The sequence below is a fragment of the Nonomuraea sp. NPDC001831 genome, assembly GCF_042892035.1.
Lineage (GTDB): Bacteria > Actinomycetota > Actinomycetes > Streptosporangiales > Streptosporangiaceae > Nonomuraea.
In genome coordinates this window covers 1-109,459 of sequence record NZ_JBIATU010000016.1, presented here as the reverse complement: position 1 = coordinate 109,459, position 109,459 = coordinate 1, and the positions used below count along the sequence as shown (strand labels likewise).

Here is a 109,459-nt window from a genome sequence, read left to right as displayed (position 1 = left end):
CCGTCCCAGGAGGACATCAGGCGCCACAATCTCGGCGCGCTGCTTCGCCATGTCCATCTGGGCGGGCCGATCTCGCGCGCCGAGCTGACCTCGAAGATGGGGCTCAACCGCAGCACCATCATGGCGCTGACGTCCGACCTCACCGCCGCCGGGCTGGTGCGGGAGGAGCTGCCGCGCGAGACCGGCCGGGCCGGCCGGCCCTCGCTGGTGGTGCGCCCGGAGTCGGCGCGCGTCTACGTGTTCGCGTTCGACGTGGGCCCCGACCGGCTCGTGGCGGCGCGGGTGGGGCTGGGCGGCGTCATCCTCGACCGCAGGGAGACCACCCGCGACCGGGGCAGGTTCGCCCTCGACGAGCTGGCCGGGGTGCTGTCGGGGTTCGCCAGGCAGATGCGGCGCAAGACGCGCGACGACACCGTGTGCGTCGGCGCCGCCGCCGCCGTGTCCGGCGGGGTGCGCAAGGGCGACGGCGTGGTGACGTTCGGGCCCAACCTGATGGCCCACGACGTGCCGTTCGGCGAGGAGCTGGGCCGCAGGCTGGGCCTCGGGCTGCCGGTCAGCGTGGGCAACGACGCCAACCTGGCGGCCCTGGCCGAGCACAGCCGCGGCCTCGGCGTGGGCGTGCGCGACCTCATCTGCCTGCACGGCGACGTGGGCATCGGCGGCGGCATCATCACCGGCGGTCACCTGCTCGGCGGCTTCGACGGTTACGGCGGCGAGGTCGGCCACATGGTCGTCAACCCCGGTGGCCGCGAGTGCTCCTGCGGCTCGCACGGCTGCCTGGAGGCCGAGGTGGGGGAGCGGGCGCTGCTGGAGCTGGCCGGCCGCTTCGGGCCCGGCCAGCACGGCCGCGACGCGGTCCGCGCCGTGGTCGACGCGGCCGACCGGGGCGACATCGTCGCGCAGGAGGCGCTGAGCCGGGTCGGCGACTGGCTCGGGCTCGGCGTGGCGAATTTGGTCAACATCTTCAACCCGGAGATGGTGATCTTCGGGGGCATGCTGCGGGAGGTCTACCTCGGCTCGGCGGCGCAGGTCCGCACCCGGCTGGCGCTGCACGCCATGGCCCCCCAGCGCGAGCACGTACGGCTGCGCACCTCGGCGCTCGGCGACCACGTGACCCTGGTCGGGGCGGCCGAGCTGGCCTTCGCCCACGTGCTGGCCGACCCGCTGGAAGTGCTGGCCAGGGTCAGCTCCTAGCGCACCCGGGCCTGGGGGGCCGTCCAGGTGTCGCAGGCGGCGGCGGAGCCGTCGCGGTAGCCGCGGTTCTGCCAGTAGGCCAGGTTGCGCGGGCGGCCGTGGATCTTGCTGTAGTCCGCCCGGCGGACGGCGTCCAGCCATTCGCGCCAGGTGACGTCGGGTTCGATCGAGGTGAGCGCGGCGTTGTAGAAGACGCCGGCGAAGCACTCGGCCTGCATCTCCAGCCGGTGGCTGAGCAGGGTGCGGGCCCCCGTGGAGGCGGGCTGGTACAGGGCGTTCTGCGCGTCCAGCACGCCGGTGAGCTCCTGGACGTGGTGTCCCCACTCGTGCGCGACGGAGTGCGCGATGTTCATCCGGAACGGGTCGTCCAGGTCGTGCTTCATGATGCGGATGACGATCGTGCGCTGCACCGGGCAGTACTGCGCGCCGTTGGCGGTGATCCGGCCGCAGACCGAGTCGCCGCCGGTGGTGACGGTCACCGTGGGCGGGGTGTAGGTCAGGCCCGCGGCCGCGAACCGGCCGGCCCAGAACCGGTCGGCGCACCTGGCCATGGCCCGGTGGAACGACTTGAGCGAGGCGGCGCTGCCCGTCCTGATGGCGGGGACGGCGCAGGACAGACGCTCCCGCGAGACGGCCGGCGCGGCCGACAATCCCCCTCGTGCCGGGCGGCCCGCCGCGGCCGACGGAGCCGGCGACAGAAGAACCGCGATCATGCACATGGCGAGCGCCATGAGGGGAATGCGCACGATCGCGGATCTTAGAGGAGTTTGTACGACTTAGGCTTAGCTGACCTTGCTCTTGGGGGCGGCCCAGGTGTTGCAGGAGCCCGCCGACCTGCCGGTGAAGCCGCGCTTGAGCCACCACGCGACGTTGGCGTCCGAGCCGTGGCTCAGGTCGGCCGAGGAGCGCGTCTTGATGCCGAGCGGGCCCAGGTCGGCCAGGTCGTGGGAGCCCTTGAGCAGGGAGTCGAACTCCTTCTGGCTACGCCCGAGCGAGTCCCAGACGCTGCCCATGAAGACGCCGGCGTAGCACTCGGCCTGCAGCTCGGCGCGGCGCACCGGCTCCAGGTTCCGCGGGTTGGCCAGGACGTACGCGCCGTGCTTGTCGTGCCGGAGCATGCCGGTGAGCTTCTGGACGTGGTGGCCGTACTCGTGCGCCACGACCAGCATCAGCACCGGGTCCGACGGCTTCTCCACGACGTTCGGGCTGAGCAGGAGGGTCATCGTCTTGTTGACCGGGCAGTACAGCGCCTGCGCGCCCTGCGGGAAGCCGCCGCAGCCCGTGGCAGCGCCCAGCTTGGTGACCACCCGGAACTTCGGCTTGCCGAAAGCGAAGCCCGCCTGCTTGACCTTCGGGCCCCAGGCCTTGTCGAGGCATTCGAGCACCGCCTCGAAGTAGACCCGCGCCTCGTCCTCGGTCCCGGACTGGACCGGCGGCTCCTCGCACGTCCTGAGCGTGAGCCGGCCGGTCTTGTGGATCGGGTTCTTCGCCAGGGCCGGCTTGCTCGCCGGTGCGGCCACGGCGGCGTGGGCCGTACCGGCGACGAAGACGCTCGCCAGGGCTCCGGCGATGATCGCCAATCGGGGGGTACGCATGGGAAGGCACACTACAAAACAGGGAGATCCAGGTAAAGCAGAAATGCCAGACGTCACTGGACGTTTCGTGCAGCCGCCGCCCACGTGTTGCAGGAGCCCGGCGCGCCCCGGTTGAAGCCCCTGGTCATCCAGGCCGCCTGGGTCGGGCCCTTGCCGTGGTCGTTCTGCGGCCAGCCCTTGGCGCCGTTCTTGTAGAACCACTGGACCGTGTAGTCCCAGTCGGACTGGTTCACCAGGCCGGTGTCCTTCATCGTGCTCATGAAGACGGCGGAGAAGCACTCGGCCTGCAGCTCGGACTTCCGCGAGAGCTGGAGGCGCGCCGCCTTGCCCGCGGTGGCCCTGGCCGTCCAGTAGTAGTTCCAGATGCCGGAGGCCTGCTGGACGTGGTGGCCGTACTCGTGGGCGATCAGGCGGCTGATGCCCAGCGGGAACGGGTTGCGGAGCTGATTGCGAGTGATCAGCAGGTACATCGTGCGGTCGGTGGAGCAGTAGACGCCGTCGGCGCCGGTGTTCCAGGCGCCGCAGGGCGTCCTGACCTTCTTGGTGATGATCCGCAGCCGCGGCTTGCTGAACGGCAGGCGGGCCTTGCGGAACTGCGTGGCCCACGCCTTGTTCAGGCAGTTCGTCACCCGCGTGAGGAAGCGGCGGTAGGCGATCATGCTGCCCGCGGGCAGCGCGCCCGGCGCGCAGTTCACGTCGGCGAGCCTGCCAGTCCGGTAGAGGGCGTTGGCCGTGGCCTGCGCCTGGCCGCCGGGCGCGGCGGCCCCCGCGCGGGCCGCGGCGGGCGGTGAGGCCAGCTTCTGGGCTTGGCTGACCGGCGCACGCTCGGCCGAGGTCGGAGCGACCTCGGAAAGCACGAGCACGAGGGAGGCGGCGGCCATGGCGAGTGCGAGGGCCGCGGCGACCAGGGCCGCGATCCTGCCTTTAGGGAGGGAGTTCATATGTCCGGAAAGACTAGGTCAAGATCGGACATAAGTGGGTGGATTTGACTCGATGGAGTCAGCGAGACGTCGGCGAACTAGACTCTTCTGCGTCGTCGAAAAGGAACAGACGGCGAACGAGGCAGAGGGGAGTCGCATCCGTGAGCGGGTTGCTGGGCTCGATAGAGGGACCGCACGACGTCAAACGGCTCGCTGTTGAGGAGCTGCCGCGGCTCGCGGGGGAGATCCGTGACCTGCTCGTCGACGCCTGCGCCAGGTTCGGCGGCCACCTCGGGCCGAACCTGGGCGTGGTCGAGCTCACCATCGCCGTCCACCGCGTCTTCGACTCCCCGCGCGACCCGGTGATCTGGGACACCGGCCACCAGGCGTACGTGCACAAGCTGCTCACCGGCCGCGCGGCCGGCTTCGAGGCGCTCAAGCAGGAGGGCGGCCTGTCCGGCTACCCGAGCCAGACCGAGTCCGAGCACGACTTCGTCGAGAACTCCCACGCCTCCACCGCGCTGTCCTACGCCGACGGCCTGGCCAAGGCGTTCAAGCTGCGCGGCGAGCGCGAGCGCACGGTCGTGGCGGTGATCGGCGACGGCGCGCTCACCGGCGGCATGGCCTGGGAGGCGCTCAACAACATCGCCGCGATCAAGGACCTGCCCGTCGTGATCGTGGTCAACGACAACGGCCGCTCCTACTCCCCGACCATCGGCGGCCTGGCCTCCCACCTGTCCTCGCTGCGCGTCAACCGCCGCTACGAGGACATGCTCGAATACGTCAAGGACAAGCTCGGGAACGTTCCTGTCCTCTACGACGCCCTCCACGGCTTCAAGAAGGGCGTCAAGGACGTCCTGGCCCCGCAGGTCATGTTCGAGGACCTCGGCCTGAAGTACGTCGGCCCCATCGACGGCCACGACGAGCAGGCCATGGAGGCGGCGCTGCGCAAGGCCCGCGCCTTCCGCGGCCCGGTCATCGTCCACGCCCTCACCCAGAAGGGCCGCGGCTACACCCCCGCCGAGAACCACGACGAGGACCAGTTCCACTCGCCCGGCGCCTTCGACCGCGCCACCGGCGCCGAGAAGCCCAAGCCGCGCATCTGGACCAACGTCTTCAGCGAGGAGCTGGTCAGGCTCGGCAAGGAGCGCGAGGACCTGGTCGCCATCACCGCGGCCATGCTCCACCCCACCGGCCTCAACGCCTTCGCCGACGCCTTCCCCGACCGCATCTACGACGTCGGCATCGCCGAGCAGCACGCGCTGACCAGCGCCGCCGGCCTCGCGCTCGGCGGCCTGCACCCGGTCGTGGCCGTCTACGCCACCTTCCTCAACCGGGCCTTCGACCAGCTCCTGATGGACGTCGCCCTGCACCGGCTGCCGGTCACCGTCGTCCTCGACCGGGCCGGCGTCACCGGCGACGACGGCGCCAGCCACAACGGCATGTGGGACCTGTCGATCCTCCAGGTCGTGCCCGGCCTGCGGATCGCGGTGCCGCGCGACGGCGACCGCGTCACCGAGCTGCTGCGCGAGGCCGTGGAGGTCTCCGACGGGCCGACCGTGCTGCGCTTCCCCAAGGGCCCGGTGGCCGAGCCCCTGGAGTCCGTGGGCCGCCTGGGCGAGATGGACCTGCTGCGGGCCGCCGAGGGCGAGCCGGACGTGCTGCTGGTGGGCGTCGGCCCGATGGCGCACGTGTGCATGGAGGCGGCCGTCCTGCTCGACGCGCAGGGCATCTCGGCCACCGTGGTCGACCCGCGCTGGGTCAAGCCGCTCGACGAGGCGCTGACGCTGGCCGCCGGCGCCCACAAGCTGGTCGCCGTGGTCGAGGACAACGGCCGCGTGGGCGGCGTGGGCGACGCCGTGGCCCGCCTGCTCCGCGACGCCGACGTCGACGTCCCGGTGCGCACCTTCGGCATCCCGCAGGAGTTCCTCGACCACGCCAAGCGGGCCGCGATCCTCGGCCGCATCGGCCTGACCGGCCAGGACCTCGCGCGCCAGATCACCGAGGCCGTCGCCAAGCGGACCTCCCGCGTGGAGCAGCCGGTCCGCCGTTGAGCACCCGGCGGACCACGGCGGTGATCGCCAGCATGACGACCACCGCCGCGGCCGCCGCCGGCAGCAGCAGGCCCGCCTCCCGCCGCGCCACCTGCCCGGCCACCGCCCCCAGCACGACGTACGTGCTCACCCACGCCGTGCTGCCCAGCAGGGCCCACGGCATGAACCGGCGGTAGGGCATGCCCACCGCGCCCGCCAGGGCCGGCGTCAGCGCGTGCACCACCGGCAGGAAGTAGGCCAGGGCCAGCGCCCAGCCGCTGCGCCGCAGGATCCGCTCCGCGCGGGCCCAGCGCTCCTCGCCGACCCGCCGGCCGAGCTTGCTGTTGCGCAGGCGGGGGCCGTACCGGCGGCCCAGGCGGTGGCCGCCCGTCGCGCCCAGGAGGCAGGCCAGCACGCCGGTGCCGATCAGCGCCAGCGTCTCGGGCACGCTGCCCGACGTGGCGCCCGCGACGAGCAGCAGGCCGTCGCCCGGCGTGATCAGGCCGATCCCGACCGAGGCGTCCAGCGTCAGGAAGACCAGGACGAGCGCCAGCACCACCGCCACGTCCTGACCGGCCAGCGTGTCCAGCAGGTCGTCCAGCATGATGCGGGTCCGCTACCCCCGACGAGGCGCTTCACCGGCGAGCCCGGCGCGAGCGCATGATCACGGAGGGTCTGGGAAGGATCGCTGATCGTGGACATCTTTCGCACGAAGAGCGTCGAACAGTCGATCCGCGACACCGAAACTCCCGAGCACCAGCTGCGCAAGCGCCTGAGCGCCATGGACCTGATGGTCTTCGGCATCGGCGTGATCGTCGGCACCGGGATCTTCGTGCTCACCGGTCAGGTGGCCAAGGAGGTGGCCGGGCCGGCGGTCGCGGTCTCGTTCGTCGTGGCGGGCGTCGTGTGCGGCCTGGCCGCGCTGTGCTACGCCGAGTTCGCCTCGACGATCCCCGTGGCCGGGTCCGCCTACACCTTCTCCTTCGCCACCCTCGGCGAGTTCCCCGCCTGGGTGATCGGCTGGGACCTGATCCTGGAGCTGGCGCTGGCCGCGGCCGTGGTGTCGGTCGGCTGGTCGGGCTACTTCGCCTCGATGCTCGACTCCGTCGGCATCCACCTGCCGGCCTCCATCGCGGGCGACGATCCGGTGGTCAACGTGCCCGCGGTGGCCATCGTGCTGATCCTCACCGCCGTCCTGGTGGCCGGCATCAAGATCTCCTCGCGGGTCAACCTGATCCTGGTGATCACCAAGATCACGGTGGTGCTGCTGGTCATCGTGGCCGGGCTGTTCTTCGTCAAGGCCGCCAACTACACGCCCTTCATCCCCGAGCCGGTGGCCTCGCCGCGGGTCGAGGGGCTGAAGGCGCCGCTGATCCAGGTGCTGTTCGGGATCACGCCCGTCGCGTTCGGCGTGATCGGCATCTTCTCGGCCGCGGCGATCGTGTTCTTCGCCTTCATCGGCTTCGACATCGTGGCCACCGCCGCCGAGGAGACCGTGCGCCCGCAGCGCGACGTGCCGCGCGGCATCATCGGCTCGCTGGCCGTCTGCACGATCCTCTACGTCGCCGTCTCGCTGGTCGTGGTCGGCATGCAGCCGTACAAGCAGCTGAGCACGAGCGCGCCGCTGTCGGACGCGTTCACCGCCGTCGGCCACCCGTGGCTGGCCGGCATCATCAGCGTGGGCGCCATCGCCGGTCTGACGACGGTGGTGCTGGTGCTGCTGCTCGGGCAGACCCGGGTGTTGTTCGCCATGTGCCGCGACGGCCTGCTGCCGCGCCGGCTGGCCGTCGTCCACCCCACCTTCGGCACGCCCGCCAGGCTCACCGTCCTCATCGGCCTGGTGACCATGGCGCTGGCCGGGTTCGTGTCGTTCGGGGAGCTGGCCGAGCTGGTGAACATCGGCACGCTGTTCGCGTTCATGGTGGTCTCGGTCGGCGTGATCGTGCTCCGGCGCACCCGGCCCGACCTGGAGCGGGCCTTCCGGGTGCCGATGGTGCCGCTGCTGCCGATCCTGTCGGTGCTGGCCTGCCTCTACCTGATGCTCAACCTGCCGCTGGAGACCTGGCTCAGGTTCGTCGTCTGGATGGTCATCGGCGTGGTCGTCTACTTCGCCTACGGCTACCGTCACAGCAGGCGGGGGGCCGTGCCCGGCCGGTGACGCGCGAGGGGGGCGGGCCGGCGGCCCGCCCCCCTCACCCGCTCAGATGGCCAGGAGCGTGCCGAGGCCCGCCTTCATCGTGCAGGCGTTGGTGTAGACCTTGCCCCACTTGACGGTCTTGTCGTACCACTTGCCGAGGATCATCACGGCGCGCGGCTCCACCTCCTTGCCGCAGGCCGCGGCCGCCTTCGGCGAGACGTTGATCTTGGCCGGGTCGCCCTTCACCTTTCGCAGGAGGTCGCAGGCGGCGTGGGCGGAGGGGTGGGTGCCGCCGTCGGGGCTGCAGTTGAGCCAGGCGCCCTTGGTGGGGCCGTTCTTCACTGCCATGGTGACCTTGAGGACGACCTTGGGGGTGCGCGGCGCCGCCAGGGAGGGCGACGACGCGCCCAGCACGAGGGCTCCGCACAGAGCGATCGTGCCGACTGCTCGCATCATGGTTACTCTCCGTTCGTAGGACGGCACAGTACGCTACGGCGAAGGCGGCCATGACGTACGGAGACCCGCCGGGCGGGCCTCCGTAAAATCACGCGGGCAGCGAGGCCACACCGGGCGGAAGGAACCGCGGCTGGGCGATCCCCGACCTGTCCAGATAAGGCGTGATGCCACCCAGATGGAACGGCCAGCCGGCGCCCAGGATCATGCACAGGTCGATGTCCTGCGGCCCGGCGACGACGCCCTCGTCCAGCATGATCCGGATCTCCCGGGACAGCGCCCCGAGCACCCGCTCGCGGACCTGCTCGGCCGTGGACGGCGACGTGCCGCCGGCGAACAGGGCCACCGCCTCCGGGTCGAGCGAGAAGTCCGGACGGTAGACGCCCGGCTTGCCCGAGGCGACCAGCTTGGCCATGTTCTCCGAGACGCCGAACCGCTCGGGGAAGGCCGCGTGCAGCGTCTCGGCGACGTGCAGGCCGACGGCCGGGCCGACGAGCTGCAGCAGCGCGAACGGCGTCATCGGCAGCCCCAGACCGTCGAGCGCGTGCTCGGCGACCTCCAGCGGCGTGCCCTCGTCCACGGCGGCCACGACCTCGCCCATGAAGCAGGTCAGCAGCCGGTTGACCACGAACGCCGGCGCGTCCTTGACCAGCACGGACGACTTCCGCAGCGACTTGCCCACCGCGAACGCCGTGGCCAGCGTGGCGTCGTCGGTCGAGGCGCCCCTGATGATCTCCAGCAGCGGCATCACGGCGACCGGGTTGAAGAAGTGGAACCCGACCAGCCGCTCGGGGTGCGCCAGCCCGGCGCCCATCTCGGTGAGCGAGAGCGAGGAGGTGTTGGTGGCGAGCACGCAGTCGGCCGAGACCACGGCCTCGACCTCGGCGAACACCTGCTTCTTGACCGCCATGTCCTCGAAGACGGCCTCGATGACGAAGTCGGCGTCGGCGAAGGCGTCCTTGGTCAGGGAGCCGGTGACCAAGGACTTGAGCCGGTTGGCCTGGTCGGCCGAGACGCGGCCCTTGCCCAGCAGCTTGTCGACCTCGGCGTGCACGTACCCCACGCCCTTGTCCAGGCGGGACTGGTCGAGGTCGGTCAGCACGACCGGGACCTCCAGGCGGCGGGCGAACAGCAGCGCCATCTGCGAGGCCATCAGCCCGGCGCCCACGACGCCGACCTTGGTGACCTTGCGGGCCAGCGACCGGTCCGGCGCGCCGGCCGGACGCTTGGCCCGGCGCTGGACCAGGTCGAAGGAGTAGAGCCCGGCCCGCAGCTCGTCGCCCATCAGCAGGTCGGCCAGCGCCTGCGTCTCGGCGGCGAAGCCCTCGTCGCGCGAGGCGGTCGCGGCCAGCGCGATCAGGTCGAGCGCCCGGTAGGGGGCGGGGGAGGCGCCGCGCAGCTTCATGTCCACCAGGAAGCGCGCGTCGGCGACGGCCTTGTCCCAGCCGTCGTGCTCCTGCCGCTCGACGGTCACCTCGCCCTTGACCACGCGGGCGGCCCAGCGCAGCGACTCCTCCAGGAAGTCGGCCGGCTCGAACATCGCGTCCGCGACGCCCAGCTTGTAGGCGTCCGCGCCCTTGATCATGCGGTTCTGCGACAGCGGGTTCTCGATGATCAGCTTGATCGCGTTCGCCGGGCCGATCAGGCGGGGGAGCAGCTGCGTGCCGCCCCAGCCGGGCACCAGGCCGAGGAAGCACTCGGGCAGCGCCACCGCGGGCACGCCGGAGGAGATCGTCCGGTACGCGCAGTGCAGCGCGATCTCCAGACCGCCGCCCATGGCCGCGCCGTTCACGAACGCGAACGTCGGGACCGGCAGCTCGCCCAGCCGGCGGAAGACGTGGTGGCCCAGCGCGCCGATGGCCTCGGCCTCCTCGCGGGAGGCCACGGCCGCCGCGCCCTTGAGGTCGGCGCCGACGGCGAAGATGAACGGCTTGCCCGTGACGCCCACGGCGGCCAGGTCGGTCCGCGCGGCGATCTCCGACAGGGCCTCCTCCAGCGCGAACAGGCCGTGCGGGCCGAAGGTGTTGGGCTTGGTGTGGTCGAAGCCGTTGTCCAGGGTGATCAGGGCCATCGTGCCGGCGCCGCCGGGCAGTGGCACGTCGCGCACGAGGGCCTTGGTGACGACCTCGTCGGTGTTGCGCCCGCTCAGCAGCGCGCGCCAGGTCTCGATGTCGCTCATGCCAGGTTCTCCCAGATCACAGTGCCGCCCATGCCCATGCCGACGCACATGGTGGTGATGCCGTACCGCACGTCGGGCCGCTCGCCGAACTGGCGGGCGAGCTGCGTCATCAGCCGGACGCCCGAGGAGGCCAGCGGGTGGCCGAAGGCGATCGCGCCGCCGTAGGGGTTGACGCGCTGGTCGTCGTCGGCGATGCCGAAGTGCTCCAGGAAGGCCAGCACCTGGACGGCGAACGCCTCGTTGATCTCGAACAGGCCGATGTCGCCGATGGACAGCCCGGCCAGCCGCAGCGCCCGCTCGGTGGACGGGATCGGGCCCACGCCCATCACCTCGGGGTCCACGCCCGCGAAGGCGTAGGAGACCAGGCGCATCTTCGGCGTCAGGCCCAGCTCGCCGGCGACCTCGCGGGCGGCCACGATGCAGCCGGTGGCGCCGTCGTTGATGCCGGAGGAGTTGCCCGCCGTGACGTTGCCGTGCGGGCGGAAGGGCGTCTTGAGCGCGCCCAGCGCCTCCATCGTGGTGCCGGGGCGCGGCGCCTCGTCCTCGGCGGCCAGGCCCCAGCCCTTCTCGGCCGTCCTGACCGCGGTGGGCACGAGGTCGGGCTGGATCTTGCCGTCGGCGTACGCCTTGGCCGCCTTCTCCTGCGAGAGCACCGCGTAGGCGTCGGCGCGCTCCTTGGAGATCGACGGGTAGCGGTCGTGCAGGTTCTCGGCGGTCATGCCCATGACCAGCGCGCTCGGGTCGACCAGCTTCTCCGACAGGAACCGCGGGTTGGGGTCCACGCCCTCGCCCATGGGGTGGCGGCCCATGTGCTCGACGCCGCCGGCGATGGCCACGTCGTAGGCGCCGAAGGCGATGCCGCCCGCGACCGTGGTGACCGCGGTCATCGCGCCCGCGCACATGCGGTCGATCGCGTAGCCGGGCACGCTCTTGGGCAGACCGGCCAGCACCGCGGCCGAGCGGCCGATGGTCAGGCCCTGGTCGCCGATCTGGGTCGTCGCGGCGATGGCCACCTCGTCCACGCGCTCGGGAGGCAGACCGGGGTTGCGCCGGATGAGCTCGCGGATGACGCGGACGACCATGTCGTCGGCGCGGGTCTCCGCGTACAGTCCCTTCGGCCCTGACCTGCCGAAGGGCGTGCGTACGCCGTCCACGAACACGACGTCACGAGAGGAAGGCACGGATTCGCTCCTCGTTCTTGGATGGGGTTCCGCGCCTATGCTACTCGTCGGTAACCACCCCGCAGACGAGGGCGGCGGTCAGCAGCCCGTAAACGATCGGCATGGGTGGTTCCCAGAGATGGGCGCGGGCTCCGAGCAGGGCGGCGACCGCCACGGCCGCGCCCGTCCAGAGCGCCGCGCCCCCTCGTGGACGCGCGCTCCGGCCGGGATCCCACGGATCGCCAGGTGATCCTCCCGGACGGCCGGCGCGCGCCACTATCCCCAGGGCGTCCCGTGCCCACCAGATGAGGAACGACACCCCCGCGGCCAGGCCGATCACCATGGCGGCCTCGACGGCCCAGCTCAGGGCGTCGGCGAAGGCGTACAGAGCGGCCGCCCTGAACTGCCCGGGAGAGGTGCCGCCGAGCAGCAGCAGCACGGCCCAGCCGGACGCGACGCCGAGCCGGCTCAGCGGACGCCGCCGGGCCGAGGGCGGCACGGCGAACAGCTCGCGCTCGCGCCGGCGCACCAGGCGCGCCCGCGCGCCCCACACCACTTGGGTGCCCGCCAGGATGGGCACCGCGGTCACGAACACCGCCAGCGAGAGCACGGCGAGCGGTAACGTCTGCTCTCTGGTCGGCGCGCGGTCGGCCAGCACCTGGGACGTGGCCAGCAGCGCGATCGAGCCGGTGAGCGCGACGAAGACGGCCCGGCGGGCGGTCCGGGCGGCGGCGCGCAGCCCGGCCAGCGCCTCGGCGCCTGGAGGGGGCGCCATCTCGGTCAGAAACATGGACGTCATGATGGCGTCACGGACCGTAGTGACGCCGCGGATTCGCGCGCATTGCATGGAGCCCTCGCCGGACGCGTCCGCCGGAGGCTGCTATCGGGCGAAATTTGCGACACGCCGTATATACGGCGGATTGTCAGTATGCTGCGCGTCACACCAGAGGGGGCCGCGCTCTGCGAGGGGCGCGCGGGGTTGCGTCCTGTGCGGGCGCGCGTAGAGGGGGGCGCGTGAGCGAGGGCCGGAGAGCGCCGGAACGGCCGCAGCATCGCCCCGACCGCCACCCCGATCAGCGCCCTGACCGTCGCCTGGACCGGCCCTCGGGGCCCGCGCGGCGGATCACGCCGCTGGCGTGGGTGAGCATGGCGCTGACGTTCGTGCTGGTCGTCGTCACGCTGGGCGGGTACGCGTACTACCGCAGCATCGACGGCGATATCGACCGCCTACCCCCGGTGGACGCCGGGCCGTCGAGGCCGCCCGAGACCGGCGCGCTCAACGTGCTGCTCGTCGGCTCCGACTCGCGCGAGGGCGACAACAAGAAGTACGGCGCGAAGTCGCAGGGCCTCGGCGAGCGCACTGACACGATCATGGTGCTGCACATCTCCCCGGACCGGGACAAGGCCACCATGATCAGCTTCCCCCGGGACACCATGGTCATGATCCCGCCGTGCCGGAGCCATTCCGGCGCGATGCTGGCCGGCGGGCTGCGCCAGATCAACTCCGCCTTCAACGACGGCGGCATCAACTGCACGGTCCGCACGCTGGAGTCGCTCACCAACATCAAGATCAACCACATCGTGAAGGTGGACTTCACCGGCTTCAAGGGCATCGTCGACGCCCTCGGCGGCATCGAGATCTGCCTGCCCAAGGCGGTCAACGACCCCAAGGCCAAGCTCGTGCTCAGCGCGGGCAAGCACGTCGTCAAGGGCGAGCAGGCCCTCGGCTACGTGCGCACCCGCTACGCCCTCGGCGACGGCAGCGATCTCGGCCGCATCCAGCGCCAGCAGGTCTTCCTCACCAAGGTGCTGGACAAGATCACCGATGGCGGGCTGCTCACCGACCCCGTCAAGCTCAACGCGTTCCTGCGGGCCGGGGCCAAGGCCGTCAGCCCGGACACTGAGCTCACGCTGGACCGGATGGTGGAGATCGCCAGAAGCGTCCAGGGGCTGACGGCCAAGGAGCTCAAGGGCATCACCGTGCCGGTGGAGGCGTACCCGGCCGACAAGAACCGGGTGCAGCTCAAGCAGCCGGACGCGCGCAACTTCTTCGAGGCCGTGCGCTCCGACGTCAACGTGACCCCGCCCTCGGCCGCCGCCACCACGCCGAAGGTCGCGAACGAGCGGGTACGCGTCCAGGTGCTCAACGGCACGACCGAGCTGGGCAAGGCCGGTCAGGTGGCCGACGAGCTGGCCGACCAGGGGTTCGCCGTCGTCCAGGTCGGCAACGCCGCGCCGGTGGCCACCACCTCGATCCGGTACGCCAAGAAGGACGCCGACAACGGCGCCGCCTACGGGGACGCCGTGGCCGCCCGGCTGTCGAAGGACAAGCGCACGCCGGTGGCGGGCAAGGTCGCGCCGGTGAACCCGAAGCCGTACCCCACCAAGGTCACCCCGCTGCCCGACGGGCCGATCGTGCAGCTCGTCATCGGGGCCGACTGGCCGGGCGTGCGGGTGGCGTCGGCGATCCCGGGCTCGCTCAAGGACAAGGTGGTCGACTCCACCACGAACCCCTGCCTGTGAGCCGGCCGGCGGGTTAGAGGTCCTCGGCCAGCACCAGGTCGACCAGGCCGGGGAAGCGGGCGTCGAGGTCGTCGCGGCGCAGCCGGATGAACAGCTTGCGGCCCTCCGGGCGCTGGCAGATGACGCCGGCCTCGCGCAGCACCCGCCAGTGGGCGGTCAGCGTCGACTTCGGCACGTCGGCCACGACCTCGCCGCAGAACAGCTCGTCCCCCGAGGCCAGCGCGCGCACGATCTTGGCGCGTACGGGATGGCCGAGCGCGGCGAGCACCTCCACCAACTGGATCTGGTCACGCGACGGGTGCAGCATGCCGCCATTGTACGGATAACACGAACGATGATTTGACGGACATTGTTCGTATGTACGAAGATTACGTACTCATCCGGGTTCGAGGAGGGTGCTGTGTTCGATGTCGCCGTGGTGGGTGGCGGGCCCGTGGGCATGTTGCTCGCCGCCGAGCTGGGCCTGCAGGGGGTGCGGCCGCTGGTGCTCGAACGGCTCGCCGTGCCGACCGGCCAGTCCAAGGCCGGGACGCTGCACGCGGGCACGGCCCGGAGTCTCGACCGGCGCGGGCTGCTGGAGGCGGTGGGGCGGTCCACGTACGGGAGCGTGAGCTTCCACTTCTCCGGCATGTTCGGGCTCGACCTCGGCGCGGTCTCGGACGGCGGCCCGAGCATCGTCGGCAGCCCGCAGGCGTGGGCCGAGCAGGTGTTCGCCCGCCGCGCGGCGGCCCTGGGCGCGGAGATCCGGCGCGGCCAGGAGGTCACCGGCCTGGAGCAGCGGGACGACCACGTCGCGCTGACCGTCAACGGCCGCGAGCTGACCGCCCGGTACGTCGTCGGCGCCGACGGCGCGCGCAGCGTCGTGCGCAAGGCCGCCGGCATCCCGTTCACCGGCGCCGGGGCCCGCGTCGCCGCGCTCATGGGCGACGTGCGGCTGCTCGACCCGTACACGGTGCCGCCGGGCTACACGCGTACGCCGCGGGGCTGGATCATCGTCTGGCTCGACCCCGCCGGGCACAGCCGCGTCACCACCTACGACTTCCGCGCCCCGCATGCCGACCGGGAGGCCCCCGTCGCGATCGAGGAGCTCCAGGAGGCGGCCGAGCACATCCTCGGCGCCCCGGTCCCGATGGCCGGCGCGCGCAACCTCTCCCGGTACGGCGACGCCGCCCTGCAGGCCGAGACCTACCGCGCGGGCCGCGTCCTGCTGGCCGGGGACGCCGCGCACGTGCACTTCCCGTGGGGCGGCCAGGGGCTCAACACCGGCCTGGGGGACGCCTTCAACCTGGGCTGGAAGCTGGCCGCCGAGGTGCGCGGCGAGGCCCCCGCCGGGCTGCTGGACAGCTACCACGCCGAGCGGCATCCGGTCGGCGCGCGGGTGTTGTGGAATGTGCGGGCCCAGAGCGCGCTGGCCGACCCCGACCCGGCCGTCGACCCGCTGCGCGAGCTGTTCGCCGAGCTGATGCGGTTCGACCAGGTCAACGAGTACCTGAGCGGGATGATCGCCGGGGTGGACACCGCCTACGACGTGGGCGTGCCGGGGGCCGGGCGGATGGCGCCCGACCTGCCGGTCAAGACGGCCGGCGGCGTGGTGCACACCGCGGAGCTGCTGCGCGGCGGCCGGGCGCTGCTGCTGGACCTCGGCGGCCGCGACGACCTGGTGGCCGCGGCCGCCCCGTGGGCGGACCGGCTGGAGATCGTGCGGGGCGCCGCGGAGCACGACGCCGAGGCGCTGCTCGTGCGGCCCGACGGCTATACGGCCTGGACGTCGGCGGCGCGGGGGTACCCGCTGGAGGCCGCGCTCGCCCGCTGGCTGGGACGGATGTGACGGAGAGTAACTTTAGCGAAACATGTGAAATATCCGGACAAGTCTGTTAAGAAAGGTCGCGGTCCGTATTCAGAGCTAGAGAGGTTCCATCGTGGCGCGCGACGAGAACGACAGGCCGTACGAGGATGGGCAGGGTAAATCGTTAAACCCGGAGCTGACCGGAGACGTGCTGTCCCCCCGGTGGAGCACCGAGGACACCGACGAGCAGCCCGCGATCCAGGTCTCCGGCAACGAGACCTACATCCTCCCGGCCGGCCAGGGCGCGCAGCCCGTCGAGTCCCCGGCGACCCCGGCGACCCCGATGGCCCCGGCCGACGCGCCGCACGACGTGCTCGACGGCCCGAGCGGCCCGCACGACGTCCTGGACGGGCCGAGCGGGTCTCACGAGGCACTGAGCGGGCCGCACGAGACGCTGGCCGGGCCGTACGAGAGCCTGAGCGGGCCGCACGCGGTCGTCGGGGCGGACGGAACCGACGTTCCCGGCGGTGACCGGGCGGCCGACGACGACCTGCCCTACCTGCCGCTGGACCAGGGCTACAAGCCCGGACGCGACGACGACGCGGGTGAGACCAGGCGCGGCTTCCTCGGCTCCGGCTGGACCGACGACGCCGACGACCGCCGGGGCGGCGCCGGGCGCGATCGCGAGGTGCGCCGGCGTACCAGGGTGCTGGTGCTGGCGGCCGCCGCGGTGGTGCTGGTCGGCGCCGGGGCGGGCTGGCTGCTCACCGGCACCTCCTCCGACGACCCGTGCGGGGCCGGCACCTGCGCGGGCGCGAGCCAGGTCACCGCCCCGGCGCGGACCGCGCTCCCGGAGGAGACCGAGTCCGCCCCCGCGCCCGAGGAAACGGACACCGCCGAGCCGACCGTGTCCGAGACCGTAACCCCCACCCCCGTGGCCCGCCGCCCCCGTCCCACCCGCGAGCCGTCGGTGCGGCCCACCGCCACCGCCCGCGAGAGCCGCCCGACGGCCACGCCCGAGGAGAAGGCCACCCACGGCTCGCAGGACGAGATGAACGAGACCTCCGACGGCACCCCGGATGACTCGGCCGAGGCGCCCGCCACCAGGCGGCCGGAGCGGCAGGAGACCGCGCCCCCCACCCAGGCGCCGCCCGCGCAGCAGGAGCAGCCCGCCCCCTCGCCGAGCGAGAAGAAGGGCCTGTTCGACATCCTGTTCCCCTGGGCGTGAGGGTCCCGCCGCCGTCCCGGTGAGCTCCCCTGGATGTGAGGATCCCGCCGCCGTCCTGGTGAGCTCCCCTGGGCGTGAGGGTCCCGCCGCCGTCCTGGTGAGCTCTCCTGGGCGTGAGGATCCCGGGCCCCGTCCTGGTGAGCGCGGCGCCGGGAGTTGTGTCGCCGCCGGGGGCGGGCGTGCGAGGATGCGGAGCCAGGTCGTCGTCTGGCAGACTTGGAAACCGCTTTCCGGGAGGTCTCGTGGTCACGCTTGAGGACGTCGCCAAACAGGCGGGCGTCTCCCTCGCCACCGCCTCGCGGGTGCTCAACGGCAGCACCCGCCAGGTGGGCGCGACCCTGCGGGCCCGCGTCGAACGGGCCGCCGACGAGCTCGGCTACCGCGCCAACATCGCCGCCCAGACGCTGGCCCGGGGGGCGAGCAACGTCATCGGCATCGTCGTCCACGACCTGACCGACCCCTACTTCGCCGCGCTGGCCGACGGCGCGATGCGGGCCGCCGCCACCGAGGGCATGCTGGTCATGGTGGGCACCACCCACCGCGACCCCGAGCAGGAGATCGCCTACGTCGCCACCATGAACGCCCAGCGCGTGCGCGCCGTGCTGCTGGTCGGCTCGCGGGTCGCCGACCCCGTCGTGACCGGGCGGCTGCGCGAGGAGCTGGCCCGCTACCGGGAGGGCGGCGGGCGGGCCGCCTGCGTCGGCCAGGACCTGCTCGGCGTGGACACCGTCGCGCCCGCCAACCGGGCCGGCGCCGCGGCCCTGGCCCGCGCGCTGGCCGGGCTCGGGCACACCCGCTTCGCCGTGTTGGCCGGGCCGCCCCACCTGGTGACCGCCGCCGACCGGTGCGAGGGGTTCGCGCAGGCGCTGCGGGAGCTGGGCCTGCCCGAGCCCGTCGTGATCCACGGGCCGTTCGACCGCGACGGAGGCTACCGGGCCGCGACCGAGATCGGCGCGGCGACCTGCGTGTTCGCGGTCAACGACGTGATGGCCGTGGGCGCGCTGGCCGCCTGCCGGGAGCGCGGGATCCGGGTGCCCGAGGACGTCTCGGTGGCCGGGTTCGACGACATCGTCACGCTGCGTGATCACGTGCCCGCGCTGACGACCGTGCGGCTGCCGCTGACGGACATGGGGGCGCGGGCCCTGGAGCTCGCGCTCGGCCGGGAGGACGCCGCCGCCGCCCCCGTGGTCGAGCACGTCGCGGGCGAGGTCGTGCTGCGGGAGAGCGTCAGGAGAATGACGTGAGCGGGACGGCCGCGGAAGCCGGGCAAGGCGTGGGCGTGAGCGGGACGGGCGCGCGAGCTTGGGAGGGCGTGGGCGTGACGGGCGCGGGAGTCGGGGTGGCGGCGTGAAGCTGGCGGTCAGCACGTTGGGGATGCCGGGGGAGGGGCTGGAGCGGGCGGCCGGGATCGCCGTCGCGCACGGCTGCCAGGGGCTTGAGCTGCGGCTGCATCCCGACACCGGCGTCCACGCCGGGCTCACCGCGCAGGAGCGGCGCGGGGTGCGGGAACGGGTGGAGCGGGCGGGGCTGGAGATCGCCGCCCTGGCCGGATATGTCGGCATCTGTGAGCCGGGACCGGACGTGCCCGTCACCGACGCGCTCCTCGCCGACCTGCGGCTGGCCGCCGACCTGGGCGCGCCGGGCGTGCGGGTGTTCCCGCGCGGCGACGATCCGGCGGTCGGCGCCCGCAGGCTGAGGTCCGTGGCCGGTACGGCCGCCGCCCTCGGCGTACGCGTGCTGGTCGAGACGCACGACCGGATGCCCACCGGCGCCGCCGTGGCCGGGCTGCTGGCCGAGGCGGGCCGCCCCGAGGTCACCGGCGCGCTGTGGGACCTGCTGCACCCGTGGCGGCACGGCGAGTCCCCGGCCGCCACGCTCGCGGCGCTCGGGCCCTCGCTCGCCTACGTCCAGGTCAAGGACGCCGTCTCGGCCGAGGACACCACCCCGGTCCCGATGGGGACGGGCTCGGTCCCGCTGGAGGAGGCCGGCGACCTGCTGCGCGCGGCCGGGTACGCCGGATGGGTCTCGCTGGAGTGGGAGCGCACCTGGTACCCGGACGTGGCGCCGGTCGAGGAGATCCTGCCGGGCGCGGTCGACTGGGTACGGCGGTTCACCGCTTAGATAGGGGAATGCCCCTTAACAAGAACAAAGTCCTCGTGGTCGGCATGGACGGCCTGCGCTTCGACCGGCTCGTCGCCCTGGCCCCGCCGGTCCTGTCGTCGTTGATGGCCACCGGCGCGTACGGCACCAGCCGGCTCCCGTACGGCGAGGCGGCGGTCCCCGGGACGGCCCCCAGGACGGAGTCGCCCGGCGAGGTCGTGCCCAAGGCTCCGGAGCCGCCGGCGGCGGGCCGCGTGATCAGGTCGCGCACGGACTCGGGCCCCGGCTGGTCGTCGATCGCCACGGGCGCCTGGCCCGACAAACACGGCGTCGTGGACAACAGCTTCACCAGCCCCCAGTTCGCGAAATTTCCGGACTTTTTGAGTCGTGCGAAGAATGCCCGCCCCGACCTCGTGACCGCCGCCTTCCTCTCCTGGGCCGCCCTCGGCGAGCACAACGCGTTCGGCCCCGCCATCGACCACCGCATGGTCCTGGACGGCTACGCCCTCACCTGGACCGCCGCCGACCGGCAGATCGCCGACGCCGCCGAGCGCCACCTCGCCGAGACCGGCCCCGACCTCGCCTTCGTCTATCTCGGCGACACCGACGAGGTGGCCCACGCCCTCGGCCCCCACTGCCCCGAGTACGCCGCCGCCCTGCACGCCCAGGACGCCTACCTCGGCCGCCTGCTGGACGCCGTCCGCGCCCGTCCGGGGGAGAGCTGGACCGTGCTGGTCACCACCGACCACGGCCACGTGGACGAGGGCGGCCACGGCGGCACCTCGGCCGAGGAGCGCACGGTGTTCGTGATCGCCAACCGGCTGGGCGCGGACCTCGGCGGACGCCCGCTGGCCGAGCCCCGCCTGGTGGACGTCGGCCCGACCGCGCTGGCCCTGCTCGGCGTGCCGCTCGACCCGGCCTGGGAACTGGACGGGACACCGCTGTTCAACAGTTGGTGAATTTATGGCAGACTCCGGAGAAGGGGTGCCTTCCATGAGGACCACACGCGACCTCTCCGAGATCGACGCCACGATGCTCGCCGACGTGGGCGGAAAGGCCGCCAACCTCGGCGAGCTGATCCGCGCCGGCCTGCCCGTCCCGCCCGGCTGGGCGCTCACCACCGACGCCTACCGGCAGGTCGCCGCCGGGCTCGACCTCACCCCGGGCGACGGGCTCGCCGCGCGGGCCAGGCGCCACCTGCTCGGGGCCGAGATGCCCGCCCCGGTGCGCGAGGCGATCGTGACGTCCTACGCGCGGCTCGGCGCGGACGTCCCGGTGGCCGTGCGCTCCTCGGCCACGGCGGAGGACCTGCCGTTCGCCAGCTTCGCCGGCCAGCAGGACACCGTGCTCAACGTGGTGGGCGCCGAGGCAGTGCTCGACGCCGTGCGCCGCTGCTGGGCCTCGTTGTGGAGCGACCGGGCCGTGGCCTACCGGGAGTCCAACGGCGTCGGCCACGCCGGCGTCCGGCTCGCGGTGGTCGTCCAGGTGATGGTGGACGCGCGGGTGGCCGGGGTGATGTTCACCGCGAACCCGGTGACCGGCAGGCGGCGCGAGACCGTCCTCGACGCCGCGCCCGGCCTCGGTGAGGCGGTCGTCTCCGGAGCCGTCGACCCCGACCGGTTCGTCGTCTCGGCCGGCCAGGTGCTGGAACGGCGGGCGGGCGGGGCGGACCTGGCCGTCCGGCCCCGGCCCGGCGGCGGCGTCGAACGCGTCGAGACCGCCGCCGCGGGCCTGTGCCTCACTGACGCGCAGGTGCTCGCCCTGGCCGAGCTCGGCGCGCGCGTCGAGGACCACTACGGCACGCCGCAGGACGTCGAGTGGGCCATCGGCCAGGACGGCGCGCTCTGGCTCACCCAGGCCAGGCCGATCACCACCCTCTATCCGCTGCCCCGGCCGGCCGGTCCCGGCCTGCGCGTCCACCTGTCGCTCAACGTCGCCCAGGGCGTGATGGGGCCGTTCACGCCGATGGGGGTGTCGGTGTTCAACCTGGTCGCCTCGGGCGCGGCGACGCTGTTCGGGCACGCGCCGGCCGACCGGCTCGACGGCCCGGCGTTCCTGGCCGAGGCCGGGCAGCGGTTGTGGATCGACCTGACCACGCCGCTGCGCAGCCGTACCGGCCGGGCGGTCCTGACCCGCATGATGCCGCTGGGGGAGGCGCGGGCCGCGGCCGTCGTGCGGGAGCTGGCGGGCGACCCGCGGCTGTCGGTGGCGCAGACCTCGCCGCGCCCGTTCCTGCGCGGGCTGCGCCGCTTCGCGCGCCGCGTCCACGCGCCGGCGCGGGTCCGCGACGCGCTGCTGAGCCCGGCCAGGGCGCTCGCCCACGCCGCCCGCGTCGGCGAGGAGCTGGACCGCAGGCTCGACCCGCCGCCCGGCGCCACCCCCGCCCAGCGCCTCGACCACGCCGAACGGCTGCTCGGCGGGACGTTCCCGGCCATCGTCTCGATCATGCCGATCGTGATCACCGGCTACGCGCTGCTCGGCCTGGCCGCCCGGCTCTCCGGCACGCGAGTGGGCGACCTGCAGGACGTCCTGCGCGGCGTCCCGAACAACCCGACCACCGAGATGGACCTCGAACTGTGGGACCTGGCCACCCGCGTCGAGCCCGAGGCGTTCCGCGAGGCGCCCGCGGCCGAGCTGGCCCGCCGCTACCGGGCCGGCGAGCTGCCGCCGCGGGCCCAGAAGGAGATCGCCGCCTTCCTCGGCCGGTACGGCCACCGCGGCGTGGCCGAGATCGACGCCGGCGTGCCCCGCTGGTCCGACGACCCCACGCACATCCTCGGCGTACTGGCCAACTACCTGCGCATGGACGCCGGCTCCGCCCTCGCCCCCGACGCGCTGTTCGCCAGGGGCGCGCCGGCGGCGCGGGCGGAGGTGGACCGGGTCGCCGCGCTGGCCGCGCGCAGGGGCCGGTGGCGGGCGCCCGTGGTGCGCTTCGCGCTCGGCCGCACCCGGGCGTACGCGGGGCTGCGTGAACTGCCCAAGTACCACGCCGTCAGGGCCATCGCCGCCGTCCGGCGGAGCCTGCGCGCGGTCGGGGAGCACCTGGCGGCCGCCGGCGTCCTGGACGACGCCGCCGACGTGTACTTCCTGCGCCTGGAGGAGGCCAGGGCCGCCCTGTCCGGCGGCGACCTGCGCGACCTGGTACGCGAGCGGCGGGCGGCGTACGAGCGGGAGTCGCGCCGCAGGCACGTGCCCCGGATCGTGCTCTCCGACGGCACTGAGCCCGAGGCCCTGGCCGGACCCGTCCCCGACGGCGCGCTGACCGGCACGGCGGCCTCGGCCGGCACGGTCACCGGCGTCGCCAGGGTGGTGCTCGACCCGAACGGCGCCCACCTCGAACCTGGCGAGATCCTGGTCTGCCCCTCGACCGACCCCGGCTGGACCCCGCTGTTCCTCACGGCCGGCGGCCTGGTGATGGAGATGGGCGGCGCCATGTCGCACGGCGCCGTGGTGGCCCGCGAGTACGGCATCCCCGCCGTCGTCGGCGTCCGCGACGCGACCGGCCGCATCGCCACGGGCCAGGAGATCACCGTCGACGGAGCGGCGGGCACGGTGACCCTTTAGGCCACTATGGTGACCAGGTGCCCGATCCGTACTGGAATCACAACGTGCACTACCAGCGGCTGGTGCTGAGCCTGATCCCGCGTGGCTCGGCCCGCGCGCTCGACGTCGGCTGCGGCGACGGCCTCCTGGCGGGCAAGCTCGCCGCCCGCCTCCCCGACGTGACCGGCGCCGACCGGTCCGCGCAGGCCGTCGCCCTGGCCAGGTCCCGCCACGGCGACCGGCCCGGACTCACCTTCGCCGAGGCCGACTACCTCGACCCGGCCGCGCTGCCCGAGTCCGGGTACGACTTCATCAGTGTCTGGGACGCGCCCCGTTAAGCCCGTGCCGCCCCGGGTAACCGGAGGAGGCATCACGTTTCCGGATGAGGCGGTTCCATGCTGGTCACAGAGCTGGTGCGCAGGGTCGGCGGGACCCTCGCGCAGTCTCAAGGACGCTTCCCCCTCTACGCCGACCCCGCGACGGGCGAATGGACCTGGTCCGAGGACGGAGACTGGTGCGGCGGCTTCTGGGGCGGCCTGCTGTCCCTGGCGGCGGTCGTCACCGGCGAACCCCGCTACGCCCGCGCCGCCGGCCAGGTCGCCGAGCGGCTGACCGCCCGCACCGACGCCCCCACGCTGCTGCGCGGCATGTTGTTCTGGTACGGCGCCGCGCTCCCGGCCGTGCTCGCCGGCGACGAGGAACCGGGCGCCACGACCGCCGTGGCCGCCGCCCGGTCGCTGAGCATCGGCTTCGACCCGCTGGCCGGCCTGCTGCCGCCCCAGGAGGAGGACGTCGTCAAATACGGCTGGCCGCGCCCCGGCGCCTGCGTGGACGGCCTGCCCGGCACCGTCCCGCTGCTGGCCTTCGCCTGCGAGCGCACCGGCGCCCGCGAGCTGCTGGTGATGGCCGAGTCCCACGCCCGCACCGGCTACGCCATGTGCGTACGGGAGGACGGCTCGGTCGCCCAGACCTCGGCCGGCGCCGTCAACGGCTCCTCTCCTACCAGCACCTGGGCCCGCGCGCAGGCGTGGGCCATGCTGGGCCTGGCCCAGGCCGCCCACCTGTCGGCCGAGTTCATCGGCCCGGCCACCGAGGTCGCCGACTGGTACCTGGCGCACGTCCCGTCCGACCTGGTCTGCTACTGGGACTTCGACGACCCCGGCATCCCCGCCGCGCCCCGCGACACCTCGGCCACCGCGATCGCCGCCGCCGCCCTGGCCAAGCTCGCGCCGCTGGCCAAGGACGGCTACCGCGAGCAGGCCGCCGCCACGCTGGAGGCGCTGGCCCGCGGCCACCTCAACGAGCACGGCGGCCTGGTGGACGGCTGCTACGACCGGCGCAAGGGCCTGGCCACCGCCCACGAGCTGGTCTGGGGCGACTACTTCCTGCTCGAAGCCGCCCTCACCCTCGACGGCACGATCGACCCCGGCCGCGTCTAGCGGTAGTCGGCCCACCCCGCGCTCGCCGGCGACGCCGCGGCCCGAGTGGAAGCCCTCGTCCGGACCCTGCTCGCCGGGCGCACCCGCAGGTGGCAGGGCGGCTGCTCGCCCAGCGCCAAGCCTGGGAGACGGGCGTGGACGTCTTCGGCCCACTCATGCGCCTCCAGCTGGAAATTGGACAGCGAATGGCCTGGGAACTGGTCAGGTGAAAAGCCGACACTCGGCGGGCACGTCCTGCGACCGTCCCACCGAGGAAGGCTGATCGATAGTGACAGAACGCGTACGCGTGGCGGTGCTGGCCGGCGGGCCGTCCGCCGAGCACGAGGTGTCGCTGCAGTCGGCACACGCCGTGCTCGACGCCCTGCCGAAGGAGCTGTACGAGCCCGTGCCCGTCATCATCGACCGCCAGGGCAGGTGGCCGGTGGAGCTGCGACGCGATCAGGTGGACGTGGTCTTCCCGGTGCTGCACGGACCGTTCGGCGAGGATGGCGTCGTCCAGGGGCACCTGGAGACGCTGGGCATCCCGTACGTGGGTTGCGGCGTCCTGGCCTCCGCCGTGGCGATGGACAAGGTCGCGATGCGGCGCGCGTTCCTGGCGGAGGGCATTCCTGTCACTCCGGGTGTGTGGTTCACCGAGCACGAATGGCGCGCCACCATCGACTCCTGGGGGCTGGTGAAGTCGCTCGACTGGCCGATGTACGTGAAACCGTCCGGTCTGGGCTCCTCCATCGGCATCTCGCGTGTCACCTCGATGGAGGAGCTGCGCGCGGGTGTGGAGCTGGCGCTGACCCACGACCGGTTGGTCATCGTCGAGCAGGAGGTAGCCGCGCGCGAGCTCATCTGCGGCGTGCTCGGCGGTCATGACTTCCCGGAGGCGTCGCTGCCCGGCGAGCTCCTCGTGCCAGGCGACTGGCTCGACTACGAGGCCAAGTACCTCAGCAATGCCGAGATCGCCACGATCCCCGCCGTCCTGCCTGAACGCGTGGCCGAGGAGGTGCGCGAGACGTCGCTGCGCGCCTTCCGGGCGATCGGCGGTTACGGCCTGGCCAGGGTCGACTTCCTCTACGAGGAGGAGTCGGGACGCCTGTACGTGCTGGAGATCAACACCATGCCCGGCTTCACGGCCCGTTCCGTCTACGCCAGGGCCTGGGCCGAGAGCGGCGTCCCGTACCCGGATCTGCTGCGTCGCCTCATCGACCTCGCGTTCGCCAGAAGCAGGCAAGTGATCGCCAGAAGCAGGCACGTGACCGTCAGGAGCGGCAAATGATCGCCACGACGCTGGAGAGGATCGCGCAGGTCGTCGGCGCGAGCCTGCACGACGTGCCCGATCCGCGAGCGCTGGTGACGGCGCCCGCGGCAGTCGATTCGCGCGAGGTGGTGCCCGGCGGCCTGTTCGCCGCGACGGTCGGCGCCCGCGTCGACGGCCACGACTACGCGGGCCGTGCCGTCGCGGGCGGCGCCGTCGCCGTGCTGGCCTCGCGGCCCGTCGGCGTGCCCGCCCTCGTGGTCGACGACGTGCAGCTCGCGCTCGGCGTGCTGGCCAAGCACCTGCTCGGACGCATCAGCCCGACCGTGATCGGCCTGACCGGCTCCGTGGGCAAGACCACCACCAAGGACCTGCTGGCGCAGGTGCTCGAACGGCACGCCGAGACGGTCGCCACGGACAGGTCGTTCAACAACGAGCTCGGCCTGCCGCTCACCGTGCTGCGCGCCGATGCCGCCACCCGGTACCTGGTGCTGGAGATGGGGGCGAGCAGGAAGGGCGACCTGAGGTACCTGACCGGACTCGCGCCACCGCAGCTCGGGCTGGTGCTCAACGTCGGCAGCGCGCACGTGGAGCGCATGGGATCCGGGCCGGCCGACATAGCCGAGGCCAAGGGCGAGCTGGTCGAGGCGCTTCCGGCGGACGGGTTCGCGCTGCTCAACGCCGACGACCCGTACGTCGTCGGGATGGCCGGCCGTACCAGGGCCGAGGTCCTGCTGTACGGCGCGGCGGCGGGGGCACGGGTGCGGGCGGAAGGCGTGCGGATGGACGACCACGCGCGGCCCGCGTTCGAGCTGGTGACGCCGGACGGCAGCGCCCCGGTCACGCTCGACCTCATGGGCGAGCATCAGGTGGGCAACGCGCTGGCCGCCGCAGCCGTGGCCACCGCGCTCGGTCTGGGCGCCGCCGAGATCGCCGAGGGACTGAACGCCGCCCGGCGGCGCTCCGCGGGCCGGATGGAGATCGTCGAACGACGTGACGGCATCACCATCGTCAACGACGCCTACAACGCCAGCCCCGAGTCCATGAAGGCCGGGCTGCGGGCGGTGCGGGCGTTGGCGGGCGCCCGCCGTGCCGTCGCCGTGCTCGGCGCGATGGGGCAGCAGGCGGACACCTCGCGCGCCCGGCACGCCGAGATCGGCCGGCTCGTCGCCGACCTCCGCTTCGACGTGCTGATCGCGGTAGGGGAGGGGGATCCGCTCGCGATGGCGTGGGCGGCGGAGTCCGCGAACCGGGGCGTGACCGTCCACACGGTCGAGGACGTGTCCGGCGCCACCGAGCTGGCCGGCTCGCTGCTCGAACCGGGCGACGTGGTGTTCGTCAAGGCCTCAAGCGAGATCGGGCTCGGCGCCTGCGCCCGCGCGCTGGCCGACGCCTGAACAGCTTCTGTCCTGCCGAATGACCAGCCACCCTGTCAAGCCTTCCGGCGACGAGCCGGCGAAACGGAGTTCCATGCGCACCATCGGTCTCATCGGCGGGTTGAGCTGGGAATCGACGGTGATCTACTACCAGATCATCAACCAGCGTACCCGCGAGCACCTCGGCGGCAGCCATTCCGCCAACAGCCTCATCTGGTCGGTCGACTACACGACGGTCGAGGACCTCATCTTCGCCGACCGCTGGGACGAGGTGAGCACGTTGCTGACCGGTGCGGGCAGGCGACTGGAGGAATCCGGCGCCGACGTCCTGCTCGTCTGCAGCAACACCTTCAGCCGGGTGAGCGACGACGTGGAGCGGGCCGTGGGCGTGCCGGTGCTGCACATCGCCGACACCGTGGGCGCCGAGATCCGCGCCAGGGGCATGCGCAAGGTCGGCCTGCTCGGCACCAGGTTCACCATGGAGGAGCCCTTCTACCTGGATCGGCTGGCCGCCCACGGCGTCGAGGTGGTCGTCCCGCGTCGCGAACAGCGGAAGCTGGTCCACGACGTGATCTTCGACGAGCTGGTGCGCGGGGTGATCAGGGAAGCGTCCAGGGACGCCTACGCGCGGATCATCCAGGACCTCGCGGACGACGGCGCGGAGGGCGTCGTCCTCGGCTGCACGGAGATCGAGCTGCTGATCAGTGAGAAGCACAGCCCGATCCCTGTGCTGCCGAGCGCCCGGCTGCACGCCGAGGCGGCGGTCGGTTTCGCCCTCGCCGAGTGATTCACCTACGGCTGGTTCCGTACAGCTCGCGGTGCCACAGGTCGGCGCAGACCCGTTCGATGCCGGCCGCCAGGTGGCGGCGGTAGGTGGTGAAGGGGATGCCGAGCCGTTCCGCGGCCAGCTCCTGCGTGGGCGTACCGCAGAGGAACGTGACGGACAGCGCCCGGTGGAACTTGACCGAGCGCGGGTCCTCGCTCAGGTCGCCGATCGCCTGGCGCAGCAGGTCACCCAGTGCCGTGGCGGGATTCTGCTCCTCGGCGACCAGCCTGGTGCGCGTCAGGGGGGAGGCGGCCAGCTCGTCCGGCCGCGGCAACCTGCGCAACGCTCGGCGGACCGCGTCGGCGAACTCGTCCCTGGACAGCACCGCCAGTCTCGCCGTAGCGGCGCCAGGGCCGCTCGCGGGCCTCTTGACCATCTGCTCCAGCCACGCCCGCGCGGGCACCGCCCGCCAGTCATGAACGTACAGGCCGCCGGAGATGTCACGCATCCCGTGATACCGCTCCGTCCGTGCTTCGATGTACGACCAGGCCAGCCGCTCGGCCCGCAGACAGTTGCCGAGCGCTCGCCACTGGATCAGTTCCAGCAACTGCGAGTTGCCGCGGTACGGCGGCAGCACCCACTGCCTGCTGACCGCCAGGTGCTCACCGGCGCGCAGCGGGGTGGTGGCGCGCGCGTGCGCCCACGCCGCGGCCACGACGGGATCGGCCGCCAGCTCCTCCTCGTCGAGCTCCGTCAACCGCAGCCACGCGGAGAGAGCCACCGGCTCGCCCGTCCCGGCGCTTCGATAGAGGCGGAACGCTTCCGGCTGACGCTCCACCCAGAATGCCGCCTCCTGTACCAGGATGCCCGCCTCCGCCTGTGGCAAGGCCTCTTCCTGGAACTCGCCGTCGCCGGCAGGCGGCCCGTGGTGGAGATGGAGCAGTGCCGCCACCGCGCCGGGCACGTCCGCGTCGCTCGCCGTACGCACCCTGTCCGCCACGCGCGCATGCACGCGCTCGTGCATCACCGTGTACGCCTCGGGGTCCCGCCAGCGCAGGTCCGCCTCCAGCAGCCGCCGGACCACGCCGTGCGGGAACAGCCCGAGACCGCTCGATTCGACGAACGGCAGCCGCCGCAGCCAGCGGAACAGCGTCCCCGCGTCCTCGGGGAAGGCCGCCCGCAGCAGGTCCTCCGTCGTCGTGTACGCGTGCGCGCAGATCTCCAGGGCACGCCGGTGCGCGGCCGAGGGCAGCTCGCCCACCAGCTGATCCAGCAACTCTGCCACCAGATCCTGATCAGGCCTCCATCGCCCGCCGTCCTTCGCCGCCACGGCCGCCCCCAGGAGCAGCGCCAGCGGGTGACCGCCGGCGAAGGCGAGCAGCGGCTCGCGCGCCTCGGCCGGCACGCCGGCGGCGTCCAGCAGGGTGTGCGCGTCCGCGGCCCGCAGATCGCGCAGCGGCAGCACCTCCAGCGACCCCGCCCATGCCGGGTCCGCCTGCCAGCGCACATCCGGCGGGTTCCGTCCCGCGATCACCGCCAGCGCCCCCGCGGGCACCCGCGGCAGGAACCGTTCGCGCAGCCACCCCTCCAGGCTCTGCACGCGGTCGAAACCGTCGAACAGCAGCACCGCATCGTCCTGGCAGGCCGCCGGGTCCATCAGGCACTCGTCCAGCACGGCCACGGGCCGCCCCGCCGTCTCGGCCTCGTCGGCGAAGCGCCGCAGCAGGGCCGACTTCCCGATGCCGCCCGGACCGTGCACGTACAGGACGCTGCGGGCGCCGCTGTACAGCGCCGTGGTGAACAGCGCGAGCTCCTCCTCCCGTCCCACGAACGCCGTCTCGCGCGCCGCGCGCAGCCGCCGCCCCAGAGAACCGGACATGGATCGCTACCCCTTCTCGAAGAGGTGGTGCACGCCGGGGTGGGGGAGCCGTCGCGGCGGTACGCCCCGCCTGTCCGGGCGGTGCTCGACATGCCACCACTCGTTGTCGTACAGGCGGTCGTGACTGGACTCGGCCGGTGGCAGCACGAGCCTGCGGGCCAGGAACGGGGAGCCGGAGCGGCGCACCTCGTCGTCGAACATCCGCTGCTGGACGACGGGGGGCCGGGGAGGGATGGTGCGTGGTTCGTCCATGACGAACCACCCTTGGCGGCGAATATGAGCGCCTCGTCCGCCGAATGTCACCGTTTGTCGACGGCCCCCTGGGACCGGAGCCCCCGCTTACGCAATCAGGAGGCTGGCCAGCGCCGGACCGAAGGCGCCGCCGAGTTGGTAGCACAGGGTGAACAGGGCGAGCGCGGTGGCTCGATGCTCGCCCGGCACGGCCTTGCCTGCGCGGTCGGAGTACCAGGCCATCGCCGCCGTGGCGGCGAACACCGCGAACGCGTTGGCCGCTACGAGGGCCGTCGGCCAGGGCGCGGTCAGCGGCAGGGCCACGGCCACGGCGCCGGCGGTGAGGAGGATCGTCCGGGTGAGGGCGGGGTCGTACCGGGAGGTCCGGCGGGTGAACAGCAGCGAGGCGATGGAGCCGGCGGCCAGCATGACGAGCGTCGCCAGCCCGATCCGTTCGGCCGGCCAGTGGCGTTCCAGCATTCTGGGAACGGTGTAGAGCAGGGCGAAGTAGGAGGTGGACAGCGCGCACGCGGTCGCCGAGGCGATGATGAACATGCGGGAGCTCACCACCGCCCGGGGGATGAACCCGGCGTTGTTCCTGCGGATGTGCAGGGTCAGGAGCGCGGTCGCGATGGCGGCTGCGGCCAGTGTGGCCGGGCCCAGGCGCGGGGTCAGGATGAACGCGCTGATCAGCGTCATCACCAGCAGAATGCCGACGATGTCGGTGGGGCCGGCGTCATGATCGTGGCGGTGTGCGGGGGCGTGGCGCAGGACGGCGGGGACGGCCAGCAGCGCGAGCAGGGACAGCAGCAGCGGCGTCCGCCAGGAGATCGCTGACAGGGTGGAGCCGACCAGCGGGCCGAACGCGCCGACGAGGCCGACTCCGGCGGTGATCACGCCGGTCCGGGAGGTCGTCCCGGCCAGGGTGATGGCGAGGGTCACCAGGCCGCCTCCGCCGGCGGCCTGGGCGGCGCGCCCGGCCAGCAGCATCGGCAGCGCCGGCGCGAGTGCCACCAGGAGCGTGCCGAGCAGCACCAGGGCGGCGTTGGCGAGTGTGGCGACGCGGCTGCCGCGGGTACGCAGCAGCGCGGCGGTGAGTGGGGCGCCGAGCACGCCACCCCAGCCGAAGGCGGTGGCGGCCCAGGTGGCGTCGGCGGCCGAGATGCCGAGCGCGTGGGCCAGGGCGGGGATGACGGTGGTGGTGCTGTTGGCGCTGAGTGAGGTCGGGGTCGCCAGCAAGGCGAGGGAGAGGACGGAGATCCGTCCCTTGTGTGCAGTTGCATGGATCACTCGCTCAAAGTACACCGATTAGTGTAACAAATGCACTCAGCAGTGTAGTTTGATGTTCGTCCACCGGAGGAGAGACATGAACGAGCTGACCATCCTGGCCCTGTCCGGCAGCCTGCGCGCGCAGTCCCACAACACCGCACTGCTGCACGCGGCCCGCACGCTGAGCCTCGGGGGGCCGGCCATCGCCATCGAGGACGACCTGGGCCGGTTGCCGCTCTACAACCAGGACCTGGACAGCGGTACGCCACCCGTGACGGTCGCCGAATTCCGGGCCCGCATCGCCGCCGCCGACGCCCTGCTGATCGCCACCCCGGAACACAACGCCTCGGTCCCGGCCGCACTGAAGAACGCCATCGACTGGGCGAGCACCCCACCCGAAGGGTTGTTGCGTGGCAAGCCGGTGGCCATCGCAGGCGCCTCACCGGGACCGTTCGGTTCGGTACGCGCGCAACTCGCCCTTCGCCAGATCCTGGCCGCGGTGGGGGCCGAAGTCGTGGTCAAACCGGAGGTCACGGTGTTCCACTGTGACACCCGCTTCACCAGCGAACGCGAGCTGAGCGACCCCTACACCGCCGACCTGCTGCGAGAACTCCTCAACGCCCTGTCACGCAAGGTCCGCCCGTACACTGCGGCCGAGTAGCCCCAGCCCGAAAGGACACCGATGACCCTGAGCCGGCCCGAGCCGTACGGCAGAGCGGACAAGCGGCAGGCGATCACCCAAGCCGCTCGCCGTGTGTTCGGCCGCGACGGCTACACCCGCGCCAGCATGGATGCGATCGCCGCCGCGGCCGGGGTGTCCAAGCGGACGGTCTACAACCACTTCACCGACAAGGAACAGCTGTTCCTGACCGTCGCGCTGGAAGGCGCCGAGGAGGTCACCGCCGCGATCGCACAGATCATGGACCGGCACCTGCACAAAATCGTGGACCTGGAGCAGGACCTGATCGACTTCTCCCTCGACCGGGTCGCCGCAGTGACCTCTTTCCCCGATCACTTCGCCCTGGTACGGGCCATCGAGGCCGAGGCTGCCCACATTCCCCCACCGATCCTGAAGTCCTGGATCGCAGCCGGACCACAGACCGGGCATCTGCGCCTGGCGCCATATCTGCGCCGGATCGCCGACCGCGGCCTGCTGGACATCCATGACGCCGACAGCGCCGCCGCCCACCTCACTCTGCTGACCGTCACCGATGTCAACCAGCAGACGTTCTACGGCGCCGTCCCGCTGCCCCAGGAAGAGATCACTCAGCTCGTCACCATCGGCGTGCGGGCCTTCCTGCGCAGTTACGCCCCCACCGTCCCTTAGCGTGATGCGCCAGGAGTTCGCGCTGAAGTGCTCTGCTGGGTTTCGATGATCGGCCGGGACAAACGCCCTTGTCAGGGGGACCACAGGAATACGCGAGGTGAGACAGCCGCTGGTCAGCGTCGCGCGAGGGCTGGTCTTCCGCTTGCCGGGCGGCAAAGCGCCAGTGGCTTCGCGGCGCCGGACCGCCGTGAGGCCCGGCGCCGCCGCGGGCGGCCAGGTCAGTCGCGCGCGGAGCCGCCCGTGGCCGGTGTGCTCAGCCGCGTGCTCGTCAGGCCGGTGAGCTCCTCGAGGGAGACGCTGTGCCGCGACCCGTCCTGGAGGATCGCCGTGACGCCCTTGACGCCGCCACGAAGCGAGCCGTTCTCGCGCTCCCTCGTTCTCGGTGCGTCCGGCCACCAGGCCGCGAAGTAGCCGCCGGTGACGGTCGCGGTCACGTCGCCTCTCGCCTCCGTGGAGAGCTCCAGGCCCACCACGTCGGCACCGACCCTGCCGGTCACGGTGCGCACGCTCTCCTCACTCGTGCTCAGGGCCGCGCCGAGGGCGGCCCGCGCCGACCCCGCAGGAACCGGTGGAAGCGGTTGTGCGCCGGGCCCCGGCGCGCTGCCATGCGCGCCGACGAGGTCGCCGTCGCGGAGCAGGCAGGTGATCTCGGACAGGTGGCTGCCGCCGTCGTTGACGTAGACGAGCGTCCATGGCCCCCGGCCCTCGGTCACCACGGGCCGGAAGCCGAGGTCGCGGCCGGTTGTGCGCTTGGCGGTGTCCTGGGCATGGTCGAGGCACTTCTCCTGGGCGTCGACGGCCCGGTCACCGCTCACCGTGTGCGGCGTCGCGGTCCACGCCGCCATCGCTGAGCCGCCGCCGAACACGCCGGGCAGCAGCAGCGCTGCCGCGATGCCGGCGGCCACCCCTCCGCCGGCAACGGTGAGACGCCTGGCGGTGAGTACGCGAGGGCTGCTGATCGCCGGTGCGGGCGCCCCCATGGGGTCGGTGGCGATCACTCGGGCCAGCAGGGCCCGAGCCTTGAGGTCGGTGCTCGTGTCCAGGTCAGCGGGGGTGACGGCCGGGTCGAGGCCGCGCAGGGCGTGGTCGAGGGTGTCGTTCATCGCATGCTCCGGGAGTCCACGGTGGCGGTCGCCACGGGCTGGGTCGTAGTGGCGGGGGCGGCGTCGGCGTGGTGGCGCAGGGCACGCCGGGCACGGGCGAGCCTGAGCCGGAACGCGACGGGGGTGATGTCGAGCACCCGCGCGGCCTGTGGGGCTGTGAGGCCGTCCCAGACGGCCAGGGCGAGCGTCTCCTGGTGGCGCGGGCTGAGCCGCCGCCACGCCTGGACGAGGTCGAGCCGGCGGGCCACCAGCTCGGGGTCCAGCCCGGCCGCCGCGGCGCCGGTCAGCTGGCTGTCGGCGATGCGGACGGTGAGCGCCTGCCGCCGTTGGTCGGCCCGCAGCCCGTTGCGGAGGGTGCGGTGCGCCACGCCGAACAGCCAGGCCCGCGCCTCGTCCGCCGCACGCGGCACGTCGTCCAGGCGCCGCCAGGCGACGAGGAACACGTCGGCGACCACATCCTCGGCGTGGGAGGGGTGGACGCGACGCTCGACGAACCGCAGCAACGCGGAGTACGTCTGCTCGTAGAGGTGGGCGAAGCGCCGGCTGCGCGGCGGCCCTGTGTCGGTGACGTTCATGCCTGGGTCATGTCCGGCGGGCCCGTAAGTGTGTCGCGAAACCCTAGACCACCAGCTCGGCGTAGCGGGCCTTCATCGTGGCCAGCACCTCGTCCGGGTCGGCCGCCCAGACGTCGGCGTTGAAGATCTCGACCTCGATGTCGCCGGCGTACCCGGCGGCCAGCACGGCCCGGGTGATCGGCGCGAAGTCGATCACCCCGTCGCCCATCATGCCCCGCCCGAGCAGCACGTCGGCGGGCAGCGGGTGCAGGTAGTCGCACACCTGGTACGAGGCGATGCGCCGCCCGGCCCGCGCGACGTCCTCGGCCAGCCTGGGGTCCCACCACACGTGGAAGGTGTCCACCACCACCCCGACCTGCTCCTCCGGATAGGGCAGGCTGAGGTCGAGCGCCTGGCCCAGCGTGGACAGCACCGCCCGGTCGGGGCAGTAGATCGGATGCAGCGGCTCCAGCGCCAGCCTGACGCCGCGCTCGCCGGCGTAGGGCGCCAGCACCGACAGCGCCTCGGCGACCCGCTCCCGCGCCCCGGCGACGTCCTTGGAGAAACCGGGCGGCAGCGGCTCGCCCGGCCGCACCCCCGGCAGGCCGCCGACCACCATCACCAGGCACGCGGCCGCCAGCTCGGCCGCCTCGTCCACGGCCCGCCGGTTGTCGTCGAGCGCCCGCTCGAACGCGCGCCGCCCCTCCTCGCCGGGCAGCCCGCCCGCCGTGAGGAAGCCGCCCCGGCACAGCGAGGACACCCGCAGCCCGGCCTCGCGCACCAGCTTGGCGCTGCGCGCGAGCCCCTCCTCGGCGACCTTCTCGCGCCACAGCCCGATCGCCTCCAGGCCGTGCCGCGCGCAGCCGTCCACGGCCTCGGCGACCGACCAGCGCCTGGTCGTCCACTGGTTCAGCGACAGGCTCACAGGCCGTTCACCGCCAGCAGCGCCGTCATCCTGCGCACGGCCAGCTCCTGGTCGGCCAGCAGCCCGGCCCGGTCGGCCAGCCTGAACACCTCCGCCAGGTGGCGCAGCGAGCGCGCCGACTGGGCGCCGTTCACCATGGCGAACGCGTCCTGGTGGCCGTTGAGCCAGGCCAGGAAGACGATGCCGGTCTTGTAGTGGTACGTCGGCGCCTCGAAGATCTTCCGCGACAGGGCGACCGTGGGGGCCAGGATCTCGTCGTAGCGGGTCAGGTGGCGGGCCGCCTCCTCGCCACTGGTTGCTTCGGCGGCGTCCAGCTCGCGCAGGGCGGCGGCGGCCGCCGGGGCGATCGCGTCGAAGATGCCGAGCAGCGCATGCGAGCCCGACCTGATGAGGGAGGGGTAGTTGAAGTCGTCCCCGGTGTAGAGCCGGACGCCCTCGGGCAGCGCGGCGCGCAGCCGCACCTCGTGCTCCTCGTCCAGCAGCGACACCTTGACGCCGTCCACCACGGCGGCGTGGGCGTGGACCAGCTCCAGGAACGACTCCGTCGCGGCGTCCACGCCGGGCGCGCCCCAGTAGCCGGCGAGCTGCGGGTCGAACATCTCGCCCAGCCAGTGCAGGATCACCGGGCGGTCGGCCAGCCCGAGGACCTTGCCGTACACCTGGTGGTAGTCGGCGGGCCCGGCCGCCACCCTGGCGAGCTGGCGGGAGGCCATCACGATCACGCCCGCCCCGGCCGCCTGGACGGCCTCCACCTGCTCGGCGTACGCGGCGGTGATCGTGTGCAGGTCGGCGGCGGCGGGCGCGTGGTCGGTGCCCGCGCCGCAGGCCACCAGCGCCGCCGGGTCGCCGAAGGCGCGCGCCTCCTCGGCGCTGAGCCGGATCAGCTCCTTGGTGGCCGCCCAGTCCAGGCCCATGTTGCGCTGGGCGGTGTCCATGGCGTCGGCCACCCGCAGGCCGTGCGACCACAGGTGGCGGCGGAACCGCAGCGTGGCCGCCCAGTCGACGGCGGCGGGGGAGCCCGGCGTGTTGTCGCCGAGCGGGTCGGCGACGACGTGCGCGGCCGCGTAGACGACCCGGCTCGCGGCCGGGGCGGCCGAGACCGGCCAGGTCACCGGCTCGCGCAGCTCGTACGCGCCGCCCGGCAGGTCGATCCTCACAGCTGCGGCACCTCGATCCTGCGGCCCTCGGCGTTCGAGCGCAGGCCCAGCTCGGCGAGCTGCACGCCGCGCGCCCCCGAGGCGAAGTCGTAGGGGAACGGCGCGTCCTCCAGCACGTGCCGGACGAAGGCCGTCCACTGGACCTTGAACCCGTTGTCGAACTCGGCGTTGTCCGGCACCTCCTGCCAGTCCTCGCGGAAGCGGGCCGTGGCGGGCAGGTCGGGGTTCCAGACCGGCTTGGGAGTGGCGGCCCGGTGCTGGAAGCGGCAGTTGCGCAGGCCCGCGACGGCGCTGCCGTGCGTGCCGTCCACCTGGAACTCGACCAGCTCGTCGCGGTTCACGCGGACCGTCCAGGAGGAGTTGATCTGAGCGATCACGTCCCCTTCGAGCTCGAAGATCCCGTACGCGGCGTCGTCCGCGGTGGCCTCGTACGCGCGGCCCTGCTCGTCCACCCGGGACGGGACGTGGGTCACGGCCTTGGCGTAGACCGACCGGACCCGGCCGAACAGGTTCTCCAGCACGTAGTGCCAGTGCGGGAACATGTCGAGCACGATCCCGCCGCCGTCCTGCGCCCGGTAGTTCCAGGACGGCCGCTGCGCCTCCTGCCAGTCGCCCTCGAACACCCAGTAGCCGAACTCGCCGCGCACCGACAGGATCCGGCCGAAGAAGCCGCCGTCGATCAGCCGCTTCAGCTTGAGCAGGCCCGGCAGGAACAGCTTGTCCTGCACGACGCCGTTCTTCACGCCCCTGGCCGTGGCGGCCTCGGCCAGCGCGACGGCCTCCTGCACCGACTCGGCCGTGGGCTTCTCGGCGTAGACGTGCTTGCCCGCCTCGATGGCCTTGAGCACGGCCTTGACGCGGGCGCTGGTGACCTGGGCGTCGAAGTAGATCAGGTTGTCGTCGTCGGCGAGGGCGGCGTCGAGGTCGGTGGTGTGGTCCTGGATCCCGTGCCGGTCGGCGATGTCGGCGAGCTTGTCGGCGTTGCGGCCGACCAGGACCGGGCGCAGCCTGACCCGGTCGCCGTCCGAGAGCGTGACGCCGCCCTGCTCGTTGATGGCCAGGACGGAACGGACGAGGTGCTGGCGATAGCCCATTCGTCCGGTGACGCCGTTCATCACGACGCCGATCGTGCGCACGCTCATGGGGATCCCTTCAGGCAACGGATGGGGAAAGCGCTTTCCCGAAACGTACGGCCGTCCCCCTGCGAGCGTCAAGTGGGACGGTGACGACGCCGGCGGGCGGAGGCGGACCCTCCGCCCGTGCGCCGGCGGGGGAGCTAGCCGTCGAGCCGGGCCAGCGCCTTGGCGATGGGGTGGGCCGCGAGCGAGAGCTGCCACTCACGCGCCCCGAGCGCGCGCAGCCGCGCGGTCACGCTCTCGTCGGTGATCTCGGCGGGGGGTTCCCAGGTGAGCCTGCGCACCGCGTCGGGCTGGAGCAGGTTCTCCGTGGGCATGCGGTGCTCCTCGGCCAGCGCGGCCACCACGGCCCGCGCCGCCGCCAGACGCTTGGCCGCCGCCGGGTCGCGGTCGGCCCAGCGGTTGGGCGGGGGCGGCCCGTCGCCGGGCGTGCTCGGCTGGGGCAGCTCGCCGTCGGGCAACGTCCGGGCCCGGTTGACGGCGGCCAGCCAGTCGTTCATGTACCGGCGGGCGCTGCGGCCGGTGAAGGCCGAGATCTCGGTCAGGGCCTTCTTGGTGCGGGGCCCCTCGAGGGCGGCGGTGACGATCGCGGCGTCGGGCAGCACCCGGCCGGGGGCCAGGTCGTTCTCCCTGGCGATCGTGTCGCGCATGGTCCACAACTCGCGCACGATGGCCAGCGCGCGCACGTTGCGCACCTTGTGGATGCCCGACGTACGCCGCCACGGGTCGGAGCGCGGCACCGGCGGCGGGGTGTTGAGCACGGCCGCGAACTCCTCGCGCGCCCACTCCAGCTTCCCCGACGCGGCCAGCTCCTGGTGGAGCATGTCGCGCAGCTCGACCAGGACCTCGACGTCGAGGGCGGCGTAGCGCAGCCAGTCCTCGGGCAGCGGCCTGGTGGACCAGTCGGCGGCCGAGTGGCCCTTCTCCAGCCGCAGCCCGAGCACGGTCTCGACCATCGTGCCGAGCCCGACGCGTTCGTAACCGAGCAGCCGGCCGGCCAGCTCGGTGTCGAAGATCTCGCGCGGCTTGAAGCCGACCTCCATCAGGCACGGCAGGTCCTGGGACGCGGCGTGCAGCACGACCTCGGTGCCGGTGAGCGCGGCGTCGAGCGCCGACAGGTCGGGGCAGCCGACCGGGTCGATCAACGCGGTGCCGGCTCCGGCCCGGCGGAGCTGGACCAGGTAGGCCCGGTTGCCGTAGCGGTAGCCGGAGGCGCGCTCGGCGTCGACGGCCACGGGCCCGGTGCCCGCGGCGAAGGCGTCGACGACCCGCGCCAGCCCTTGCGCGTCGGCGATCACCGGGGGGATGCCCTCGCGGGGTTCGAGCAGGGGCTCGACTGTGCGTTCTTCTGTCATGAGCTCACCGACCTCATGACGCTGGTGCTGTCTTGACTGGTGCCCTCACTTCGTACGGTCACTCTCCGGATCATCACGTCGGCGTGGCAGCGCGGCCACGTCGGGCGGGAGCGGCGGGATCCCCGCCGCCAGGCACATGAGGTCGCACCAGGCGGCGACGTGGCCGGACAGATCCTCATCGGCAGGCGACCAGGAAGCACGCAGCTCGAGCTCGGTCGTGACGGGATCTTCCGCCTTGTTGCCGAAACCCTCGGACACGGCTCTAGTCACGGTACCGCCCGCGGCGGAGTAGTCGGCTTCGTGCGCCTCCAGGGCCTCGGTCAGCCAGCTCCACACGACCGGGCCGAGCAGCGGGTCGGAGGTGATCTCCGGTTCCATGTCGGCCCGGACGTAGGCCACCAGCCGGAACGGGCCCTCCCAGCCGCGCTGGCCGTCGGGGTCGTACAGCAGGATCAGCCGGCCGACCGCGAGCTCGTCGTCGTCGCGGTAGACCGAGGCGCCGATGGCGGCCGAGTAGGGGGCCAGCCGCTGCGGCGCGGGGAGGTCCTCCAGCTCGATCTCCGGCCTGACCTCGGACAGCCGCAGGCTCTGCGCCGCGCGGGTGAACGCGGCGGGCGGCGGTGGCTGGTCACCGAGGGTCATAGCCGAAGCGTAGGTCGAGGACGGACGGAAGGGGACCACGGGGGTGCTCATCCTTGGTGATCAAGCCGCTGCCGTAACCAGCTGGCGAACCGGTCGGGTGGTCTCGGCCGAGCCGAGCAGGATCGCGTGGCCGCATTCGGCGCAGGCCCATTCCGGGCACTCGCCAGGACCGTGTCCGTCGAAGCAGGGCGGCTGCTCGAACAGCCGCTCGCCGGCGCAGGCAGCACAGCGCTCGCTGCGAACCTCCGGGGAACTCCACAACGCGGTCATCGCACCAGTCATCGAACCGGGGCCTTTCTTCGGGTCGTGGCTCCGACGTTGGCACGAGCCGCTGACAATTCCCCGCAACGCGCTCGGCGTGTCCCGAAAGTGGTCGCTGAATCGATGCCGCGCGGTGGGTTGGTGAACATTTGGTCCAGTCGAGACCGGCTCTCTGGGCGGGCATGGGGTGTGTTCGACCCGTGTGCGACGCCGCTGCCGGGCAGACCGGTAAACCTTCATCTGGCTATCTGATCATGATTTTGGGTATCCAATGCATGTTTTTCCGACACCTCGCGCCGATGTCCCGGCCGATCAGGTCACCTCGCGTCCGATGTCCCGGCCGACCGGGCGCCATGGCACCCTTGGAGGGTGAATCTCGCCGACTCAGCCTTCCTGCGCGCCTGCCGCAGGCAGCCCGTCCCGCACACCCCGGTCTGGTACATGAGGCAGGCCGGGCGCTCGCTGCCCGAATACCTGAAGGTCCGCGAGGGTGTGCCGATGCTCACCGCCTGCGCGACGCCCGACCTGATCGTCGAGATCACCATGCAGCCCGTGCGCCGCTACGGCGTCGACGCGGCCATCTTCTTCAGCGACATCGTCGTCCCGCTCAAGGCCATCGGCGTCGACCTCGACATCAAGCCGGGCGTCGGCCCGGTCGTCGCCGACCCGATCCGCGACGCGCGGGCCGTGCAGGCGCTGCGCCCGCTGGAGCCGGACGACGTGCCCTACGTGACGGAGGCGATCTCGGCCCTGGTCGGCGAGCTGGGCGGCACCCCGCTGATCGGCTTCGCCGGCGCGCCCTTCACGCTCGGCTCCTACCTCATCGAGGGCGGCCCGTCGAAGAACCACGACCGCACCAAGGCCATGATGTACGGCGAGCCCGCCCTGTGGCACTCCCTCATGGAACGCCTGTCCGACATCGTGCTGGAGCACCTGCGCATCCAGATCGCGGCCGGCGCCTCGGCGATCCAGCTCTTCGACTCGTGGGTGGGCGCGGTGGCCCCGGAGGACTACCGCGAGTTCGTCCTGCCCCACACCCGGCGCATCTTCGAGGGCGTCGCGGGCGTGCCCCGCATCCACTTCGGCGTGGGCACCGGCGAGCTGCTCGGCGTGCTCGGCGAGGCCGGGGCCGACGTCGTGGGCGTCGACTGGCGGGTGCCGCTCGACGAGGCGGCCCGGCGCGTCGGGCCGGGCAAGGCGCTGCAGGGCAACCTCGACCCGGCGATCCTGCTCGCGCCGTGGGAGGTCGTGGAGCGCAGGGCCCGCGAGGTGCTGCGGCGCGGCGCGGCGGCCGAGGGGCACGTGTTCAACCTCGGCCACGGCGTGCTCCCCTCGACCGACCCCGACCAGCTCAAGCGCCTGACCGACCTGGTGCACGAAGCGGGCGTCTGACCGTCACGCCGCCGACGGCCCGGGCTCGGCGGGCTCGGCGGGGTCGGGGGCGGCCGGCTCGGCCGGGTCGGGCCCGGCGGGGGGCGCGGGACGGCGCGCGCGGTTGCGCCGCACCAGGAACACCGCCGCGGCCACCAGCGGCGTCAGGACGACCAGCCACGGCAGCAGCGCGCCGAACACGGTCAGCGCCGTCTTGGTGAACGACACCAGCGCCTCCCACCCGGTCTTCAGCCCGCCGAGGAAGCCCGCCGGCTCCTCGGCCGGGTCCTCGACCACGGCCACCGGCCCGACCAGCCGGAGCGTCAGCGTGGCCATCGCGACCTGGGTGGACAGCTCCTTCTGCTGGGCCTGCAACGCCTCCAGGTCCGCCTCGCGGGAGTTGATCTCCCGCTCCACCTGCAGCACCTGACCGATGGTCTCGGCCTTCTTCAGCAGCGTGCGCAGCGACTCCAGCGACTTCTGCGCCGACTTCAGCCGGCTCTCGACGTCGGCGACCTGGAGGGTGACGTCCTGGGTGCCCTGGGTCATCGAGAGCTGCTTGCCCAGCTCCTTGCCGAGCCTGGCGGTCACGTCGGCGTACCGGGCAGGCGGGATCTTGAACTCCAGCAGGGCCGTGTCCTCGGTGTCGCCGGCCGACTCGGCCTCCTCCTTCGACAGGTAGCCGCCCGCCGCCGTGACGAGCTGCTTGGCCTGCTGCGCGGCCGCGGTGACCTGCTTGGCGCGCACGGTCATGCTGCCGGTGTAGATCACCTGCCGGTCCGGCTGCCGCTGGGCCGGCTTGACGCCGGCGACCGCGCTGTCGCCGTCCTGCGGCGCGGCCTGCTTCCTCGGCGCGGCCAGGTCCCGTGCCTCGGGGGCGGCCATGGCCTGCGAGGCCACCGCGGGCGAGCCGCCCGACGCCATCTCGACGTTGCCGCCGCCGCAGCCCGCGAGCAGCAGCGTGGCGCAGGCCGAGACCGCGATGCCCAACCGGATTCTCCTCATGCCCTCTATGACGGAAACGGGATCACCCCGGTTTGGCGACATACATCACGGTAGGGTCACGTGCCCCGATCAGCTGGGCGGTCGGCCGAGGCGGTAGCGTCAGGAGACGTGGAAGGGAAACGGGCGCACGTCGTCGTCATCGGCGGCGGGATCTCCGGCCTGGCGGCCGCGTGGTTCCTCCGTCAGGGTACGAGCGAGCAGGTCAAGGTCACCGTGTTGGAGGGCAGCCCCCGCCTCGGCGGCAAGCTGCACGCCTCCGAGGTCGCGGGGGTGAGCCTCGACGCCGGGGCCGAGGCCATGCTGGCCCGGCGGCCGGAGGGCGTCGAGCTGGCCAAGGCCGTCGGGCTGGAGGACGAGCTGGTCCTGCCCGGCACCGTGCGGTCGGCCGTCTACTCCAGGGGCGCGCTGCGGCAGATGCCGAAGGGGCACGTCATGGGCGTGCCAGCCGACCTGGCGGAGCTGGCCAAGTCCGGCATCATCTCGCCCGGCGGCCTGCTGCGGGTGCCGCTCGACCAGGTCCTGCCCGCCACGCTGGTGCGCACCGACGTGTCCGTGGCCTCCTACATCCGGGCCAGGATGGGCGGCGAGATCGTCGAGCGCCTGGTCGAGCCGCTGCTCGGCGGGGTCTACGCCGGCCGTTCCGACATGTTGTCGCTGGAGGCGACGATGCCGCAGATCGCGGCCGTCGCCAGGGGTGAGCGCTCGTTGCTGAACGCCGCCCGGCACATCGTCGAGGAGGCGCCCAAGAACGGCGGGCCGGTCTTCACGACGCTGCGCCAGGGCCTGGGCGGCCTGCCCGAGGCGGTGGTCAAGGCGTCCGGGGCCGACGTCCGCACCGGCGTGACCGTGCGCGAGCTCCACCGCACCGAGCACGGCTGGCGACTGGTCGCCGGGCCGGTGCCGCGCCCCGAGGTGATCGAGGCCGACGCCGTGATCCTGGCCACGCCCGCGCCCGCGACCGCCCGCCTGCTCAAGGCCGAGGTGCCCAAGGCCGCCGCCGAGCTGGCCAGGATCGAATACGCCAGCATGGCCGTCGTCACGCTCGCCTACCCGATCGGCGCGCTCCAGCAGCCGCCGACGGGCAGCGGCTACCTGGTGCCGCCGGTGGAGGGCCGGCCGGTCAAGGCGGTGACGTTCAGCTCGGTCAAGTGGCCCCACCTGGCCCAGGACCTGCTGCTCGTACGCTGCTCGGTCGGCAGGATCGGCGAGGAGCACCTGCTCCAGCGCGACGACGCCGAGCTGGTGTCGCTGGCCACGGCCGAGCTGGCCGACGTGATCGGCGTGCGCGGCCTGCCGGTCGACAGCCGGGTCACCCGCTGGGGCGGCGGGCTGCCGCAGTACAACGTGGGCCACCTCGACCGGGTGGCCAGGGTGCGCGCCGCGGTCTCGGGCGCCGCCGGGCTCGCCGTGTGCGGCGCGGCCTACGACGGCATCGGGGTCCCCGCCTGCATCGCGACCGCCCGCACGGCCGCGGCCCGGATTCTGGACCACCTGTCGCGAGAAGGAGAATGAGGGACATGACAGAGGGCGCGCCGCGGCTGAAGGCCCGCGATCTCAACCAGGTGATCCGTTACACCATGTGGTCGGTCTTCCAGGTGACCGAGCAGGTCCCGGGCAACCGGGAGAACATGGCCGACGAGGTCGAGGAGCTGCTCGCACAGGCGGCCGGGAAGGACGTCGTGACCAGGGGGGTCTACGACGTCGCCGGCTTCCGTGCCGACGCCGACTATATGTTCTGGTGGCACGCGCCCACGCCCGAGGACCTCCAGGACGTCTACTCCCGGTTCCGCCGCACCGGCCTCGGCCGGCACAGCAGGCCGGTCTGGTCGGCCATGGCGCTCCACCGGCCGGCCGAGTTCAACAAGTCCCACATCCCGGCCTTCCTGGCCGAGGAGGAGCCGCGGGCGTACGTCAGCGTCTATCCGTTCGTGCGCTCCTACGAGTGGTACCTGCTGGAGGACTCCGAGCGGCGGGCGATGCTGGCCGAGCACGGCCGGATGGCCCGCGACTACCCCGACGTGCGGGCCAACACCGTGGCCTGCTTCTCGCTCAACGACTACGAGTGGATGCTGGCGTTCGAGGCCGACGAGCTCCACCGCATCGTCGACCTGATGCGCACGCTGCGCGGCGCGCAGGCCCGCCGCCACACCCGCGTGGAGATCCCGTTCTACACGGGCGCCCGCAAGCCGGTGCAGGAGCTGGTCGCGGCCCTGCCCTAGCGATCGTGGCGGCCAGGGGCGGCCAAGGGCGGCCATGGGGCGGTCAGGGACATCGAGGCCAACTTGACGATCTCCCTGAAGTGATCTATCCCCTTTGTCACAATCGAGGGTGAATTCCCTTTCGGTGGCGTGACGTCGGTGGCACGGGCCACGCAGGGGCTAGGAGGGCCGGGTGGAACAGTCCGCGGAAGGTCAGGGCCCCGGGCGCCGGCGCGCGCCGGGCCGTCATGCGGCGTTACCGGACACGCCACCGGCCGCCCGGCAGACCGGCGGCCGGGCGGAGTCCCGTACCGGCGGCCCGGCGGAGGTGCGTACGGGACGCGGGCGGCGTGGGCGGCGGCGGCGCGGGCGTACGGGAACAAGGGGCCTGGCGGCGGGCGCGGTGGCGCTGGCCGGGGGAGTGGCGCTGCTGCTCGGCCTGAACGGCGCGCTCGGCGGAACGGTCACCGCCTCCGGAGCCGCAGCCGGCGCGGAGGGCGCCACGGCCCGGCAGGACCCGGCGGCCGAGGGCGGCGTCCCGGCGAACCCGGGACGGGCGCCGGCCAGCGGCAAGGGCGCCGCGGAGGCGCGCGAGCTGCCGAAGGGCCAGGCCCGGCCGAGCACGCCGGCCGCCGACCCTGCCGGCTCAGGGAAGCCCGCCAGGACCGGCGCCGCCGACCCCGCCGCGAAGCCGGACGCCGTCCAGGGCGGGCCGGACACCGTCACGGGGAAGACCGAGACCGGCGACGCCCAGGTCAGCCTGCCCGAGGCCGACGAGCCGGGCGATGCGAAGGGCGACGCCAAGGGCGGCGACTCGGGCGGTTACAAGGCCGACGGGCCGTCGCGGCACACCGACCGGGAGGCCGCCGAGTACTTCCGCGCCCGGTGGGGGCGGGGCGACAAGGCGATGAAACACCTCAAGGACATCCGCACCGTAGGCGGATATTTGCGGATTTACACGAACTTACCGGACAGCGCCGACAACTCCGCCACGGCCATCACGCTGTGCAAACGCGGCCTGGAGTACCTCAGGGCGAACGGCGTGAAGCGCCCGATCGTGTTCGTGCAGGCGGAGTTCGGCGAGAACGGGAACCCCGTCCTCGCCAACATCCTGGGCCCGTCCGATCACAACTGCCGGGTCACGTACCCCCGGCCGAACTGACGCGGGCCGGGAGGCGCGGGCCGGCTAGCGCACCCGGACCCTTGTCTTCGAGCACACCTCGCACCGCTGAGTCACGACCCGCCCGATCGTCTCAATCGTCACCCAGCGGTGGCGAAGATGGACACGGCCCACAAGCAGGCCCCTACCCCTTGTGGACGATCGGTACGCTCTGTCGCTGATCGATCACCCCTTGGGTTCGAGCCTCAGGGAGACCGAGTTGATGCAGTAACGATCGTCGGTCGGCGTCGGATAACCCTCGCCGTGGAAGACGTGACCGAGGTGGGAGTCGCAGCGGGCGCAGCGCACCTCCGTGCGCACCATGCCGTGACTGTTGTCCTCGATCAACCTCACCGCCTCCGACCCCGACGGCTCGAAGAAGCTCGGCCATCCGCAGTGCGACTCGAACTTCGTGTCGGACCGGAACAGCTCGGCGCCGCAGGCGCGGCACGAGTACACGCCCTCGGTCTTGGTGTCGACGTACTCCCCCGTGAACGGGCGCTCGGTCCCGGCCTCCCTGAGCACGTGGAACTCCTCAGGAGAAAGCCTGGCCCGCCATTCGGCCTCGCTCTTGACCACCTTGTCCATGCGTCCAGACTACGAGATCCGGCAAAAAGAGATCTCCGGAGGGTGAAGCATCCTTTCTCGGCCGAATTCGCGTCTTTGTCGGTAAGGGGGTGTCATCGCCTCCTGCCAAGGGGTGAGATCGTCCGCGGCTCGCCGTAGCGGCACAGCCCACGCCCGTGCTGGCGCCGCTGGCGACCCGAGATGGCCGGCCGGGTGGCGCGCCAGCGCCCGGAACGGCGATGGATGATCTTAGGTCCGTCCCGTCGAGCCCCGGTCCCGCCACCGACGCGGCTCCGGGACGGGCCCACCTCTCACGTCGGCTCTTTGGTCGGCTCGGCTGTTGGCTCGGCTGTCGGCTCTGTCGTCGGCTGTTCTGTCGGGGCGGGGGAGTAGGTTCGGTGGCATGGCATCGCCGTTCATAGAGCTCAAGGTGGGGGAGCGGACCGTCAAGGTCACCAATCCCGACAAGGTCTACTTCCCGGAGATCGGGGCGACAAAGCGGGAGCTGGTCGAGTACTACGTGAGCGTCGGCGAGGGGGCCCTGCGCGCGCTCAGAGACCGGCCGACCAACATCAAGCGCCATCCCGACGGCGTCCAGACCGAGGCCATCTACCAGAAGCGCATGCCGCCCAGGCATCCCGAGTGGCTGCAGTCGGTCACGGTCACCTTCCCCAGCGGCCGCACCGCCGACTCGCTCCGGGTGACCGAGGTGGCGGCGATCGCCTACTGCGCCAACCTGGGCACGATCGACTTCCATCCCTGGCAGGTGCGGGCCGCCGACGTCGAGCACCCCGACGAGCTGCGCATCGACCTCGACCCGCAGCCCGGCCTGGAGTTCGACGCTGCCCGCCGGGCCGCCGAGCGCACCCGCGAGGTGCTCGACGAGCTGGGCATGGCGGGGTTCGTCAAGACGTCGGGCAACCGCGGCGTGCACATCGCGGTCCGCATCGAGCCCCGCTGGGACTTCGTCCAGGTGCGGCACGCCGGCATCGCGCTGGCCAGGGCCGTCGAGGCCCGCGACCCCGCCCTGGTGACCACCGCGTGGTGGAAGGAGGAGCGCGGCGACCGCGTCTTCATCGACTTCAACCAGAACGCCAGAGACCGCACCGTCGCCAGCGCCTACTCCGTCCGGGCCCGCCCGCACGCCCCCGTCTCGACCCCGCTCACCTGGGACGAGCTGGCCGACGCCGACCCGCGCGACTTCGACATCCGCACCGTCCCGGCCCGCTTCGCCAAGCTGGGCGACGTGCACGCGGCCATCGACGACCGGGCGTACTCGATCGAGCCCCTGCTGGAGATGTACGCCGCCGACGACCGCGGCGACCTGCCCTACCCGCCCAACTACCCGAAGATGCCGGGCGAGCCCAAGCGCGTCCAGCCCAGCAAGGCCAGGAACGCGCCGGAGGAGAAGTGATCACCCACTTGTCGGGCGCAGCGGGAGTCTCGGTCACCGACGGCTGACCTCCGGGGCGACGGCAACCCGAACGGCGGCCCCCCGGGCCGACGGCAACCCGAAAGGCCGGCCCCCGGGGCGACGGCAATCCGAAAGGCCGGCCCGACGGCAACCCGAAAGGCCGGCTCCCGGCCCGACGGCAACGCGAAAGGCCGGCCCGCGTCGGGGGCCGGCCTTTTCGCGGGAGCCGGTCAGCAGGTGTCGGCTCCGTCGAAGGTGCGCACGCCGCGCGGCACGCGCGAGTAGATGGTCTCGCCGGGGTCCACGGTCTGGCACGCGCCGTCCGTCCCGCGCGCCCAGATGATCTTCAGTCGGAGCCGGTAGCCGCAGTCGTTGCGGGCGTAACCGGTCTTGGTGATGGTCCCGGTGTTCTGCCAGACGGTCACGCACGACGGCGCGTTCCCGGCCGGCGCCGCCCAGGCCGGCAACGAGCTGAAGGTGCAGCACGTGACGGCGAGGGTGACGAGGGCTGCGCGGGTGGCTGGGCGCATGTGAGGTGTCCTTCCGTTCCGGCCTCGGCCAGGCGGCTGCCTGGGCAGGGGGCGAGGTGGAGACATAGGTGAACATCTCAGATCGATAACGGCGGTGGCGATCGTGACCTGGTACAGGATGAGAGCCGCAGGTCTGGGCGTGTCGCGCGTAACGCTGGGACGACGCTTCCGAGAATGTGGTCGAGTCCCCACAAACCCCTGCGCCCCTTCCACGTGACGAAACGCCCCGGACGGCAGGACGGCGAAACCCTCCGGAGGGCGGGACGGCGAAACCTCCGGACGGCATGAAGCCGGAGGTCACGCGTTTCGGGCCGAACTTGTCAGGCGTTTCCCGCATCGAAACGGTCATGAACTCAAGCGCCACGCACAAGAGCAGCCCGATGGCCCGCCGACTCCGCGTCTGGGCGTCGACCGTCGCCCTGTCGACCTCACTGGCGCCGATCCTCGCCACGGGCGCCGCCTTCGCCGCGACCGGCCCGGCGGCGACCGACCCGTTCCGGGGCCTCGACTGGGCGCCCGTCGTGGAGCGGGCGCTGCACTGCCCCAAGCCGGGCCCGAAGGACAAGTGGTACGTCGTCCGCGCCCGCGTGGCCGCCGTCGGCGACCTCACGCGGGACGGGCGTCCCGACACCGTTGTCACCTCGTCGTGCCCGAGCCCCACGGCGGGCAACCCGGTGACGGCCTTCGTCTACGACGGCGCGTCCCGGCGTTCGGCCCCGCGTCTGATCGGCACGCTCGGCAAGAACCGGTACTTCAAGACCCAGACCGTCGCCGTCCAGCACGGCGAGGTGCGCCTGAGCGGCAAGGTGGTCAGCGACAAGGCTCCCCGGTGCTGCCCCGACCTGCTCGTCCGCCAGACCTACAAGTGGACCGGCAAGGCGTTCCAGCGGACGTCGGAGAAGCTGGCCAAGCTCTCCTGAGGCGGCCGGCGGCTGTGGGCCGCACGGCCGGACCCGGCGCCTGGGACGGGGCCCGACGGCCCGGCCGTGCGGCGGCACAGGAGGTGCGGCCGAGAACGAAGGTAACTCCCGTAACCCCCGCCGGGGGAGAAATCGGATAGGTAACTTCCGCTCCCGGTAGGAGATTCCTCCTCCAGGTAGAAGAATCCTCACCCCAGCGGAAACGCCGCAGCACCCCTCCGGGAACAGCCCGGACGGGTGCAGGTCCGTCCGGGAGCGGCCCCGGACGGGTGCGGAGCGGAAAGCTCAGCGAGAGCTCAGCAGAAGCTCGCCAGAAGCTCGCCGGGAGCTCGGCGGGAGCTCGGCGGCAGGCTCAGCGGCGTACGAGGTGGTGCGGCGCCAGTTCGCGGGTTTCGCCGCGTTCCAGGTAGACCACCCGGTCGGCCAGGCCCACCTGCTCGATGTGGTGCCGGAAGTCGTCCAGCGGTGAGCTGAAGACGCCGTAGTCGTCGTAGTGCACCGGCACCACGGTGTGCGGGTTGATCAGGTCGACCCAGGTCGCGCCCTGCTCGCCGTCCATGGTGACCAGCAGGGTGCCGAGCAGGCGGGTGCCGCCCAGGTGCACGAGCGCGAGGTCGACCTCCGGGAAACGACGCGGGATCGCCTCCAGGCGGCGGTCGAGCAGGGTGTCGCCGCTGATGTGCAGGCGCAGCTCCACCAGGCCCTCGGGGCCGCGGAACTCCAGCATCGTCCCGATCACCGGCGGCAGCAGCGCCTCGGCGGGGCCGGGCGCGTGCCTGGCGGGCAGGGCGGTGACGGTCACGCTGCCCTGCGGGCCGCTCAGCTCGTGCTGCTCCCACACCTCCAGGCCCGTGCTGCGGCCGAAGCCGCGGCGGCGCAGCGTGCGCGCCGCCTGCCGGGTGGTGATGATCTGGGTGCCCTTGTCCAGGCCCTTCTCCGTCACCCGGTCCCAGTGGTCCCCGTGCAGGTGCGAGAGCACCACCGCGTCGATGGGCGGCAGGTCCGACACGTCGATGGCCGGGTCCTTCAGCCGTCGCGAGCTCAGGCCGTAGCCCAGGTACGCCCGCTGGCCGCGGTGCAGGAAGTTGGGATCCGTCAGCAGCGTGAAGCCGTTGTAGCGGATCAGCGTGGTCGCGTTGCCGATGAACTGCAGGCTGCCCTTCATCCGGCTCACCCCGGATACGGCGGGTGCTGGCCCGGAGGCACGCCGCCGCCCTTGCCGCCGCCCTTGTGCCCCTTGTCGCTGCCGTGCGGGCGGCCGGCCCGCTTGCCGCCGCTCTTGGACTCCGGCACGGCGTCGGTGGATTTCGCGTTCGCGCCGGACTTACCCGACCGGCGAAGTTCGGGCTGTTGCGGATTACTCATGGCTTTTGTCCCCCTTTGCGGCTTATCACCTACCTCGCTGCTCCGCCGCCAAACCCTCCGCCAAACCCTCCGCCAAACCCTCCGCCAAACCCTCCGCCCGTGGCGCCTACCTGGTCAGGCCCGCGTCGTGTGCGATGAGGCCCGCCTGGGTGCGGTTGCGGCAGCCCAGCTTGTCCAGCAGGCGCGACACGTACCCCTTGACGGTGGGTTCGGCCAGGTGGAGGAGGGCGGCGATGTGCGCGTTCGACAGCCCCTCGCCGAGGCAGGCCAGCACCTCGCGCTCGCGTTCCGTCAGCGACTCCAGCAGCTCGCGGGCGCGGGCGCGGGCCGGGTCCGCCGCGGTCGAGGCCGCCACCAGCCTGCGGGCGGCGATCGGCGACAGCACGGTGTGCCCCTCGGCGGCCACCCGGACGAGCCCGATCAGATCCTCCGGCGGCGTGGACTTGACCAGGAAGCCGGCCGCGCCCGCGCGCAGGGCGCGCAGTACGTACTCGTCGGCGTCGAACGTCGTCAGCACCACGACGACCGGCGGCCGGGGCAGCTCGGCCAGGCGTTCGATCGCGGTGAGCCCGTCCACGCGGGGCATGCGCAGGTCCATGAGCACCACGTCCGGACGGCTGCGCACGACCGCCTCGACGCCGGCGGCGCCGTCGTGGGCCTCGTCCACGACCTCGATGTCGGGCGCCGAGCCGAGGATGGTGCGCAGGAAGCGGCAGACCATCGGCTCGTCGTCCACGACCACGACCCTGATCATGTCGCCACGTACGCCGGGAGAACGGCCTCGACGGTGAACCCGCCGTCGGGGGCCGGCCCGGCGCGCAGCGTGCCGTGCACGACCTCGACCCGCCGCCGCAGGTCGGCGATGCCGAGGCCGGAGCCGGTGCCGGCCAGGGGGCCGCCGGGCAGGCCGGTCGGCGGTGTGTTGCGCACCGTGAGCCGTACCCGCGCCTGGCCGTACTCGATCCGCACCTGCACCCGCGCGCCCGGCGCGTGCTTGCGCACGTTGGTCAGCGCCTCGCGCACGATCCGGTACGCCGTGCGCCCCACCACCGGCGAGGCCAGCGCCCGGTCACCCTCCTCGACCAGCTCGGCCGGGGTGCCCACGGAGGCGGACTCGGCGACCAGCGCGGCGAAGTCGGCCGCGGTCGGCGGCACGTCCGGCTCCGGCGCGGTGCGCAGGACGCCGATCAGGTCCCGCAGCTCGTCGAGCACCTGGCAGCCCGCGGCCCGCAGCTCCTCGGCGGTCTGCCGGGTGTGCTCGTCGGCCGCGGTGACCCGCAGCGCGCCGGCCTGCAGCACCATGAGGCTCACCCGGTGGGTGACGACGCCGTGCATCTCGCCGGCCAGCCGGGCGCGCTCCTCGGCGCGGGCCTGCTCGGCCAGCAGGTGCTGCTCGCGTTCGGCCCGCTCGGCGCGTTCGACCAGCATCCTGAGCACCCGCCGCCGTCCGTCGAGGTAGAGCGCGAGCAGCGGGCCGACGGCCGTGCGCAGCACCCCGTCGATGAGCACCCCTGCCGACGGGTCCCACACCCGCGCGATCACCATCGTGTACGCGGCCAGCGCGGCGACGGCGATCCGCCGGTCCCTGCGGTCGTAGAGCGGTCCGTAGGCCGCCGCGATGGTCGCGAACGGCGCCCACACGTTCCCCTGCCCGGCCGGGACCAGCAGCCCGACCGGCGAGATCAGCAACGTCACCACCAGCGTGTACGTCCCCAGCACGCCCAGGACCGTCAGCGGCGCCCGGCGGCGGGCCACCAGCGACAGGCAGGCGGCCGCCTGGACCGCCAGCAGCGCCCAGGCGAGCGGACCCGGACGCTCGGGCCACCACGACAGGCCGAGCAGCGTCGAACCGGTGTCCAGCAGCGCGAAGCCGCTCGCGATGCCCACGTCCAGCACGAGGGAACGGCGACACGCCCCTTCACCCATGCCGCAAACGCTACGACATCCCCGTATGCCGTAAATATCGGGTAAGTGGGAAACCATACGAAAGTCGCATGCGCTCCCGCCGATCGTCGCCCCCACCACCGACGGCCCGCTCTGCCGTACGGCCGCCCCGCCGCCGTGCAATGGACCCATGACGAACCTCCCCCCGCTGGGCCGCTACGAGATCGACACCGAGAACTCCGCGATCCGCTTCACCACCCGGCACCTGTACGGCCTCGCCCGCGTCCGCGGCACCTTCGACGTCAGGGGCGGCACCGTGGACGTCGCAGAACCGCTCGCCGACTCCCGCGTGCGCGTGGAGATCGACGCCGCCGGCTTCCACACCGGCAACCACCGGCGCGACGAGACCGTGCGCTCCGCCCGCTTCCTCGACGCCGCCGGCCACCCCGTCATCACCTTCGCCGGCGGCCCCGCCGCCGACGGCACGCTGACCGGCACACTCACCGTGACCGGCGTCGAGCGCCCGCTCACCCTCACCGTCGAGCACTGCGACGTGACCGCGAACGGCTTCACCGTCGTGGTCGCCGCACGCGTGGACCGCACCGCCTTCGGGGTGACCGCCATGCCCGGGATCGCCGCCCGTCACCTGGCGATGTCGGCCGAGGTCAGGTGCGTGCGGGCGGGCGTCACGGATCGCGCGGAAGGCCCAGCGCGCGCTCGGCGATGATGTTGAGCTGCACCTCGGTGGTGCCGCCGCCGATGGTGAAGGCCCGGGTGGTCAGGATCATGCGGTTCCAGTGGCGGTCGGACGGCGCCAGCGACCAGCAGAACTCCGAGACCGCCTGCGCGTGCCGCATGCCGAGCAGCTTGCGCACGCTGGAGGCGGGCCCCGGGTCGGCCCCGGCCAGCCTGGACAGCGTCACGCGCAGCCCGAGCGCCGAGATCGCCTGGCCCTCGGCCCACAGGCGGCCCGCCTGCTCGCGTTGCGACTGCCGCAGCGGCGGCAGGGTCCCGATCAGCCGGATCATGTCAGTGTGCCGGGAGCCCGGACCCCAGGAGTCGCCGAGCGCGACGCGCTCGTGGGAGAGCGTGTCGCGGGCCACCCGCCAGCCGCCGTCCACCTCGCCCACCACCAGGTCGTCCGGGACGAAGACGTCGTCGAGGAAGACCTCGTTGAAGATCTCGTCCCCGTTGATCTCCTTGAGCGGCCTGACCGTGACGCCCGGGGCGGACATGTCGACCAGGAAGTACGTGATCCCCTCGTGCTTGGGTCTGCCGGGGGAGGTGCGGGCCAGGCAGATGCCCCAGTGGGCGTACTGGGCGAGGGACGTCCAGATCTTCTGGCCGGTCAGCGACCAGCCGCCCGCCACGCGGACGGCCCTGGTGGACAGAGCGGCCAGGTCGGACCCGGCGCCCGGCTCGCTGAACAGCTGGCACCACACGAGCTCGCCGGTGAACGTCCTGGGCAGGAAACGCTCCTGCTGCTCGGGGGTGCCGTACGTGACGATGGACGGCACCGCCCAGGCGGCGATCCCCAGGTTGGGACGCCTGAGGTCGCGGAACTCCTGGTGGATGATCACCTGTTCCAGCGGGGTGGCCGCGCGGCCCCACGGCCTGGGCAGGTAGGGCATGATCCAGCCCCCCCCGCGCGAACCGGCCCAGCCGGGCGAGCGGCTCCTCGCGCCGCAACGACTCGGCCTCCGCCCTGATCGCCTCCCTGAGCGGCACGGACTCCTCGGGCAGATCGGGCTCCATCGCGCGGCGGACGCCCGCCAGGGCCAGCTCGGCGACCTGCTCGGCCCACGGCCCCGGATCGCCGGCGAGCATGCGGCCGGACAGGGCGCGTCGGTAGTGGCGGTGGGCGTCGTGCTCGAAGGTGTAGCCGATGCCGCCGAGCACCTGGATGGCGTCGGCCGCGCAGCGCACCGCCGCGTCCGGCCCCAGCACGGCCGCCACCCCGACGGCCAGCCGCACATCGTCCCGGAGCCCGCCGGACCCGCCGGACCCGCCGGATCCGGAAGGCGCACCGGACGCGCCGGGCGAGCCGGACGCGCCGGACGCGCCCGGTCTGTCAGTGGGCGGAGTGTCCAAGGCGCGGGCGGCGTCCCAGACGGCGGCGCGGGCCTGCTCCAGGGCCACCAGGGCGGCCGCCACCCGGTGCTTGACGCCCTGGAACTGGCCGATCGGGCGGCCGAACTGCTCGCGTACCTTGGCGTGGGCGGCGGCCGTGCCGACCGCCCAGGCGGCGGTGCCGCACGCGTCCGCGCCGAGCAGCACCGCGGCCAGCTCCCGCACCGGCACCGGCCCCAGCAGGCGCTCCGGCGGGACGTCGCGGCCCATGACGGGCGTGACCGCGCACAGCTCCCGGTCCAGATCGACGCCCTCGGCGGGCTCGGCGCGCACGCCGGCCCGGTCGAGCAGCGCCCACCCGTCACCGTGCGGCACGAGGAACAGGTCGGCCCCGGCCGTCCCGAGGGCGAGCGGCCCGAGCGCGACGGCCGCCGTCAGCGACCCGTCGGCCAGCCCGCGCAGCAGGCCGGGCGCGGGCCTCCCGGACCGGGCGAGCGCCGCCGAGGTCAGCACGACCGGCAGGTACGGCCCCGCCACCCGCAGCTCGCCCAGCACCTCCAGCGCCACGCACAGCTCGACCAGCCCGTACCCCTGCCCGCCGTGCTCCTCCGGCAGGTGCAGGCCCAGCAGCCCCTGCCCGGCCAGCGCCCGGTGCTCGACGGTACGCCCCGCCAGCCCCCGCACGGAGTCCGCCAGCGCCCGGTGTTCCTCGGTCAGCCCGATCCCCATGGACGAACACTAGAACGATATTCGGTCGATCTCCAGGGCCCGGGAAAACCGTTGGCGTGCGACCGTCGGGGGTGATTACCCTGGCAACCGTCCCGTCCGGTGCGATTTTTGGAGGTGGGTTGATGCCCGGCACGGCGCCCAGCGCGCCTCTCCGTGTCACGGGTGTGCCCGCCCCCCTGTGTTCCAGAGCCTGAGGACGAGTATCTGAAGCCCTGGCCTCAGTGGGCCCGGACCGCCTGTGACACCAGCGTGCCTGTGAGGCCCGCTCGGCGCTCCCTTGCTGCCTTTTTTCACGACAAATCCGGCAAGGAGAACCCAGGTTGTCTGCCAACGGCAAACCTCGTTCCATCATCAGCACCGACACCTTCGCCTGCGTCCGCTGCGGCCTGACCGTCGCCGCGTACGCGCCCGGCGGCGTCCGCCGCAACCACTGCCCGAGCTGCCTGCACTCGTTGCACGTGCTCGACCGGGTCGAGGGCGGCCCGTCGGAGTGCAGGTCGCGGATGAACCCGATCTCCATCGCGGTCCTCCGCACCGGCGACTGGATGATCATCCATCGCTGCTCGCGCTGCGGCGAGCTGACGTCCAACCCGATCTGCGGGGACGACAACCAGCTCATCCTCATGCGCATGGCCGTACGCCCGCTCGCGCAGCCGCCGTTCCCGCTCGAAGCGTTCGGCGACCTGTGACATGCCCAGGAGGAACCCTGGCCGGGCCAGGCCGCAACAGCCCAAGGCGGTGCAACGTGGCGAGCGCGGCGACGCGTTCCGCTGCGTCGGCTGCCGGCTGGACGTACCGATGGACGCGCCGGGCACGGCGCACCGCAACCACTGCCCGCACTGCCTGACCAGCCTGCACGTCGACCACCGGATCCCGGGGGACCGGCGGGCGGGCTGCCGGGGCCCGATGGCGGCGCTGAGCGTCACCGTCAGGACGGACGGGGAGTGGCTGATCATCCACCACTGCCAGGCGTGCGGCGGGCTCAGCGCCAACCGCATCGCCGGCGACGACAACGCGCTGGCCCTGCTGCGCATCGCCGTACGGCCGCTGTCCGACAGCCGCCTGCCGGTGAACGCCCTGCTGGCGCTCTGACGACAGGCGCATTCAAGTGCCAACGGCGGGCCGCCCTCACGGGGCGGCCCGCCCCTCGCGACGGCCTAGTCGTCGCCGAACTCCAGGCGCAGCGCCAGCGTGAAGTCGCTCACCGCCTCCTCGTGCCGCTCCATCTCCTGGAAGATCTCGCCGCGCACCCGGTAGGCCCAGATGTACTCGGGGTCCAGCTCGATGGCCCGGTCCAGGTCGCGCAGCGCGGCCTCGTTGTCGCCCATCTCGCTCAGCACCGCGCCCCGGCTGCCGAACGCGCGGTCGTTGTCGGGGTCGAGCTCGACCGCGCGGTTCAGGTCGCCCAGCGCCTCCTGGTAACGGTCGATCATGCGCAGCGCCTCGCCGCGCCGGCTGAGCGCCCGCACGTGGTCGGGGTCGGCCTCCAGGGCCCTGGTGTAGTCGGCGATGGCCTCGCTGTAGAGGTGCATGCGCTGGTACAGGTCACCGCGCGCCACCCACGAGTACGCCAGCTCCTCGTTCAACGCGATGATCTTGGCGTGCTCGTCCAGGGCCTCGTCCAGCCGGTCCATGTCCACCAGGGCGTCGGCCTTGGCCTCCAGGATCCACAGGGACTCGGGGGCGAGGGTGAGCGCGTGGTCGAAGTCGTCCATCGCCTCCTCCAGCCGGCCGAGCGCCGCGTACGCCTGCCCGCGCGAGCCCAGCGCGTACGCGCTGTCGGGTTCCAGTCTCAACGACTCGTCGAAGTCGGCCAGGGCGGCCTCGTACCGCTCGATGACCCGATGGCTCTCGCCGCGCAGCCGCCAGGCCCGGGCGTTGTCCGGGACCAGCGTTATCGACTCGGTCAGATCGGCGATAGCGGCCTCGTGCCGCGACAGCGCGATGTACGATTCGGCTCGGCTGCGCAGCACGGACGCGCGCGACTGGGCGGCTGCCTCGGACAGCTCGGTCAGCTCGGACTGGTCGTTGATCCCCTCGCTCATGGAGGGAATCTATCTAACTAAATCTGGATGATGGCTGCCTTTTCCCTGGTGTACTCCAGCACGGAATCGTGGCCGTACCCGCTGTCCTTCACGCCGCCGAACGGCAGGCCCGGCGGCATCTGGCGGTAGGTGTTCACCCACACGGTGCCGCTCTGCAGATCCCGCACGAACCGGTGCGCCCGCCCGAGGTCCCGCGTCCACACCCCGGCCGCCAGCCCGTACGGCGAGTCGTTGGCGATCTCCAGCGCCTGCTCGTCGCTCTCGAACGGGATGGCCACCGCCACCGGCCCGAAGATCTCCTCCTGGCAGATGCGCAGGCCGTTGTCCTCGGTCGTGTAGAGCGTGGGCGCCACCCAGTAGCCGCCCGGCAGGCCGGGCACCACCTCGGCCCCCGACCGCCCGCCGAAGACCAGTTCGGCCCCCTCCTTCTCGGCCGTCTCCAGGTACGAGCGCACCCGCTCGAACTGCCCGGCCGACACGATCGGGCCCATGGTCGTGGCCAGGTCGAGGGGGTCGTCCAGGACCAGCCCGGCGCAGATGTGCCTGATCCGCCCGAGCAGGTCGTCCCAGATCGACCGGTGGACGAGGATGCGCGAGCCGGCCACGCACACCTGCCCGGCGTTGCCGGTGTAGACGGAGTTCACGGTGACGCCCTGCGCGGCGGCGTCCAGGTCGGCGTCGGGGAAGACGATGTTGGGCGACTTGCCGCCCAGCTCGAACGTCAGCGGCTTCAGCGCGTCCGCCGAGGCCCGGGTGATGGCCTGGCCGGTGGCCGTGGAGCCGGTGAGGCTGATCTTGCCGACGTCCCGGTGCCGGACGAGCGCGTCGCCGACCTCCTCGCCGAGCCCGCTGACGATGTTCAGCACGCCGGGCGGGAACACCTCGGCCAGCAGCTCGCCCAGCCGCAGCACCGACGCGCTGGCCTGCTCGGCCGGCTTGACGATCACCGTGTTCCCGGCGGCCAGGGCGTAGGCCGCCTTGGCGGAGAAGGTGGAGATGGGGGAGTTCCAGGGGATGATGCAGACCGCCACCCCGTACGGCTCGCGCCGCGTCAGCCCGAGCGTGTCGGGCCCGAGCAGGACGGTGTCGCCCTTGACCGCCTCCAGGCACTGCCCGGCGGCCAGCTGCCACAGGTGGGCCATGCCCGGCAGGTCCTTCTTGAGCGTGTCGCGCAGGATGCGGCCGTTGTCGCGGGTCTCCAGCCGGGCCAGTTCCTCGGCGTGCCGGGCGAACAGCTCCGACACCTTGCGCAGGAAGTGCGCCCGGCCCAGCGCGGGCATGGCCGACCAGGCGGGGAAGGCCGCCCGCGCCGCCGCGACGGCGGCCTCGGCCTCGCGCGCGCCACTGGCCGGGATCCGGGCCCACGCCTCGCCCGTGGCGGGGTTGACGGTGTCCATCGTCCGGTCCGCGGGGACCAGCTCGCCGCCGATGAGATTGCGGTAGTCAGGCACGCGCCCAAGCATATGCTTGCTTGCTACGAGCAGACCAGCCCCGGAGCGATCGGGGCATAATGGTCTTCCGTGAAAATCGACCTGACCTGGCCGGAAACCGCCGACGAGCCCCTGCTCGCCGCCGTCCACCGCGTGCTGCACGCCGTCGTCGAGCTGGGAGGCGCGGTCGGCTACCTCGCGCCGCCCACCAGGGACGAGACCGACCCCTGGGTGGAGGCCACGCTCGCGATGGCCAGGACGGGCGAGGGGCGGCTCGCCCTGGCCACGGTCGACGGCACGGTGCAGGCCATGGGCCTGTGGCGGCGCGGCCAGGAGGCGGTCTTCCGGCACTCCGGCGAGATCGGCAAGGTCATGGCCCACCCGCAGGCGCGCGGGCTCGGGCTCGGCCGGGTGGTGGTGTCCGGCCTGGCGGACGACGCCCGCGCCGCCGGCATCGAGACGCTCACGCTGCGGGCGCGCGGCAACAACCACGGCGCGATCGCGCTGTACCAGAGCCTCGGGTTCCGCGAGTGGGGGCGGCTGCCGAACGTGGTCGAGGTGGGCGAGTGGCGCTTCGACGAGGTGAACATGTACCTGGAGCTCGGCCGCCCGCCCGGCACCATCCTGCACGGCTCCTCCCCAGGCGGCCCCGGCTCCTCTCCCCAGCCCGGCTCCCCACCGCAGCCCGGCTCCTGACCGCAGCCTGGCTTCACCCCTCAACCCGGCACCTCACCTCAACCCGGCTCCTCACCGCGGCCCGGCTTCTCGCCGCAACCCGGCTAGGATCGGGGCATGCTGCTGGCCCCCGGAGTGCACGCCGTCGTCACCGACCGCCACGGAGGGGTCAGCGCCCCGCCGTACGGCTCGCGCAACCTCGGCGGCATGGTCGGCGACGACCCGGCGGCCGTACGGGCCAACCGCGAGGGCCTGGCGGCCGAGCTGGGCGTGCGCGCCGTCGTCTACATGCGCCAGGTCCACAGCGCCGAGGTCGCGTACGTGAGCGAGCCGTTCGGCGACGACCCGCCGCCGCTCGACGGCGTGTTCACCACCGAGCCGCGCCTGGCGCTGGCCTCGCTGGGCGCCGACTGCCCGGCCGTGCTGGTGGCCGACGCCGAGGCGCGTATGGTCGGCGCCGCCCACTCCGGACGTCCCGGCACCGAGGCGGGTGTGGCCACCGCTCTGGTCGAGGCCATGGCGGCCAAGGGCGCCCGGCCGGGCCGGATGGTCGCGCTGATCGGCCCCGGCGCCTGCGGCCGCTGCTACGAGGTGCCCGGGGAGCTGCGTGAGCAGGTCGCCTCGAAGGTGCCGCCGACGTGGTCCACGACGTCGTGGGGGACGCCGGCGCTCGACCTGCGGGCCGGGATCGAGTCCCAGCTCAGGGCGGCGGGCGTCGCCGACGTACGGCACGACGCGCGCTGCACCATCGAGTCCGCCGAGCTCTACTCCCACCGCCGCGAACAGCCCGGCGGCCGCTTCGCCGGCCTCATCTGGCTGACCTGACCCGCAAGCCCGCCCCGCGGAGGGGCTACTTCTCGCGGGAGCCGTTGAAGACGACGTTCACGATGATGATCCCGACCCAGATCGGGATCAGCGCCATCGCCCGCCCGCCGCCCGCGAAGGCGAGCGCGACCGTGGAGAGCGTGCCCAGGGAGAGCGAGACGATCGCCAGCGCCAGCCGCTGCCCGTCCGACCCCCTGGCGGGCGCCTTGGCCCGCGGCGCCGCGCCGGCCAGGCGCTCGTCGACCCGCCGGTCGACCTCCTGGCCCACCTTGTCGAGGAACGACTCCACCAGCGCGTCCTCGAAGTCGGGGCCGAGGTCGCGTCGCGCGGACACGGCCGCCTTGAGCTCATCACCGGTGGTCATAGGGGAGAGCCTAGACCGCTTTGCCCCCTAACGGGCGAGGATGTCGTCGAGGTCGTAGCTGACCGGCCGTTCCAGCTGCTCGTACGTGCACGACTCGGGCGTGCGGTCAGGGCGCCACCGCCGGAAGTGCGCCGTGTGCCGGAACCGGTCGCCCTCCATCTGGTCGTAGGCCACCTCGATCACCAGCTCGGGCCGGAGCGGGATGAACGACAGGTCCTTCTTGGCGTTCCACCGCGACACCGCGCCCGGCACCCGCTGCCCGCCGGTCGCGGGCCCGGCCGCCGGCTGCCCGGCGTTGGCCGTGGCCTGCTCGGCCCAGTGGCCCCACGGGTGCTCGCTCAGCTCCGCCAGGTACGGCTTGAGCTCCTCCACCAGCTCGGCCCTGCGCGCCATGGGGAACGAGGCCGCCACGCCCACGTGGTGCAGCCGGCCGTCGTCGCCGTAGAGGCCGAGCAGCAGCGAGCCGACGATGGGCCCGGTCTTGTGCTCGCGGTAGCCGCAGATCACGACGTCGGCCGTGCGCTCGTGCTTGACCTTGAACATCGTGCGCTTGTCGGGCACGTACGGCTGGTCGCCCGGCTTGACGATGATGCCGTCGAGCCCTGCGCCCTCGAAGGCGTCGAACCATTCGCGCGCCTGCTCGTCGGCGGTGGTGACCGGGGTCAGCCGGACGGACCCGCCCTGGTGCGGGAACAGCTCCTCCAGCCGCCGACGCCGCTCGGAGAACGGCTCCTCCATCAGCGACTCGTCGCCCACGGCCAGCAGGTCGAAGGCGATGAACTGGGCCGGCGTCTGCTCCGAGAGCAGCTTGACCCGCGAGGCGGCCGGATGGATGCGCTGCTGGAGGGCGTCGAAGTCGAGCTGCGCCCCTCGGGGCAGCACGATCTCGCCGTCGATCACCACCTTGCCGGGCAGCTCGGCCTTGACCGCCTCGACCAGCTCGGGGAAGTACCGGGTGAACGGACGCTCGTTGCGGCTGCCGAGGTAGACCTCGTCGCCGTCCCTGAACACGATGCAGCGGAAGCCGTCCCACTTGGGCTCGTAGAACAGAGTGCCGTCCTGCTTGGGCATGGCCTTGACCGGCTTGGCCAGCATCGGCGGCACGGGCGGCCGGACCGGGAGGTTGGGCACCGGCTCCGGCTCTTCGACGGGCTGCTCGGTCATGGGCTCTGCTCCCTCGTGTATCTGCAGAAGAGGACCCCCTCCTCTTCCAGGACCTGGCGGAGGTCAAGCGGGACCTGCGCGGCCACGCCGTTCAGTATGCGGGCCGCGCCGCCCGCGACCAGCATGGGACTCACCGACAGGCACAACTCGTCGATCAGGTCGTCGGCCGACAGCTGCGCGTTGATGCGCGGGCCGCCCTCGCACAGGACGCGGGTCAGGCCGCGCTCGTGCAGCTCGCGCACGGCCAGCTGCATGTCGACGCCGTCGTCGCCGGCGATGATCAGGTCGGACCGCCGGCCGGCCAGCTTGCGGCGCTCGGCGGGGGCGGACTCGCAGGTGATCACGATCGTCGGGTTGGTCGCGTCGGTGAACAGCTCGCCGTCGAGGTCGAGGTCGAGGCTGCGGGTGATCACCGCGATCGGCGGCACGTCGGGACGCCCGGCCCGGATCGAGGACCAGGAGGCGCGCGGCTTGACCGGGCCGTAGCCCTCGGTGCGGACGGTCGCCGCGCCCGCGACGATCACGTCGGACAACCCGCGCAGGACGGCGAAGATGCGCTTGTCGCCCCTGCTCGACAGCCCGCCCGAGCGCCCCTGCAGCCACGCCGCGCCGTCGGCGCTGGACACCATGTTGAGCCGCAGCCAGGGCCGCCCCTCGGGGTAGGCGTACGCCTCGGGGATGTCCGGATTGTCTTGAAAGTCGGGATAGATGCGCCGCACTCCTCTACCTTGGCACACCCCACCGACAAACTGTCCCCAGGGGTTTTGCGGCTGACGGCACTTTTGAGTAACTGAAGGACGAAAGGCCCGGAGTCTGCGTACGGTGGCGGCAGGGACTCGCCGGGAGGGGACATGGGCCTGCTCACCGCCGTCACATGGACGATCGCCGCACTGATCGGGGTCTACCTGCTGTGGCGCTGGCTCTCGGCCGGCGGCCTGCGCCGCCAGGAGGCCAAGGTCACCCGCTTCCCGGTGACGCTGCTGCTGTCCCATCCGGCGCTCGCGGCCGCGTCGCTGGCCTGCTGGGTGGCCTACCTGCTGACCGGCCGCGCCCCGCTGGCCTGGCTCGCCCTCTGCGGGCTCACCGGGGCCGCCCTGCTGGGCTTCACGATGTTCACCCGCTGGCTCGGCGGCGGACGCCACCAGCGCCGGGCCACCGGCTTCCCGGTGCTCGCCGTGGCCCTGCACGGCGTGGCGGGGGTGGCCACGTTCGCCCTGCTCCTCGTCACGGCCGGCATCGCCCGCGTGTTCTGACGAACCGGCGGCCAGATCGTCAACAGAGCTACGGCGTCTGCGGCTCCCTGGGCAGCCGCAGGACCTGGAACGACCGGCCGGTCACCGCCACCAGGTCGCCCGCCCGCCACCGCTCGTCGCCGAACGCCTCCTCCACCACGTCGTGACAGGTGTCGAGCACCGGCAGCCACTCGGCCCCGAACTCCGGCCCCGGCAGCGTGAACGACAGGTTCTCGTGGTGGGCGTTGATGAGCAGGAGGAAGGAGTCGTCCACGATCCGCTCGCCGCGCGGGCCGGGCTCGGTGATGGCCTCGCCGTTGAGGTAGACCATCAGCGACTTGGCGTAGCCGGTGTGCCAGTCGCCGGCCGTCATCTCCTTGCCGCCCGGGGTCAGCCAGACCAGGTCGCGCTTGCCGTTGTCGGGGTGGCGGCCGTGGAAGAAGCGGCGGCGCTGGAAGACCGGGTGCTCGCGGCGCAGCTTCGACAACGTCTTGACGAACTCCAGCAGGTCGGACTCGGCGTGCAGCATCGACCAGTCGATCCAGGCCAGCTCGTTGTCCTGGCAGTAGGCGTTGTTGTTGCCCCGCTGGGTGCGGCCGATCTCGTCGCCGTGGGAGAGCATCGGCACGCCCTGCGACAGGAACAGCGTGGTCAGGAAGTTGCGGCGCTGGCGGCGGCGCAGGGCGACGATGTCCGGGTCCTCCACCGGGCCCTCGGCGCCGCAGTTCCAGGAGCGGTTGTCGTTGGTGCCGTCGCGGTTCTCCTCGGCGTTGGCCTCGTTGTGCTTGTGGTCGTAGGAGACCAGGTCGGTCAGGGTGAAGCCGTCGTGGCAGGTGACGAAGTTGATCGAGGCCACCGGGCGGCGGCCGGAGGACTCGTACAGGTCGGCCGAGCCGGTCAGGCGGGAGGCGAACTCGGGGAGCGCGGAGTTCGTGCCCCGCCAGAAGTCGCGCACGGTGTCGCGGTACTTGCCGTTCCACTCCGTCCAGAGCGGCGGGAAGTTGCCGACCTGGTAGCCGCCCGGCCCCACGTCCCAGGGCTCGGCGATCAGCTTCACCTGCGAGATCACCGGGTCCTGCTGGATGAGGTCGAAGAACGCGCTCAGCCGGTCGACGTCGTGCAGCTCCCTGGCCAGGGCCGAGGCCAGGTCGAAGCGGAAGCCGTCGACGTGCATCTCCAGCACCCAGTAGCGCAGCGAGTCCATGATGAGCTGCAGCGCGTGCGGCGAGCGCACGTTGAGCGAGTTGCCGCACCCGGTGTAGTCGAGGTAGTAACGCCGGTCGCCGTCGTGCAGGCGGTAGTAGTTGACGTTGTCGATGCCCCGGAAGCCCAGCGTGGGGCCCATGTGGTCGCCCTCGGCGGTGTGGTTGTAGACCACGTCGAGGATGACCTCGATGCCCGCCTCGTGCAGCGCCCGGACCATCGCCTTGAACTCCAGCACCTGCTGGCCGCGGGTGCCCGAGCCGGAGTAGCGGCCGTGGGGGGCCAGGTAGGCCATCGTGTTGTAGCCCCAGTAGTTGGTCAGCCCCCGGGCCACCAGGAAGTGCTCGGGCACGTAGTGGTGCACCGGCATGAGCTCGACCGCCGTCACGCCGATGGACAGCAGGTGCTCGATGATCGCCGGGTGCCCGACCCCGGCGTACGTGCCGCGCAGGTCCTGCGGCACGCCCGGGTGGCGCATGGTCAGCCCCCGCACGTGCGTCTCGTAGATCACCGTCTCGTGGTACGGGATGCGCGGCGGCCGGTCGTTGCCCCACTCGAAGAACGGGTTGATCACCACGTTCTTCGGCATGTACGGGGCGCTGTCCTCCCTGTTGCGCACCGACGGATCGGTGAAGTAGTAGGGGAACAGCGCCTCGTTCCAGGTCAGCTCGCCGTCGATGGCCTTGGCGTAGGGGTCGAGCAGCAGCTTGGAGGGGTCGCAGCGACGCCCCTGCGACGGCTCGTACGGCCCGTGGACGCGGTAGCCGTACCGCTGGCCCGGCTGGATCCCCGGCAGGTAGCCGTGCCAGACGAAGCCGTCGACCTCCGGGAGCGGCACCCGCTCCTCGCTGTCGTCGTCGTGAAAAAGGCACAGCTCGACCCGCTCGGCGACCTCGGAGAACACGGCAAAGCTGGTGCCGACGCCGTCCCAGGTGCCGCCGAGTGGATAGGGTTCGCCCGGCCAGACCTCGCGCATGTGACCCAATTGTCGCACGCGAAAGCGTTCCTGTTAGAGGAGTTCGGCTTTCAGGGTGATCGTGGTGCCCGCCAACGCCTTGCTGACCGGGCAGTTCGCCTTGGCGGTGGCGGCGGCCTCCTGGAACTGCTCGGCCGAGATGCCCGGAACGTGCCCCTGCACGGTGAGCACGATGCCCGTGATGCCCTCGCCCGGCTGGAACGTCACGTCCGCGCTCGTGCGCAGCGACTCCGGCGGCGTGCCCGCCCCGGCCAGGGCGTGCGACAGGGCCATGGAGAAGCAGGAGGAGTGGGCGGCGGCGATGAGCTCCTCGGGGGAGGTGCGGCCGCCCGCGGCCTCGGCCCTGGAGGGCCAGGAGACCTCGAACGTGCCCACGCCCGAGGTGTCGAGCGAGACGGTGCCCGAGCCGTCGAGCAGGGCGCCCTTCCAGTGCGTGGTGGCGGTGCGCGTGGTGGCCATGCGGGTGATCCCTCCGGTCGTCGTCCGTTCGACACTATCGCGGGGCCGCGGGACCGGGGGCGGGGGGCGTCCGCCTCAACATTTCCGGCGAATGGTGACATGCTCGGGTCGCGGCGCACCCGCCCGCCTTGGTCCGGACCACGGGAGTGTGGTGCCAGTGGAGGCACCGTACGACGACCGCCTGCTGCACCAGCGGGTGGTCGGCGGCGACGAGTCGGCGCTGGGGGAGGTCTACGATCGGCTGTCCGCACTGATCTTCGGGCTCTCCTTACGGGTCACCAGGGACCGCGTGATCGCCGAGGACATCACGCAGGAGGTGTTCCTGGTGTTCTGGGAGCGCCCGCTGGCCTACGACCCCGGACGCGGCCCGCTGCGCGCCTGGCTGGCCACGATCGCCCACCGCCGCGCGGTCGACCACGTACGCGCCGAGGAGCGCCGCCGGGTCTCCGCGCTCGGGCCGCGGCTGTTCGAGCGCGAGCCCGCCAGGCTGGAGGAGGCCGTGCTGGCCGCCGAGGAGGCCGAGCGCGTGCGGCAGGCGGTGACGTCGTTGCCCGAGGGGCTGCGCCGGCCGGTGGAGCTGGCCTACTTCGGCGGCCGGACGTACCGGCAGGTGAGCGAGGAGCTGGGCGTGCCCGAGGGCACGGCCAAGTCGCGCATCCGGCTGGCGCTGCGGCGCCTGGCCGACGCGCTGGCGGAGGAAGAAGTGTGATGGATCCTGTCGAGCGCCTGTATCTGGACGCGTTGCTGGAGGACCCGGTGGTGCCGGTCCGTTCCCTGCGCCCGCAGCTCCTGGCCGGGGCCAGGGCCCGCCGCCGCCCCGCGGCGCCGACCGCCGGCTGGGCGCTGCCGTACGCCGGCCGCGTCGCCGCCATGGACGCGCTGCTGGCCTCCGCTGTGGACGACGACTGGGCGCGCGTCATCGTCGAGGGCTGGACGCTCCAGGATCTGGTGGCCCATCTGGCCGCCAAGGACGGCCTGCTGGCCGCCTCCGTCGGCGCGCCCGTCCTGGGCCCGCCGCTGGCCGCCCTGGACGCGGCCGGCCGCACGGCGGACGTGCAGGCGTACGAGCGGGCCCGCAGCCCCGAGCAGACCAGGCGCGACTGGCGGGCCCAGGCCGACGCCCTCTGCCGCCACCTGGGCGGCCTCGACCCGGCCACGCCGGCCACGGTGGACGGCATGGAGACGGTCGTGCGCGACCACGTCCTGGCCAGGAGCCTGGAGACGTGGGTGCACACCGCCGACGCCGCCACGACGGCCGGGATCCGCCTGCCCGACCCCGTGCCCGAGCACATCCGCCCCACGGCCGACCTGTGCGCCCGCCTGCTGCCCTGGACGATGCTCCTGTCCGGCCTGGACGGCTCCGGCCGCACCCTGCGCCTCACCCTCACCGGCGCGGGCGGCGGCGACTGGCTGATCCCGCTCGGCGTCGCCGACACCGTCCCGGGCACGCCGGACGCCCACCTGACCGCGGACGTGGTCGCGTTCTGCTTCCTGCTCGGCGGCAGGGGCGAGCCGGACGCCTTTCCCGCCGAGCTGACGGGCGACCTCGCGCTGGCCCGCGACGTCCTGACCACGGCTCCCGCCCTGTCGGGACCGTGAGCTGGTAAGCTGTGATCGATTTGTGACCTAATATAGGGTGATAAATCGGGATCCATAGGGAATCCTTTGATCCGAAGTCCAGCAGAGGGCTTCACTCACGTAGAAACGTGGCGTGCCTCTGCCTGGGCTTTTTCCATGGGCGGGGCCGCCTTCGGGCATATGGAGCAACTCAGATGGCCGTCCTGGATATCGCACTCGACGAAATGACCGCCGAACAGCTTCTGGCTGAGATGAACAGGCCGGAAGCCTCGGACGAGCACAAGGCCCGCATCCGTGAGCGCGTCGTCACCATGTACGACTCCCTCGTCACCGAGGTCACCCGTCGCTACCGCCACCAGCGCGAGCCGATGGAGGACCTGCGCCAGGCCGCGTACGTCGGCCTGATGAAGGCCATCAACGGCTTCGACCCCGAGCTCGGCCACGAGTTCCGCGGTTACGCCATGATCACGATGGTCGGCGAGGTCAAGCGGCACTTCCGCGACCGCACCTGGGCCGTCAAGGTGCCGCGCGTCTACCAGGAGCGCCGGCTGGAGCTCAACAAGGCCACGGCCGACCTCACCCAGACGCTCGGCCACTCGCCCACCGTCTCCGAGCTCGCCGCGCACATGAACATCAGCGAGGAGGACGTCCTGCTCACCCTGGACGCCTCGACCGCCTACAGCGCCCTGTCGCTGGACGCCCCCGTCGGCGGCGACAACGACGGCGCCGACCTCGGCGACTTCCTGCCCTCGCAGGACGAGTCGCTGGACACGCTGCTCGGCAAGTACTCGGTCAAGCCGCTCATCGACGCCCTGCCGTCGCGGGAGCGCAACATCCTGCTGATGCGCTTCTACGGCAACATGACCCAGTCGGAGATCGCCGCCGAGTTCGGCATCTCGCAGATGCACGTCTCCCGCATCCTGCGCGCCGTGCTGAACCAGCTCCGCACCGCCCTGTCGGACTGACCGGGTGGGCGGGCGGCCCCTGCTCCAGGGCCAGAACCCGGGCCCCCGGCGACCCCGCCCAGCAGGCGGCCGCCGGGGGCGACAGGGTCACTCCGCGCCGATCCCCGTGACGAGGTCTCTGGCGTAGTCGTCGTCGCTCTCCTCCAGCACCCGCCGGACGCCCTGCTCGGCCCGCTCGTCGCCGCGCGCCGCGAGCCCCCGCGCCGCCTCGGCCACCGTGCGCAGGTCGGCGTCGGCCAGCCGGTCGGCCAGCGCCTCCCGGATGCGGGGCGTGTCCGCCGACAGCCCGGCCAGCCCGGCCGTGGCCCAGTCGCGGATCTCGGCCTCCTCGTCCCGGGACATCTCGATGAGCAGCGACAGGCCCTCCTCGTGGTCGGCGGGCAGGACGTCGGCCAGCGCGATGGCGTCCGTCATCGTGCGCTTGTGGCCCGGCCGGCCGATGATGTCGAGCACGGCGGGCAGCGCGCGCGGGTCGCCCTGGTGGCCGAGCGCGGCCAGCACCGAGCGCAGCACCTGCGGGTTGCCCTCGGTGGTCACCATCTTCTGCAGCAGCGCGAGCGTGCGGTCGAGATAGGGCTTCTCGCCGTCGGCGAACCCGAACTGGGCGATCGCGTCGACCCCGAACTCCCGCTCGCGCGCGTCCTCGCTCACGCACAGCCGGGACAGGGCCTCGTACGTCTCGTCGTCGGCCCGCCGGCCGAGCGAGTCGGCCACGATCCACCAGGTCTCGGCGTCCTCGTCGACGTCGCGGTGGGCGACGGCCCTGGCGACGAGCTGGTCGACCGGCGTGTAGACGCCCGCCGCGTCCTCCAGGAGGGTCGCCACGGCGGCGTGGCCCCGCTGGGCCTGCACCTGCTCGGTCTGCGAGCCGTCGGGGGAGCGGCCGGCCACGGTGACCAGCTCGGTGCCGTCCTTGGCGTACTGGCGGCCGACGACGTACTCCCAGCCCTCCTGGGCGATCTGGTCGAGCAGCGCGGACTCCAGGTGCACGCCCACCCAGTCGGCCGCGATGTCGAGCGGGCTGTCGCCGTCGCCGTCGAACTTCTCGTGGTCGGCGCCCGCCTCCAGCAGCGTCTGGACCACGCCCAGCGCCCCGCGCCTGGCCGCCAGCGTGAGCGGCGTGTCGCCGTCGTCGTTGGCCGCGTCGACCTCGGCCCCGGCCTCGATCAGCACGCCCGCGGTCGCGGCGTGGCCGTTGGCGGCGGCCCAGAGCAACGCCGTCCAGCCGCCGGCCTCGCGGCCGTTGACGTCGGCCCCGGCCGCCAGCAGCGCCTCGGCGACCTCGACGCGGTCCCAGGCGGCGGCCGCGCAGAGCGGCAGCCCGGCCTCCTCGCCCTCGCTGGCCTTGTTGGGGTCGGCGCCGCCGGTGAGCAGCTTGCCCACGGTCTCGGTCTCGCCGTTCAACGCCGCGCGATAGAGCTGTTCCTCATGCATGACAGGACCCTAGCGTCTTCCCGGCCCCCGGTCGCCGGAGCACGCTGAGGGGCGGCCTCGGGGCTTTTGGACCCATCCAAGGGTGTACGGATGTTCCTCCCAGGGGAGGAGTCCCAACCGCCCCAAGACGCGATATGTTGCGTCTATGACAGATCCGGGTGAGGTGCGCGCGTCGGACGCCGAGCGCGAGGCCGTCGTGGAACAGCTGCGTGTCGCCTCGGTCGAGGGCAGGCTCACGCTCGCCGAGCTGACCGACCGTACCGAGGCCGCCTACACCGCGACCACGCACGCCGAGCTCGCCCTGCTCACCCAGGACCTGCCCGTGGGCGCAGGGCCCGTGCCCGCGCCCGCCCGGGCCCGCGAGGGCGGCAAGCGGCGCTGGTTCGTCGGCATCATGGGCGACACCAAGCGCCGCGGCACCTGGCGCATCGACCAGGAGCTCGGCGCGGTCGCCGTCATGGGCGACGTGCTGCTCGACCTGCGCGAGGCCGAGGTGCGCACGGACGTGGTCGACGTCACGGCGGTGTCGGTGATGGGCGACGTCAAGATCATCGTGCCCGACGGCGTGAACGTCGACCTCGACGGCGTCGCCGTGATGGGCGACAAGAAGGTCGACGTGCTGGAGGCGGCCCCCGGCATGAACGTGCCGGTGATCCGGGTGCGCGCCTACGCCGTGATGGGCGACGTCAAGGTGCTCGGCGACTCCCGCGCCCAGCCGGTCAAGCGCGGCCTGGCCGCCTGGCGGGAGCACTGGCGGGCGCTGCACGGCGACGACTGGCGCGAGGTCGGCCGTCAGATGCGCGACGACGCCCGCGAGGTCGGCCGGCAGATCCGCGACGAGCACCGGGCCCTGGAGCGAGAGCGCCGCGACCGCCGCGACCGCCGGGGTTACTGAGGCCGTGCAACGCGGGCGGGGGTCTTCGGCGTAGTGATCGGTGAACATCACCGGACAGTGAGGACCCCTCGATGCGGGATCGTGCCGACTTCGAGCGCTACGTCGAGCAGCGCTCGGCCCGCCTGCTCAGGACGGCGTACCTGCTGTGCCGCGACTGGGCCACGGCGGAGGACCTGACGCAGACCGCGCTGGCCAGGGCCTGGCTGGCCTGGCGGCGGGTCGGCGCGAACCCCGACCCGTACGTCTACCGCATCCTGACCAACACGCACGCCTCCTGGTGGCGGCGGCGCTGGCGGGGCGAGGTGGCCACGGGCGAGCTCCCGGACCGCCCCCAGGACCAGGACGACACGGCCGGGATCGGCACCCGGGACGCGCTCAGGGCCGCCCTGGCCGCGCTCCCGGCCAAGCAGCGGGCCGTGGTCGTGCTGCGGTACTTCGAGGACCTGCCCGACGAGGCCATAGCCCAGATCGTGGGCTGTTCGGTGCCCACCGTCCGCAGCCAGGCCAGCCGCGCGCTGGCCAAGCTGCGGCTCGACCCCGCGGCCAGGGCCGCGGCGGAGACGGGAAGCTGACGATGACCGAACAGCGACTGCGCGACCTGCTCGAACACGACACCGCCGACGCGCCCCCGGGCGGGGTGCGGCTGGCCGACGTGGACGCCCGCGTCCGCCGCATCCGGCGGCGCCGGGGCCGGGCGGCGGCCTCGGTGGCGGCGGCGGCCCTGACGGTCACGGCCGTCACGGTGCTCACCGTGGACGCCCGGCCCGTCCCCGGGCCCACCCCCGCCGCCGGGGACGTCTGGGCCGGAGCCCTGGCCCAGCCCGCGCCGACGCGCGCCCGGCCCAGGCCGCCGCTCTTCCACGGCTACTCCCAGGGCGGCAGGCGGGAGACGTTCACCTTCGAGTCGAAGGCCGGGAAGGTGTCCTTCGCCCTCACCTGCCCGCCGGGCAGCTACGGGCTGATCTGGCTCAACGGCGAGCTGGTCGCCACCGGCGCGTGCGGGCCCACGGTCCGGCAGCCGCCCGGCTGGTTCGGCGACGCCGAGGCCCGCGACGGCGTCAACGAGCTGAGCGCCGCCGTGGTGAAGGCCGCGGACGCGGGCACCGGCACGATGACCGCCGAGGGCGCCGACGAGCTGCTGGCCTGGACCGCCTCCTACCCCGCCGAGTGGCGGCTGATCCTGGCCGACGCCCGCACCCGGTCGTGCCGGACGGACATGGTCAGGATCGACTCGAAGACCGGCGAGATCAAGGCCCGGTGCTGAGAGGCCAGATACTGAGAGGCCAGGTGCTGAGAGGCCCGGTGCTGAGGGCCCGGGGGTGACGGCTCAGCCGGCCACCGGGACACGCTCGCGCAGGGCCGTCTCGTACCGCTCCAGCAGCACGTCCACCAGCTCGGGCGCCGGGCCGAGCACGTCGGCGCAGACGGCCGGGGCGGTGGCCCGGCGGATCCGGTCGGCGAAGAAGCCGGGAGCCAGCAGGTAGGGGGCGACGGCCACGCGCGGCGCGCCCGCGGCGCGAAGCCGCGCGACGGCCTCCCCCGGCGTCGGGCCGGCGGCCGAGGCGTAGGCCGCGGTCACCGTCCACCAGCCGGCGCGCCGCCAGGCGCGGGCCATGCCGGCGATCACCTCGTTGGCCCTGGCGTCGCTCGACCCGGCCGAGACCAGCACGACCGCCGTCTCGGGGTCGCCGGCCGGCACGCCCGCCTCCGCCAGCCGCCGCTCCAGCGCCGGCAGCAGCAGCGGGTGCGGCCCGAGCGTCGTGCCGTAGCGGACCCGCAGGCGCGGATCGCGCGCGCGGGCCTCGTTGAGCGCGGCCGGCAGGTCGACCCGGCTGTGGTAGGCCTCGGTGAGCAGCAGCGGCAGCACCACGGCCGCGCTCAGCCCGTCGAGCGCCTGCCCCAGCGTGGGCGCGCAGTGGTCGAGGTAGGCCACCCGCACCGGCACGTCGGGACGCGCCAGGCGCACGCGGTCCAGCAGCGCGGCCACGGTGGCGGCGGCACGCGGGTCACGCGACCCGTGCGCGACCGCCACCAGTGGCACGCGCCCGGGGGCCGGCCCGCCTGCCAACGGGACGCGGCCCCTGCCGGGGATCACAGGTGAATGCCGCATTCGACCTTCCCCAGCCCCGCCCAGCGGCCGCTGCGCGGGTCCTCGCCCTCGGCGACCTGGCGCGTGCACGGCGCGCAGCCGATCGAGGGGTAGTTGTCGTAGTGCAGGGGGTTGATCAGCACGCCGTTGTCGGCGATGTAGTTGTCGACGTCCTCCTGCGTCCAGGCGGCGATCGGGTTGACCTTCACCATCTGGCGCTTGGCGTCCCACTCGACGACCCTGGTGTCCGTACGGCTGGACGACTCGTCCCGGCGGATGCCGGAGATCCACGCCAGGTACGGCTCCAGCGCCCGGTTGAGCGGCTCGACCTTGCGCAGGTAGCAGCACAGGTCGGGGTTGCGGCCGAACAGGCGCGGCCCGAGGTCGCGATCCTGCTCCTGGACCGTCCTGGACGGCTTGATGTCGATCACGTTGACGTCATAGACCTGCCGCACGGCGTCACGGGTGCCGATCGTCTCGGCGAAGTGGTAGCCGGTGTCGATGAACAGCACGTCCACGCCCGGTTTGACGCGGCTCACCAGGTCGATGAGCAAGGCGTCGCTCATGGAGGACGTCAGGCACAACCGGTCGCCGAACGTCGCCGCGGCCCACCGGATGATCTCCCGGGCCGGGGCGCCCTCAAGGAACGTGGCGGCGGACTCGACGATGTCCTGCAGGTCGAGCGTGCCACGCTGATCTCGCAAACCCACCTCGATGTCGACGAGCGTCATATCTTCACTCCGATTCCGAGAAACTTCAGCTTGAAGGCGCGGGCGCAGGCGCGGCAGTACCAGCCGCCGTCCCCCTCGTAGGGCTCCAGGTCCTCGTCACCGCAGTACGGGCAGTGGAAGGGGACCGCTCGCGTGGTCATTTCAGGTCCGCCTCGTCCGCGCGCTGCACCCAGTCGGCGAAGGACTCGCCTTCCTTCTTCTGGGCGTCGTAGTTGCGCACCACGCGCTCGACGTAGTCGGGCAGGGCCTTGGCGGTGGTCTTCAGGCCGCGAACCTTGCGGCCGAAGCCGGAGTTCACGCCGAGCGAGCCGCCCAGGTGGATCTGGTAGCCCTCGACCTGGTCGCCGTTCTCGTCCACGACGAGCTGGCCCTTCAGGCCGATGTCGGCGACCTGGATGCGGGCGCAGGAGTTGGGGCAGCCGTTGACGTTGATGGTGAGCGGCTGCTCGAAGTCGGGCAGCCGCCGCTCCAGCTCGTCGATCAGGTGCGCGGCGGTGGCCTTGGTCTCGACGATGGCGAGCTTGCAGTACTCGATGCCGGTGCAGGCCATCGTCTGGCGGCGGAACGTGGAGGGGTTGACCTGCAGGTCGTTGGCCTCCAGCTCGGCCACGATGGACTCCACCCGGTCCGGCGCGACGTCGAGGACGACCATCTTCTGCTCGACGGTGGTGCGCACCCGGCCGGAGCCGTGCCGCTCGGCGATGTCGGCGATCACGTGGAGCTTGTCGCCGTCGAGGCGGCCCACCTTGGGCGCGAAGCCCACGTAGAAGTTGCCGTCCTTCTGCGGATAGACGCCCACGTGGTCGCGGCGGCTGCCGCGTGGCAGGGCGGGCGCCGGGCCGTCGGGCAGGCTCTCCTTGACGTACTCGGTCTCCAGCACCTCGCGGAACTTCTCCACGCCCCAGTCGTTGACCAGGAACTTCAGCCGGGCCCTGTGCCGCAGCCGGCGGTAACCGTAGTCGCGGAAGATGCCGATCACGCCCGCGTACACGTCGTCGACGCGGTCGGGGCTGACGAAGACGCCGAGGCGCTTGGCCAGCATCGGGTTGGTGGACAGGCCGCCGCCGACCCACAGGTCGTAGCCCGCCTCGCCGTGCTCGTTGACGACGCCGACGAAGGCGACGTCGTTGATCTCGTGCACCGTGCAGTGGGCCGGGCAGCCGCTCAGCGCGCTCTTGAACTTGCGCGGCAGGTTGGAGTACTCGGGGTTGCCGATGAACTGCTGGTTGATCGAGTGGATGTCGTCGGTGGCGTCCAGCACCTCCTCGGCGTCGATGCCGGCCAGCGGGCAGCCCAGGATCACCCGCGGGGTGTCGCCGCACGCCTCGGTGGTGGACAGGCCGACGGCCTCCAGGCGCTCCCAGATGTCGGGCACCGACTCGATCTCGATCCAGTGGAGCTGGATGTTCTGCCGGTCGGTGAGGTCGGCCGTGCCGCGCGCGTACTCGTTGGCGATGTCGGCGATCGTGCGGAGCTGGCGCAGGTCGAGCTGGCCGCCGTCGATGCGCACGCGGAGCATGAAGTAGCGGTCGTCGAGCTCCTCCGGCTCCAGGACGGCGGTCTTGCCGCCGTCGATGCCGGGCTTGCGCTGGGTGTAGAGGCCGTACCAGCGCATCCGGCCGCGCAGGTCGGCGGGGTCGATGGAGTCGAAGCCGCGCTTGGCGTAGACGTCGATGATGCGCTGGCGGACGTTGAGCCCGTCGTCGTTCTTCTTGTTCTCTTCGTTCTTGTTCAGGGGTTCCCGGTAGCCGAGGGCCCATTGGCCCTCGCCGCGCGGGCGCTTGTGATGCCGGCTGGCAGGGGTGCTCATTGCGCGTCCTTCGTTTCGTGGGCGCGCGCAGCGTTCCTCCTGCCTCGTCGTCGAGTGCAGGGGTTCAGGTGAATGCGACGCGCTCTGCGGTGGAGAAGATGAGTTAGCGGGCGTCGCAACAGATGGCACTGCGGACACGCTGAAGGTCGACGTGGCGTCGACCGACGAGCATGGGGTCCGCTGGCATACCTTGACGATACTCCGGAGATCCCGGATGTCCAAGATGGGGTCCAGAGTCTGGACTCCGCCGGGCCCCTAACCCTGGCGCGGCCAGTCGAGCGGCGACTCCTGCGGCCGTTCCTCGCTCTGGTGCTGGCAGTCGCACCAGGAGCCGCCGCGGCAGTCGTCGTGACGCTTGTCCTTGCAGCTCTCGCAGATCACGTCTGCGATTATTCTCCCAGAACGTTGTTCGGGTTAGGCTGGCGCCCGTGGATCTCATGGCCGGACTGCTGGCCGACCTCCGGGCCGAGAGCGATTCCCTGGAGGCGCTGCTGGCGCCGCTGCGCCCCGCCGACTGGGAGACGCCCACGCCCGCCGCGGGCTGGGCGGTGCGCGACCAGGTGAGCCACCTGGCCTGGTTCGACGACGCCGCCGTGGTGTCGGTCACCGACCCGGACGGCTTCCGCGCCCTGGCCGCGCGGGCCGGCTCGGTGGACGACCTCGCGCGGGCCGCGCGCGGCCTGCCGCCGGGCGAGCTGCACGCCTGGTTCCGCGCGTCCCGCGCCCGGTCGCTGGAGGCGTTCGCGACGCTCGGCGCGCGCGTGCGGGTGCCGTGGTTCGGGCCGGCGATGTCGGGCGCGTCGTTCGTCACCGCGCGCCTGATGGAGACCTGGGCCCACGGCCAGGACGTGGCCGACGCGCTCGGCGTCGCCCGCGAGCCCACCGAACGGCTGCGGCACGTGGCGCTGCTCGGCGTGCGCGCCCGGCCCTACAGCTTCGCCGTCCGCGGCCTGCCCGAGCCCGCCGGGCCGGTACGCGTCGAGCTCACGACCCCCGGCGGCGACCTGTGGACCGCCGGCCCGGCGGACGCGCCCGCCGCCGTGCGCGGCCCGATGCTCGACTTCTGCCTGCTCGTCACCCAGCGCGTGCACCTGTCGGACACCGCCCTGGAGCCGGCCGGCGAGCCCGCCCGCGCCTGGCTGGAGATCGCCCAGGCGTTCGCCGGGCCGCCGGGGCCGGGGCGGCCGCCCAGGTCAGGGTAAGTTCAGGGTCGTACCGGATGACCTCGGCGGCACGGCCGGTGACATGCTGTGAGCATGCGGACCATTCTGAACGTCATCTGGCTCGTGTTCGCCGGCATCTGGCTGGCGATCGGCTACGCCGTGGCCGGGATCATCTGCTGCATCCTCATCGTCACCATCCCGTTCGGCATCGCCTCGTTCAGGATCGCCGCCTACGCTCTGTGGCCGTTCGGCCGTACGGTCGTGCGCGATCCGGACGCCGGCGTCTTCTCCCTCATCGGCAACGTCATCTGGTGCGTGGTCGCGGGCATCTGGCTGGCGATCGGGCACGTCATCACCTCGATCCCGCTGTTCATCTCCATCATCGGCATCCCCATGGGCATCGCGAACCTCAAGCTGATCCCCGTCTCCCTCCTCCCGCTGGGCGCGCGCATCGTGGACAACGACTAGGGCAGGAGCCGGGACGTAAGCTGTCCCGGAGAGTCACTGCGAAATACCGTTGGGTGCCATGACGTCCACCAATGCGCCTTCCCGGTCCAGGAGGCGGCTCGCCTCGACCGCCCGGGCCAGGCTGAACTGGGTGCTCGACACCAAGTCGTGGGCGATCGTGCGCGCGGCCACGAACGCCGGTGTCGACTACCGGGTCACCGGCCTGGCCGGCGAGGCCGCGTTCTTCGCGCTGCTGTCGCTGCCGCCGTTCGTGCTGGGCCTGATCGGCGTGCTGGGCAAGCTCGGCACCTGGCTCGGCGGCGGCGTCGTCATCGAGGTCAAGACGTGGGTGATCGAGCAGGCCGGGCTGCTGTTCACCGACGACGCCGTCAAGAAGGTGATCAACCCGCTCATCACCGACGTGCTCAGGGACGACGCCAACAAGGTGTCCATCATCTCGCTCGGCTTCCTGCTGTCGCTGTGGTCGGGCTCGCGGGCGCTCTACGTCTACGTCGACCTCATCTCGGTCGCGTACGGGCTGGGGGAGGAGCGCGGCATCATCCGCACCCGGCTGATGTCGTTCGGCCTCTACGTCGTCGGCCTGATCATCGGCATCATCGTCATGCCGATCCTGGTCATCGGCCCCACCCTGCTCAAGGACGCGCTCCCCGGCGAGTACGGCATCCTCATCGACATCCTCTACTGGCCCGTCGTGATCAGCGGCTCGGTGCTGTTCCTCACCGTGCTCTACCACGTCAGCGTGCCGGTGCGGACGAAGTGGTACCGGGAGCTGCCCGGCGCGATCCTGGCCCTGTTCCTGTGGATCGTGTGCGCCGCCGTGCTGCGGGCGGTGCTGGCGGCCTGGTTCTCGCCGGTGTCCGTCTACGGCTCCCTGGCCGCCCCGATCGCGCTGCTGCTGTGGCTGTATATCACCGCCCTGGCCGTGCTCATCGGAGCCATCCTCAACGCCGAGGTCGACCGGCTCTGGCCGGGTGTGAGCCGGACCAAGTAGCGGGACGAGCGGCCGGTTGCGCATCCGCTATCGTCTAGGGCGACGCGACTGGCGCATTCGGTGGGATCGACCACCAGGGAGCGAATCAACCGGGAGCGGAGGCCGAGCGCCTGGGTCTTCGCCAATTGTCAATGATGACAGGGGAGTCATGAGTTCTCTTGCTAGCGCCGACCCGCAGCTCGCCGAGCTCATCAAGGCGGAGGAGCGCCGCCAGGCCGACACCGTCAAGCTGATCGCGTCCGAGAACTACGTGTCCAAGGCCGTGCTCGAAGCGACCGGCACGGTGCTGACCAACAAGTACTCCGAGGGTTACGCGGGCAAGCGCTACTACGAGGGCCAGCAGGTCATCGACCAGATCGAGACGCTGGCGATCGAGCGGGCCAAGGCCGTGTTCGGCGTCAACCACGCCAACGTCCAGCCGTACTCGGGCTCGCCCGCCAACCTGGCCGTCTACCTGGCCTTCCTGCAGCCCGGCGACACCGTGCTCGGCATGGGCCTGCCGTTCGGCGGCCACCTGACCCACGGCTGGTCGGTCTCGGCCACCGGCAAGTGGTTCAACCCGGTCCGTTACGGCGTGCGCCGCGACACCGGCCGCGTCGACCTCGACGAGGTCCGCGAGCTGGCCCTGGAGCACCGGCCGAAGCTGATCTTCTGCGGCGGCACCGCGATCCCGCGCACGATCGACTTCGAGGGCTTCGCCTCCATCGCCCGCGAGGTCGGCGCCGTGCTCGCGGCCGACATCGCGCACATCGCCGGCCTGGTCGCGGGCGGCGCCCACCCGTCCCCGGTGGGTCACGCCGACGTGATCTCCACGACCACCCACAAGACGCTGCGCGGCCCGCGCGGCGCGATGCTCATGGCCACCAGCGACGAGCACGCCACCGCGCTCAACAAGGCCGTCTTCCCCGGCCTCCAGGGCGGCCCGCACAACCACACCACCGCCGCCATCGCCGTCGCGCTGCACGAGGCCGCCCAGCCGTCCTTCCGCGACTACGCCCACCAGGTCGTCGCCAACGCCAAGGCCCTGGCCGAGGAGCTGTCCAGCCGGGGCTTCGACCTGGTCTCCGGCGGCACCGACAACCACCTGATCCTGCTCGACCTGACGCCCAAGGGCATCGGCGGCAAGCCCGCCGCCCAGGCGCTCGACCGGGCCGGCTTGGAGACCAACTACAACGCGGTGCCGTTCGACACCCGCAAGCCGTTCGACCCGTCGGGCATCCGCATCGGCACCCCGTCGGTCACCTCGCGCGGCATGGGCGAGGCCGAGATGCGGCAGATCGGCGCCTGGATGGACGAGGTCGTCACGGCCCTGGCCAAGGGCGACGCCGAGGACGTCATCACCCGCGTCCACCACGAGGTCAGCGAGCTGACCGCCCAGTTCCCCGCCCCCGGCCTGTCCTGATCATGCGGCCCGCCCGTCCGGCCCGGCCCGTCCCTCGCGGCGGGCGGCCGGACGGTCAGTGCCGGACCGTCACCACGATCTTGCCGAACTGCGCGTTCGACTCCAGGTGCCGGTGGGCCTCGACGATCTCCTCCAGGTCGAACGTGCGGTCCACCACCGCCCGGAAGGCCCCCGAGCGCAGCCCTGACGCCACGAACGCCGCCGCGCGCCGCAGCCGTTCGGGCACCCGCGTCGTCTCGTGCATCGTGTACGTCCGCATGTTGAGCGCCGGCATGCCGAGGTCGATCCCCGGATAGGGCGTCGGCCGGCCGCTCAGCGCGCCGTACACCAGCAGCAGCCCCTCGGGGGCGACCACCCTGGCCAGGTCCGTCACGCCCGGCCCGGCCACGGCGTCGAAGACGAACTCCGCGCCGCGCCCGCCCGTGGCCGCCAGCACCCGCTCGGTCGCGTCCTCCTCCTCGGTGACGATCACCTCGGCGGCGCCCTCCTTCAGCAGGGCCTCCTTCTTGGCCGCGGTGCGGGTGAGGGCGATCGGCGTGGCGCCCATGCGGTCGGCGACCCGGATGGCGGCCAGGCCCACGCTGCTGGAGGCGGCGTTGAGCACCACCGTGTCCCCGGGACGCATCCCGCCCACCTCCACCAGCGCGCCGTAGGCCGTCACGTACGGCATCCACACGGCCGCGCCCTCCACCGGGCCCACCCCCTCGGGACGGGGCAGCACCGCCGCCGCCGGCACGACCGCCCGCCCGGCGTACACGCCGTAGTCGTTCTGCGAGAACGCCGGCACCGTGCTCACCGGCTGGCCGGTGCGCAACCCGGTGACGCCCGCGCCCACCGCCTCGACCACCCCGGCGGCCTCGGTGCCGAGCCGGGCGGGGAAACTCCGGACGGGCTCGATGTAGTGGCCGCTGCGGAACAGCGCCTCGGCCCGGTTGAGGCCGATCGCGTCCACCCGGATCCGCACCTCGCCCGGCCCCGGCTCGCCGGCCGCCACGTCCGCCAGCTCCAGCACCTCGGGCCCGCCGAGCTCGTGGAACAGCACCGTCCTGGTCATCACATCGTCCTTCCGCGTCAGAGGCCGCCATTCAACCCCCGAAGTACGACTGCCGTCAAACTTCGATGGATGTCGTACTATGGCCCCATGGACGCCGACCGCACCCCGGACCACCCCGACCTGCGCGAAGTCACCCTGCAACGGGTGCTCGAAGCCCTCGTCGACCCGGTCCGGCGCAGCATCGTCACCCAGCTCGCCACCGCCGCCGGCGACATCAGCTGCGGCGGGTTCGACATCTCGGTGAGCAAGTCCACCGCCACCCACCACTTCCGGGTGCTGCGCGAGGCCGGCCTCATCCGGCAGCACTACGCCGGCACCTCCCGCCTGAACACCCTGCGCAGGGCCGAGTTCGACCAGGCGTTCCCCGGCCTGCTCGACGCCGTCGTCACCGCCGACCGCGCGTCCGCCTGAACGCGGCGAGGCCCCCCGCCGCGGCGGAAGGGCCTCGCGCGGGTCCGCGGCCTCAGGTCCTGACGGTGAGCAGGGTCGTGCCCGTCCTGGTGACCACCTCGAAGCGGTCGATCTCGGCCAACGGCGTCGCGCTGCCGCCGTGCATGTAGAGCGGCGCCGGCGAGCCCGGCACGCCGTAACCCGGCGCCGGCACCGACCACCCGGTCATCACCCGCCGCTCGCCCGACTTGCCCACCGACACCAGCTCGCACTCCAGCGGCCCCTTCACCCCCGACAGCTTGAGCGCCGCGTGCGTGCCCCAGCCCTTGGACTCCACCACCAGCCCGCCCGACACCCCGCCGACGCCCTTGCCCGCGATCGGCGTGCCGTCGGCGTAGAACTGCTCGGCCGGGCCCATGTGGTCGGCGCGTCCCGCCATCGCCGGCGGCGGGTCGCCGCCGCCGGTGAGCTGCGTGCCGACGGTAAGACCGCCGGCCACCAGGGCGACCGCCGCCGCCATCCCGAGCAGGAGCGTCCCCCTTCGGGCCCGCCGGTCGGCCGCCTTCTTGCGGAGGAGCAGGTCGACCACGCCGGCCTGCCCCTCACGGGGAGGAGGGCCGGCGTCCTCCAGCGGGCCGATGCCGTGCAGCACGCTCGCGACCCCCGCCAGGTCCGACAGCTCGAAGCGGCAGGAGGGGCAGGCGCGCAGGTGGGACTCGAAGGCCAGCCGGTCGTCCTCCTCCAGCAGGCCGAGGGCGTAGGCGCCCACGTCGGTGTGCTCGACTCCCGAGGTCACGCCGTCACCCCCCGCTCCTCCAGCGCGACCCGCAGCGCGCGGACCGCGTAGTAGACCCGTGACTTCACGGTGCCCACCGGGATGCCGAGCGCCGCGGCGGCGTCGTTGACCGACCGGTCCCGCAGGATCGTCTCGTTCAGGATCTCGCGGTGCGCCGGTGACAACGCCTTCAGCGCCTCCGACACGACCACCTGGCGCAGCAGCCCCTCCAGCTCGTCCGGCACCGGCACGCTGCCCAGCGCCCCGTCGCCCGATTCCGGCGGCCGCGCCTCCCTGCGCCGCCGGTCGTCGATCACGATGCGTCTGGCCACCGTGGCGAGCCAGGGCATGAGCGAGACCGAGTCGGGGTCCAGCCGCTCCGCGCTGCGCCAGGCCCGGATCATCGTCTCCTGCACCACGTCTTCCGCCCACTGCCGGTCGCCCGCCGTCAGCCGTACCACGAAGGCCAGCAGCGGCCGGTGGTACTCCCGGTAGAGCGCGGACACGACCACCTCGTCGTCCGGTCGCACCCGCCGGATCAGGTGGCGCAGGCGCGGCTCGCCCGCCGGGGCCGTCCCCTCGGCCGAGGGCGGGGGATACGTGCTGATCCGCATCATGCCCCTTTCTCGCGTCCGTCGGGAGGGAGTACGCTCGGCCGCCCTGGCGGGGTTCAACGGATCGCCGAAACATAATGCGATTGCATCTGCCGGGAAAGGGTGGTTAGAGTCGCATGCGTAACCGATCGAGGAGGTGAGGGCTATGCGGGTCGTTCTGTTCCGCCTGTCGTCCGTCTACCTCCGGGCCCTCGTCTGAGCTGCCCGTTTCCTTCTCGATCAAAGGTTTCACCGTCTTGTCTCACGACCTTTCCCTGCTCGGCTGGACCGATCTGCGCGCCGCCGAGCTCCCTGCTGACACCGTCCCGGCGCGGGTGGCCCGCGTCGACCGCGGCGCCGCCGAGGTGATCGCCGCCGACGGCCAGCACCACGTCCGCTACGGCGCCCGCGTGCGCCGTTCCTCCGCCGACGACCCGGTGGCCCTGCCGTGCGTGGGCGACTGGGTCGCGCTCAGATGGCTGCCCGAAGGCCGGTACGAGCTCGACCAGGTGCTCTCCAGGACCACCGCGTTCATCCGGGGCGGCGTGAGCCGCCACTCGACCGGCGGGCTGTCCGGCGACGGCCAGGGCCAGGTGCTCGCGGCCAACGTCGACGTCGTCTTCGTGGCCGAGCCGTCCATGCACTCGACCGACTTCGCCGACCTCGGCCGCATCGAGCGCCTGGTGGCGCTGGCCTGGGAGTCCGGCGGCACGCCCGTCGTGCTGGTGACCAAGTCCGACCTGTTCGAGTCGGGCCTCGACGAGCTGATGGCCGACGTGCGGGCCGCCGCGCCGGGCGTCGACGTGCACGCCGTCTCCTCGGTGCTGGGGGAGGGGGTCTCGCTGGCCGCGAGCTACCTGCACGGCTCCCGTACGGCGGTCGTGCTCGGGCCTTCCGGCGCGGGCAAGTCCACCCTGGTCAACGCGCTGGCCGAGGCGGGCGTGATGGACACCCAGCAGGTGCGCGCGGCCGACGGGCGCGGCCGGCACACCACCGTCCACCGGGAGCTGATCCCGCTGCCCGGCGGCGGCCTGATCATCGACACCCCGGGCATCCGCCGGATCGGCCTCTACGACATCGGTGAGGGCGTCGACCTCGTCTTCGCCGACATCGAGCAGCTGGCCGAGCGGTGCCGCTTCGCCGACTGCGGGCACGTGAGCGAGCCGGGCTGCGCCGTCCTGGACGCCATGGAGAACGGCGAGCTGCCCGAACGCCGGCTGCAGAGCTGGCGCAAGCTGCAGCGCGAGGCGGCCTGGATGGCGTCCCGCACGGATGCGCGGCTGCGCAAGGAGCAGCAGAACAAGTGGAAGATCATCCACAAGGAGATGCGCCGCTCCAGCCGCAACCGTCCCTGACGGTCCCCGTCCGGCTTTCTCGCCTTCCTCCTGCCTGGTGCGGGAGGGAGGCGAGTAGACCGGGTGGTGCGGGTATGCACAGGTCATGCAGGTGTTCGCGGATCGGGCCGAGGCCGGGGCGTTGCTGGCCGAGCGGCTGCCGGAGGTGCGCGACCCCGTCGTGCTGGCGTTGCCGCGTGGCGGGGTCGCCGTCGCCGTGCCGGTCGTCCGCCGGCTCGGCGGCGAGCTCGACGTGCTCGTCACCCGGAAGATCGGCTACCCGCCCGCTCCCGAGCTGGGCGTGGGGGCGATCGCCGAGGGCGGCGAGCCGGTGTTTGACCTGACGATGCTCGACCGGCTCGGCCTGACGCCCGAGGACCTGGCCGACGTGGTCGAGCGGGAGCGGCACGAGCTGGCCAGGCGGGTGCGGGTCTACCGGGGTGACCGGCCGCTGCCGCCGCTGGCCGGACGCGAGGTGATCGTCGTCGACGACGGCCTGGCCACGGGCGGGACGGCGCGGGCGGCCCTGCGCGCGGTGGCCGCGGCCGGTCCCGCCAGGGTGACGCTGGCCGTGCCGGTCGGCGCCGAGGAGACCGTCGAGAGGATGCGCTCGGAGGCCGACGAGGTGGTGGTGCTGCTGACCCCGGTCGACTTCAGGGCGGTCGGCCAGTGGTACGAACACTTCGACCAGCTCACCGACGAGGACGTCCTGGACCTCCTGGAGCAGAGGTGACCTTCACCGGACGGCGCCGCTCGTACCGGTGTCTACGCGGACAGGACCGCCCAGACCAGCTTCCGGGAGCCGCCGGGGGCGAACCAGCCCCACGCGCTGCAGAGCGCGTCGACCAGCCGCAGCCCGCGCCCGAACTCGGCGAACACGTCGGCCGGCGCCGCCACCGGGACGGACTCGCTGTGGTCGGTCACCACGCAGGCCAGCTCGGGCCGGCGGAAGAGCAGCCGGAGCTGCACGGCTCCGCCGCCGTGCCGCATCGCGTTCGTGACCAGCTCGGAGACCACCAGTTGCACGTCGTAGGCCAGGTCGGCGGCGGCCCACGAGGTGAGCGTCTGGTCCACGAAACGCCGGGCCATCGCGACGCAGGCCGGCTCGAACGCGGTGCGCTCGTGGAAGGGGAACACCGCGTCGCACTCTCCGGCGCGCCCATCCACCAGAATGGTGGCGAGCCACCCCGGTGGCCGGGAACCGATGACGGCTTGCGGCCGAGCGTCGAAAGTCGTCATCCTGGCCCCCGAAGCGCGGTCTGGTGATCCAGTGCCCATCTTTACGGGGTGTGGGTAGTGATGCAAGACTTTTCGTGTTTTACCGATGCGAATACCATCTGCACGTGCAGATGATCTAGGAGCGGTCGAGTGAGCGCACAGAGCGCGGAGGGAAAGCTTCTCAGCTACACGCCGGGAAGCCCGACGGTGCTGCGGATCCTGCTGGGTACGCAACTGCGCAGGCTCCGTACCGAGAAGGGTATCTCCCGGGAGGATGCCGGGTACTCGATTCGCGCCTCTCATGCGAAAATCAGCCGACTTGAGCTCGGTCAGGTCAGCTTCAAGCAGCGAGACGTCGCCGACCTGCTCACCCTCTACGGCGTCACCGCCCCGGAGGACCGCGAGCCGCTGCTCGCCCTGGCCCGGCAGGCCAACGCGCCGGGCTGGTGGCACAAGTACGGCGACCTGCTGCCCGGCTGGTTCGAGGTCTACATCGGGCTGGAGGGGGCCGCCTCGGCCATCCGCACGTTCGAGAACCAGTTCGTCCCCGGCCTGCTGCAGACGCCCGCGTACGCCAAGGCCGTGATCCGGCTCGGCAACGAGAAGGCGCTCGACGCCGAGCTCGACCGCCGCGTCACCCTGCGCACCACCAGGCAGCAGCGGCTGGAGAGCGGGCTCAAGCTGTGGGCCGTGATCGACGAGGCCGTCCTACGGCGTGGGCTCGGCGGGGCCGAGGTCATGCGCGAGCAGATCCGCCACCTGCTCGACGCCACGGAGGAGCGCAACGTCACCGTGCAGGTGATGCCGTTCGAGAGCGGCGGGCACGCGGCGGCCGGCGGCTCGTTCAGCATCCTGCGCTTCCCCGAGCGCGACCTGCCCGACGTGGTCTACATGGAACAGCTCACCAGCGCCCTCTATCTGGACAAGCCGGCCGACTCCGACCACTACATGGAGGTCATGGACCGGCTGAGCATCCAGGCCCTGGAGCCGAAGCAGACACGGCGCTTTCTGGAACAGCTCATTTCCGGATGAGCTGCTGAAACTCCTGTGATCCACTCCATAGTCGGATTTTTGGTCATCCGGTATATGGAGTCTGTCGTGCTGTCGTAGGGTCGGCGCAAACGCGGATGCACGTGCATCCGTAAGATTGCTAGGAGCTTCCCCCATGCACGAGTTCCGGAACGGAACCCCCGCCGGTCACCTCCCCGTCGTGTGGCGCAAGAGCAGGCGAAGCAATCCCAACGGCAACTGCGTCGAGGTCGCGGGCCTGCCCACGGGTGAGATCGCCATGCGTAACTCCCGGTTCCCCGACGGCCCCGCGCTGGTCTACACGCAGGCCGAGATCAGCGCGTTCGTCCTGGGGGCCAAGGACGGCGAGTTCGACGACCTGATCGTCTGACCCGTCCGATCAGCGGGGTTCGTTGTACCAGCGCCACCGGGTCTGGCGCGGCCGTCCGGGCAGCTCACCGCGGCCGGTCGCCCACAGGAGCGTGGCCCACGGGGCGGTGTCCACGGCGACGTCGGGGAACAGGCGGGCCAGCACCCGCGAGCACAGGTCTGCGGGCGGCTCCCAGGCCAGTCCGAGCCCCTCGGACACGTCGTGCATATGCACGAGCGTTTCCACCAGGCCCATCGCGGCGGTCGCCGAGGCGTCCGCCATGCCGAAGATGTGATGACCGCGCGCCTGCGGCGGCGCGGTGCGGACCATGGCCGACAGCAGCGCGCCGGAGGCCTGGAGCACCTGCAGCAGCCCGGTGGGCCCGGCCGCGCGGTCGGCGTGGATGGTGTTGTTCGGGCCGCCGGGCCTGCGCCGCTCCAGCACGAAGGGCACGTACGTGTCCAGCGGCGGCACATTGAGGCCGAGCTGGGCGGCGTAGGCGAACAGGTCGTCGGCGAGGTGCTCGACGGTCTCCCAGCAGGTCCACTCCAGGGAGCCCGCCTTCGCCTCCCACGCCTGCGGCGGCGCGTCCCGCAGCGTGTCGACGGCGAGGGCGACGGCCTGGTCGAGGTCGTCCGCGGTCACGAGCGCTGAATCCGGCATGAGGGGCACCTTACCGCCGTCCGGTTCGTGCGCCCGCGTGTAGGGTCGTCACGATCCGCACGTCCGTACGGCAGCCGTATGACCGAGCCCGAAGACCTCACCGCGCGCCCCCGCATCAGGGAGGCGGCGCTGCTGCACTTCGGCGAGCACGGCTTCGAGGGGGCCACGACCCGCGCCGGCGCCGTGCCCGCCGGGCGCAACCCCGTGGCCGCGGCGCTCGACGCGCTCGCGCCCTACCGGCTGTACGTGGCGCGGGCGCTGGCCGAGGGCCGGGCCGCTGCTCGACCTCTACTCCCACCCCTGCTGACCCCGGAGGCGGCGTCGGAGCTGCGGCACGCCCTCGGCAAACCCCCCGAAAGCGGATGATCCCGCTCAGGACAGGCCCGCTCAGGACCGGTTCTTTTCTGGACGAGCCCGCTCAGGACCGGTTCTTTGTTGACGGACCCGCTCAGGACCGGTTCTTTCTGGACGGATCCGCTCAGGACAGGAAGTCCGTCAGCGTCGGGAGCAGCGCCTCCGACCGGCCGAGCACGCCGTGGTCCTCGCCGGGCAGCACCACGTGCCGGGCACCCGGCACGGCGTCGGCGACGGCCCGCACGGCGTCCAGCATCCACTTCGGCGACTGGTCGCCGCCGATCGCCAGGGTGGGCACGGTGACGCGGGACAGCCGCTCGACCGGCAGCGACTGCCCCGGGCCGCACACGGCGGCGTCGTAGGCGAGCGTGTGCGCCAGGCTGGTGAACCAGCCCCACACGGGCTCCGACCGCATGCCCGCCACCACCTCGGCGGGCACGTCGGCGCCCTCGGCCAGGAAGAGTGCCACGGCCTCGTCGCGGCGATCGCCCTCGACGAGGCCGCGCAGCCGCTCGGCGAAGTCGCCGCCGGGCGCGGTGCGCGCGCCGTCCACGACGTACGGCGGCTCGTAGACGGCCAGACGGGTGATCGGCAGCCCGTGCGCGGCGGCCTCCAGCGCCAGGATGGCGCCGGAGGAGTGGCCGAAGACGCTCGCCGAGCCGCCCGCGTGCTCGATCAGCGCGGCGAGGTCCTCGATCTCCCGCTCGACGGCGTAGGCGGGCGCGTCGCCGCTGCCGCCCCGGCCGCGCCGGTCGTGGGCGATCGCGCGGAAGCCGGGGGCGAGGGCGGCGGCGAGGGCGGCGACGGTGGTGCGGTCGTTGAAGGCACCGCCCACCAGGATCACCGGGTGGCCCTCGCCGCTGCTCTCGAACGCGATGCGGGTGCCGTCGGCCGAGGTGACGGTCTGAACCGTGGACTGCATGTCGAACTCCTTCTGCGGGCTCTTGTCAGCAGGAGGTCGGAGCCGTCCCACGCTTCTCTACATGCTTCTCCCGGAGAACATGCTTCTACCGGAAAATTCGCGGATCGGCCTGGAGGCCACGCGAGAGCCGGACGGTGATGAACTCGTTGTCGTCGGGACGTCCAGGCGTGCGGCCGCTGGAGAAGGGGAAGTTGTTGTCGTCCAGGAGGCCCAGGGTGCGGTCGTCGAGGACGACGACGTCCTCGATGGTCTGGAACGGGAACCGGAACGTGCCGGGCGTGCCGCCGAGGCCGCGCGGGTCGGCCAGGTCGAGCAGGTCGGCCACCTGCGTCTTGTCCAGCGCGCCGTCGTGGTCGCGGTCACGCGTGTCGGCCAGGTAGACGCGCTTGACCGTGGCCGCGTCGCCCTGGAGGTTGTCCCGCTCGATGATCAGGAAGCGGTTCGCGTCCACGGCGACGGCGTCGCCGATGGAGTGCGCGGGGTCCTCCAGCCGGTACGTCCACGTGCGCCCGGTGTACGCGCGACTGCGCAGGTCGAACTCGTTCATCCGCAGAGTGCCCGCGGGGTCGCCGCTCACCGTGCCTTCGAGCAGCGGGTAGAGTCGGCGGCCGTCCACCGACCTGGCCATGCCCTCGAAGCCCTTGCTGCTGGCCAGATTGGGCTGGGCGCCGTTCAGCCAGGGGTTCTCGGGGGGCTTGACGCCGGGCAGCTCGATCGGGGCGTCGAGCAGCCGGCCCTTGCGGTCGAAGTGCAGCAGGAACGGGCCGAACTCGTCGCCGATCCAGTACGTGCCGTCCGGCGCGCGCACGATCGACTCGACGTCGAAGTCGGAGCCGGTCAGCGTACGGTCCTGGCGGGTCAGGGCGAACGGGACGAGCCCCCGCGGGTCGGTCAGGTTGAAGCCGCCGAGCACCTCGACCGTCCTGGCGGCGAAGTCCGGCTTGACGCGGTGCACCCGCAGGAGGAAGTCGGCGCTGTTGGCCTTGTTGCCGAAGCCGTTGTCGGACAGCACGTCGAAGGTGCCGTCGTGGCGGCGGGCGATGCCGCTGAAGCCCTGCACGGGCTGGCCGGGGAAGGGCGGGGTGACGCCGTTGACCGGCGCGGTGCCGAGGAGGGAGCCCGACGGCTCGCTGCCGGGCACGTAGGTCCGGGCGGGCAGCGCGGCGAAGCCGGTCAGCGTGGCGCGGCCGAACGCGGCGGGCCCCCGGTCCGCGGGCCGTGCGGGATCGGCCATGGCGGCGGTGGCCGGGGCGGCGAGGGCCAGCGCGATGGCCGCCGCGCACGTCAGGGTGGTGATGCGTCTCATGGCGGGCACGCTAGAACCGGTACATGACGGCATTCCGAACACCAGACGACCTCCAGCGATGTTCCTGGAGGAACCATTGCCAGTCCGCCCGAGCCCGGTGACCTGCGTACACGCCCGGACGAAAGCGCGCACGACCGGAAACACGGGTGCACGCCGGAAACACGCCCGCACGGCCGGAACACGCGCGCATGGCCGGAAACGCGACGGCCACCCCTGCCCTGGGTCGGGCGGGGGTGGCCGGGCGATGCTTTGTGCGGGATGACGATCTCGGGCCTGATCAGGCAGTTGCCCCGACCGGGTTCGCCAGAGCCTGGGCATGGAAGGCCAGGCTCCGGTTCATCGGGACAACTGAGTGATCACGCGATGATCGTTGATGCTGCCGAGGTGTGTCAGGCGGCGGAGATGCCGGCGCTGGCGGCGCGGCGCATGCGACGGCGACGCTCGCTGGCGCGCTCGTCCTCGTTGAGACCGCCCCACGTGCCGTACTTCTCCGGCCGGGACAGCGCGTAGTCTAGGCACTCGTTGCGGACAGGGCACCCGGCGCAGATCGCCTTGGCCTTCCGCTCACGTACGTCACGCTCGGGCTGCCGCTCCCCGTCGGGGCCGAAGAAGAGCACGAGATCCTCACCCCGGCACGCGGCATCATCCTGCCAACCCCAGCTGGGGCGCGGGCGGGCGAGCTGCCGACGTACCTGAGACATGAGAAAACCACCTTCGTGAGAGGTATTTCGGTAATTGAGCCGCATTGGACGCTTTTGGCGTCACTGTTCCAACGCAAGGACGGGCCGTGATGTTCCCTAGTCAGGCGAGGGCGGGCGTGGCGTACCGCACAGGCGTGAGCCTGTCCAGCGAAACCAGCCGGTAGGTGGTGATCGTCTCGGCGCAAGCCGTACCACACGGCGCTGTGAACGCCGATGGCTCAACCACAACCTGGAACCGGACGTCTCCGCAGCGCACGACTGCTTCGGTGACGTCGCCGTCCGACCTGGAGGATTCCACGGCCACTGCGCCGACGGAGCACTCTCCCGTATGGGCTCGGGCAAAATGCTCGACGGCTTGCAATGGCTCAGGGATGCCTGCGCGCCCCCGGAGACGGTCGAGAATGACCTCGCCCGACCGGTACGCGTTAGCCGCTGCCAGTGCAGCAGCCTGAGACATGCTGCCGTAGAAAATTCCGTGTGGCAAGCACACGAGGTTGGCGGCGTAGCGATCGCCGCCAACGTGTGACGTTTCCCACACTCTGTCCGGCAAAGATTCGGCCAGGGACCGAGCGAGGGGTAGTCCAATGCGGGCGCAGCACGCATTGCGCTTGGCGTGCGTGCAGACCAGAAATACCGGCTCGTCTTCAAGTATGCAGGACTCCGGGAGCACTCCGGCCATGAAGGCGTCCAGGTCAAGATCGTCCGGACCTGCGACGACGCCGCTGGCCAACCAGGGGTGGTCGCCCGCCGCGTAGGCCAATAGCACACGGATGCCCTGCTCCCGCTGGCGGGTGCGCTTGCCGGGACGCCTGATGAGCTGAGGCCTGATACCGCGTTCGAGCGCTCTGCGCACGAGTTCGGAGATTTCTTCAGGAAGTTGCAAGTTTTCCAGGTGGGACGGCCACGGGCCGGCGTACTCGACGAGCAGCCAGAGCCTGGCGCCCACGGTGGCGCTGGCCAGGGTGGGCATGGCTCCCGTGTGGCAGCCCGCCGGATGCTCGCATCCCCTCGCCAACGCCTCCCCCTTCCCGACGAATTAGGTAAGGATAACCTAACGCACTGGCGGGTTTGGGGCCGGGGTCACCCGATCCCGAGCACGTCGCGTGTCGCGGGCAGCGCCCGGTCGCGGTCGGCGGCGACCAAGCCGATCCTGGTCCTGCGGTCCAGCAGGTCGCCCTCGTCGAGCGCGCCCTCGTGCCGGACCGACCAGAGCAGGTCGCCCTTGGTCAGGCCGAGCCCGACCTCCTCGGGGTGGGCCTTGACCAGCTCGTACGCCGCCGCGGCCTCGCTGCCGTACCGCTCGGCCAGCCGGGGCGGCACTCCGTCCGGCTGCGGGCCGGCGCCGGACAGGGGGATCTGCTTCGTCCGGCTGGGTCCGGCGTCGAGGTCTTTGAGGGAGACCGCCCGGTCGATGGCGTCCTCGGCCATTCGCCGGTATGTCGTGAGTTTGCCCCCGACGATCGTGACCATGCCGCCGTCCGACACGACCGCGTGCCGGCGGGAGAGGTCCGCCGTGCGGCCGTCCGCGGCCAGGAGCGGCCTCAGGCCCGCGTACGCGCCCGCGACCGCCTCAGGGGTCACCGGAGTCTCCAGGATGCCGTTCAGCACCTCCAGGAGCGCCGTGACGTCCTTTGCGGGCACCTCGGGGACGTCGGGCACCGGCCCGTCCACCGGCTCGTCGGTCAGCCCGACGTAGACGCGGCCGTCGCCCTGGGGGAGTACGAGCGCGAATCGGTTGCTCTCTCCGGGAATGGGCACGTGCATGCCGGCGATCAGCCCCGGCAGCGTCCCGGCGTCCAGCACCAGGTGGCTGCCCCGGGACGGCCGCAGCCGCACCGCCGGGTCGAGCTGCCCGGCCCACACGCCCGTCGCGTTGACCACGGCTCTGGCCCGGATGGTGAACCGCTCGCCGGTCAGCTCGTCGCGCATCTCGGCGCCCTCGTCCGTGAGCCGCAGGGCGCGGCAGCGGGTCAGGACGCGGGCGCCGTGCCCGGCGGCGGTCCTGGCCAGCGCCACGACCAGGCGGGCGTCGTCGAGCAGCCGGCCGTCCCACGACAGCAGGCCGCCGCGCAGGCCGTCGCGCGCCAGCACCGGCGCTAGCGTGTGGGCGCGCGCCGCGCCGAGCCGCGTGGGGCCGGGCAGCAGGCGGCGCGGCGTGCGCGCGGCGGTCCGCAGCCCGTCGCCGAGCCGGTAGCCGGTCATCACCAGGGCGGCCTGCCGCGGGGAGACCGCCGGCGTCAGCGGCAGCAGGTACGGATGGGCCTTGACCAGGTGCGGAGCCGTCGTCCTGAGCAGGATGCCGCGCTCGACCGCGCTCTCGTAGGCCACGTCCACCTGGCCCTTGGCGAGGTAGCGCAGCCCGCCGTGGACCATCTTGGAGCTCCACCTCGACGTGCCGAAGGCCAGGTCGTGCGCGTCGACCGCCGCTACGCTCAACCCGCGGGAGGCGGCGTCGAGGGCCGCGCCGGCTCCCGTCGCGCCGAGCCCCACCACCAGCACGTCCAGCCGCTCCGCGGCGACCACGCCCAGTTCGTACGACCTTCTGCGGGCGTTCAGCGAACTATCCAAGGTAGGCCTCCAGCAGGGCGGCGAGTTCGACGTCCAGGTCGTCGAGCGTCACGGGGTCGAGCATCGTGGGGGCCGACAGCAGGAACGACTGGGCGACCAGCAGCACGGCCCGCGCCCTGGCCGGCCCGCCGACGGCCGGCTCCAGCAGGGCCAGCACCGCTTCGTGGCTCGCCCCCCGCCGGTCCAGCAGGTACGGCAGCAGGAGCTCCGGGTCCGCCTCGACGATCTTGCGCCACAGCGGGTGCCCGCGCAGCGCCCGCACGCCCGCCACGATCGCGGGCACCGGGTCGGACAGGTCGAGCCCCGACACGACCGCGACCCACTCCCGCGTCATAAGGTCGGCGACCAGCGAGCGCACGTCCGGCCAGCGGCGGTAGATCGTCATGCGCGACACGCCCGCCCGCCTGGCCACGTCCGTGAGCGTGGTCCTGCGCACGCCGTAGGCCAGGACGCACGCGCGGGCCGCGTCCAGCACAGCCTCATTGTGACGGTTCGACGTCATGTGTCACAGTGTATGCGTGACCGGTGAACCCATGTCGTGGTGTGGCTGGGGCGACCCCGCCAAGGCCCGCGAGCTGCCCGAACAGATCCGCAAGTTGCTGCACGACCTGCTCGGCGTGCGCGCGCCCGACACCCCGGCCGCGGCCATCGACGACGTCCGGCTGCCGCCGGTCGCGCTGCCCGAGCCGGCGCTGGCCGCGCTCGCGGCCGTCACCGGGCCCGCGCACGTGCTGACCTCCCACGAGGCCAGGCTGCGGCACACGCGCGGCAAGTCCACGCCCGACCTGCTGCGGATGCGCGCGGGAGACGGCTCCGACGCCCCCGACGCGGTCGTGCTGCCCGGTTCGCACGAGGAGGTGGCCGAGCTGCTGCGGCTGTGCGCGGCCGAGCGGATCGCGGTCGTGCCGTTCGGCGGCGGCACCTCGGTCGTCGGCGGGCTCGTGGCCGCGCGGGCCGGCTTCACCGGCGTGATCGCGCTCGACCTGGGCAGGCTCGACCGGCTGCGCTCGGTCGACGCCGAGTCGATGGTGGCCGACTTCGAGCCGGGCGTGCGCGCCCCCGAGGCCGAGCGGCTGCTCGCCGAGCACGGCCTCACGCTGGGGCACTTCCCCCAGTCCTTCGAGTACGCCACGCTCGGCGGCTTCGCCGCCGCCCGCTCCAGCGGCCAGGCCTCGGCCGGGTACGGGCGCTTCGACGACATGGTCGTCGGCCTCACCCTGGCGACGCCGTCCGGGACGCTGGAGCTGGGCCGCGCGCCCAAGTCCGCGGCCGGGCCCGACCTGCGCCAGCTCGTCCTGGGCTCGGAGGGGGCGTTCGGCGTCATCACGTCGTTGCGGCTGCGGGTGCGCAGGCGGCCGGCCGAGCGCCGCTACGAGGGCTGGCGGTTCGAGTCGTTCCGAGCGGGGACGGCCGCCGTGCGGGCACTCGCCCAGGAAGGCCCGCTGCCGACCGTGCTGCGGCTCTCCGACGAGACCGAGACCATGATCGGCCTGGCCCGGCCGGACGCGATCGGCGGCGGCGGCTCCGGCTGCCTGGTGATCCTCGGCGTCGAGGGCGACTGGATCGGCCACCGGCACGCCGCGGCCGCCGCGGTCCTGGCCTGGCACGGCGGCGAGCCGCTGGGGCCCGAGCCCGGCCAGGCGTGGGAGCACGGCCGCTTCTCCGCGCCGTACCTGCGCGACTCGCTGCTCGGCGCGGGCGCCACCGTGGAGACCCTGGAGACGGCCGGCTTCTGGTCGAACCTGCCGCGCCTGTACGACGCCGTCCGGCTGGCCCTGCTCGGCGCGCTCGGCTCGCCGCTGGTCATGTGCCACGTCTCGCACGTGTACGAGACCGGCGCCTCGCTGTACTTCACCGTCGTGACCCCCCAGCAGGGCGACCCGGTCGAGCAGTGGCAGCGGGCCAAGGAGGCGGTGAACGCGGCGATCGTCGAGGCCGGCGGGACGATCTCACACCACCACGGGGTGGGCCGCGACCACCGGGACGCCTACGGCGCGGAGCTGGGCCCGCTGGGCGTGGGCGTGCTCCAGGCCGTCAAGGAGCGGCTGGACCCGGCCGGGATCCTCAACCCGGGGGTGCTGGTCCCTCAGTCGCCGCCGGGGATCTGATCGGCCTCGGCCAGCGTCTCGGCGGCGTCGCTGTAGCGGTGGAGGGCCTCGTACGCCTCGGCCAGCCGGTAGAGGGAGACCGCGAGGTGGCCGCCGTCCAGCCCGCGGCTGAGCGCCACCGCCTCCTGCGCCATGGGCAGCGCCTCGGTGGCGCGGGAGCGGTCGAGCAGCAGCCGGGCCGTGGTGCGCAGGCAGTGGGCCAGCAGGCCGGTGTGCTCGGCGGGGGAGCGGGCGGCCAGCGCCCGGCTCTGGGCGACGGCCTCCAGCGCCCGGTCGACGCCCCGGCCGCCCCGCCGGGGGAGGGTGAGCGCGTAGGCGAGTAACGCCTGCACGGAGGCCGCGTCGGGGCTGCCCGTCCGGGTCGCGTCGTCGGGGCCGTTCCGGTTCATGGCAGCCCACCTCCGCGTCCCAAGGGCTTGCTTGGGGACGTGAGGTTACACCATGCCGCACCATCTGTGTTCCCGGGAGTACGGAGCGTGGAGTGTGCGCGAATGGTGGATGCCGGTAAAGATGTGGTCATGGTGGAAGTCGCGGCCGAGCGCGGGAAGCAGCATTCGTCACGGGTGTCGAAGGCCGGGGCCGGCTGGTCCTGCGCGGAACCGGGGACGTTCGCCCAGCTCAGACCGGACAAGGGTGGATTCACCTGGCTGAATTTACGCACGCTCTGGTTGTCCAGGAACGAGATCCTGGCGAGCTTGTTCGGCGACCCTTCGGGGGAGGTGCGGAAACGGTGGATCGCGGCACAGGAAGCCCGCGGGATAGATCCGGAATTTCGCATCAAGCCCGGCGTCGGGGGAAATTTCAATTTCCTGATTCTGGGCGACACCGGCGAGGGCGACGCCTCCCAGTACGCCGTCGTCCCCGGGATGCTGAGGCTCGGGCAGGACACCTCGTTCGCCGTCATCGCCAGCGACGTCATCTACCCGACGGGGTCGGGCAACGAGTACGGGGACAAGTTCTTCCGCCCGTACAAGGACTACGACGCGCCCATCTACGCGATCCCCGGCAACCACGACTGGTACGACGGGCTCGGCGGCTTCATGCGGGTCTTCTGCGACGCCCCGCCGCTCAAGCCGACGCCGGACCGCGGGCTGCGCGGCCTGCTGTGGCGCAAGCCGGAGACGATCGACGAGGGCAGGCTGGCCGAGGCGCGCAAGCTGCGCGGCCGGCCGGCCCAGCAGGCCGCGCAGCCGGCGCCGTACTGGGCGATCGAGAGCGACAGCCTGCTGATCGTGGGCGTGGACACCGGCATCAAGAACGTGATCGACAAGGCCCAGACGGCCTGGTTGCGCCGCGTCTCGCTCGACCCGCGGCCGAAGATCCTGGTGACCGGGAAGCCGATCTACACCGGCAACGTGCACAAGCCGTCACCGCTGGAGGAAGGCGGCACGATCGATGACATCGTGCGCGACCCGGCCCACCGGTACGTCGCGGCCATCGGCGGAGACGTGCACAACTACCAGCGCTATCCGGTCAAGGTGGGCGACCGGGTGATCCAGTACATCGTGACCGGCGGCGGCGGCGCCTTCATGCACGCCACCCACATCATCGGCAGGGTGGACGTCGCCGGCGTGGCCGAGGACGACTTCAAGTGCTACCCGCTGCGCGGCGACTCGCTGTCCTTCTACAGCCAGCTCTACGCCCGCCGCCTGCGGATGAAGTGGCTCTGCCTCACCCCCGACGAGGCGGTGTGCATCATGTCCAGCCAGATCGGCAACCGCCCGGCCCGGCCGGTCGGGGGGCCGGTCACGGTCACCCGGCGGATGCGCTGGGCGGCGCGGCTGCTCGGGGCCTGGCCGTGGCCGTTCAGGCTCCCGGTGGACAAGGTGTTCCACCGCTTCCTGTCGGAGCTGTCCGACTGGGACCAGCCGCCGTTCTTCAAGCAGTTCCTGCACGTGTCGGTCACGCCCGACCGGCTGACCCTGCGCTGTTTCGCCGCCACCGGCTGCCTGGAGCAGGAGCTCCGGCCGCCGCTGGAGGACGAGGTGCACATCGATTTGTCGTAGCTGTTTGGCACCCTTATGTGCGTGTATGTCGTGGTAGCGGGGGAGACGGTGCTTCCCGTCGGAGGAACGGCCCGGCGCGCGGCCGACCCGGCGTCCGCGGTGCGGGAGCTGGAGTCCGGGAGCGGGCCGCGGTGGGTCTGGGCCGACACGCGGGAGACGTACCCGCCGCTGCTGGAGCGCGGCGTGCGGGTCGCGCGCTGCCACGACCTCGCGCTCACCGAGGGGCTGCTGCTCGCCCACGAGGGCCGCTACGGCGAGCCGCGCTCGGCGCGGGCCGCTCACGCCCGGCTGCACGGCCTGCCGGTGCCCGACGACCAGCCGAGCATGCCCGGCACGCTGTTCGCGCCGGAGCCGCTGTCCGCCGAGGCGGTGGCCGAGGTGCTGGCCGACCAGCTCCGCCGGATCGAGGAACTGCCCGAGCCCGGCCGCTTCCGGCTGCTGGTCGCCGCCGAGTCCGCGGGCGCCCTGGTCGCGGCCGAGATGTCGCACGAGGGCATGCCCTGGCGCCTGGACGTGCACGACGCGCTGCTCACGGACCTGCTCGGCCCGCGGCCCGTGCACGGCATGCGCCCGGCCAAGCTGCAGGCGCTGGCCGACGAGGTGGCGGCGGCCTTCGGGCGGCCGGTCAACCCCGACTCGGTGCAGCAGCTGGTCAAGGCGTTCAAGGGGGCCGGGGTGGCGCTGCGGACGACCCGGTCGTGGGAGCTGAAGAAGATCGACCATCCCGCCGTCCCGCCGCTGCTGGCCTACAAGGAGCTGGCCCGGCTCTACAGCTTCCACGGCTGGGCGTGGGCCGATCAATGGGTGCGCGGCGGGCGCTTCCGCCCCGAGTACGTCGTCGGCGGCGTGGTGTCCGGCCGGTGGGCGACCAGCGGCGGCGGCGCGCTGCAGATCCCCAAGGTGATGCGCCGGGTCGTGGTGGCCGACGCGGGATGGACGCTGGTCGTCGCCGACGCGGCCCAGCTGGAGCCGAGGGTGCTGGCCGCGATGGCCGGCGACGGCGGGCTGGCCAGGGCGGCGGGGGAGATCGACCTGTACTCGGCGCTGGCCCAGTCGTTCGGCGGCGAGCGCGGGAACGCCAAGATCGCCATGCTGTCCGCCATGTACGGCGGCACCAGCGGCGACGCCTCCAAGCTGCTGGCCGTCATGCGCCAGCGCTTCCCCAAGGCGTACCAGTTCGTGGAGGACGCGGCCAAGGCCGGGGAGGAGGGGCGGCTGGTGCGGTCGTGGCTCGGGCGGACCAGCCCGCCGCCGTCCGGGCGGTGGAAGGAGCTGGTGTCCGGCCCGGAGGGCAGCCGGGCGGCCCGTGACCGGGGCAGGTTCACCAGGAACTTCGTGGTGCAGGGCACGGCGGCCGAATGGGCCCTGGCGTTGCTGGCGGTGCTGCGCGGGCTGCTGCCCGAGCCCGCCAGGCTGGTGTTCTTCCAGCACGACGAGGTCATGGTGCACTGCCCGCTGGAGCAGGCCGAGGAGGTCACCGCGGCGGTGACGGCGGCGGCCGCCGAGGCCAGCAGGCTGCTGTTCGGCTCGACCCCGGTGCGCTTCCCGATGGAGACGGTCGCCGTGGGGTGCTACGCCGACGCCAAGTGACCGTTCAGGCCGCCACGGCGCGGTCGCGGTACCGGGCCGCGGCCAGCCAGAGCCCGGCCACGGTGACCATGACGCCGACGACCAGGCCGAGCACGCCGTAGGACAGGATGCCCACGATGGCGCCCGCGATGATCGTCCCGGTGGCGCCGCAGACGTTCATCAGCAGGTCGGACAGGCCCTGCACGGCGGGCCTGCGGTCGATCGGCAGCGACTCGGTCACCAGCGCGGACCCGGCGACCAGCCCGCACGACCAGCCGAGCCCGAGCACGACCAGGGCCGTCGTCACCTGCCACACCCGGTGCCCCGCCGTGCCCGCCAGGACGGCCGCGGCCAGCAGCAGCGCCGAGCCGAGCAGCAGCACCGGCACCTTGCCCGCCCGGTCGGCCAGCCAGCCCACGACTGGCGAGAACATGTACATGCCGGCGATGTGCAGGCTGATCACCAGGCCGATGACGTTCAGGTTCGAGCCGTCGTGGTGGAGCTTGACGGGGGTCATCGACATGATCGAGACCATCGCGGTGTGGGCCACCGCGATCATGACGAGCGCGCGGCGGGCCATGGGGGTCTCGCGCAGCGTGCGCAGGCCCGTCCTGATCGTGCGGTGGCGGCCGGGGGCGGGCTCGGGGGCGCCGTCCAGCTCGCGGGCCAGCTTGAGCGGGTCCGGACGCAGGCCGCCGATGATGATCACCAGCGCCACGGCGAACGCCAGCGCCGCGAACGCGAACGGCCCCGCCTTGGCCGCCAGCCCCGCCTCGATGCCCATCCGGTCGGCGGGCTCGGCCAGGTTGGGCCCGGCGACCGAGCCGACGGTCGAGGCCCACACCACCAGCGACAGGTGCCGGGCCGAGTGGCCCTGCGGCGAAAGGTCGGTGGCCGAGTAGCGGGCCGCCAGGCTGCCCGCGCTGCCGCCGCCGACCAGCACGAGCCCGGCCAGCAGCAGCGGCCAGTTGCCCAGGCTGATCGCGGCCACCGAGATCGCGCAGCCGGCCAGCGCCGCCAGGTAGGTCAGGGACAGGCCGGCCCGGCGGCCCCCCAGGGTCGACAGCCGCGCGGTCGGCAGCGCGAGCAGCGCGGCCCCGAGCACGGTCGCGGTTCCGGCGAACCCGCTGATCACGGTCGAGCCGGACAGCTCGTCCACGACCACCGAGCTGAGCGCCAGGCCGACGGCCACCCCCACGCCGCCCACGATCTGCGCGGCGGACAGGACGGCCAAGGTTCGACGCTGGACCCTGACGAGGTCAGGCCGGGAGACGGGGGGTTTCGTGGGGGCGCTGGTCACCTGTGAAGTCTCGCATAGCCCCCGACATCCCCCCAAAGAGGACAGGCATCCATTTCTCTTGGGAAAGGTGCCTTTTTCAGAGGATGGTGACGGAATCCCCCACGGTGATCCTTCCGGGGGCGTCCGGGATCAGGTTGATGCCGAACCAGACCTTGCCGTCCCACTTGCGGTGGCGGGACAACGTCCTGATGGGCTCCTTGCCCTTGGTGTACGTCGCGGTGTCGATCGTGGTCAGCACGCAGCGGTCGCAGCCCTTGGTCACCCGGAAGGCGACCGCGCCGATGCGCAGCCGCCGCCACTCGTCCTCGGCGAACGGCCGCTCCGCCCCGTCGATCACCACGCTGGGCCGGAAGCGGTGCATGGGCAGCGGGGCGGGGACCTCCTCGCCGCGTTCGGCCGCCGTCTCGGCGATCCAGTCGTTGAGCCGGCCGAGGGAGGCGGTCGTGGTCAGCAGCAGGGGGTAGCCGTCGGCCAGGCTCACCCGGTCGCCGGGCAGGCCGTACTCGGGGTTGACGGGACGGCGGGCCGGGTCGTCGAGCCAGGCCAGCCGCGCCGGGCGGCCGATCAGCTCCGACAACCAGCGCGCCGCGTCGTCGCCGCAGTCGGTGAGCTCGACGGGCGTGCGCCAGACGTCCACGGTGGTCATGGCGGACGTGGGGGTGACCCGCAGCGGGGGCGCGTGCGGGCCGGTCAGGGTGAGGGTGTCGCCGTCGAGCTGCGCCACGCAGGCCAGCAGCCTGGGGTGCTCGCGGGCGGTCAGCATGCCGCCCTGGCCGTCGGTCACCAGGTAACGCCGGTCGCCGGCCAGCCCCCACGGCTGCACCTCGGCCTCATGGACGTCGTGCCCGGCGGTGGACTTGACGGGATAGAAGTGGATGCTCGCCAGTTCCATGGCCAGGACCGTACCTCACGGCCTCGGGACGGCTTCGGCCCGGTGGGCCGCGGCGACCGGCTCCCGGCCCGGCCGGGCCGACAGGGCCACCACGCCCAGGGCCGCCGCGCCGAGCACCGCGCCGATCCAGCCGACGGACGGGTATCCGGCGCCCGCCCCGATGGCCAGCCCGCCGAGCCACGGGCCGACGGTGATGCCGACGTTGAAGGCGCAGACGTTCATCGCGGCGGCCATCGTCGGGGCGTCCTTGGCCAGGGTGAAGACGCGGGTGTTCAACGTCGGGTTGGTGGCGAAGCCGAACCCGCCGAGCAGCAGGACCAGCGGCACGACCAGCACCGCGACCGGCGCGGCCAGGGCCAGCAGGACCGAGGTCACGACCAGCCCGGCGATGCCCGCGTACAGGGTGGGGAAGGGACGCGTGTCGGCGGTGCGCCCGCCGATCGTGATGCCGATCACCGCGCCGACGCCGTACAGGGCCAGGACGGCGGGCACCCAGGCGGCCCGCAGGCCGGTCGTGTCCACGAGCATCGCGCTCAGGTAGCTGAAGGAGACCAGCAGCCCGCCGGTCGCCAGGGCGGTGGTGGCGAAGGCGAGCCACAGCCGCGGGCTCAGCATCGAGCGCAGCTGCGCGGCGACGCTCGGCGCGGCCTCCCGCTCGGGACGGCCGCCGGGGATCGTGGCCAGAACGCCCAGGGCCGCCAGCGCCGACAGCGCGGCCACGGCCCAGAACGCGGCGCGCCAGCCGAGGTGCTGGCCGATGACCGTGCCCAGGGACAGCCCGACGACGGTGGCCACGGTCAGGCCGCCCGCCACGATGCTCATCGCCTTCCCCCTGGCGTTCGGCGGCACCAGGCCGACCGCCGTGGACGCCGCGACCGCCCAGAAGCCGGCGTAGACGAACGCGCCCGCCACGCGGGTGGCGAACAGCAGGCCGTAGCTGCTGGTCAGGGCCCCGGCCACGTGGGTCAGCGCGAAGACCGCCATGAACGTCAGCAGCGCCGTCCGGCGCGGCCAGCGCATGGTCACGACGGCCAGCACCGGCGCCCCCACCAGCATCCCGATCGCGAACGCCGAGATCAGCAGCCCCGCGTCGGGGACGGACACGCCGAGGTCGGCGGCCATCTCCGGCAGCAGTCCGGCCAGCATGAGCTCCGAGGTGCCCTGGGCGAAGATCGCCAGCCCCAGGATGAACACCGCCAACGGCATGAGAACTCCTCCAATTTTAGAACGGTCAGTACAAAATTCCGGCGCGAAAGAGCGCCGAGGCGCAGGAAAGCTCAGAAAGCGGTCAGCGCCGTCGTCGCGATGGATTCGAGCACCGCCCGCCCGGCCCCGCCCCGGGCCGCGACGCGCAGGCCGCTGACCGTGGCCACGACGAAGTGCGCGAGCGCCAGGGCGTCCTTGCCGGCGTCGATCTCACCGAGGGCCTGGCCGCGCTCGATCGCGCCGCGCAGCGCCTCCACCCGCCGCTCGCCGTCGCGGCGCAGCAGTGCGGCGATCTCCGGATCGTGCGGAGCCAGCTCCACCAGGGCGTTGACCACCAGGCAGCCAGCCGGGTCGCCGGCCTCGGGGTCGACCGCCTGCCAGAGCACGGTCCTGATCTTCTCCACGGCGGGCAGATCGCAGGCCATCAGCTCGATCAGCGCGGACGTGCGCTCCTCCTGGTAGCGGCGCAGCGCCCGCTCGTAGAGGTCGCGCTTGTTCGCGAAGGTGTTGTAGATGCTGCTGCGGCCGAGGCCGGTGGCCTCGCACAGGTCCTGGGTCGAGGTGCCTTCGTAGCCCGCGTCCCAGAACGCGCGCATGGCGGCCTCGACGGCGCGGTCCTCCTCGAACGTCCGTGGTCGTGCCATGACGAGCACGCTAGCACGTTTTGGAATGATCAGTGCAATATGGGTCAGGTGGTCTGGCGGAACGTGTCCAGGAACGTCTTGCGGACCTCGGCCTGGTCGTCCCACTTCAGCTCGGGCATGTCGAACGAGATCGTGAAGGCGGTCTTGTCGTCGAGCGTGACGTACCGGGTCAGGGCGTGCATCGGGACGCCGTCCTTGGAGGTGTAGGTGTACTCCCAGTCGGCGGCCTTCCAGCCGCGGTAGTCGGTGGCCTGGAGCTGCACCTGGATGTAGCCCTCCACACCGCCGTCGGCCTCGCGCCGGCTCAGCTCGGCGAGCCCGTCGGCCTGTGGGGCGGCCTGCTCGACGACGATCCGCGAGCCGGAGTCCTTGGGGCCGGTGAAGGTGGCCGCGTCCCCCGAGGTGGCCGGCTTCCAGCCGTCCGGGACCGCCGCGGCGAAGCCCGGCGCGGTGTGCTCCTTGTAGCCGTCGGGCACCGGCGACGGACCGGTCTTCCGCGGCGCCTGGCTGGTGGCGGCGGCCGTCTGCGTGCCGGGGGAGACCTGCGGCGCGCCGCCGGACAGGATGACCACGATCGCGCCGATCACCACGGCCACGCCCGCGACCGCGCCGGCGATCAGCAACGGCGTGGGCCGCCCGCCGCGCATCCAGGGGCCGTCGCCCTCCTGGACCCTGCGGCGGCTCGTGCCCGCCCGCGAAGGACCGCCGCGCGAGGGGCCGCCGCGCGCGGGCCCGGTGCGGGTGGAGCCGGTGCGCGCGGCGCCGGTCCGGGTGGAGCCGGTGGCCGACGGGCCGGTGCGCGACCCGGCGCCGGAGCCGGGCAGGGTCGCCAGGCGGCTGTGGCTGAAGTCGTGCGACAGGTCGCGCGAGTGCTCGCGCAGTTCGTCGGCCGAGGCCAGCGGCCACGGCGCCGGGACGGCGGCCGCCCTGCTGTCCGTGGTCAGCGGCAGGATCGGCTGCGGCGCGGGCGCGACGGGCGCGCCGAGGTCGTCGAGGTCGTCGAGGTCCGCGGCGGGCCGTTCCATCCGGTGCGGGCCGGACGGGCCGCCGAAGGCGTCGAAGCCGCCGGCCGGGGAGGGGAGCCGGTCGGTGCGATGGCTGCCCGACGGGCTCGACAGGCTGTCGTCGGGCGGCATCGCGTACCCGCCCGCCGGGCCGGCCAGCGGGTCGTACGGCACCCGCACCGGCCCGGAAGGGGTCTCCACGATGCGCGAGGGCATCGGCCCGGACGGGTGCTCCAGCGGCGGCAACATCCCGAGCGGGGTCTGGCCCGACTCGGCCGGCAGCGTCTCGGGCGGGCGCGGACGGGCCGAGCCGTGGGCGCGCAGCACCGCCTCCAGCAGGTCGGCGACCTGCTCGGCGGTGAGCCGCTCGGCCGGGTTCTTGCGCAGCAGGCCCTCGATCACCGGCAGCAGCGAGCCGGCCCGCTGCGGCCTGATCGGCTCCTGGGTGAGCACCGCGCCCAGCACCGCGATCGCGTCCGGCCCTTCGTACGGCGGCCGCCCCTCCACGGCCGCGTACAGGGTCGCGCCGAAGGACCACAGGTCGGCCGGCTGCCCGATCGGCTGCCCGGACAGCCGCTCCGGCGGCACGTACGCGGGGGAGCCCATGAGCAGCCCGGTCTGCGTGATCGTCACGTCGCCCTCGATGGCGGCGATGCCGAAGTCGGTCAGCACCACGCGGTCGGAGGTCAGCAGCACGTTGCCCGGCTTGATGTCGCGGTGCAGGATGCCGGCCGCGTGCGCGTGCCGGAGCGCGTCGAGCACGCGGATGCCGATCTCGGCGGCCTGGATCACCGGCAGCGGGCCGCTCTGCCGCACGGCCTGCTCCAGCGACCAGGCGCGCACCAGCTCCATCACGATCCACGGCCGGCCGTCCTCCTCGACGACGTCGTGGACGGTGACGATGCCCGGATGCGTCAGCCGGGCCGCCGACCTGGCCTCGCGCAACATGCGCCGGTGGGCCATCTGCTTGCCCGCCTGATCCAGCCCGTACGGCAGGATCAGCTCCTTGACCGCGACGTCCCGGTCGAGCAGCACGTCGTGGGCGTGCCACACCATGCCCATGCCGCCCCGGCCGACCGGCGACATCAACCGGTAACGCCTGCCGACCAGACGCCCCTGGCCCTGCGGGTCACCCCCCGGCGCACCCTGGTCCGGGCCGGGCCCGCCGAGCAAGCGGTCGGCTGCCATCTTGCCGCCCCCATTCAGCCTCATCCGTCACATCAGAGCGTGACCACTTCGTGCGGTGGATCGCCGTACGCGCCACCGTGCGCCATGCGCTACTTGCAGATTATGAGGTTCGCCACGATATCGGCGGAAAATCGGTAATGGAAGGCGAAGGGCCTTTACAGCCGCTCTGACCTGCAGATATACGGCCTTTCAAACTGATCACTTACTCAGCGGCGAGTGCGATCAAGGCGCTGGTGAACGCCTGTGCGGGCGGCTCCACCAGGCCCGCGCCGACCTGGCCGGTGCCCGCCACGCGCCCCGCGATGCCGGTGTTGACGACCGGCAGAATGCCCGTCCTGGCGACGAGCGTCACGTCGATGCCGACGGGCGTGCCGCGGAATCCGAGCCCGGGAATCTGGTACGCGGGATGCTCGGCGAGCGTGATCTCGTACATCGAGCGGGTCGCCCGCACCGCGTCGGCCACCTCGCCGCCGACGAAACGCACGATCGCGGGCGCGGCGGCCATCGCGAAGCCGCCCAGCCCGGAGGTCTCGGTGATCGTGGAGTCGCCGATGTCGGGGTTGGCGTCCTGGGGGCCGTACGCGCCGAGGTAGAGGCCGTCCGGCACCCCGGCCGGGCCGGTGAACCAGCGTCCGCCGAGCCCGGAGACCTGCACGCCGAAGTCGGTGCCGTTCCTGGCCATGGCCACGACCAGCGAGGAGCCGGGGATGTCGCGGGCGGCGTCCGTGCTCACCTTGCCCGCGGCCATGCCCGCGTTGAGGAAGAAGTGGTCGTTGCCGTTGACGAAGCGCAACACCTGCGCCGCCTGCGCGGGCGCGGCCTCCACCAGGGCCGGGGCCAGCTCGCGCAGCAGCAGCGAGGTGGCCGCGCGGTTGCGGTTGTGCAGCTCGTCGCCCATCTGCAGGGCCTGCGCGATCAGCGAGCGCAGGTCGATCGGGCCGGTACGGGCCAGCGTCGCGGCGAGGACCGGGCCGAGCACCTCGTCCATCCAGCGCAGCCGGTCGAGCACCTCGGGGCCGTACGCGCCGTACCTGAGCACCTTGCCCAGGCCCTCGTTGAGCGAGCAGTAGGCGGTGCCGCCGTGCTCCTCGTCGCGTACCTCCAGCAGCCACATGGACGGGCTCACCACGCCCGCCATCGGGCCGACCATGGCGTGCTCGTGGCAGGGCCGCAGCGCGACCGCGCCCGCCGCCAGCCCGGCCGCGGCCTCGCGCTCGTCGCCCGCCAGGCCCTCCAGCAACATCGCGCCGATCAGCGCGCCGCGCATCGGGCCCGAGGCGCGCTCCCACTCGATCGGCGGCCCGGCGTGCAGGAACGTCCCCGCGGGCAGCACCTCGGCGGCCCGCCGCAGGCCCACCAGGTACGGCCGCGCGCCGGTCAGCCTGCGCACGGCCAGCTCATTGGCGGCCGTCCTGCGCGGGTCGGCCAGCACCCTGGCCAGGGCGTCGGCGGTGCCGGGCAGCGGCGGCCGCCAGGCCACCGGCGTCGTCGGCACGGCCTGGGCCGCCAGCGCCTCGTCGAGCAGCCCCGCGCCGACGGTGATCACCCGCGGCGGCCCCGACAACAGGCTCACGACACCCTCCCGGCAAGGCGGCGAACGGCGAACGAGGGCACGGCGAACGAGGGCACGGCGGGCGGGGTCACAGGAGGCTCCGGGCGTGGCGGGCGGCCTCGGCGTTGGAGACGTGCACGGCCGCCCCGGCCTCGCGCAGCGCGGCGGCCTGCCGGTGCAGGTCCTGGGGGTCGCCCGCGCTGCCGACCAGCGCCAGCACGACGGTGGCCGGCGTACGGGCGACGGCCGGCGCGAGCGAGGCCGCCGGGTCGGGGTCGGCGGCGTGGCCGAGCACGACGTCCATGAGCACCACCTCGTCCGCCCCGGCCCGCGACAGGGCCTCCAGGCGCAGCGTCGGATCGATCATCGGATGCGCCCTGCCCCTGGTGTAGGCGTCGTCCCCGAAGTCGGTGAACTCGCCAGGCCCGGCCAGGACGGCGGCCTCCGCGCACAGCGTGCCGCCCGCGTACAGGCCCCTGACGCTCCGCGGCTCCCCGCGCAGCGCGCCCGGCCACGACGGCCACCCGGGCACGCCGCGGCCCAGCGCCCCCAGCGCCCGCCCGGCCGCCTCGGTGAGGTCGGTCTCCGGCAGCAGCGCCTCCACCACCGGCGTGCGCAACCCGGCGGCCACCTCCCGGACGGCCTCCGCCACGCCCGGGCCGGGCGGCTTGCCGACCAGCACGATCAGCTCGGTGGCCGGATCGTCGTCGAGCATTCGCAGGGCGCGCCTCGTGGCCAGCCCGCCGACCTCGGCCGACAGGTCCCTGCCGCCCACGCCGAGGATGTGGCTGACCCCGGCCTCCGCCCAGTCGAGCAGGCACGACACCTGCTGGGCGCCGGTGCCGGAGGCGGCGACCAGGCCGACCGGCCCCGGCCGCAGCACGTTGGCGAAGCCGAGCCCGACGCCCGCGATCGAGGCGGTGCCGCAGTCGGGCCCCATGACCAGGACGCCGCGCTCCTCGGCCAGCTCCTTGAGCCACCGCTCCTGGGCCAGGGGCACGCCGTCGCTGAAGATCATCACCGGCAGCCCGGCCGTGACGGCGTCGTGGGCCTCGCAGAAGGCGTGCTCGCCGGGCACGGACACCAGGACCAGGTCGGCCGGCGTCCTGGCGGCCGAGCGGGTGGTGCGCGGCGGCTGCTCCCCGGACACCGTGGCCGCGGTGGTGGCGGCCCGCGCGGTCAGGCGGGCGTCCAGCTCCTCGACGGCCCGCGCGGGGTCGGCGCCGCGCAGGGCGATGAGCAGGTCGCCGGGGCCCGCGGGCGGGGGCTCGAAGCCGAGGTCGCGGACGATGGCGAGGTTGAGCTCGGTGGCCATGGCCACCATCGCCACCTCCACGCCCGGCATTTCGGTCAGCGCACGACTTATTCGCATCAAGGTGACGGAGTCGTGGTACGTCCCTTTTCTCAGCTGGATCAGGTCGTCGCTCACGGGCGCCTGCTCAACGCCCGGACCGAGGCCAGCCCGATCGAGATGCCCTGGGCGAGGTCGGCGCCCGAGGTGTGGCCGAGCCGGTGCAGGCGCCGCAGCGCCGGTTCGAGCGCCTGCCTGCCCGCGATGCCGCGCAGCACGCCGGTCACCTCCGGGCTGGCCTCGCCCCTGGCCGCGCAGTGCAGCAACGTCGCCGAGATCGGCGTCGTACGGGTGCGCGCGTCGTAGGTGACGGTCGCCGCCAGCCAGTCGGCCAGCCAGACCGCCCGCCGCGTGCCGGTCGCCGTGCCGAGGTGCCTCAGCGTCACCAGCAGCCCGGCCAGCACGTCGTCGCCGCTCGGCGTGAGCCCGGGACCGAGGCCCACGAGCCGTTCCGCCGCCGTCACCGCGCCCAGCAGCCGGGCCTGCGCGCAACTGCGCGCCAGCAGCTCGACCGCGTCGTTCCCGGCCAGTCCGGGCCGTCCGGGGCCGTCCAGGACGACGTCGGCCAGGCTCAGCGGATCGACCGGGCCGAGCGCCGGAGCCGGGTCCCACCAGCGGCGCACGCCGAGGCTCAGCGAGCCCAGCTCGATGCCGCGGTCGCCGACGGAGGCGTCGTCACCCACGGTGACCTTCGGCAGTGGCGTGGCCAGCAACACCGAGTTGGGCAGCCGGGCCGCCTCGCCGGTGATCAGGGCGATCACCGAAGGCTCGCAGTCGGTCCTGACCTCCAGGTATATCCCCGCGGAGAACGCCGCGAGCACCCGGGCCGGGCTGCGCGGGGCCTCCAGCACGGGACGCACGGCGGTGCTCGCCGCGCCCGTCACGCGGACCCGGGCACGCCGTGCATGAGTACTGACGGTCACCGAACCTCCCATCGGACCCTGGTCCTGACCGTAGAACGGCCGGAGAACCCTCCGTACGGAGAAATTTGCCAACAGTCAGCGGGAAGGTTGGCTCTTCCTGACAGACCGTCTGGGGAGTCACAATCACCACATGGAGCCCCCTGTGCGTCTGGCCAGCACCGGAACGATCATCCATGGCGTCTCGGTCGGAGAGGTGCTCGGCGTCTCGACCCTGGCCGAGGCCAGGCTGATCGCGGGGGAGAGCGGGCTCGGGCGCATCGTGCAGCGGCTCAACGTCATGGAGGTGCCCGACATCCTGGCCTGGGTCAAGCCGCACGAGCTGCTGCTGACCACGGGCTACCCGCTGCGCAACACGCCGCAGTCGCTCGGCCGCCTGGTCGCCGACCTGGACGAGCGCGGCCTGGCCGCCCTGGCCATCAAACTCGGCCGGTACGTGGACGAGCTGCCCGCCGAGATGACCGAGCAGGCCGACCGGCTCGGCTTCCCGCTCATCCTGCTGCCCAACGACGTCGGCTTCGACGACATCCTCAACCAGGTGCTCACCGACATACTCAACCGCCAGGCCGCCGTGCTGGCCCGCGCCGAGGAGGCGCACCGGGCGCTGGTCCACGTGGTGCTGGCCGGCGGCGGGCTGAACGAGGTCGCCGCCGAGGTGGCCCAGCTCCTCGACGTGGCCGTGGCCGCCGTGGACGGCTCCGGCCAGGTCCTGGCCACCGCCGGGGCGGCCGAGCACGTCGCCGCCCTGCGCGAGTCGATCTCCCGCGAGGGGCCGCCGCCCGCGCGGGCCGCCGACGCGCCGGGCCGCGGCAGGACGTTCGCCTCGGCCCCCGTGCTGGCCGGCGGCCACCACCACGGCCGGATCGTCGCCTACAGCGCCACCGGCGCGATCAGGGACAGCGACATCGGCATCCTCGAACGCGCCGCCACCGTCGCCGCGCTGGTCGTGACCCGGCAGGAGGCGGTCAACGCGGTCGAGAGCAAGTACCGGGCCGACTTCCTGCGTGACGTGCTCACCGGCCGGGCCGGCACGCCCGAGCGGGTCGACGCCAGGGCCAGGGCGTTCGGCTGGGACCTGGCCCGGCCGGTGATCGTGCTGGTGGCCGAGCTCGACCCCGACGGCGACGAGCGCAGCGCCCAGGACCGGCTGGTGTCCTGCTGGACGGCGGCCGTGCGGCGGCACGACCCGCGCGGCGCGGTGGCCGGGTTCTCGCACGAGGTCGTCGCCGTCGTGGACGCCTCGCTCGACGCCGCCAGGGTGGCCAAGGACGCCGCCTCGGCGTTCGCCGACGTGCCGCCCGCGACGTTCTCCACCGGCACCTCGCGGCCGAGCCCGGGGGTCGGGACGCTGCCGGAGGCGTACGCCCAGGCGATGAAGGCGGCCCGGGTGGGCCGGCAGCTGCACGGGCCGGGCGCGGTCGCGCACTTCGACCAGCTCGGCGTCTACCGGCTGCTGTCGCTGGTGAACGACACCGGCGAGCTGCACGCGTTCGTCCGCGAGACGCTGGGCCCGCTGGCCTGGGACGAGGACGCCGAGAACGCCGACCTGCGGCGCACGTTGCAGGTGCTCCTGGAGACCAACCTCAACGTCGCCGAGACCGCCCGCCGGCTGCACTTCCACTACAACACGCTGCGCTACCGGATCGGGAAGCTGGAACGCCTGCTCGGCAACTTCACCGACGACCCTCACCTGCGGCTCAACCTCACCCTGGCCCTGCACGTGCTGCGCATGCGCGGCATCTAGATCGCTGATGTGAATTTGGGTCAATGGTCGTAGGCGGTCAGTGATCGTTTCACGGGGGCGCCGGTGTTCCAGTTGTGCCAGATCGCGGCGT

111 protein-coding genes and 1 pseudogene (1 of these 112 cut by a window edge) are annotated in these 109,459 nt (G+C 72.7%); 49 read left to right on the top strand and 63 right to left on the bottom strand.

The features are described from left to right. Positions 1-1,194, top strand: the 3' portion of a protein-coding gene (locus tag ACFYYW_RS38345; RefSeq protein WP_352325906.1) for an ROK family transcriptional regulator. Its footprint begins 12 nt before the window's first position; 1,194 of the gene's 1,206 nt are visible here — the last part of the coding sequence; the start codon falls outside the window, past its left edge; the stop codon is at positions 1,192-1,194. Here the strand turns inward: ACFYYW_RS38345 and ACFYYW_RS38340 are convergent. Genes ACFYYW_RS38340 through ACFYYW_RS38330 form a run of 3 tightly spaced genes read right to left on the bottom strand, consistent with a single transcriptional unit; the run spans position 1,191 to position 3,730 of the window. After that, a complete protein-coding gene (locus ACFYYW_RS38340; RefSeq protein WP_387656690.1) occupies positions 1,191-1,940 on the bottom strand; it encodes a neutral zinc metallopeptidase in 750 nt (249 codons plus the stop codon). The genes ACFYYW_RS38345 and ACFYYW_RS38340 overlap by 4 nt on opposite strands. A gap of 36 nt (positions 1,941-1,976) precedes the next feature. Continuing rightward, a complete protein-coding gene (locus ACFYYW_RS38335; RefSeq protein WP_387656687.1) occupies positions 1,977-2,789 on the bottom strand; it encodes a neutral zinc metallopeptidase in 813 nt (270 codons plus the stop codon). 53 nt (positions 2,790-2,842) lie between these two features. After that, a complete protein-coding gene (locus ACFYYW_RS38330; protein WP_387656684.1) occupies positions 2,843-3,730 on the bottom strand; it encodes a neutral zinc metallopeptidase in 888 nt (295 codons plus the stop codon). A 140-nt stretch (positions 3,731-3,870) separates the two neighbouring features. On the opposite strand from ACFYYW_RS38330, the gene dxs reads away from it, so the two are divergent. Beyond that, the gene (gene dxs, locus ACFYYW_RS38325; RefSeq protein WP_387656681.1) at positions 3,871-5,763 is read left to right on the top strand and encodes a 1-deoxy-D-xylulose-5-phosphate synthase; all 1,893 of its coding nucleotides are present in this window, start codon (positions 3,871-3,873) and stop codon (positions 5,761-5,763) included. On the opposite strand, the gene ACFYYW_RS38320 is transcribed toward dxs, so the two are convergent. After that, positions 5,708-6,346, bottom strand: coding sequence for a DedA family protein (locus tag ACFYYW_RS38320; protein ID WP_387656678.1), 639 nt, complete (start codon positions 6,344-6,346; stop codon positions 5,708-5,710). The genes dxs and ACFYYW_RS38320 overlap by 56 nt on opposite strands. A gap of 90 nt (positions 6,347-6,436) precedes the next feature. Here ACFYYW_RS38320 and ACFYYW_RS38315 point away from each other — a divergent pair, with 90 nt between their 5' ends. Continuing rightward, positions 6,437-7,900 carry an amino acid permease gene (locus ACFYYW_RS38315; protein WP_364414667.1) on the top strand — a complete coding sequence of 488 codons (1,464 nt, stop codon included), beginning with the start codon at positions 6,437-6,439 and terminating at the stop codon, positions 7,898-7,900. Between the two features lie 42 nt (positions 7,901-7,942). On the opposite strand, the gene ACFYYW_RS38310 is transcribed toward ACFYYW_RS38315, so the two are convergent. From ACFYYW_RS38310 to ACFYYW_RS38295, 4 genes are all read right to left on the bottom strand, one after another. Beyond that, complete coding sequence (locus ACFYYW_RS38310; protein WP_352325899.1) at positions 7,943-8,335, bottom strand: SSI family serine proteinase inhibitor; 393 nt, start codon at positions 8,333-8,335, stop codon at positions 7,943-7,945. Between the two features lie 88 nt (positions 8,336-8,423). Then, on the bottom strand, positions 8,424-10,511 hold the full coding sequence (locus ACFYYW_RS38305; RefSeq protein WP_387656675.1) for a 3-hydroxyacyl-CoA dehydrogenase NAD-binding domain-containing protein: 2,088 nt from the start codon (positions 10,509-10,511) through the stop codon (positions 8,424-8,426). Next, the gene (locus ACFYYW_RS38300) at positions 10,508-11,671 is read right to left on the bottom strand and encodes a thiolase family protein (RefSeq protein ID WP_387656872.1); all 1,164 of its coding nucleotides are present in this window, start codon (positions 11,669-11,671) and stop codon (positions 10,508-10,510) included. The genes ACFYYW_RS38305 and ACFYYW_RS38300 overlap by 4 nt, the downstream gene beginning before the upstream one ends. 61 nt (positions 11,672-11,732) lie before the next feature. Next, the gene (locus ACFYYW_RS38295) at positions 11,733-12,461 is read right to left on the bottom strand and encodes a hypothetical protein (RefSeq protein ID WP_387656672.1); all 729 of its coding nucleotides are present in this window, start codon (positions 12,459-12,461) and stop codon (positions 11,733-11,735) included. 224 nt (positions 12,462-12,685) lie between these two features. On the opposite strand from ACFYYW_RS38295, the gene ACFYYW_RS38290 reads away from it, so the two are divergent. Beyond that, a complete protein-coding gene (locus ACFYYW_RS38290) occupies positions 12,686-14,194 on the top strand; it encodes an LCP family protein (protein ID WP_387656669.1) in 1,509 nt (502 codons plus the stop codon). A 13-nt stretch (positions 14,195-14,207) separates the two neighbouring features. On the opposite strand, the gene ACFYYW_RS38285 is transcribed toward ACFYYW_RS38290, so the two are convergent. Continuing rightward, complete coding sequence (locus ACFYYW_RS38285; RefSeq protein WP_352329347.1) at positions 14,208-14,501, bottom strand: helix-turn-helix domain-containing protein; 294 nt, start codon at positions 14,499-14,501, stop codon at positions 14,208-14,210. Positions 14,502-14,594: 93 nt separating this feature from the next. On the opposite strand from ACFYYW_RS38285, the gene ACFYYW_RS38280 reads away from it, so the two are divergent. The 11 genes from ACFYYW_RS38280 to ACFYYW_RS38230 all read left to right on the top strand — a co-directional run bounded on the left by ACFYYW_RS38280 (position 14,595) and on the right by ACFYYW_RS38230 (position 27,699). Then, on the top strand, positions 14,595-16,022 hold the full coding sequence (locus ACFYYW_RS38280) for an FAD-dependent monooxygenase (RefSeq protein ID WP_387656666.1): 1,428 nt from the start codon (positions 14,595-14,597) through the stop codon (positions 16,020-16,022). Positions 16,023-16,113: 91 nt separating this feature from the next. After that, positions 16,114-17,208 (top strand): hypothetical protein, encoded by a 1,095-nt coding sequence (locus ACFYYW_RS38275; protein ID WP_387656663.1) that lies wholly within the window; start codon positions 16,114-16,116, stop codon positions 17,206-17,208. Positions 17,209-17,450: 242 nt separating this feature from the next. After that, positions 17,451-18,452, top strand: coding sequence for a LacI family DNA-binding transcriptional regulator (locus tag ACFYYW_RS38270; RefSeq protein WP_364420351.1), 1,002 nt, complete (start codon positions 17,451-17,453; stop codon positions 18,450-18,452). 103 nt (positions 18,453-18,555) lie between these two features. Next, positions 18,556-19,329, top strand: coding sequence for a sugar phosphate isomerase/epimerase family protein (locus ACFYYW_RS38265; protein WP_387656659.1), 774 nt, complete (start codon positions 18,556-18,558; stop codon positions 19,327-19,329). An 8-nt stretch (positions 19,330-19,337) separates the two neighbouring features. Beyond that, positions 19,338-20,267 (top strand): alkaline phosphatase family protein, encoded by a 930-nt coding sequence (locus tag ACFYYW_RS38260; protein WP_387656656.1) that lies wholly within the window; start codon positions 19,338-19,340, stop codon positions 20,265-20,267. Positions 20,268-20,301: 34 nt separating this feature from the next. Further along, entirely contained in the window at positions 20,302-22,872 is a 2,571-nt protein-coding gene (locus ACFYYW_RS38255) for a PEP/pyruvate-binding domain-containing protein (RefSeq protein ID WP_387656653.1), read from the top strand. A 17-nt stretch (positions 22,873-22,889) separates the two neighbouring features. Beyond that, a complete protein-coding gene (locus tag ACFYYW_RS38250) occupies positions 22,890-23,189 on the top strand; it encodes a class I SAM-dependent methyltransferase (protein WP_387656650.1) in 300 nt (99 codons plus the stop codon). A 57-nt stretch (positions 23,190-23,246) separates the two neighbouring features. Beyond that, positions 23,247-24,290 (top strand): hypothetical protein, encoded by a 1,044-nt coding sequence (locus tag ACFYYW_RS38245; RefSeq protein WP_387656648.1) that lies wholly within the window; start codon positions 23,247-23,249, stop codon positions 24,288-24,290. 268 nt (positions 24,291-24,558) lie between these two features. Continuing rightward, the gene (locus ACFYYW_RS38240) at positions 24,559-25,557 is read left to right on the top strand and encodes a D-alanine--D-alanine ligase family protein (RefSeq protein ID WP_387656645.1); all 999 of its coding nucleotides are present in this window, start codon (positions 24,559-24,561) and stop codon (positions 25,555-25,557) included. Continuing rightward, a complete protein-coding gene (murF, locus tag ACFYYW_RS38235) occupies positions 25,554-26,933 on the top strand; it encodes a UDP-N-acetylmuramoyl-tripeptide--D-alanyl-D-alanine ligase (protein WP_387656642.1) in 1,380 nt (459 codons plus the stop codon). Before ACFYYW_RS38240 ends, murF begins: the two co-directional genes overlap by 4 nt. A 73-nt stretch (positions 26,934-27,006) precedes the next feature. Continuing rightward, complete coding sequence (locus ACFYYW_RS38230; RefSeq protein ID WP_387656639.1) at positions 27,007-27,699, top strand: aspartate/glutamate racemase family protein; 693 nt, start codon at positions 27,007-27,009, stop codon at positions 27,697-27,699. Position 27,700: 1 nt separating this feature from the next. Here ACFYYW_RS38230 and ACFYYW_RS38225 read toward each other — a convergent pair whose 3' ends face one another. The 3 genes from ACFYYW_RS38225 to ACFYYW_RS38215 form a co-directional block, all read right to left on the bottom strand. After that, positions 27,701-29,557, bottom strand: coding sequence for a hypothetical protein (locus ACFYYW_RS38225; RefSeq protein WP_387656637.1), 1,857 nt, complete (start codon positions 29,555-29,557; stop codon positions 27,701-27,703). A 6-nt stretch (positions 29,558-29,563) separates the two neighbouring features. Further along, entirely contained in the window at positions 29,564-29,809 is a 246-nt protein-coding gene (locus ACFYYW_RS38220; protein ID WP_387656634.1) for a hypothetical protein, read from the bottom strand. Positions 29,810-29,896: 87 nt separating this feature from the next. Beyond that, positions 29,897-31,027, bottom strand: a complete 1,131-nt coding sequence (locus tag ACFYYW_RS38215; RefSeq protein ID WP_387656632.1) for an MFS transporter — start codon at positions 31,025-31,027, stop codon at positions 29,897-29,899. Positions 31,028-31,154: 127 nt separating this feature from the next. Between ACFYYW_RS38215 and ACFYYW_RS38210 the strand changes: the two genes are divergently transcribed. Beyond that, the gene (locus ACFYYW_RS38210; RefSeq protein WP_387656630.1) at positions 31,155-31,718 is read left to right on the top strand and encodes an NADPH-dependent FMN reductase; all 564 of its coding nucleotides are present in this window, start codon (positions 31,155-31,157) and stop codon (positions 31,716-31,718) included. A gap of 21 nt (positions 31,719-31,739) precedes the next feature. Further along, positions 31,740-32,384: a TetR/AcrR family transcriptional regulator gene (locus tag ACFYYW_RS38205; RefSeq protein WP_387656628.1), complete on the top strand. Its 645-nt coding sequence runs from the start codon at positions 31,740-31,742 to the stop codon at positions 32,382-32,384. 218 nt (positions 32,385-32,602) lie between these two features. On the opposite strand, the gene ACFYYW_RS38200 is transcribed toward ACFYYW_RS38205, so the two are convergent. From ACFYYW_RS38200 to ACFYYW_RS38170, 7 genes are all read right to left on the bottom strand, one after another. Then, positions 32,603-33,487 carry a hypothetical protein gene (locus ACFYYW_RS38200; RefSeq protein WP_387656625.1) on the bottom strand — a complete coding sequence of 295 codons (885 nt, stop codon included), beginning with the start codon at positions 33,485-33,487 and terminating at the stop codon, positions 32,603-32,605. Then, a complete protein-coding gene (locus ACFYYW_RS38195; RefSeq protein ID WP_387656622.1) occupies positions 33,484-34,062 on the bottom strand; it encodes an RNA polymerase sigma factor in 579 nt (192 codons plus the stop codon). The genes ACFYYW_RS38200 and ACFYYW_RS38195 overlap by 4 nt, the downstream gene beginning before the upstream one ends. A 43-nt stretch (positions 34,063-34,105) precedes the next feature. Beyond that, a complete protein-coding gene (locus tag ACFYYW_RS38190) occupies positions 34,106-34,966 on the bottom strand; it encodes a sugar phosphate isomerase/epimerase (RefSeq protein ID WP_352365595.1) in 861 nt (286 codons plus the stop codon). Next, complete coding sequence (locus tag ACFYYW_RS38185; protein ID WP_387656619.1) at positions 34,963-36,123, bottom strand: DUF993 family protein; 1,161 nt, start codon at positions 36,121-36,123, stop codon at positions 34,963-34,965. Before ACFYYW_RS38185 ends, ACFYYW_RS38190 begins: the two co-directional genes overlap by 4 nt. After that, positions 36,120-37,265, bottom strand: a complete 1,146-nt coding sequence (locus ACFYYW_RS38180; RefSeq protein WP_387656616.1) for a Gfo/Idh/MocA family protein — start codon at positions 37,263-37,265, stop codon at positions 36,120-36,122. Before ACFYYW_RS38180 ends, ACFYYW_RS38185 begins: the two co-directional genes overlap by 4 nt. 134 nt (positions 37,266-37,399) lie before the next feature. Next, positions 37,400-38,614, bottom strand: a complete 1,215-nt coding sequence (locus tag ACFYYW_RS38175) for a ribonuclease D (RefSeq protein WP_352325052.1) — start codon at positions 38,612-38,614, stop codon at positions 37,400-37,402. A 45-nt stretch (positions 38,615-38,659) separates the two neighbouring features. Beyond that, positions 38,660-39,256, bottom strand: coding sequence for a DUF3000 domain-containing protein (locus ACFYYW_RS38170; RefSeq protein ID WP_352325050.1), 597 nt, complete (start codon positions 39,254-39,256; stop codon positions 38,660-38,662). A gap of 654 nt (positions 39,257-39,910) precedes the next feature. On the opposite strand from ACFYYW_RS38170, the gene hemE reads away from it, so the two are divergent. After that, positions 39,911-40,909, top strand: a complete 999-nt coding sequence (gene hemE, locus ACFYYW_RS38165; RefSeq protein ID WP_387656869.1) for a uroporphyrinogen decarboxylase — start codon at positions 39,911-39,913, stop codon at positions 40,907-40,909. 3 nt (positions 40,910-40,912) lie between these two features. On the opposite strand, the gene ACFYYW_RS38160 is transcribed toward hemE, so the two are convergent. Next, positions 40,913-41,878 carry a DUF4349 domain-containing protein gene (locus ACFYYW_RS38160; RefSeq protein WP_387656612.1) on the bottom strand — a complete coding sequence of 322 codons (966 nt, stop codon included), beginning with the start codon at positions 41,876-41,878 and terminating at the stop codon, positions 40,913-40,915. Between the two features lie 123 nt (positions 41,879-42,001). On the opposite strand from ACFYYW_RS38160, the gene hemG reads away from it, so the two are divergent. From hemG to ACFYYW_RS38145, 3 genes are all read left to right on the top strand, one after another. Further along, positions 42,002-43,405, top strand: coding sequence for a protoporphyrinogen oxidase (gene hemG / locus ACFYYW_RS38155; RefSeq protein WP_387656609.1), 1,404 nt, complete (start codon positions 42,002-42,004; stop codon positions 43,403-43,405). Positions 43,406-43,410: 5 nt separating this feature from the next. Then, positions 43,411-44,112 carry a hydrogen peroxide-dependent heme synthase gene (gene hemQ, locus ACFYYW_RS38150; protein WP_387656606.1) on the top strand — a complete coding sequence of 234 codons (702 nt, stop codon included), beginning with the start codon at positions 43,411-43,413 and terminating at the stop codon, positions 44,110-44,112. 172 nt (positions 44,113-44,284) lie between these two features. After that, the gene (locus tag ACFYYW_RS38145) at positions 44,285-45,253 is read left to right on the top strand and encodes a hypothetical protein (protein WP_387656604.1); all 969 of its coding nucleotides are present in this window, start codon (positions 44,285-44,287) and stop codon (positions 45,251-45,253) included. A gap of 183 nt (positions 45,254-45,436) precedes the next feature. Here ACFYYW_RS38145 and msrB read toward each other — a convergent pair whose 3' ends face one another. Continuing rightward, complete coding sequence (gene msrB / locus ACFYYW_RS38140; protein WP_352325044.1) at positions 45,437-45,838, bottom strand: peptide-methionine (R)-S-oxide reductase MsrB; 402 nt, start codon at positions 45,836-45,838, stop codon at positions 45,437-45,439. Positions 45,839-46,128: 290 nt separating this feature from the next. Then, on the bottom strand, positions 46,129-46,227 hold the full coding sequence (locus ACFYYW_RS38135) for a PT domain-containing protein (RefSeq protein WP_387656601.1): 99 nt from the start codon (positions 46,225-46,227) through the stop codon (positions 46,129-46,131). Here ACFYYW_RS38135 and ligD point away from each other — a divergent pair. Beyond that, positions 46,221-47,231 carry a non-homologous end-joining DNA ligase gene (gene ligD / locus ACFYYW_RS38130; RefSeq protein ID WP_352325042.1) on the top strand — a complete coding sequence of 337 codons (1,011 nt, stop codon included), beginning with the start codon at positions 46,221-46,223 and terminating at the stop codon, positions 47,229-47,231. The two genes, ACFYYW_RS38135 and ligD, sit on opposite strands and share 7 nt — an antisense overlap. 230 nt (positions 47,232-47,461) lie before the next feature. Here ligD and ACFYYW_RS38125 read toward each other — a convergent pair whose 3' ends face one another. Continuing rightward, positions 47,462-47,761, bottom strand: a complete 300-nt coding sequence (locus tag ACFYYW_RS38125) for a hypothetical protein (protein ID WP_352365619.1) — start codon at positions 47,759-47,761, stop codon at positions 47,462-47,464. Between the two features lie 347 nt (positions 47,762-48,108). On the opposite strand from ACFYYW_RS38125, the gene ACFYYW_RS38120 reads away from it, so the two are divergent. Further along, positions 48,109-48,681: a hypothetical protein gene (locus ACFYYW_RS38120; protein WP_364389941.1), complete on the top strand. Its 573-nt coding sequence runs from the start codon at positions 48,109-48,111 to the stop codon at positions 48,679-48,681. 352 nt (positions 48,682-49,033) lie between these two features. Here ACFYYW_RS38120 and ACFYYW_RS38115 read toward each other — a convergent pair whose 3' ends face one another. The 4 genes from ACFYYW_RS38115 to ACFYYW_RS38100 all read right to left on the bottom strand — a co-directional run bounded on the left by ACFYYW_RS38115 (position 49,034) and on the right by ACFYYW_RS38100 (position 51,972). Then, on the bottom strand, positions 49,034-49,846 hold the full coding sequence (locus tag ACFYYW_RS38115) for an MBL fold metallo-hydrolase (RefSeq protein ID WP_352325672.1): 813 nt from the start codon (positions 49,844-49,846) through the stop codon (positions 49,034-49,036). Between the two features lie 5 nt (positions 49,847-49,851). Then, positions 49,852-50,046 carry a hypothetical protein gene (locus ACFYYW_RS38110; protein ID WP_352365625.1) on the bottom strand — a complete coding sequence of 65 codons (195 nt, stop codon included), beginning with the start codon at positions 50,044-50,046 and terminating at the stop codon, positions 49,852-49,854. Between the two features lie 106 nt (positions 50,047-50,152). Next, positions 50,153-50,800: a response regulator gene (locus ACFYYW_RS38105; RefSeq protein ID WP_387656596.1), complete on the bottom strand. Its 648-nt coding sequence runs from the start codon at positions 50,798-50,800 to the stop codon at positions 50,153-50,155. Next, complete coding sequence (locus ACFYYW_RS38100; RefSeq protein WP_387656593.1) at positions 50,797-51,972, bottom strand: sensor histidine kinase; 1,176 nt, start codon at positions 51,970-51,972, stop codon at positions 50,797-50,799. Before ACFYYW_RS38100 ends, ACFYYW_RS38105 begins: the two co-directional genes overlap by 4 nt. Positions 51,973-52,120: 148 nt before the next feature. On the opposite strand from ACFYYW_RS38100, the gene ACFYYW_RS38095 reads away from it, so the two are divergent. After that, the gene (locus tag ACFYYW_RS38095) at positions 52,121-52,657 is read left to right on the top strand and encodes a YceI family protein (RefSeq protein ID WP_387656590.1); all 537 of its coding nucleotides are present in this window, start codon (positions 52,121-52,123) and stop codon (positions 52,655-52,657) included. Here the strand turns inward: ACFYYW_RS38095 and ACFYYW_RS38090 are convergent. Continuing rightward, complete coding sequence (locus tag ACFYYW_RS38090) at positions 52,617-53,561, bottom strand: acyl-CoA dehydrogenase family protein (RefSeq protein WP_387656588.1); 945 nt, start codon at positions 53,559-53,561, stop codon at positions 52,617-52,619. The genes ACFYYW_RS38095 and ACFYYW_RS38090 overlap by 41 nt on opposite strands. A 241-nt stretch (positions 53,562-53,802) precedes the next feature. Further along, a pseudogene (locus tag ACFYYW_RS38085) lies at positions 53,803-54,729 on the bottom strand (acyl-CoA dehydrogenase family protein); the annotation flags it as partial. 320 nt (positions 54,730-55,049) lie between these two features. Here ACFYYW_RS38085 and ACFYYW_RS38080 point away from each other — a divergent pair. Both ACFYYW_RS38080 and ACFYYW_RS38075 read left to right on the top strand, forming a co-directional pair. Continuing rightward, positions 55,050-55,418, top strand: coding sequence for an RNHCP domain-containing protein (locus ACFYYW_RS38080; protein ID WP_352325680.1), 369 nt, complete (start codon positions 55,050-55,052; stop codon positions 55,416-55,418). A gap of 1 nt (position 55,419) precedes the next feature. Next, on the top strand, positions 55,420-55,821 hold the full coding sequence (locus ACFYYW_RS38075) for an RNHCP domain-containing protein (RefSeq protein ID WP_352325681.1): 402 nt from the start codon (positions 55,420-55,422) through the stop codon (positions 55,819-55,821). A 65-nt stretch (positions 55,822-55,886) separates the two neighbouring features. Here the strand turns inward: ACFYYW_RS38075 and ACFYYW_RS38070 are convergent, their stop codons facing one another. Both ACFYYW_RS38070 and ACFYYW_RS38065 read right to left on the bottom strand, forming a co-directional pair. Then, positions 55,887-56,774: a tetratricopeptide repeat protein gene (locus ACFYYW_RS38070; RefSeq protein WP_352325682.1), complete on the bottom strand. Its 888-nt coding sequence runs from the start codon at positions 56,772-56,774 to the stop codon at positions 55,887-55,889. 17 nt (positions 56,775-56,791) lie between these two features. After that, positions 56,792-58,237, bottom strand: a complete 1,446-nt coding sequence (locus tag ACFYYW_RS38065) for an aldehyde dehydrogenase family protein (RefSeq protein WP_387656584.1) — start codon at positions 58,235-58,237, stop codon at positions 56,792-56,794. Positions 58,238-58,294: 57 nt separating this feature from the next. Between ACFYYW_RS38065 and ACFYYW_RS38060 the strand changes: the two genes are divergently transcribed. Next, the gene (locus ACFYYW_RS38060) at positions 58,295-58,900 is read left to right on the top strand and encodes a GNAT family N-acetyltransferase (protein WP_387656581.1); all 606 of its coding nucleotides are present in this window, start codon (positions 58,295-58,297) and stop codon (positions 58,898-58,900) included. A gap of 96 nt (positions 58,901-58,996) precedes the next feature. Continuing rightward, positions 58,997-59,704, top strand: a complete 708-nt coding sequence (pgeF, locus tag ACFYYW_RS38055) for a peptidoglycan editing factor PgeF (RefSeq protein ID WP_387656578.1) — start codon at positions 58,997-58,999, stop codon at positions 59,702-59,704. 25 nt (positions 59,705-59,729) lie between these two features. Here pgeF and ACFYYW_RS38050 read toward each other — a convergent pair whose 3' ends face one another. From ACFYYW_RS38050 to ACFYYW_RS38040, 3 genes are read right to left on the bottom strand one after another with little or no spacing between them, the layout of a single operon-like run. Continuing rightward, positions 59,730-60,068, bottom strand: a complete 339-nt coding sequence (locus tag ACFYYW_RS38050; protein ID WP_352325688.1) for a hypothetical protein — start codon at positions 60,066-60,068, stop codon at positions 59,730-59,732. A 27-nt stretch (positions 60,069-60,095) separates the two neighbouring features. Beyond that, positions 60,096-61,232: an ATP-dependent DNA ligase gene (locus ACFYYW_RS38045; protein WP_352363783.1), complete on the bottom strand. Its 1,137-nt coding sequence runs from the start codon at positions 61,230-61,232 to the stop codon at positions 60,096-60,098. Next, positions 61,229-61,951 carry a pyrimidine reductase family protein gene (locus ACFYYW_RS38040; RefSeq protein WP_387656575.1) on the bottom strand — a complete coding sequence of 241 codons (723 nt, stop codon included), beginning with the start codon at positions 61,949-61,951 and terminating at the stop codon, positions 61,229-61,231. The genes ACFYYW_RS38045 and ACFYYW_RS38040 overlap by 4 nt, the downstream gene beginning before the upstream one ends. A 132-nt stretch (positions 61,952-62,083) precedes the next feature. Between ACFYYW_RS38040 and ACFYYW_RS38035 the strand changes: the two genes are divergently transcribed. Further along, positions 62,084-62,485, top strand: a complete 402-nt coding sequence (locus ACFYYW_RS38035) for a hypothetical protein (protein WP_387656572.1) — start codon at positions 62,084-62,086, stop codon at positions 62,483-62,485. A gap of 28 nt (positions 62,486-62,513) precedes the next feature. Here the strand turns inward: ACFYYW_RS38035 and glgX are convergent, their stop codons facing one another. Further along, the gene (gene glgX / locus ACFYYW_RS38030) at positions 62,514-64,643 is read right to left on the bottom strand and encodes a glycogen debranching protein GlgX (RefSeq protein WP_387656569.1); all 2,130 of its coding nucleotides are present in this window, start codon (positions 64,641-64,643) and stop codon (positions 62,514-62,516) included. Positions 64,644-64,676: 33 nt separating this feature from the next. Then, entirely contained in the window at positions 64,677-65,102 is a 426-nt protein-coding gene (locus ACFYYW_RS38025) for an OsmC family protein (RefSeq protein ID WP_352325694.1), read from the bottom strand. Between the two features lie 157 nt (positions 65,103-65,259). On the opposite strand from ACFYYW_RS38025, the gene ACFYYW_RS38020 reads away from it, so the two are divergent. From ACFYYW_RS38020 to ACFYYW_RS38010, 3 genes are all read left to right on the top strand, one after another. Continuing rightward, complete coding sequence (locus ACFYYW_RS38020) at positions 65,260-65,811, top strand: sigma-70 family RNA polymerase sigma factor (RefSeq protein WP_387656566.1); 552 nt, start codon at positions 65,260-65,262, stop codon at positions 65,809-65,811. Beyond that, positions 65,811-66,701 (top strand): maleylpyruvate isomerase family mycothiol-dependent enzyme, encoded by an 891-nt coding sequence (locus ACFYYW_RS38015; RefSeq protein WP_387656563.1) that lies wholly within the window; start codon positions 65,811-65,813, stop codon positions 66,699-66,701. Before ACFYYW_RS38020 ends, ACFYYW_RS38015 begins: the two co-directional genes overlap by 1 nt. Positions 66,702-66,874: 173 nt before the next feature. Beyond that, complete coding sequence (locus ACFYYW_RS38010) at positions 66,875-67,645, top strand: SigB/SigF/SigG family RNA polymerase sigma factor (RefSeq protein ID WP_352325697.1); 771 nt, start codon at positions 66,875-66,877, stop codon at positions 67,643-67,645. Between the two features lie 87 nt (positions 67,646-67,732). Here the strand turns inward: ACFYYW_RS38010 and ACFYYW_RS38005 are convergent, their stop codons facing one another. Continuing rightward, complete coding sequence (locus ACFYYW_RS38005; RefSeq protein ID WP_387656559.1) at positions 67,733-69,079, bottom strand: ankyrin repeat domain-containing protein; 1,347 nt, start codon at positions 69,077-69,079, stop codon at positions 67,733-67,735. A 145-nt stretch (positions 69,080-69,224) separates the two neighbouring features. Between ACFYYW_RS38005 and ACFYYW_RS38000 the strand changes: the two genes are divergently transcribed. The 3 genes from ACFYYW_RS38000 (at position 69,225) to ACFYYW_RS37990 (ending at position 71,238) form a co-directional block, all read left to right on the top strand. Beyond that, complete coding sequence (locus ACFYYW_RS38000) at positions 69,225-69,974, top strand: DUF1707 domain-containing protein (protein ID WP_387656556.1); 750 nt, start codon at positions 69,225-69,227, stop codon at positions 69,972-69,974. Positions 69,975-70,045: 71 nt separating this feature from the next. After that, a complete protein-coding gene (locus ACFYYW_RS37995) occupies positions 70,046-70,546 on the top strand; it encodes a SigE family RNA polymerase sigma factor (RefSeq protein WP_352331324.1) in 501 nt (166 codons plus the stop codon). Positions 70,547-70,548: 2 nt separating this feature from the next. Beyond that, positions 70,549-71,238, top strand: coding sequence for a hypothetical protein (locus ACFYYW_RS37990; protein WP_387656553.1), 690 nt, complete (start codon positions 70,549-70,551; stop codon positions 71,236-71,238). A 63-nt stretch (positions 71,239-71,301) separates the two neighbouring features. Here ACFYYW_RS37990 and ACFYYW_RS37985 read toward each other — a convergent pair whose 3' ends face one another. The 6 genes from ACFYYW_RS37985 to ACFYYW_RS37960 form a co-directional block, all read right to left on the bottom strand. Further along, complete coding sequence (locus tag ACFYYW_RS37985) at positions 71,302-72,084, bottom strand: sirohydrochlorin chelatase (RefSeq protein WP_387656550.1); 783 nt, start codon at positions 72,082-72,084, stop codon at positions 71,302-71,304. Beyond that, positions 72,066-72,794, bottom strand: a complete 729-nt coding sequence (locus ACFYYW_RS37980; RefSeq protein ID WP_352328173.1) for a phosphoadenylyl-sulfate reductase — start codon at positions 72,792-72,794, stop codon at positions 72,066-72,068. The genes ACFYYW_RS37985 and ACFYYW_RS37980 overlap by 19 nt, the downstream gene beginning before the upstream one ends. Further along, on the bottom strand, positions 72,791-72,934 hold the full coding sequence (locus ACFYYW_RS37975) for an Insertion element protein (protein ID WP_103955276.1): 144 nt from the start codon (positions 72,932-72,934) through the stop codon (positions 72,791-72,793). The genes ACFYYW_RS37980 and ACFYYW_RS37975 overlap by 4 nt, the downstream gene beginning before the upstream one ends. Beyond that, a complete protein-coding gene (locus tag ACFYYW_RS37970) occupies positions 72,931-74,604 on the bottom strand; it encodes a nitrite/sulfite reductase (RefSeq protein WP_352328174.1) in 1,674 nt (557 codons plus the stop codon). Before ACFYYW_RS37970 ends, ACFYYW_RS37975 begins: the two co-directional genes overlap by 4 nt. 103 nt (positions 74,605-74,707) lie before the next feature. After that, positions 74,708-74,791, bottom strand: coding sequence for a putative leader peptide (locus ACFYYW_RS37965; protein WP_311132608.1), 84 nt, complete (start codon positions 74,789-74,791; stop codon positions 74,708-74,710). 68 nt (positions 74,792-74,859) lie between these two features. Continuing rightward, positions 74,860-74,985, bottom strand: coding sequence for a hypothetical protein (locus ACFYYW_RS37960; RefSeq protein WP_352328175.1), 126 nt, complete (start codon positions 74,983-74,985; stop codon positions 74,860-74,862). Positions 74,986-75,041: 56 nt separating this feature from the next. On the opposite strand from ACFYYW_RS37960, the gene ACFYYW_RS37955 reads away from it, so the two are divergent. The 4 genes from ACFYYW_RS37955 to glyA all read left to right on the top strand — a co-directional run bounded on the left by ACFYYW_RS37955 (position 75,042) and on the right by glyA (position 78,628). After that, the gene (locus ACFYYW_RS37955; RefSeq protein WP_387656866.1) at positions 75,042-75,806 is read left to right on the top strand and encodes a TIGR03084 family metal-binding protein; all 765 of its coding nucleotides are present in this window, start codon (positions 75,042-75,044) and stop codon (positions 75,804-75,806) included. Between the two features lie 54 nt (positions 75,807-75,860). Continuing rightward, positions 75,861-76,235: a YccF domain-containing protein gene (locus tag ACFYYW_RS37950; RefSeq protein WP_352328176.1), complete on the top strand. Its 375-nt coding sequence runs from the start codon at positions 75,861-75,863 to the stop codon at positions 76,233-76,235. Positions 76,236-76,293: 58 nt separating this feature from the next. Continuing rightward, positions 76,294-77,226 (top strand): YihY/virulence factor BrkB family protein, encoded by a 933-nt coding sequence (locus ACFYYW_RS37945; protein WP_387656545.1) that lies wholly within the window; start codon positions 76,294-76,296, stop codon positions 77,224-77,226. 148 nt (positions 77,227-77,374) lie between these two features. After that, positions 77,375-78,628, top strand: coding sequence for a serine hydroxymethyltransferase (glyA, locus tag ACFYYW_RS37940; RefSeq protein ID WP_352328178.1), 1,254 nt, complete (start codon positions 77,375-77,377; stop codon positions 78,626-78,628). A 55-nt stretch (positions 78,629-78,683) separates the two neighbouring features. Here the strand turns inward: glyA and ACFYYW_RS37935 are convergent, their stop codons facing one another. Then, positions 78,684-79,682, bottom strand: coding sequence for a zinc-dependent alcohol dehydrogenase family protein (locus ACFYYW_RS37935; protein WP_387656542.1), 999 nt, complete (start codon positions 79,680-79,682; stop codon positions 78,684-78,686). A gap of 87 nt (positions 79,683-79,769) precedes the next feature. On the opposite strand from ACFYYW_RS37935, the gene ACFYYW_RS37930 reads away from it, so the two are divergent. Then, complete coding sequence (locus tag ACFYYW_RS37930; protein ID WP_358284828.1) at positions 79,770-80,093, top strand: helix-turn-helix domain-containing protein; 324 nt, start codon at positions 79,770-79,772, stop codon at positions 80,091-80,093. A 52-nt stretch (positions 80,094-80,145) separates the two neighbouring features. On the opposite strand, the gene ACFYYW_RS37925 is transcribed toward ACFYYW_RS37930, so the two are convergent. Continuing rightward, complete coding sequence (locus ACFYYW_RS37925) at positions 80,146-80,868, bottom strand: anti-sigma factor family protein (protein ID WP_387656538.1); 723 nt, start codon at positions 80,866-80,868, stop codon at positions 80,146-80,148. Beyond that, a complete protein-coding gene (locus ACFYYW_RS37920; RefSeq protein WP_387656863.1) occupies positions 80,865-81,353 on the bottom strand; it encodes a sigma-70 family RNA polymerase sigma factor in 489 nt (162 codons plus the stop codon). Before ACFYYW_RS37920 ends, ACFYYW_RS37925 begins: the two co-directional genes overlap by 4 nt. Positions 81,354-81,697: 344 nt before the next feature. Here ACFYYW_RS37920 and rsgA point away from each other — a divergent pair, with 344 nt between their 5' ends. Both rsgA and ACFYYW_RS37910 read left to right on the top strand, forming a co-directional pair. Beyond that, complete coding sequence (rsgA, locus tag ACFYYW_RS37915) at positions 81,698-82,795, top strand: ribosome small subunit-dependent GTPase A (protein ID WP_387656535.1); 1,098 nt, start codon at positions 81,698-81,700, stop codon at positions 82,793-82,795. A gap of 85 nt (positions 82,796-82,880) precedes the next feature. After that, positions 82,881-83,507 (top strand): phosphoribosyltransferase, encoded by a 627-nt coding sequence (locus tag ACFYYW_RS37910; protein WP_387656532.1) that lies wholly within the window; start codon positions 82,881-82,883, stop codon positions 83,505-83,507. Positions 83,508-83,539: 32 nt separating this feature from the next. On the opposite strand, the gene ACFYYW_RS37905 is transcribed toward ACFYYW_RS37910, so the two are convergent. Continuing rightward, positions 83,540-83,911, bottom strand: coding sequence for an ATP-binding protein (locus tag ACFYYW_RS37905; protein WP_352327187.1), 372 nt, complete (start codon positions 83,909-83,911; stop codon positions 83,540-83,542). 231 nt (positions 83,912-84,142) lie between these two features. On the opposite strand from ACFYYW_RS37905, the gene ACFYYW_RS37900 reads away from it, so the two are divergent. Beyond that, positions 84,143-85,024 carry a helix-turn-helix transcriptional regulator gene (locus tag ACFYYW_RS37900; protein ID WP_352327186.1) on the top strand — a complete coding sequence of 294 codons (882 nt, stop codon included), beginning with the start codon at positions 84,143-84,145 and terminating at the stop codon, positions 85,022-85,024. 133 nt (positions 85,025-85,157) lie between these two features. Then, entirely contained in the window at positions 85,158-85,391 is a 234-nt protein-coding gene (locus ACFYYW_RS37895; protein ID WP_352327185.1) for a DUF397 domain-containing protein, read from the top strand. Between the two features lie 9 nt (positions 85,392-85,400). Here ACFYYW_RS37895 and ACFYYW_RS37890 read toward each other — a convergent pair whose 3' ends face one another. After that, positions 85,401-86,033, bottom strand: a complete 633-nt coding sequence (locus tag ACFYYW_RS37890) for a maleylpyruvate isomerase N-terminal domain-containing protein (RefSeq protein WP_387656528.1) — start codon at positions 86,031-86,033, stop codon at positions 85,401-85,403. Positions 86,034-86,111: 78 nt separating this feature from the next. On the opposite strand from ACFYYW_RS37890, the gene ACFYYW_RS37885 reads away from it, so the two are divergent. Continuing rightward, on the top strand, positions 86,112-86,399 hold the full coding sequence (locus tag ACFYYW_RS37885) for a hypothetical protein (RefSeq protein ID WP_387656525.1): 288 nt from the start codon (positions 86,112-86,114) through the stop codon (positions 86,397-86,399). 112 nt (positions 86,400-86,511) lie between these two features. On the opposite strand, the gene ACFYYW_RS37880 is transcribed toward ACFYYW_RS37885, so the two are convergent. From ACFYYW_RS37880 to ACFYYW_RS37855, 6 genes are all read right to left on the bottom strand, one after another. Further along, a complete protein-coding gene (locus ACFYYW_RS37880; RefSeq protein ID WP_387656522.1) occupies positions 86,512-87,309 on the bottom strand; it encodes an alpha/beta fold hydrolase in 798 nt (265 codons plus the stop codon). Between the two features lie 85 nt (positions 87,310-87,394). Continuing rightward, positions 87,395-88,615, bottom strand: coding sequence for an esterase-like activity of phytase family protein (locus ACFYYW_RS37875; RefSeq protein WP_387656519.1), 1,221 nt, complete (start codon positions 88,613-88,615; stop codon positions 87,395-87,397). A 389-nt stretch (positions 88,616-89,004) separates the two neighbouring features. Then, positions 89,005-89,316 carry a WhiB family transcriptional regulator gene (locus ACFYYW_RS37870; protein ID WP_125634885.1) on the bottom strand — a complete coding sequence of 104 codons (312 nt, stop codon included), beginning with the start codon at positions 89,314-89,316 and terminating at the stop codon, positions 89,005-89,007. A 100-nt stretch (positions 89,317-89,416) separates the two neighbouring features. After that, the gene (locus tag ACFYYW_RS37865; RefSeq protein WP_387656516.1) at positions 89,417-90,286 is read right to left on the bottom strand and encodes a sucrase ferredoxin; all 870 of its coding nucleotides are present in this window, start codon (positions 90,284-90,286) and stop codon (positions 89,417-89,419) included. A gap of 110 nt (positions 90,287-90,396) precedes the next feature. After that, positions 90,397-91,884 (bottom strand): glycerol-3-phosphate dehydrogenase/oxidase, encoded by a 1,488-nt coding sequence (locus ACFYYW_RS37860; RefSeq protein ID WP_387656513.1) that lies wholly within the window; start codon positions 91,882-91,884, stop codon positions 90,397-90,399. Then, positions 91,877-92,386 (bottom strand): TetR/AcrR family transcriptional regulator, encoded by a 510-nt coding sequence (locus tag ACFYYW_RS37855; RefSeq protein WP_387656510.1) that lies wholly within the window; start codon positions 92,384-92,386, stop codon positions 91,877-91,879. The genes ACFYYW_RS37860 and ACFYYW_RS37855 overlap by 8 nt, the downstream gene beginning before the upstream one ends. A 31-nt stretch (positions 92,387-92,417) precedes the next feature. Between ACFYYW_RS37855 and ACFYYW_RS37850 the strand changes: the two genes are divergently transcribed. Further along, positions 92,418-93,992, top strand: a complete 1,575-nt coding sequence (locus ACFYYW_RS37850; RefSeq protein WP_387656861.1) for an FAD-binding oxidoreductase — start codon at positions 92,418-92,420, stop codon at positions 93,990-93,992. Here the strand turns inward: ACFYYW_RS37850 and ACFYYW_RS37845 are convergent. Beyond that, positions 93,971-94,381 (bottom strand): hypothetical protein, encoded by a 411-nt coding sequence (locus ACFYYW_RS37845; protein ID WP_352322350.1) that lies wholly within the window; start codon positions 94,379-94,381, stop codon positions 93,971-93,973. The genes ACFYYW_RS37850 and ACFYYW_RS37845 overlap by 22 nt on opposite strands. Before the next feature lie 129 nt (positions 94,382-94,510). On the opposite strand from ACFYYW_RS37845, the gene ACFYYW_RS37840 reads away from it, so the two are divergent. After that, positions 94,511-95,998 carry a metallophosphoesterase family protein gene (locus ACFYYW_RS37840; RefSeq protein ID WP_387656507.1) on the top strand — a complete coding sequence of 496 codons (1,488 nt, stop codon included), beginning with the start codon at positions 94,511-94,513 and terminating at the stop codon, positions 95,996-95,998. A 21-nt stretch (positions 95,999-96,019) separates the two neighbouring features. After that, a complete protein-coding gene (locus ACFYYW_RS37835) occupies positions 96,020-97,588 on the top strand; it encodes a bifunctional 3'-5' exonuclease/DNA polymerase (RefSeq protein WP_387656505.1) in 1,569 nt (522 codons plus the stop codon). 4 nt (positions 97,589-97,592) lie between these two features. Here ACFYYW_RS37835 and ACFYYW_RS37830 read toward each other — a convergent pair whose 3' ends face one another. The 8 genes from ACFYYW_RS37830 to ACFYYW_RS37795 form a co-directional block, all read right to left on the bottom strand. After that, a complete protein-coding gene (locus tag ACFYYW_RS37830) occupies positions 97,593-98,801 on the bottom strand; it encodes an MFS transporter (protein ID WP_387656502.1) in 1,209 nt (402 codons plus the stop codon). A gap of 142 nt (positions 98,802-98,943) precedes the next feature. Continuing rightward, positions 98,944-99,759, bottom strand: a complete 816-nt coding sequence (locus tag ACFYYW_RS37825) for an MOSC N-terminal beta barrel domain-containing protein (protein ID WP_352322358.1) — start codon at positions 99,757-99,759, stop codon at positions 98,944-98,946. Positions 99,760-99,774: 15 nt separating this feature from the next. Continuing rightward, positions 99,775-100,965 (bottom strand): Cmx/CmrA family chloramphenicol efflux MFS transporter, encoded by a 1,191-nt coding sequence (locus ACFYYW_RS37820; protein ID WP_387656499.1) that lies wholly within the window; start codon positions 100,963-100,965, stop codon positions 99,775-99,777. Positions 100,966-101,036: 71 nt separating this feature from the next. Continuing rightward, complete coding sequence (locus tag ACFYYW_RS37815; protein ID WP_387656497.1) at positions 101,037-101,609, bottom strand: TetR/AcrR family transcriptional regulator; 573 nt, start codon at positions 101,607-101,609, stop codon at positions 101,037-101,039. A gap of 44 nt (positions 101,610-101,653) precedes the next feature. Further along, on the bottom strand, positions 101,654-103,801 hold the full coding sequence (locus ACFYYW_RS37810; protein WP_387656494.1) for a protein kinase: 2,148 nt from the start codon (positions 103,799-103,801) through the stop codon (positions 101,654-101,656). Between the two features lie 202 nt (positions 103,802-104,003). Beyond that, on the bottom strand, positions 104,004-105,374 hold the full coding sequence (locus tag ACFYYW_RS37805) for a DUF1116 domain-containing protein (protein WP_387656492.1): 1,371 nt from the start codon (positions 105,372-105,374) through the stop codon (positions 104,004-104,006). 67 nt (positions 105,375-105,441) lie between these two features. Next, positions 105,442-106,782 (bottom strand): FdrA family protein, encoded by a 1,341-nt coding sequence (locus tag ACFYYW_RS37800; RefSeq protein ID WP_387656490.1) that lies wholly within the window; start codon positions 106,780-106,782, stop codon positions 105,442-105,444. Further along, entirely contained in the window at positions 106,779-107,627 is an 849-nt protein-coding gene (locus ACFYYW_RS37795) for a DUF2877 domain-containing protein (protein ID WP_387656487.1), read from the bottom strand. Before ACFYYW_RS37795 ends, ACFYYW_RS37800 begins: the two co-directional genes overlap by 4 nt. A gap of 130 nt (positions 107,628-107,757) precedes the next feature. On the opposite strand from ACFYYW_RS37795, the gene ACFYYW_RS37790 reads away from it, so the two are divergent. Further along, a complete protein-coding gene (locus tag ACFYYW_RS37790; RefSeq protein WP_387656484.1) occupies positions 107,758-109,368 on the top strand; it encodes a PucR family transcriptional regulator in 1,611 nt (536 codons plus the stop codon). The last annotated feature ends 91 nt before the right edge of the window (positions 109,369-109,459 follow it).

What these genes read in the sequence shown, in the direction of transcription:
- ACFYYW_RS37990 (WP_387656553.1), top strand. Translation starts at nt 70,549, where the DNA reads ATGACCGAACAGCGACTGCGCGACCTGCTCGAACACGACACCGCCGAC.
- ACFYYW_RS38320 (WP_387656678.1), bottom strand. Translation starts at nt 6,346, where the DNA reads ATGCTGGACGACCTGCTGGACACGCTGGCCGGTCAGGACGTGGCGGTG.
- ACFYYW_RS37910 (WP_387656532.1), top strand. Translation starts at nt 82,881, where the DNA reads ATGCAGGTGTTCGCGGATCGGGCCGAGGCCGGGGCGTTGCTGGCCGAG.
- ACFYYW_RS37890 (WP_387656528.1), bottom strand. Translation starts at nt 86,033, where the DNA reads ATGCCGGATTCAGCGCTCGTGACCGCGGACGACCTCGACCAGGCCGTC.
- ACFYYW_RS38025 (WP_352325694.1), bottom strand. Translation starts at nt 65,102, where the DNA reads ATGGCCACCACGCGCACCGCCACCACGCACTGGAAGGGCGCCCTGCTC.
- ACFYYW_RS37825 (WP_352322358.1), bottom strand. Translation starts at nt 99,759, where the DNA reads ATGGAACTGGCGAGCATCCACTTCTATCCCGTCAAGTCCACCGCCGGG.
- ACFYYW_RS38305 (WP_387656675.1), bottom strand. Translation starts at nt 10,511, where the DNA reads ATGAGCGACATCGAGACCTGGCGCGCGCTGCTGAGCGGGCGCAACACC.
- ACFYYW_RS38090 (WP_387656588.1), bottom strand. Translation starts at nt 53,561, where the DNA reads ATGCCCTACCTGCCCAGGCCGTGGGGCCGCGCGGCCACCCCGCTGGAA.
- ACFYYW_RS38195 (WP_387656622.1), bottom strand. Translation starts at nt 34,062, where the DNA reads ATGAACGTCACCGACACAGGGCCGCCGCGCAGCCGGCGCTTCGCCCAC.
- ACFYYW_RS38205 (WP_387656628.1), top strand. Translation starts at nt 31,740, where the DNA reads ATGACCCTGAGCCGGCCCGAGCCGTACGGCAGAGCGGACAAGCGGCAG.
- ACFYYW_RS37935 (WP_387656542.1), bottom strand. Translation starts at nt 79,682, where the DNA reads ATGACCAGGACGGTGCTGTTCCACGAGCTCGGCGGGCCCGAGGTGCTG.
- ACFYYW_RS38015 (WP_387656563.1), top strand. Translation starts at nt 65,811, where the DNA reads ATGGATCCTGTCGAGCGCCTGTATCTGGACGCGTTGCTGGAGGACCCG.
- ACFYYW_RS37945 (WP_387656545.1), top strand. Translation starts at nt 76,294, where the DNA reads ATGACGTCCACCAATGCGCCTTCCCGGTCCAGGAGGCGGCTCGCCTCG.
- ACFYYW_RS37790 (WP_387656484.1), top strand. Translation starts at nt 107,758, where the DNA reads ATGGAGCCCCCTGTGCGTCTGGCCAGCACCGGAACGATCATCCATGGC.
- ACFYYW_RS38000 (WP_387656556.1), top strand. Translation starts at nt 69,225, where the DNA reads ATGACAGATCCGGGTGAGGTGCGCGCGTCGGACGCCGAGCGCGAGGCC.
- ACFYYW_RS38110 (WP_352365625.1), bottom strand. Translation starts at nt 50,046, where the DNA reads ATGAGTAATCCGCAACAGCCCGAACTTCGCCGGTCGGGTAAGTCCGGC.
- glgX (WP_387656569.1), bottom strand. Translation starts at nt 64,643, where the DNA reads ATGCGCGAGGTCTGGCCGGGCGAACCCTATCCACTCGGCGGCACCTGG.
- ACFYYW_RS37870 (WP_125634885.1), bottom strand. Translation starts at nt 89,316, where the DNA reads ATGTCTCAGGTACGTCGGCAGCTCGCCCGCCCGCGCCCCAGCTGGGGT.
- ACFYYW_RS37950 (WP_352328176.1), top strand. Translation starts at nt 75,861, where the DNA reads ATGCGGACCATTCTGAACGTCATCTGGCTCGTGTTCGCCGGCATCTGG.
- ACFYYW_RS38070 (WP_352325682.1), bottom strand. Translation starts at nt 56,774, where the DNA reads ATGAGCGAGGGGATCAACGACCAGTCCGAGCTGACCGAGCTGTCCGAG.
- ACFYYW_RS37875 (WP_387656519.1), bottom strand. Translation starts at nt 88,615, where the DNA reads ATGAGACGCATCACCACCCTGACGTGCGCGGCGGCCATCGCGCTGGCC.
- ACFYYW_RS38230 (WP_387656639.1), top strand. Translation starts at nt 27,007, where the DNA reads ATGCGCACCATCGGTCTCATCGGCGGGTTGAGCTGGGAATCGACGGTG.
- ACFYYW_RS38075 (WP_352325681.1), top strand. Translation starts at nt 55,420, where the DNA reads ATGCCCAGGAGGAACCCTGGCCGGGCCAGGCCGCAACAGCCCAAGGCG.
- ACFYYW_RS38115 (WP_352325672.1), bottom strand. Translation starts at nt 49,846, where the DNA reads ATGAAGGGCAGCCTGCAGTTCATCGGCAACGCGACCACGCTGATCCGC.
- ACFYYW_RS37885 (WP_387656525.1), top strand. Translation starts at nt 86,112, where the DNA reads ATGACCGAGCCCGAAGACCTCACCGCGCGCCCCCGCATCAGGGAGGCG.
- ACFYYW_RS37980 (WP_352328173.1), bottom strand. Translation starts at nt 72,794, where the DNA reads ATGACGCTCGTCGACATCGAGGTGGGTTTGCGAGATCAGCGTGGCACG.
- ACFYYW_RS38255 (WP_387656653.1), top strand. Translation starts at nt 20,302, where the DNA reads ATGAGGACCACACGCGACCTCTCCGAGATCGACGCCACGATGCTCGCC.
- ACFYYW_RS37815 (WP_387656497.1), bottom strand. Translation starts at nt 101,609, where the DNA reads ATGGCACGACCACGGACGTTCGAGGAGGACCGCGCCGTCGAGGCCGCC.
- ACFYYW_RS38295 (WP_387656672.1), bottom strand. Translation starts at nt 12,461, where the DNA reads ATGTTTCTGACCGAGATGGCGCCCCCTCCAGGCGCCGAGGCGCTGGCC.
- ACFYYW_RS38310 (WP_352325899.1), bottom strand. Translation starts at nt 8,335, where the DNA reads ATGATGCGAGCAGTCGGCACGATCGCTCTGTGCGGAGCCCTCGTGCTG.
- ACFYYW_RS38225 (WP_387656637.1), bottom strand. Translation starts at nt 29,557, where the DNA reads ATGTCCGGTTCTCTGGGGCGGCGGCTGCGCGCGGCGCGCGAGACGGCG.
- ACFYYW_RS38050 (WP_352325688.1), bottom strand. Translation starts at nt 60,068, where the DNA reads ATGACCACCGGTGATGAGCTCAAGGCGGCCGTGTCCGCGCGACGCGAC.
- ACFYYW_RS38180 (WP_387656616.1), bottom strand. Translation starts at nt 37,265, where the DNA reads ATGAGCGTGCGCACGATCGGCGTCGTGATGAACGGCGTCACCGGACGA.
- ACFYYW_RS37985 (WP_387656550.1), bottom strand. Translation starts at nt 72,084, where the DNA reads ATGCGGCATTCACCTGTGATCCCCGGCAGGGGCCGCGTCCCGTTGGCA.
- ACFYYW_RS37850 (WP_387656861.1), top strand. Translation starts at nt 92,418, where the DNA reads ATGTCGTGGTGTGGCTGGGGCGACCCCGCCAAGGCCCGCGAGCTGCCC.
- ACFYYW_RS37820 (WP_387656499.1), bottom strand. Translation starts at nt 100,965, where the DNA reads ATGCCGTTGGCGGTGTTCATCCTGGGGCTGGCGATCTTCGCCCAGGGC.
- ACFYYW_RS37975 (WP_103955276.1), bottom strand. Translation starts at nt 72,934, where the DNA reads ATGACCACGCGAGCGGTCCCCTTCCACTGCCCGTACTGCGGTGACGAG.
- ACFYYW_RS38010 (WP_352325697.1), top strand. Translation starts at nt 66,875, where the DNA reads ATGGCCGTCCTGGATATCGCACTCGACGAAATGACCGCCGAACAGCTT.
- ACFYYW_RS38100 (WP_387656593.1), bottom strand. Translation starts at nt 51,972, where the DNA reads ATGGGTGAAGGGGCGTGTCGCCGTTCCCTCGTGCTGGACGTGGGCATC.
- ACFYYW_RS37965 (WP_311132608.1), bottom strand. Translation starts at nt 74,791, where the DNA reads ATGCCAGCGGACCCCATGCTCGTCGGTCGACGCCACGTCGACCTTCAG.
- ACFYYW_RS38260 (WP_387656656.1), top strand. Translation starts at nt 19,338, where the DNA reads ATGCCCCTTAACAAGAACAAAGTCCTCGTGGTCGGCATGGACGGCCTG.
- hemQ (WP_387656606.1), top strand. Translation starts at nt 43,411, where the DNA reads ATGACAGAGGGCGCGCCGCGGCTGAAGGCCCGCGATCTCAACCAGGTG.
- ACFYYW_RS38095 (WP_387656590.1), top strand. Translation starts at nt 52,121, where the DNA reads ATGACGAACCTCCCCCCGCTGGGCCGCTACGAGATCGACACCGAGAAC.
- ACFYYW_RS37855 (WP_387656510.1), bottom strand. Translation starts at nt 92,386, where the DNA reads ATGACGTCGAACCGTCACAATGAGGCTGTGCTGGACGCGGCCCGCGCG.
- pgeF (WP_387656578.1), top strand. Translation starts at nt 58,997, where the DNA reads ATGCTGCTGGCCCCCGGAGTGCACGCCGTCGTCACCGACCGCCACGGA.
- ACFYYW_RS37840 (WP_387656507.1), top strand. Translation starts at nt 94,511, where the DNA reads ATGGTGGAAGTCGCGGCCGAGCGCGGGAAGCAGCATTCGTCACGGGTG.
- ACFYYW_RS37845 (WP_352322350.1), bottom strand. Translation starts at nt 94,381, where the DNA reads ATGAACCGGAACGGCCCCGACGACGCGACCCGGACGGGCAGCCCCGAC.
- ACFYYW_RS38210 (WP_387656630.1), top strand. Translation starts at nt 31,155, where the DNA reads ATGAACGAGCTGACCATCCTGGCCCTGTCCGGCAGCCTGCGCGCGCAG.
- ACFYYW_RS38135 (WP_387656601.1), bottom strand. Translation starts at nt 46,227, where the DNA reads ATGCCATGCCACCGAACCTACTCCCCCGCCCCGACAGAACAGCCGACG.
- ACFYYW_RS38045 (WP_352363783.1), bottom strand. Translation starts at nt 61,232, where the DNA reads ATGACCGAGCAGCCCGTCGAAGAGCCGGAGCCGGTGCCCAACCTCCCG.
- ACFYYW_RS37955 (WP_387656866.1), top strand. Translation starts at nt 75,042, where the DNA reads ATGGCCGGACTGCTGGCCGACCTCCGGGCCGAGAGCGATTCCCTGGAG.
- ACFYYW_RS38285 (WP_352329347.1), bottom strand. Translation starts at nt 14,501, where the DNA reads ATGCTGCACCCGTCGCGTGACCAGATCCAGTTGGTGGAGGTGCTCGCC.
- ACFYYW_RS37865 (WP_387656516.1), bottom strand. Translation starts at nt 90,286, where the DNA reads ATGCCCACCCTGGCCAGCGCCACCGTGGGCGCCAGGCTCTGGCTGCTC.
- ACFYYW_RS38035 (WP_387656572.1), top strand. Translation starts at nt 62,084, where the DNA reads ATGGGCCTGCTCACCGCCGTCACATGGACGATCGCCGCACTGATCGGG.
- ACFYYW_RS37930 (WP_358284828.1), top strand. Translation starts at nt 79,770, where the DNA reads ATGGACGCCGACCGCACCCCGGACCACCCCGACCTGCGCGAAGTCACC.
- glyA (WP_352328178.1), top strand. Translation starts at nt 77,375, where the DNA reads ATGAGTTCTCTTGCTAGCGCCGACCCGCAGCTCGCCGAGCTCATCAAG.
- ACFYYW_RS38175 (WP_352325052.1), bottom strand. Translation starts at nt 38,614, where the DNA reads ATGACAGAAGAACGCACAGTCGAGCCCCTGCTCGAACCCCGCGAGGGC.
- ligD (WP_352325042.1), top strand. Translation starts at nt 46,221, where the DNA reads ATGGCATCGCCGTTCATAGAGCTCAAGGTGGGGGAGCGGACCGTCAAG.
- murF (WP_387656642.1), top strand. Translation starts at nt 25,554, where the DNA reads ATGATCGCCACGACGCTGGAGAGGATCGCGCAGGTCGTCGGCGCGAGC.
- ACFYYW_RS38200 (WP_387656625.1), bottom strand. Translation starts at nt 33,487, where the DNA reads ATGAACGACACCCTCGACCACGCCCTGCGCGGCCTCGACCCGGCCGTC.
- ACFYYW_RS37895 (WP_352327185.1), top strand. Translation starts at nt 85,158, where the DNA reads ATGCACGAGTTCCGGAACGGAACCCCCGCCGGTCACCTCCCCGTCGTG.
- ACFYYW_RS38005 (WP_387656559.1), bottom strand. Translation starts at nt 69,079, where the DNA reads ATGCATGAGGAACAGCTCTATCGCGCGGCGTTGAACGGCGAGACCGAG.
- ACFYYW_RS37880 (WP_387656522.1), bottom strand. Translation starts at nt 87,309, where the DNA reads ATGCAGTCCACGGTTCAGACCGTCACCTCGGCCGACGGCACCCGCATC.
- ACFYYW_RS38330 (WP_387656684.1), bottom strand. Translation starts at nt 3,730, where the DNA reads ATGAACTCCCTCCCTAAAGGCAGGATCGCGGCCCTGGTCGCCGCGGCC.
- ACFYYW_RS38335 (WP_387656687.1), bottom strand. Translation starts at nt 2,789, where the DNA reads ATGCGTACCCCCCGATTGGCGATCATCGCCGGAGCCCTGGCGAGCGTC.
- ACFYYW_RS38105 (WP_387656596.1), bottom strand. Translation starts at nt 50,800, where the DNA reads ATGATCAGGGTCGTGGTCGTGGACGACGAGCCGATGGTCTGCCGCTTC.
- ACFYYW_RS37970 (WP_352328174.1), bottom strand. Translation starts at nt 74,604, where the DNA reads ATGAGCACCCCTGCCAGCCGGCATCACAAGCGCCCGCGCGGCGAGGGC.
- ACFYYW_RS38170 (WP_352325050.1), bottom strand. Translation starts at nt 39,256, where the DNA reads ATGACCCTCGGTGACCAGCCACCGCCGCCCGCCGCGTTCACCCGCGCG.
- ACFYYW_RS38125 (WP_352365619.1), bottom strand. Translation starts at nt 47,761, where the DNA reads ATGCGCCCAGCCACCCGCGCAGCCCTCGTCACCCTCGCCGTCACGTGC.
- ACFYYW_RS38245 (WP_387656648.1), top strand. Translation starts at nt 23,247, where the DNA reads ATGCTGGTCACAGAGCTGGTGCGCAGGGTCGGCGGGACCCTCGCGCAG.
- ACFYYW_RS37995 (WP_352331324.1), top strand. Translation starts at nt 70,046, where the DNA reads ATGCGGGATCGTGCCGACTTCGAGCGCTACGTCGAGCAGCGCTCGGCC.
- ACFYYW_RS37810 (WP_387656494.1), bottom strand. Translation starts at nt 103,801, where the DNA reads ATGGCAGCCGACCGCTTGCTCGGCGGGCCCGGCCCGGACCAGGGTGCG.
- ACFYYW_RS38065 (WP_387656584.1), bottom strand. Translation starts at nt 58,237, where the DNA reads ATGCTTGGGCGCGTGCCTGACTACCGCAATCTCATCGGCGGCGAGCTG.
- msrB (WP_352325044.1), bottom strand. Translation starts at nt 45,838, where the DNA reads ATGGACAAGGTGGTCAAGAGCGAGGCCGAATGGCGGGCCAGGCTTTCT.
- ACFYYW_RS38120 (WP_364389941.1), top strand. Translation starts at nt 48,109, where the DNA reads ATGAACTCAAGCGCCACGCACAAGAGCAGCCCGATGGCCCGCCGACTC.
- ACFYYW_RS38220 (WP_387656634.1), bottom strand. Translation starts at nt 29,809, where the DNA reads ATGGACGAACCACGCACCATCCCTCCCCGGCCCCCCGTCGTCCAGCAG.